At 67.4% G+C, this 100197-nt stretch carries 96 protein-coding genes and 1 tRNA gene; 36 read left to right on the forward strand and 61 right to left on the reverse strand.

Annotation, left to right across the window (positions count from 1 at the left end; genetic code table 11):
- Positions 1-657: 657 nt before the first annotated feature.
- Positions 658-1095, forward strand: a complete 438-nt coding sequence (locus ACEQX1_RS10305; protein ID WP_370195609.1) for a Fur family transcriptional regulator — start codon at positions 658-660, stop codon at positions 1093-1095.
- 100 nt (positions 1096-1195) lie between these two features.
- On the opposite strand, the gene ACEQX1_RS10310 is transcribed toward ACEQX1_RS10305, so the two are convergent.
- Positions 1196-1630 carry an OsmC family protein gene (locus tag ACEQX1_RS10310; RefSeq protein ID WP_187392755.1) on the reverse strand — a complete coding sequence of 145 codons (435 nt, stop codon included), beginning with the start codon at positions 1628-1630 and terminating at the stop codon, positions 1196-1198.
- Positions 1631-1826: 196 nt separating this feature from the next.
- Between ACEQX1_RS10310 and ACEQX1_RS10315 the strand changes: the two genes are divergently transcribed.
- The 3 genes from ACEQX1_RS10315 to ACEQX1_RS10325 all read left to right on the forward strand — a co-directional run bounded on the left by ACEQX1_RS10315 (position 1827) and on the right by ACEQX1_RS10325 (position 4249).
- A complete protein-coding gene (locus ACEQX1_RS10315) occupies positions 1827-2786 on the forward strand; it encodes a tyrosine recombinase XerC (RefSeq protein ID WP_370195608.1) in 960 nt (319 codons plus the stop codon).
- A gap of 53 nt (positions 2787-2839) precedes the next feature.
- Positions 2840-3928, forward strand: coding sequence for a TraB/GumN family protein (locus tag ACEQX1_RS10320; protein WP_370195607.1), 1089 nt, complete (start codon positions 2840-2842; stop codon positions 3926-3928).
- 144 nt (positions 3929-4072) lie between these two features.
- Positions 4073-4249 (forward strand): hypothetical protein, encoded by a 177-nt coding sequence (locus ACEQX1_RS10325; RefSeq protein ID WP_370195606.1) that lies wholly within the window; start codon positions 4073-4075, stop codon positions 4247-4249.
- A 112-nt stretch (positions 4250-4361) separates the two neighbouring features.
- Here the strand turns inward: ACEQX1_RS10325 and lpdA are convergent, their stop codons facing one another.
- From lpdA to ACEQX1_RS10395, 14 genes are all read right to left on the reverse strand, one after another.
- Positions 4362-5771: a dihydrolipoyl dehydrogenase gene (lpdA, locus tag ACEQX1_RS10330; RefSeq protein ID WP_370195605.1), complete on the reverse strand. Its 1410-nt coding sequence runs from the start codon at positions 5769-5771 to the stop codon at positions 4362-4364.
- A 69-nt stretch (positions 5772-5840) separates the two neighbouring features.
- Positions 5841-6266 (reverse strand): MAPEG family protein, encoded by a 426-nt coding sequence (locus ACEQX1_RS10335; RefSeq protein WP_230786887.1) that lies wholly within the window; start codon positions 6264-6266, stop codon positions 5841-5843.
- A gap of 95 nt (positions 6267-6361) precedes the next feature.
- Complete coding sequence (locus ACEQX1_RS10340; RefSeq protein ID WP_230786889.1) at positions 6362-7120, reverse strand: SDR family oxidoreductase; 759 nt, start codon at positions 7118-7120, stop codon at positions 6362-6364.
- A 77-nt stretch (positions 7121-7197) separates the two neighbouring features.
- On the reverse strand, positions 7198-8484 hold the full coding sequence (odhB, locus tag ACEQX1_RS10345) for a 2-oxoglutarate dehydrogenase complex dihydrolipoyllysine-residue succinyltransferase (protein WP_370196806.1): 1287 nt from the start codon (positions 8482-8484) through the stop codon (positions 7198-7200).
- Positions 8485-8552: 68 nt separating this feature from the next.
- On the reverse strand, positions 8553-11537 hold the full coding sequence (locus ACEQX1_RS10350; RefSeq protein ID WP_024352176.1) for a 2-oxoglutarate dehydrogenase E1 component: 2985 nt from the start codon (positions 11535-11537) through the stop codon (positions 8553-8555).
- Positions 11538-11731: 194 nt separating this feature from the next.
- Positions 11732-12643, reverse strand: a complete 912-nt coding sequence (gene sucD, locus ACEQX1_RS10355; RefSeq protein ID WP_024352177.1) for a succinate--CoA ligase subunit alpha — start codon at positions 12641-12643, stop codon at positions 11732-11734.
- Positions 12644-12718: 75 nt separating this feature from the next.
- Positions 12719-13909 carry an ADP-forming succinate--CoA ligase subunit beta gene (sucC, locus tag ACEQX1_RS10360; protein ID WP_370195601.1) on the reverse strand — a complete coding sequence of 397 codons (1191 nt, stop codon included), beginning with the start codon at positions 13907-13909 and terminating at the stop codon, positions 12719-12721.
- A 61-nt stretch (positions 13910-13970) separates the two neighbouring features.
- On the reverse strand, positions 13971-14534 hold the full coding sequence (locus tag ACEQX1_RS10365; RefSeq protein WP_370195600.1) for a hypothetical protein: 564 nt from the start codon (positions 14532-14534) through the stop codon (positions 13971-13973).
- A gap of 16 nt (positions 14535-14550) precedes the next feature.
- On the reverse strand, positions 14551-15513 hold the full coding sequence (mdh, locus tag ACEQX1_RS10370; RefSeq protein WP_024352180.1) for a malate dehydrogenase: 963 nt from the start codon (positions 15511-15513) through the stop codon (positions 14551-14553).
- A gap of 501 nt (positions 15514-16014) precedes the next feature.
- A complete protein-coding gene (gene zapE / locus ACEQX1_RS10375; RefSeq protein ID WP_370195862.1) occupies positions 16015-17175 on the reverse strand; it encodes a cell division protein ZapE in 1161 nt (386 codons plus the stop codon).
- A 93-nt stretch (positions 17176-17268) separates the two neighbouring features.
- The gene (locus ACEQX1_RS10380) at positions 17269-17796 is read right to left on the reverse strand and encodes an AprI/Inh family metalloprotease inhibitor (RefSeq protein WP_370195861.1); all 528 of its coding nucleotides are present in this window, start codon (positions 17794-17796) and stop codon (positions 17269-17271) included.
- A 215-nt stretch (positions 17797-18011) separates the two neighbouring features.
- Positions 18012-18662, reverse strand: a complete 651-nt coding sequence (locus ACEQX1_RS10385) for a carbonic anhydrase (protein ID WP_024352183.1) — start codon at positions 18660-18662, stop codon at positions 18012-18014.
- Between the two features lie 145 nt (positions 18663-18807).
- Positions 18808-19701, reverse strand: coding sequence for a pyridoxal kinase PdxY (pdxY, locus tag ACEQX1_RS10390; RefSeq protein WP_187392743.1), 894 nt, complete (start codon positions 19699-19701; stop codon positions 18808-18810).
- A 9-nt stretch (positions 19702-19710) separates the two neighbouring features.
- The gene (locus tag ACEQX1_RS10395) at positions 19711-19968 is read right to left on the reverse strand and encodes a hypothetical protein (RefSeq protein ID WP_024352185.1); all 258 of its coding nucleotides are present in this window, start codon (positions 19966-19968) and stop codon (positions 19711-19713) included.
- A 119-nt stretch (positions 19969-20087) separates the two neighbouring features.
- On the opposite strand from ACEQX1_RS10395, the gene ACEQX1_RS10400 reads away from it, so the two are divergent.
- The 4 genes from ACEQX1_RS10400 to ACEQX1_RS10415 all read left to right on the forward strand — a co-directional run bounded on the left by ACEQX1_RS10400 (position 20088) and on the right by ACEQX1_RS10415 (position 23551).
- Positions 20088-20717, forward strand: a complete 630-nt coding sequence (locus tag ACEQX1_RS10400; protein ID WP_024352186.1) for a LemA family protein — start codon at positions 20088-20090, stop codon at positions 20715-20717.
- Between the two features lie 55 nt (positions 20718-20772).
- Entirely contained in the window at positions 20773-21597 is an 825-nt protein-coding gene (locus tag ACEQX1_RS10405; protein ID WP_370195860.1) for a YgcG family protein, read from the forward strand.
- A gap of 2 nt (positions 21598-21599) precedes the next feature.
- Positions 21600-22238 (forward strand): TPM domain-containing protein, encoded by a 639-nt coding sequence (locus ACEQX1_RS10410; protein ID WP_370196807.1) that lies wholly within the window; start codon positions 21600-21602, stop codon positions 22236-22238.
- A 395-nt stretch (positions 22239-22633) separates the two neighbouring features.
- Entirely contained in the window at positions 22634-23551 is a 918-nt protein-coding gene (locus ACEQX1_RS10415; RefSeq protein ID WP_370195863.1) for a DMT family transporter, read from the forward strand.
- 429 nt (positions 23552-23980) lie between these two features.
- Here the strand turns inward: ACEQX1_RS10415 and ACEQX1_RS10420 are convergent, their stop codons facing one another.
- On the reverse strand, positions 23981-24559 hold the full coding sequence (locus tag ACEQX1_RS10420) for a peroxidase-related enzyme (protein ID WP_370196808.1): 579 nt from the start codon (positions 24557-24559) through the stop codon (positions 23981-23983).
- A gap of 113 nt (positions 24560-24672) precedes the next feature.
- Here ACEQX1_RS10420 and ACEQX1_RS10425 point away from each other — a divergent pair, with 113 nt between their 5' ends.
- The gene (locus ACEQX1_RS10425) at positions 24673-29577 is read left to right on the forward strand and encodes an NAD-glutamate dehydrogenase (protein ID WP_370196809.1); all 4905 of its coding nucleotides are present in this window, start codon (positions 24673-24675) and stop codon (positions 29575-29577) included.
- A gap of 93 nt (positions 29578-29670) precedes the next feature.
- On the opposite strand, the gene ACEQX1_RS10430 is transcribed toward ACEQX1_RS10425, so the two are convergent.
- Entirely contained in the window at positions 29671-29799 is a 129-nt protein-coding gene (locus ACEQX1_RS10430) for a hypothetical protein (protein WP_277022717.1), read from the reverse strand.
- 110 nt (positions 29800-29909) lie between these two features.
- Between ACEQX1_RS10430 and ACEQX1_RS10435 the strand changes: the two genes are divergently transcribed.
- Together ACEQX1_RS10435 and ACEQX1_RS10440 are read left to right on the forward strand one after the other, a co-directional pair.
- Positions 29910-30791, forward strand: a complete 882-nt coding sequence (locus ACEQX1_RS10435) for an MOSC domain-containing protein (RefSeq protein WP_370196810.1) — start codon at positions 29910-29912, stop codon at positions 30789-30791.
- Complete coding sequence (locus ACEQX1_RS10440) at positions 30788-32242, forward strand: MFS transporter (protein ID WP_370194486.1); 1455 nt, start codon at positions 30788-30790, stop codon at positions 32240-32242. Before ACEQX1_RS10435 ends, ACEQX1_RS10440 begins: the two co-directional genes overlap by 4 nt.
- 16 nt (positions 32243-32258) lie before the next feature.
- On the opposite strand, the gene purH is transcribed toward ACEQX1_RS10440, so the two are convergent.
- The 5 genes from purH to htpX all read right to left on the reverse strand — a co-directional run bounded on the left by purH (position 32259) and on the right by htpX (position 38605).
- The gene (purH, locus tag ACEQX1_RS10445; RefSeq protein ID WP_370196811.1) at positions 32259-33875 is read right to left on the reverse strand and encodes a bifunctional phosphoribosylaminoimidazolecarboxamide formyltransferase/IMP cyclohydrolase; all 1617 of its coding nucleotides are present in this window, start codon (positions 33873-33875) and stop codon (positions 32259-32261) included.
- A gap of 89 nt (positions 33876-33964) precedes the next feature.
- Complete coding sequence (locus ACEQX1_RS10450) at positions 33965-34228, reverse strand: hypothetical protein (protein ID WP_370194488.1); 264 nt, start codon at positions 34226-34228, stop codon at positions 33965-33967.
- Positions 34229-34265: 37 nt separating this feature from the next.
- Positions 34266-35939 carry a heparinase II/III family protein gene (locus ACEQX1_RS10455; RefSeq protein WP_370194489.1) on the reverse strand — a complete coding sequence of 558 codons (1674 nt, stop codon included), beginning with the start codon at positions 35937-35939 and terminating at the stop codon, positions 34266-34268.
- Between the two features lie 201 nt (positions 35940-36140).
- Entirely contained in the window at positions 36141-37559 is a 1419-nt protein-coding gene (locus tag ACEQX1_RS10460) for an RsmB/NOP family class I SAM-dependent RNA methyltransferase (RefSeq protein WP_370194500.1), read from the reverse strand.
- Positions 37560-37636: 77 nt separating this feature from the next.
- Complete coding sequence (gene htpX, locus ACEQX1_RS10465; RefSeq protein ID WP_370194490.1) at positions 37637-38605, reverse strand: zinc metalloprotease HtpX; 969 nt, start codon at positions 38603-38605, stop codon at positions 37637-37639.
- A gap of 222 nt (positions 38606-38827) precedes the next feature.
- Here htpX and ACEQX1_RS10470 point away from each other — a divergent pair, with 222 nt between their 5' ends.
- The 6 genes from ACEQX1_RS10470 to ACEQX1_RS10495 all read left to right on the forward strand — a co-directional run bounded on the left by ACEQX1_RS10470 (position 38828) and on the right by ACEQX1_RS10495 (position 43424).
- Positions 38828-39061 carry a DUF1674 domain-containing protein gene (locus tag ACEQX1_RS10470; protein ID WP_370194501.1) on the forward strand — a complete coding sequence of 78 codons (234 nt, stop codon included), beginning with the start codon at positions 38828-38830 and terminating at the stop codon, positions 39059-39061.
- A 225-nt stretch (positions 39062-39286) separates the two neighbouring features.
- Complete coding sequence (locus ACEQX1_RS10475) at positions 39287-39805, forward strand: thermonuclease family protein (protein WP_370194491.1); 519 nt, start codon at positions 39287-39289, stop codon at positions 39803-39805.
- 66 nt (positions 39806-39871) lie between these two features.
- The gene (locus tag ACEQX1_RS10480) at positions 39872-40285 is read left to right on the forward strand and encodes a hypothetical protein (RefSeq protein WP_370194492.1); all 414 of its coding nucleotides are present in this window, start codon (positions 39872-39874) and stop codon (positions 40283-40285) included.
- Positions 40264-40662: a hypothetical protein gene (locus ACEQX1_RS10485; protein WP_370194493.1), complete on the forward strand. Its 399-nt coding sequence runs from the start codon at positions 40264-40266 to the stop codon at positions 40660-40662. Before ACEQX1_RS10480 ends, ACEQX1_RS10485 begins: the two co-directional genes overlap by 22 nt.
- 107 nt (positions 40663-40769) lie before the next feature.
- Positions 40770-42050, forward strand: a complete 1281-nt coding sequence (locus tag ACEQX1_RS10490) for a class I SAM-dependent methyltransferase (RefSeq protein WP_370194494.1) — start codon at positions 40770-40772, stop codon at positions 42048-42050.
- Between the two features lie 456 nt (positions 42051-42506).
- A complete protein-coding gene (locus ACEQX1_RS10495) occupies positions 42507-43424 on the forward strand; it encodes a PRC-barrel domain-containing protein (protein ID WP_370194495.1) in 918 nt (305 codons plus the stop codon).
- A 532-nt stretch (positions 43425-43956) separates the two neighbouring features.
- Here ACEQX1_RS10495 and acs read toward each other — a convergent pair.
- The 3 genes from acs to ACEQX1_RS10510 form a co-directional block, all read right to left on the reverse strand.
- Positions 43957-45906, reverse strand: a complete 1950-nt coding sequence (acs, locus tag ACEQX1_RS10500; RefSeq protein ID WP_370196812.1) for an acetate--CoA ligase — start codon at positions 45904-45906, stop codon at positions 43957-43959.
- A gap of 127 nt (positions 45907-46033) precedes the next feature.
- Entirely contained in the window at positions 46034-46429 is a 396-nt protein-coding gene (locus tag ACEQX1_RS10505; protein ID WP_370194497.1) for a DUF1761 domain-containing protein, read from the reverse strand.
- 137 nt (positions 46430-46566) lie between these two features.
- Complete coding sequence (locus ACEQX1_RS10510) at positions 46567-47241, reverse strand: YggS family pyridoxal phosphate-dependent enzyme (RefSeq protein ID WP_370194498.1); 675 nt, start codon at positions 47239-47241, stop codon at positions 46567-46569.
- Between the two features lie 172 nt (positions 47242-47413).
- Here ACEQX1_RS10510 and leuS point away from each other — a divergent pair, with 172 nt between their 5' ends.
- From leuS to holA, 3 genes are all read left to right on the forward strand, one after another.
- Positions 47414-50032 (forward strand): leucine--tRNA ligase, encoded by a 2619-nt coding sequence (leuS, locus tag ACEQX1_RS10515; protein WP_370196813.1) that lies wholly within the window; start codon positions 47414-47416, stop codon positions 50030-50032.
- The gene (locus tag ACEQX1_RS10520; protein ID WP_370195299.1) at positions 50019-50567 is read left to right on the forward strand and encodes a hypothetical protein; all 549 of its coding nucleotides are present in this window, start codon (positions 50019-50021) and stop codon (positions 50565-50567) included. The genes leuS and ACEQX1_RS10520 overlap by 14 nt, the downstream gene beginning before the upstream one ends.
- A gap of 74 nt (positions 50568-50641) precedes the next feature.
- Positions 50642-51682: a DNA polymerase III subunit delta gene (gene holA / locus ACEQX1_RS10525; protein ID WP_370195300.1), complete on the forward strand. Its 1041-nt coding sequence runs from the start codon at positions 50642-50644 to the stop codon at positions 51680-51682.
- Positions 51683-51787: 105 nt separating this feature from the next.
- On the opposite strand, the gene ACEQX1_RS10530 is transcribed toward holA, so the two are convergent.
- The 10 genes from ACEQX1_RS10530 to hemE form a co-directional block, all read right to left on the reverse strand.
- Entirely contained in the window at positions 51788-52774 is a 987-nt protein-coding gene (locus ACEQX1_RS10530) for a ParB/RepB/Spo0J family partition protein (RefSeq protein ID WP_370195301.1), read from the reverse strand.
- 95 nt (positions 52775-52869) lie between these two features.
- Complete coding sequence (locus ACEQX1_RS10535) at positions 52870-53655, reverse strand: ParA family protein (RefSeq protein ID WP_370195323.1); 786 nt, start codon at positions 53653-53655, stop codon at positions 52870-52872.
- A 107-nt stretch (positions 53656-53762) separates the two neighbouring features.
- A complete protein-coding gene (gene rsmG, locus ACEQX1_RS10540; RefSeq protein WP_370196814.1) occupies positions 53763-54485 on the reverse strand; it encodes a 16S rRNA (guanine(527)-N(7))-methyltransferase RsmG in 723 nt (240 codons plus the stop codon).
- Complete coding sequence (gene mnmG, locus ACEQX1_RS10545; protein WP_370196815.1) at positions 54475-56343, reverse strand: tRNA uridine-5-carboxymethylaminomethyl(34) synthesis enzyme MnmG; 1869 nt, start codon at positions 56341-56343, stop codon at positions 54475-54477. The genes rsmG and mnmG overlap by 11 nt, the downstream gene beginning before the upstream one ends.
- Positions 56344-56453: 110 nt before the next feature.
- Complete coding sequence (gene mnmE / locus ACEQX1_RS10550; RefSeq protein WP_370196816.1) at positions 56454-57875, reverse strand: tRNA uridine-5-carboxymethylaminomethyl(34) synthesis GTPase MnmE; 1422 nt, start codon at positions 57873-57875, stop codon at positions 56454-56456.
- A gap of 67 nt (positions 57876-57942) precedes the next feature.
- Positions 57943-58419: a YbaK/EbsC family protein gene (locus ACEQX1_RS10555; RefSeq protein ID WP_370195305.1), complete on the reverse strand. Its 477-nt coding sequence runs from the start codon at positions 58417-58419 to the stop codon at positions 57943-57945.
- 155 nt (positions 58420-58574) lie between these two features.
- Positions 58575-59834 (reverse strand): transcription termination factor Rho, encoded by a 1260-nt coding sequence (rho, locus tag ACEQX1_RS10560; RefSeq protein WP_024352216.1) that lies wholly within the window; start codon positions 59832-59834, stop codon positions 58575-58577.
- Positions 59835-60125: 291 nt separating this feature from the next.
- Positions 60126-60668, reverse strand: coding sequence for a gluconokinase (locus ACEQX1_RS10565; RefSeq protein ID WP_370195307.1), 543 nt, complete (start codon positions 60666-60668; stop codon positions 60126-60128).
- Positions 60669-60776: 108 nt separating this feature from the next.
- Complete coding sequence (gene hemJ / locus ACEQX1_RS10570) at positions 60777-61280, reverse strand: protoporphyrinogen oxidase HemJ (RefSeq protein ID WP_024352218.1); 504 nt, start codon at positions 61278-61280, stop codon at positions 60777-60779.
- Between the two features lie 144 nt (positions 61281-61424).
- Positions 61425-62444, reverse strand: a complete 1020-nt coding sequence (hemE, locus tag ACEQX1_RS10575) for a uroporphyrinogen decarboxylase (protein ID WP_370196817.1) — start codon at positions 62442-62444, stop codon at positions 61425-61427.
- Between the two features lie 536 nt (positions 62445-62980).
- Between hemE and ACEQX1_RS10580 the strand changes: the two genes are divergently transcribed.
- From ACEQX1_RS10580 to coaE, 3 genes are all read left to right on the forward strand, one after another.
- A complete protein-coding gene (locus ACEQX1_RS10580) occupies positions 62981-63580 on the forward strand; it encodes a Maf-like protein (RefSeq protein WP_009211377.1) in 600 nt (199 codons plus the stop codon).
- A gap of 76 nt (positions 63581-63656) precedes the next feature.
- Positions 63657-64535, forward strand: coding sequence for a shikimate dehydrogenase (locus ACEQX1_RS10585; RefSeq protein ID WP_370195324.1), 879 nt, complete (start codon positions 63657-63659; stop codon positions 64533-64535).
- Between the two features lie 64 nt (positions 64536-64599).
- Positions 64600-65184, forward strand: a complete 585-nt coding sequence (gene coaE / locus ACEQX1_RS10590) for a dephospho-CoA kinase (protein WP_370195325.1) — start codon at positions 64600-64602, stop codon at positions 65182-65184.
- 23 nt (positions 65185-65207) lie between these two features.
- On the opposite strand, the gene ACEQX1_RS10595 is transcribed toward coaE, so the two are convergent.
- Positions 65208-66080 (reverse strand): GGDEF domain-containing protein, encoded by an 873-nt coding sequence (locus ACEQX1_RS10595; RefSeq protein ID WP_370195309.1) that lies wholly within the window; start codon positions 66078-66080, stop codon positions 65208-65210.
- Positions 66062-66361 carry a hypothetical protein gene (locus tag ACEQX1_RS10600; RefSeq protein WP_370195310.1) on the reverse strand — a complete coding sequence of 100 codons (300 nt, stop codon included), beginning with the start codon at positions 66359-66361 and terminating at the stop codon, positions 66062-66064. The genes ACEQX1_RS10595 and ACEQX1_RS10600 overlap by 19 nt, the downstream gene beginning before the upstream one ends.
- A gap of 247 nt (positions 66362-66608) precedes the next feature.
- Between ACEQX1_RS10600 and dnaQ the strand changes: the two genes are divergently transcribed.
- On the forward strand, positions 66609-67328 hold the full coding sequence (dnaQ, locus tag ACEQX1_RS10605; RefSeq protein WP_370195311.1) for a DNA polymerase III subunit epsilon: 720 nt from the start codon (positions 66609-66611) through the stop codon (positions 67326-67328).
- A 91-nt stretch (positions 67329-67419) separates the two neighbouring features.
- Here dnaQ and secB read toward each other — a convergent pair whose 3' ends face one another.
- The gene (gene secB, locus ACEQX1_RS10610; RefSeq protein WP_370195312.1) at positions 67420-67938 is read right to left on the reverse strand and encodes a protein-export chaperone SecB; all 519 of its coding nucleotides are present in this window, start codon (positions 67936-67938) and stop codon (positions 67420-67422) included.
- Positions 67939-68128: 190 nt separating this feature from the next.
- Positions 68129-68668, reverse strand: coding sequence for an FxsA family protein (locus ACEQX1_RS10615; RefSeq protein ID WP_370195313.1), 540 nt, complete (start codon positions 68666-68668; stop codon positions 68129-68131).
- Positions 68669-68854: 186 nt separating this feature from the next.
- Here ACEQX1_RS10615 and ACEQX1_RS10620 point away from each other — a divergent pair, with 186 nt between their 5' ends.
- From ACEQX1_RS10620 to ACEQX1_RS10640, 5 genes are all read left to right on the forward strand, one after another.
- Positions 68855-69571 carry a Tim44/TimA family putative adaptor protein gene (locus ACEQX1_RS10620; RefSeq protein ID WP_228241344.1) on the forward strand — a complete coding sequence of 239 codons (717 nt, stop codon included), beginning with the start codon at positions 68855-68857 and terminating at the stop codon, positions 69569-69571.
- Positions 69572-69586: 15 nt separating this feature from the next.
- A complete protein-coding gene (locus ACEQX1_RS10625) occupies positions 69587-70696 on the forward strand; it encodes a murein transglycosylase A (protein ID WP_370196818.1) in 1110 nt (369 codons plus the stop codon).
- A complete protein-coding gene (locus ACEQX1_RS10630; protein ID WP_370196819.1) occupies positions 70693-71256 on the forward strand; it encodes a Smr/MutS family protein in 564 nt (187 codons plus the stop codon). Before ACEQX1_RS10625 ends, ACEQX1_RS10630 begins: the two co-directional genes overlap by 4 nt.
- Positions 71253-71651, forward strand: coding sequence for a helix-turn-helix domain-containing protein (locus ACEQX1_RS10635; protein ID WP_024352229.1), 399 nt, complete (start codon positions 71253-71255; stop codon positions 71649-71651). Before ACEQX1_RS10630 ends, ACEQX1_RS10635 begins: the two co-directional genes overlap by 4 nt.
- Positions 71652-71782: 131 nt before the next feature.
- The gene (locus ACEQX1_RS10640; protein ID WP_370195316.1) at positions 71783-72574 is read left to right on the forward strand and encodes a class II glutamine amidotransferase; all 792 of its coding nucleotides are present in this window, start codon (positions 71783-71785) and stop codon (positions 72572-72574) included.
- Positions 72575-72584: 10 nt separating this feature from the next.
- Here ACEQX1_RS10640 and hslU read toward each other — a convergent pair whose 3' ends face one another.
- Positions 72585-73889, reverse strand: a complete 1305-nt coding sequence (gene hslU / locus ACEQX1_RS10645) for an ATP-dependent protease ATPase subunit HslU (protein WP_370195317.1) — start codon at positions 73887-73889, stop codon at positions 72585-72587.
- 277 nt (positions 73890-74166) lie between these two features.
- Here hslU and ACEQX1_RS10650 point away from each other — a divergent pair, with 277 nt between their 5' ends.
- A complete protein-coding gene (locus ACEQX1_RS10650; RefSeq protein ID WP_372521426.1) occupies positions 74167-74991 on the forward strand; it encodes an autoinducer binding domain-containing protein in 825 nt (274 codons plus the stop codon).
- A gap of 15 nt (positions 74992-75006) precedes the next feature.
- On the opposite strand, the gene ACEQX1_RS10655 is transcribed toward ACEQX1_RS10650, so the two are convergent.
- Positions 75007-75336 carry a type II toxin-antitoxin system HicB family antitoxin gene (locus ACEQX1_RS10655; protein ID WP_230787201.1) on the reverse strand — a complete coding sequence of 110 codons (330 nt, stop codon included), beginning with the start codon at positions 75334-75336 and terminating at the stop codon, positions 75007-75009.
- Positions 75337-75341: 5 nt separating this feature from the next.
- On the reverse strand, positions 75342-75596 hold the full coding sequence (locus ACEQX1_RS10660; protein ID WP_370195319.1) for a type II toxin-antitoxin system HicA family toxin: 255 nt from the start codon (positions 75594-75596) through the stop codon (positions 75342-75344).
- Between the two features lie 85 nt (positions 75597-75681).
- On the opposite strand from ACEQX1_RS10660, the gene ACEQX1_RS10665 reads away from it, so the two are divergent.
- Positions 75682-76302, forward strand: a complete 621-nt coding sequence (locus ACEQX1_RS10665) for an alpha-ketoglutarate-dependent dioxygenase AlkB (RefSeq protein ID WP_370195320.1) — start codon at positions 75682-75684, stop codon at positions 76300-76302.
- Here ACEQX1_RS10665 and ACEQX1_RS10670 read toward each other — a convergent pair whose 3' ends face one another.
- The 10 genes from ACEQX1_RS10670 to hisB all read right to left on the reverse strand — a co-directional run bounded on the left by ACEQX1_RS10670 (position 76303) and on the right by hisB (position 83429).
- Entirely contained in the window at positions 76303-77304 is a 1002-nt protein-coding gene (locus ACEQX1_RS10670; RefSeq protein WP_024352235.1) for a hypothetical protein, read from the reverse strand.
- Positions 77305-77322: 18 nt separating this feature from the next.
- Positions 77323-77844: a co-chaperone GroES gene (locus tag ACEQX1_RS10675; protein ID WP_370195321.1), complete on the reverse strand. Its 522-nt coding sequence runs from the start codon at positions 77842-77844 to the stop codon at positions 77323-77325.
- A gap of 177 nt (positions 77845-78021) precedes the next feature.
- A complete protein-coding gene (gene coaA, locus ACEQX1_RS10680) occupies positions 78022-78978 on the reverse strand; it encodes a type I pantothenate kinase (protein WP_040326058.1) in 957 nt (318 codons plus the stop codon).
- Positions 78978-79310 carry a phosphoribosyl-ATP diphosphatase gene (locus ACEQX1_RS10685; RefSeq protein WP_024352238.1) on the reverse strand — a complete coding sequence of 111 codons (333 nt, stop codon included), beginning with the start codon at positions 79308-79310 and terminating at the stop codon, positions 78978-78980. Before ACEQX1_RS10685 ends, coaA begins: the two co-directional genes overlap by 1 nt.
- A gap of 51 nt (positions 79311-79361) precedes the next feature.
- Positions 79362-80147 carry an imidazole glycerol phosphate synthase subunit HisF gene (hisF, locus tag ACEQX1_RS10690; protein ID WP_188075436.1) on the reverse strand — a complete coding sequence of 262 codons (786 nt, stop codon included), beginning with the start codon at positions 80145-80147 and terminating at the stop codon, positions 79362-79364.
- A gap of 90 nt (positions 80148-80237) precedes the next feature.
- Positions 80238-80795, reverse strand: coding sequence for a Uma2 family endonuclease (locus ACEQX1_RS10695; RefSeq protein ID WP_370193005.1), 558 nt, complete (start codon positions 80793-80795; stop codon positions 80238-80240).
- A 75-nt stretch (positions 80796-80870) separates the two neighbouring features.
- Positions 80871-81611: a 1-(5-phosphoribosyl)-5-[(5-phosphoribosylamino)methylideneamino]imidazole-4-carboxamide isomerase gene (gene hisA / locus ACEQX1_RS10700; protein ID WP_370193007.1), complete on the reverse strand. Its 741-nt coding sequence runs from the start codon at positions 81609-81611 to the stop codon at positions 80871-80873.
- Between the two features lie 37 nt (positions 81612-81648).
- A complete protein-coding gene (hisH, locus tag ACEQX1_RS10705) occupies positions 81649-82302 on the reverse strand; it encodes an imidazole glycerol phosphate synthase subunit HisH (protein WP_370193009.1) in 654 nt (217 codons plus the stop codon).
- A 4-nt stretch (positions 82303-82306) separates the two neighbouring features.
- Positions 82307-82798 carry a DUF2628 domain-containing protein gene (locus ACEQX1_RS10710; RefSeq protein WP_188075431.1) on the reverse strand — a complete coding sequence of 164 codons (492 nt, stop codon included), beginning with the start codon at positions 82796-82798 and terminating at the stop codon, positions 82307-82309.
- Between the two features lie 22 nt (positions 82799-82820).
- A complete protein-coding gene (gene hisB, locus ACEQX1_RS10715; protein WP_188075430.1) occupies positions 82821-83429 on the reverse strand; it encodes an imidazoleglycerol-phosphate dehydratase HisB in 609 nt (202 codons plus the stop codon).
- 181 nt (positions 83430-83610) lie between these two features.
- On the opposite strand from hisB, the gene hslV reads away from it, so the two are divergent.
- The gene (gene hslV, locus ACEQX1_RS10720) at positions 83611-84171 is read left to right on the forward strand and encodes an ATP-dependent protease subunit HslV (protein WP_024352245.1); all 561 of its coding nucleotides are present in this window, start codon (positions 83611-83613) and stop codon (positions 84169-84171) included.
- 72 nt (positions 84172-84243) lie between these two features.
- Here the strand turns inward: hslV and ACEQX1_RS10725 are convergent, their stop codons facing one another.
- The 5 genes from ACEQX1_RS10725 to aroA form a co-directional block, all read right to left on the reverse strand.
- Positions 84244-84858, reverse strand: coding sequence for a GNAT family N-acetyltransferase (locus ACEQX1_RS10725; protein ID WP_370193011.1), 615 nt, complete (start codon positions 84856-84858; stop codon positions 84244-84246).
- 130 nt (positions 84859-84988) lie between these two features.
- The gene (rpsA, locus tag ACEQX1_RS10730) at positions 84989-86689 is read right to left on the reverse strand and encodes a 30S ribosomal protein S1 (RefSeq protein ID WP_024352247.1); all 1701 of its coding nucleotides are present in this window, start codon (positions 86687-86689) and stop codon (positions 84989-84991) included.
- Between the two features lie 294 nt (positions 86690-86983).
- On the reverse strand, positions 86984-87619 hold the full coding sequence (gene cmk, locus ACEQX1_RS10735; RefSeq protein WP_230786979.1) for a (d)CMP kinase: 636 nt from the start codon (positions 87617-87619) through the stop codon (positions 86984-86986).
- A gap of 4 nt (positions 87620-87623) precedes the next feature.
- Positions 87624-88028, reverse strand: a complete 405-nt coding sequence (locus tag ACEQX1_RS10740; protein ID WP_370193693.1) for a hypothetical protein — start codon at positions 88026-88028, stop codon at positions 87624-87626.
- A gap of 1 nt (position 88029) precedes the next feature.
- Positions 88030-89394, reverse strand: coding sequence for a 3-phosphoshikimate 1-carboxyvinyltransferase (gene aroA / locus ACEQX1_RS10745; RefSeq protein ID WP_370196820.1), 1365 nt, complete (start codon positions 89392-89394; stop codon positions 88030-88032).
- A 434-nt stretch (positions 89395-89828) separates the two neighbouring features.
- Between aroA and ACEQX1_RS10750 the strand changes: the two genes are divergently transcribed.
- Together ACEQX1_RS10750 and ACEQX1_RS10755 are read left to right on the forward strand one after the other, a co-directional pair.
- A complete protein-coding gene (locus ACEQX1_RS10750) occupies positions 89829-90278 on the forward strand; it encodes a TIGR02300 family protein (RefSeq protein ID WP_024352251.1) in 450 nt (149 codons plus the stop codon).
- A gap of 202 nt (positions 90279-90480) precedes the next feature.
- Positions 90481-90556, forward strand: a tRNA-Ala gene (locus ACEQX1_RS10755).
- Positions 90557-90713: 157 nt separating this feature from the next.
- Here the strand turns inward: ACEQX1_RS10755 and ACEQX1_RS10760 are convergent.
- From ACEQX1_RS10760 to ACEQX1_RS10775, 4 genes are all read right to left on the reverse strand, one after another.
- Positions 90714-91445: a pentapeptide repeat-containing protein gene (locus tag ACEQX1_RS10760; RefSeq protein ID WP_370193690.1), complete on the reverse strand. Its 732-nt coding sequence runs from the start codon at positions 91443-91445 to the stop codon at positions 90714-90716.
- Positions 91446-91605: 160 nt separating this feature from the next.
- Positions 91606-92898 carry a DUF2254 family protein gene (locus tag ACEQX1_RS10765; protein ID WP_370193688.1) on the reverse strand — a complete coding sequence of 431 codons (1293 nt, stop codon included), beginning with the start codon at positions 92896-92898 and terminating at the stop codon, positions 91606-91608.
- 19 nt (positions 92899-92917) lie between these two features.
- A complete protein-coding gene (locus ACEQX1_RS10770; RefSeq protein ID WP_228241246.1) occupies positions 92918-94393 on the reverse strand; it encodes a sensor histidine kinase in 1476 nt (491 codons plus the stop codon).
- Positions 94394-94541: 148 nt separating this feature from the next.
- Entirely contained in the window at positions 94542-95909 is a 1368-nt protein-coding gene (locus ACEQX1_RS10775) for a hydrolase (RefSeq protein ID WP_370193687.1), read from the reverse strand.
- A gap of 207 nt (positions 95910-96116) precedes the next feature.
- Here ACEQX1_RS10775 and ACEQX1_RS10780 point away from each other — a divergent pair, with 207 nt between their 5' ends.
- Together ACEQX1_RS10780 and ACEQX1_RS10785 are read left to right on the forward strand one after the other, a co-directional pair.
- Positions 96117-97079 carry a TAXI family TRAP transporter solute-binding subunit gene (locus tag ACEQX1_RS10780; protein ID WP_024350962.1) on the forward strand — a complete coding sequence of 321 codons (963 nt, stop codon included), beginning with the start codon at positions 96117-96119 and terminating at the stop codon, positions 97077-97079.
- Positions 97080-97245: 166 nt separating this feature from the next.
- Positions 97246-100047 (forward strand): TRAP transporter permease, encoded by a 2802-nt coding sequence (locus ACEQX1_RS10785; protein WP_370196821.1) that lies wholly within the window; start codon positions 97246-97248, stop codon positions 100045-100047.
- Positions 100048-100197: the final 150 nt, after the last annotated feature.

A 100197-nucleotide genomic window follows, 5' to 3' on the forward strand; every position in this document is an offset into this window, starting at 1 on the left:
ATAACGATCGATCGTTCTCTCATGGATGCCTCGCAATCGGAAAGGAAACCGACACGAAGCTCCAGGCAAACAATCCGCCGCCCACGCTTCTCTTTCTTCTCAATCTTCAGTTTTCAAAGAGCACGCCAGCGAACAAACGATGGCGGCGGGCCGTCCGGGACTTCCACCCCCTGGACCCTGTCGAAGACCAGCCGTTTCCGGCGAACTCTTCTGGATGTCTGCGGCGGGGCCAAAACCAGAGCGAACCGAAGGGCTCGCCGGCGGCGCCCTCGCCGTCGATGAGTGGCTTATAGGCCCTCCCCGCTTTCGAAGTCAACACGGCTTTTTGGAAAAAACGACGGAAGCGAACTTTTCCGAAACAGGCCAGATCGCCTGCCCCGCAGGCTTCCCCGGCGTCATCGCGGATTCACAAAGGGCCCCGGCTTGCGGAAGCCCACGGCGCGAGGGGATCGCCCCACAGGGCCCTGCAGGAGCCTTCCCCTTGGTGCCGTCGTCAGCCCCGACGCAGGAGGGAGACAACACGCGGCGCGGTCGCACGGCTGTCGGCTTTTGCCGGACAGCTGGCCCGGCGTCCGGATTTTCCTTTCGCGCCGTTTGGTATTAGGCCGGAACGACAGGCCTGAAGAGGCGCGACGGGGTTGGCACGGGGACAGGCAGATGGGCGACAGGACCGAGGCGAACCCGCCGGGCCGTTACGAACGCATCCTGCGTGACGCCGGTGTCCGCATCACCCGGCCGCGGCGGATCATCCTCACGATTCTCGCCGATGGCGGCGACCATCCCGACGCGCTGGAGATCTTCCGGCGCACCGCGGCGATCGATCCGTCGATCTCGCTCTCCACCGTCTACCGCACCATGAAGCTCCTGGAGGAGAAGGGCGCGATCCAGCGCCATGTCTTCGAGGGCGGTCCGTCGCGATTCGAGCGCGCCGACGGCGATCACCACGACCACCTCATCGACATCGAATCGGGCGAGGTCATCGAATTCCGCTCCGATCGCATCGAGAAGCTGCAGGAAGAGATCGCCCGCGAGCTGGGCTACGAGATCGTCTCGCACCGGCTCGAACTCTATGGCCGCAAGCGCCGGAAGGACTGACCGCCCCTCACGCGGGGAGACGGCCTAACGCAAATCGGCCCGCGTCCTCTCGGGCACGGGCCGAATCATTACAGTTTTTGCGCCTGCGATGCGGGCCGGCTCAGACCAGCTTGGCGTCGAGCGTCACGCTGATCGCGCCGAGGGCCTTGGACACCGGGCAGCCTTCCTTGGCGGTGTTGGCGAGTTCGTCGAACTTGCCCTGCTCGATCCCCGGGACCGTCGCTTCCAGGACGATGGCGCTGGACTTGATCTCGAAGCCGGCCTCGACCTGCTCGACATTCACGGTGGCGGTGGCCTTCAGCTCCTGCGCCGGCGTGCCGTTCTCGGCGAGGAAATGCGACAGCTGCATCGCGAAGCAGCCGGCATGGGCCGCGGCCAGCAATTCCTCCGGGTTGGTGCCCGACTTGCCGCTCTCGTCCTCGAAACGCGCCTTGAAGGAATAGCCATGGTCGGACAGCGCGCCCGACTGCGTGGTGATCGCGCCGGTTCCGTCCCCGAGTGCGCCCTTCCAGATTGCCGTTGCATGCCGTTTCATGAGAATCTCCTTGATCTGGCGCCGACCGGGCCGCTGCGTTTGTGGCAGCGGCCGAATGGGAGGTCGGCCCGCCTTGCCGCAACAACCGTCGGCGCCCGCAACAGTTCCGGCGAACACGATGCGTTCACCAAAGCGGCGATAGGCTGGCGGAACCTGCGCGCACGCCGCGGGACCGGCGGCAGCAGGAGACACCGCGTTGACGCAGACGACGCTCATCCACGCGACCCGCCCGCTTCTCGACGAGAAGGCGGCCTGGCTGACGATTCTCGCCGAGGAGCGGCGCAGCAGCCCGCATACGGTCGAGGCTTATGAGCGCGATCTGCGCCAGTTCCTGATCTTCCTCACCGACTATCATGCGCGCCCGGCGCAGCTGGCCGATCTCGCGGATCTGAAAACGGCCGATCTGCGCGGCTTCCTCGCCGCCCGGCGCCGTGATGGGGCGGGTGCCAAGACCATGGGCCGGGGGCTTGCCGGCGTCAGGTCCTTCATCCGGCATCTGGAGCGCAAGGGCCTTGCCTCCTCGGCCGGGGCCAAGGCGATGCGGGCGCCCAAACAGCCGAAATCGCTGCCGCGCCCACTGACCGTCGGCGATGCGATGGCGGTGACGGAAGAGGCCGGCGCCTTTGCCGCCGAGGCCTGGATCGCGGCCCGCGACGTCGCCATTCTGACCCTGCTCTATGGCTGCGGCCTGCGCATTTCCGAAGCCCTGTCGCTGCCCGGTGATGCGCTCAGCGACGCGACGGCCCGTTCGATGCCGGTCGCCGGCAAGGGCGGCAAGACCCGGCTGGTGCCACTGCTTCCGGCCGTGCTGGAGGCGGTCGCCGAATATCGCCGCCTCTGCCCCTATCCGCTCAACGCCGACAACGCGCTGTTTCGCGGCGCGCGCGGCGGGCCGTTGCAGCCGCAGATCGTCCAGCGCGCCATGGCGCGGTTGCGCGGCGTTCTCGGCCTGCCCGACAGTGCGACGCCCCATGCGCTGCGCCATTCCTTCGCGACGCATCTCCTCGCCGGCGGCGGCGACCTGCGCACCATCCAGGATCTGCTCGGCCATGCCAGCCTGTCGACCACCCAGAACTATACGGCGGTGGATCAGGCCCGGCTGATGTCGATCTACGAGGACGCCCATCCCCGCGCCCGGCGCCGGCGCGCCGGCTGAATCGCCCCCCGATGCTTAGGTCTTTGGTCGCAATTGCCGCCTAGGCTCGCGCCATGCTGCACCTGATTTCCGCCGTCGCCGCACCCGATCGCCTGCCCCCGTCCGACACGGTCCTGCGCCGTCTCGAACGCCTGTGCCTCATGGTGCCGCTTGCGCTTCTCGCCCTGCTGTTTGCCGGCATCGCCGCGGCGCAGGCGGCCGACGCCGGGACCTGCAAGGCGACCGATCTCCTGGCGTCGCTCGAAGCCGATGGCAGGCTCGCCGCGGTCGAGGCGGAAGCGGCCCGGACCGTCAATGGCGAGGGCAAGCTGTTCCGCATCGAGAAGCCGGGCGTGCCGCCATCCTTTCTTCTCGGCACCATGCATCTGGCCGATGCGCGTGTGCTGGCGCTCGGCGAGGCTGCCGAGGCCGCGCTGACCGATGCCCGGCGCCTGGTGATCGAGACCACCGACGTCCTGGAGCCGGCAAAGGCCGCCGCCGCGTTTCTCGCCCATCCCGGGCTGATCAATCTGCCGAAGGGCCAGACGCTGGCCGATCTTCTCTCCGACGAGGAAGAGGCCCGAATCAGGGCCGCTCTCGACGCCCGCGGCATGCCGTTCCATGCCGTGCGCACCCTGCAGCCCTGGTTCCTGTCGATCAGCCTGATGCTCCCGGCCTGCGAGATGGCGCATCGCGCTGAAGGCGCGGCGGTGCTCGACGCGGCCCTTGCGCAGCGCGCCATGGCTGCGGGCAAGCCGGTGGAGGGCCTCGAGACGTCGGCCGAGCAGCTGGCGGCCCTCGCCTCCCTGCCGATGGAGCTGCAGCTCGAAGGCCTCATCGCCACGGTCGATCTGGCAGAGCACCTGCCCGACGTCATGGAGACCATGGTCTCGCTCTATGTCGACGGGCGAATCGCCATGATCATGCCGACCATCGAGGCGGCGATCCCCAATGGCGGGGTGCTGGTCGGCGCCGGCGACGGCTATGCCGAGTTCGAAGAGCGCATCGTGACCGATCGCAACCGCCGCATGGCGGAGCGCATGCAGCCGATGCTGACGGCGGGCGGCGCCTTCGTCGCGGTGGGCGCCCTGCATCTGCCGGGCGAAGAGGGCATCGTCGCGCTGCTGCGCGAGGCCGGCTGGACCGTCACCCGGGCCGACTGAGCCTGTGCGGACAACCGGGGGCAGGCCGGCATTCTCCGACGCGACTGCACCGAAACGTGAAGACGCCCGGCATATCGGCGCTGGCCGGAGCGGGCGTGGCGACCTTAAGCTTTGGGGATCGCAACAGCCAAGGAGACATGCCGCATGAAATCCTTTCTCGCTGTCACGCTGGGCGCCGGCCTCCTGGCCGCCGCCTCCACCGGAGCGGTCGCCGCCTGCGCGTCGCATGTCACGGCCGACGCGCCGATGACCCCGATCGTCACCGCCGACACGACCGGCACCGACACCGCACCGGTCGCGACGCCCGACAAGAAGAGCTGATCGCGCGCACCTTAACGAGAGAAGGCCCGGCTGCTTCTGGCGGCCGGGCCTTTTTCATGGCGCGAAATGATTCACGTGAAACGCCGGCGGGCGATCCCGCCCGGCGCTTCGGTCATATATGGATCGGTTTGGCGAAGGCCGCGAAGGCGGCCTCGCGCATGGCTTCCGACAGGGTCGGATGGGCGTGCGACGTCCGTGCGAGATCCTCGGACGATCCGCCGAACTCCATCAGCAGCCCGGCCTCGGCGATGAGATCGCCGGCATCGGCGCCGAGGATGTGGCAGCCCAGCACCCGGTCCGTCTCGGCGTCCACCAGGAACTTCACGAAACCGTCGGTCTGCAGCATGGCGCGGGCGCGGCCATTCGCCATGAAGGGGAACTTGCCGACACGGTAGGCGACGCCCGCCTGCTTCAGCTCCTCCTCGGTCTTGCCGACCGAGGCGACTTCCGGCGAGGTGTAGACCACCGACGGGATCGCGTCGTAATTCACGTGGCCGGCCTGGCCGGCGAGGATCTCGGCCAGTGCGACGCCCTCGTCCTCGGCCTTGTGGGCGAGCATCGCACCCTTCACCACGTCGCCGATGGCATAGATGCCGTCGACATTGGTCTTGAAATGCGCGTCGATCTCGACCCGGCCGCGATCGTCCAGCGCGACGCCCGCCTCTTCGAGACCGAGACCTGCCGTGAACGGCTTGCGGCCCGTCGCGACGAGCACGACGTCGGCGTCCAGCGTCTCCGCCTCGCCGCCCTTGGCCGGCTCGAAGCTGACCGAGGCGCCCTTGTCCGACTTCGTCACCGCGGTGACCTTGGCGCCGAGCTTGAAGGTGAGGCCCTGCTTGACCATCAGCTTCTGGAAGGCGGTGGAGACCTCGCTGTCCATCGGCCCGAGCACCTTGTCGAGATACTCGACCACGGTGACCTTGGCGCCGAGGCGGGCCCAGACCGAGCCGAGCTCCAGCCCGATCACGCCGCCGCCGACGACGACCATCGTCTCCGGGACCTTCTGCAGCGCGATGGCGTCGTCCGAGGAGACGATCGTGTCGGTGTCGAAGGCGACCTCGACGCCGGGAATTCCGGCGACGTCCGAACCGGTGGCAATGCAGATGTTCTTCGCCGACAGGGTCTCGGTGGTGCCGTCTTCCTTCGCCACCTCCACCTCGGAGGCCGACTTGATCCGGCCGGTGCCGATGACGCCGGTGATCTTGTTCTTCTTGAACAGGAAGGCGATGCCGTCGACATTCGACTTCACCGTCTTGTCCTTGTGGGCCAGCATCTTCGACAGTTCGAGCTTCGGCTCGACGGCGATGCCGAGCTCGCCGAAGCTGTGATTGGCCTCGGCGAACATTTCCGACGCATAGAGCAGCGCCTTGGACGGAATGCAGCCGACATTCAGGCAGGTGCCGCCGTAGCTCTTGCGCTTTTCGACGACGGCGACCTTGAGGCCGAGCTGCGCCGCCTTGATGGCGCAGACATATCCGCCGGGTCCCGATCCGATGACGACGAGGTCGAAGGGTTCAGCCATGTCCAGTCCTGTTCGTGCGGTGTGGGCCGTGGCCCGGTGTCTTGAAGATAAGGTCGGCGGGAGCCAACGTCAGGCGAGAAGATCATAGACCATCAGGATCAGCCCGATGATCGAGATCACGAAAGCGAGGGTGCGGATGACAGGGATGCCGGCATAATAGATCGGCGCATAGGCGACGCGGGCCCAGAACCAGAGCTGGGCGCCGGTCAGCCCGAGCCCGCCGGTCTGGCCGGACACGATCAGGCCGAGGATCGCCGCGGCGAAGAACGGGTAGGTTTCCATGTAATTGGCAAAGGCGCGCCGGGCGCGGCCGGCCAGTCCCCCGGTCGGCCGCGGGTCACCCTCGCGCGACGAGGCGGCGGTCTTCGGGCCGATGGCGGGGATCGCCGTCACGATGTGGACGGCCAGCATGACAAGCCCCAGGATCACCGACCAGCCGAGGAGCGTCAGCTCCATCGGCGTTGCGGCGAACGTCGCGGCGATCTCGGTTTCCATGCTGCGCGTCCTTCTGCCGGCCCGTCTTCTGCGATCGTGGCCATGCGTTGATGGAAGCCGCTACGCTGCGATGGCTTGCAGCGCGGATCGTTGGATCACGGCCAGATCGAGCGTGCGCCGGACACGTCGAGGATCGCGCCGGTCGAATAGCTGGCCGCGTCGGAGGCAAGCCACAGGATGGCGCCGGCGACTTCCTGCGCCGTGCCCGCGCGCTTCATCGGCAGGCCGGGCCCGAGCTGGGCCACCCGGTCCGGCTGGCCGCCCGAGGCGTGGATGTCGGTATCGATGATGCCCGGACGCACCGCGCAGACGCGGATGCCGTCGTCGATGAGTTCCTTGGCGAGCCCAACGGTCAACGTGTCGATGGCGCCCTTGGAGGCGGCATAGTCGAGATACTGGCCCGGTCCGCCGAGTTTGGCCGCGACCGACGACAGATTGACGATCGCGCCGCCCTTGCCGCCATGGCTCTTGCCCATGCGCTTGGCCGCTTCGCGGGCGCACAGGATGCTGCCGGTGATGTTGATGCGGAACATGCGCTCCAGCCGCTCGACCGTCATGTCGGCCAGCGTGCCGGCCTCGTCGACGATGCCGGCATTGTTGATCAATGCGGTGAGCGGGCCGAGCCGGTCGGCGGCCTCGAAGATCGCCAGGATGTCGGCCTCGACACCGACATCGCCCTTGACCGCGACGGCCTTGCCACCGGCGGCCTCGATGTCGGCGACGACCGCATTGGCGGCGGCTTCGTTGGACGCGTAATTGACCACGACCGCATAGCCGGCCTTGGCGCCGGCCTTTGCAGTGGCCGCGCCGATCCCGCGCGAGCCGCCGGTCACGATCATCACTCCGTCAGCCATCAGGCCGTACTCCCTTACTCAAACTCAGGGCCGGCCGGGTCCATCCCGGCCGGACGCATGTGTCCTTCGCCAAACGCCTAGAGGTCGAGGACCAGACGCTCGGGATCTTCCAGGCTCTCCTTGACCCGCACGAGGAAGGTCACGGCCTCCTTGCCGTCGACGATCCGGTGGTCGTAGCTGAGCGCCAGATACATCATCGGCCGGATCACCACCTGGCCGCCGATGGCCATCGGCCGCTCCTGGATCTTGTGCATGCCGAGAATGCCCGACTGCGGCGCATTCAGGATCGGCGTCGACATCAGCGAGCCGTAGACGCCGCCATTGGAGATGGTGAAGGTGCCGCCCTGCATGTCGGACACGCCGAGCTTGCCGTCACGGGCCATCAGGCCGAGCCTGCCGATCTCCTTCTCGACCTCGGCGATCGACATCTGGTCGGCATCGCGCACCACCGGCACGACGAGGCCCTTGGCGGTGCCGACGGCGACGCCGATATGGGCGTAGTTCTTGTAGATCAGGTCGGTGCCGTCGATCTCGGCATTGACCGCCGGGACTTCCTTCAGCGCGTGGCAGACCGCCTTGGTGAAGAAGCCCATGAAGCCGAGCTTCACGCCGTGCTTCTTCTCGAACAGGTCCTTGTACTTCTTGCGCATCTCCATGACCGCGGTCATGTCCACCTCGTTGAAGGTGGTCAGCATGGCGGCCGTGTCCTGCGCGTCCTTCAGGCGCCGGGCGATGGTCTGGCGCAAGCGAGTCATCTTGACCCGCTCCTCGCGGCTCTCGTCGTCGCCGGCGGACGGGGCGCGGGCAGCGGGAACCTGCGGCTTTTCCTGCGGGCTGGAAGGCGCGCCGCGGGCGATGGTCTCGAGGACATCGCCCTTGAGCACCTGGCCGCGCTTGCCGGAGCCGGCGACGTCGCCGTCGGACAGGCCCTTCTCTTCCATCATCTTGCGGGCCGACGGTGCGGCCGGCATCTCGCCGGAGCCCTTGCCGGCTTCCTGCGTGGGTGATGCGGCATCGCCCTTGGCGCCGCCGCCGTAATCGGCCTTGGTCTCGCCGCCGGCATCCGCCCTGGCTTCCTGGCTCTTCGGCTTCTCCGTCGGCGCCGTGGTGCCGGCATCCGAACCGGTGCCCTCGCCGATCGATCCGATGACCGTGCCGACCGCGACGGTCTCGCCTTCCGGCACGGCGATGTCCTGGAGCACGCCGGCGGCGGGAGCCGGCACCTCGACCGTCACCTTGTCGGTTTCCAGCTCGGCCAGCGTCTCGTCCATCTCGACCCGGTCGCCGGGCTTCTTGAACCACTGGCCGATGGTGGCCTCGGTAACGGATTCACCCAGCGTCGGGACTTTGATTTCGGTGCTCATCGCTCTTCAGATCTCTTCTGGTCGGGTTCGGTCGGGACGACCTTGTTTCAGCGCGGCGTCTGGGTGGCTCAGCCGAGGGCGTCTTCGAGGAAGGCCGCCAGCTGCGCCTGATGCGTCGACATGGTGCCGGCCGCCGGCGAGGCGGCGGGGTTGCGTCCGGTATAGCGGACGCGACGCTTCTCGGCACCGATATGTTCCAGCACCCATTCCAGATAGGGGTCGACGAAGGACCAGGCACCCATGTTCTTGGGCTCTTCCTGGCACCAGACCATCTCGGCCTGCTTGAAGCGGGCGAGCTCGTGGATCAGCGCCTTGGCCGGGAACGGGTAGAGCTGCTCGAGACGCAGGAGATACACGTCGTTGGTGCCGCGCTTCTCGCGCTCCTCCAGAAGGTCGTAATAGACCTTGCCGGTGCACATCACGACGCGGCGGATCTTGTCGTCCTTGACCAACTTGATCGGCGAATCCTTGCGCATCTCGGCATCGTCCCAGAGCAGGCGATGGAACGAGGTGTCGCCGGACATCTCCGACAGGTCGGACACCGCCCGCTTGTGGCGCAGCAGCGACTTCGGCGTCATCAGGATCAGCGGCTTGCGGAAGTCGCGCTTCAGCTGCCGGCGCAGGATGTGGAAATAGTTTGCCGGCGTCGTGACGTTGGCGACCTGCATGTTGTCCTCGGCGCACATCTGCAGGAAGCGCTCCAGCCGGGCCGAGGAATGCTCCGGCCCCTGCCCCTCGTAGCCATGCGGCAGCAGGCAGACGAGGCCCGACATGCGCAGCCATTTGCGCTCGCCCGACGAGATGAACTGGTCGAAGACCACCTGCGCGCCATTGGCGAAATCGCCGAACTGGGCTTCCCAGAGGGTCAGCGCATTCGGCTCGGAGAGCGAATAGCCGTATTCATAGCCCAGCACCGCCTCTTCCGAGAGCATCGAGTTGATGACCTCGTAGATCGCCTGCCCCTTGGCCAGATGGGCGAGCGGTACGTAGCGGGTCTCGTCCTCCTGGTCGTAGAGCACCGAGTGGCGCTGCGAGAAGGTGCCGCGCTCCGAATCCTGGCCCGACAGGCGGACCGGATGGCCTTCCGTCACCAGCGTGCCGAAGGCCAGGGCCTCGCCGGTCGCCCAGTCGATGCCCTCGCCGCTCTCGATCATCTTGGAGCGGTTGTCGAGGAAGCGCTTGACGGTGCGGTGGACGTTGAAGCCCTTCGGCACGGCCGACAGCTTGGCGCCGATCTCCTTCAGCGTCTTCAGCGGCACGCCGGTCACGCCGCGGCGCGGCTCGTCGACTTCCTCGGCCTTGCGCAGGCCGGCCCAGGCGCCGTCCAGCCAGTCGGCCTTGTTGGGCAGATAGGACTGGCCGGCCTCGAACTCGGCCTCCAGCGTCTTGCGCCACTCGGCCTTGCGCTCCTCGACATCCGCCTCGGAGACGACGCCCTCGGCGATCAGCTTCTTGGTGTAGATCTCCAGCGTCGTGGGATGCTGGCGGATCGCCTTGTACATGATCGGCTGGGTGAACGCCGGCTCGTCGCCCTCGTTGTGGCCGTAGCGGCGGTAGCAGAACATGTCGATGACGACCGGCTTGTGGAACTTCATCCGGTATTCGGTCGCCACCTTCACCGCGTAGACCACGGCTTCCGGATCGTCGCCGTTGACGTGGAAGATCGGCGCCTCGACCATCTTCGCCACGTCGGACGGATAGGGCGAGGAGCGCGACAGCCGCGGATTGGTGGTGAAGCCGATCTGGTTGTTGATGATGAAGTGCAGCGAGCCGGCGACCCGGTGGCCGCGCAGGCTGGACAGGCCGAAGCATTCGGCCACCACGCCCTGGCCGGCGAAGGCCGCGTCACCGTGAATGAGCAGCGGCATAATCTTGGAGCGGGTGTCGAGCGGCACGAGCTCGGTGCGCGTGCGCCCGGCAATGGCATCCTGCTTGGCGCGCGCCTTGCCCATCACGACGGGATCGACGATCTCCAGATGCGACGGGTTGGCGGTCAGCGACAAATGCACCTTGTTCTGGTCGAACTCGCGGTCCGACGAGGCACCCAGATGGTACTTCACGTCGCCCGAGCCTTCCACGTCCTCGGGCTTGTAGGAGCCGCCCTTGAACTCGTGGAAGATCGCCCGGTGCGGCTTGGCCATGACCTGGCTGAGAACGTTCAGGCGGCCGCGATGGGCCATGCCGAAGACGATCTCCTTGAGGCCGAGCTGGCCGCCGCGCTTGATGATCTGCTCCAGCGCCGGGATCAGCGACTCGCCGCCGTCGAGGCCGAAGCGCTTGGTGCCCTTGTACTTGACGTCGAGGAACTTCTCGAAGCCCTCGGCCTCGATCAGCTTGTTGAGGATCGCCTTCTTGCCCTGCTCGGTGAAGGCGATGCCCTTGTCGGGGCCCTCGATCCGCTCCTGCAGCCAGCCCTTCTCCTCCGGATTGGAGATGTGGGTGAACTCGACGCCGAGCGTCGTGCAATAGGTCCGCTCGAGGATGTCGACCATCTCGCGGATCGACGCGAATTCGAGTCCGAGCACCTTGTCGATGAAGATCTTGCGGTCGAAATCGGCCTCGGTGAAGCCGTAGGCCTGGGGCGACAATTCGTTGTAGTCGTCGTCGGCCGGCTTGGCGATGCCGAGCGGGTCGAGCTTGGCGTGCAGATGGCCGCGCACGCGGTAGGCCCGGATCAGCATGATCGCGCGGACCGAATCCTGCGCCGCCTGCTGGACGGCCGCGCTGGACAGGTCGACGCCCGATTCCTGCGCCTTCTGCTTGACCTTGGCCTCGATCTTCTGGGCCGTCGGGCCCCAGTCGCCGTCGAGCGCCGAGACCAGATCGCCATTGGCGGCGATCGGCCAGTTGGCCCGCTCCCAGGAGGGACCTTCCGCGCTCTTGATGACGTCGTCGCGATCGTCCTTCAGCTCCTTGAAGAAGTCGCTCCATTCGGCCGGGACCGAGGATGGATCGGTCTCGTAGCGGGCGTGAAGATCCTCGATGTAGTCGGCGTTGCCGCCGTACAGGAACGAGGTGAGCGCGAAGGTTTCGTTCGCCTGATTGCGTGCCATCGTATCGTTGCGACCACCGTTCGGGGGCCGTCTCCTATCAGCGATTCATCGATGATGCCGGACGCGCGAATCGCGGCCGGCACCCGTGTTTCGATCCTTCTTCCCCGCGTTTCGGGCATTGCCGTGACGCGGGAACCCGTTCCTGTCGCGGGGCATCGCGTGGACGCCCCGCCTGTCCGACGTGAGCCGGACGATCAGCCCTTAAGCAGCTCGACCAGCGTCTTGCCGAGCTGTGCCGGCGACGGCGACACGCGGATGCCGGCCGATTCCATCGCCGCGATCTTGTCCTCGGCACCGCCCTTGCCGCCGGAGACGACCGCGCCGGCATGACCCATGGTGCGGCCCTTGGGCGCCGTGCGGCCGGCGATGAAGCCGACGGTCGGCTTGGAGCGGCCCTTCTTGGCCTCGTCCTTGAGGAACTGCGCGGCTTCCTCTTCGGCCGAACCGCCGATCTCGCCGATCATGATCATCGACTTGGTTTCGTCGTCGGCCAGGAACATCTCCAGCATGTCGATGAACTCGGTGCCCTTAACCGGGTCGCCGCCGATGCCGACAGCCGTGGTCTGGCCGAGCCCTTCATTGGTGGTCTGGAAGACCGCCTCGTAGGTCAACGTGCCCGAGCGCGAGACGATCCCGACATTGCCGGTCTTGAAGATGTTGCCCGGCATGATGCCGATCTTGCACTGCTCCGGCGTCAGCACGCCCGGGCAGTTCGGGCCGAGCAGGCGCGACTTGGACTTGTCGAGCTTGGCCTTCACCCGGACCATGTCGGACACCGGAATGCCCTCGGTGATGCAGACGATCAGGCCGATCTCGGCGTCGATCGCCTCCTCGATGGCGGCGGCGGCGCCGGCCGGCGGCACGTAGATGACCGAGGCGGTGGCGCCGGTCTTGTCGCGGGCTTCGACGACGGAGGAGAAGATCGGCAGCTGGACGGTGCGTCCGTCGGACTGCCCCTCCCACATCTCGCCGCCCTTCTTGGGATGGGTGCCGCCGACCATCTGCGTGCCGTAATAGGCCAGCGCCTGCTCGGTGTGGAAGGAACCGGTCTTGCCGGTCAGGCCCTGGACGATGACCTTGGTGTTCTTGTCGACGAGAATGGACATGGGTTCTGGGGAACTCCGTAGAGGGTCAGTCAGCAGTCGGGATGGCGGCCGCGCCGATCGGGCGGCCGGATCGCATCAGCCGACCGCCGCAACGATTTTCTTGGCTGCGTCGTCGAGATCGTCGGCCGCGGTGATGGCGAGGCCGCTGTCGTTGAGGATCGCCTTGCCCTTGTCGACATTGGTGCCTTCCAGGCGCACGACCAGCGGCACCTTCAGCCCGACTTCCTTGACGGCCGCGACCACGCCCTCGGCGATGACGTCGCATTTCATGATGCCGCCGAAGATGTTGACGAGGATGCCCTTCACGGCCGGATCGGCGGTGATGATCTTGAACGCCGCCGTCACCTTCGCCTTGTCGGCGCCGCCGCCAACGTCGAGGAAGTTCGCCGGCTCCTTGCCGTAGAGCTTGATGATGTCCATCGTCGCCATGGCGAGGCCGGCGCCGTTGACCATGCAGCCGATGTCGCCGTCGAGGGCAACATAGGCGAGGTCGTATTTCGACGCCTCGATCTCCTTGGCGTCTTCCTCGCTCTCGTCGCGCAGCGCCTTGATGTCGTCGTGGCGGAACAGCGCGTTGCCGTCGAAGGAGACCTTGGCGTCGAGGACGCGCAGGCGGCCGTCGGTCATGACGATCAGCGGGTTGATCTCGAGAAGGCTCATGTCCTTCTCGGTGAACGCCTTGTAGAGGATCGGGAACAGCGACATGCCGTCGGTGCGGGCCGCGCCGTCGAGCTCGAGCGCGTCGCACAGCTTGCCGGCATCCGCCTCGGTCACGCCCTCGAGCGGGTCGATGGCGACGGTGATGATCTTCTCCGGCGTCTCGTGGGCGACGGTCTCGATGTCCATGCCGCCCTCGGTGGAGGCGACGAAGGCCACCCGGCCGACCGCGCGGTCGACGAGGATCGAGAGATACAGCTCACGGTCGATATCGGCGCCGTCCTCGATATAGAGGCGGTTCACCTGCTTGCCGGCATCGCCCGTCTGGGCGGTGACCAGCGTGTTGCCGAGCATCTCGGTGGCATGCTGGACGACTTCCTCGACCGACTTGGCGAGGCGCACGCCGCCCTTGGCGTCCGGGCCGAGTTCCTTGAACTTGCCCTTGCCGCGGCCGCCGGCGTGGATCTGGCTCTTCACGACATAGAGGGGACCGGGCAGCTGCCGGGCGGCGGCTTCCGCCTCGGAGACCTGCGTGATCGGCACACCGCTGGCGACCGGCGCGCCGAAGCCCTTGAGGACTTCCTTGGCTTGATACTCGTGGATGTTCATGAAGTGCCTTCCTTTTGAGAAGCCTGCCGGCGGGAACGATCCGGCATGATGGGAGAAACGGTCATTGCAGACCGCCGAAGGATGAGGCGGGACCGCCGGCCGTGCCGATGAGCACCGGCCGGTCGCGTCCGCATTGGAAGATGTTGCTGAGATCGGCGGCGCCGCGCGCCATGCCGTTCGCCTGTTCGTTGCCAGCATCGAGCACGGCCACCGCACAGCCGGGCGTCTCGCCATTGCCGACGCGCGAGACGAAGAGCACGTCGCTCGTCTCGCCGACATCGGCGCCGTCGAGATGATAGCGCACGATCGCCGCATAGGGCGCACCGCGCTCGTCCACCCGCCACTCGATCGTCGATCCGAGCGAATTGAACGGGGCGAAGCTCTGGAATTCCGGCACCGCGCCGAAGCCGATCGAGACGCGCAGATCGCCCTCGGAGACGAAGACCGCCCGGCCCTCGATGCCGGGACAGATCCATTCGCCCGAGCCACCGTCTTCGGCGGCGATGGCGACGGTCTCGCAGGCGTCGAGATCCAGATCCGTGTAGACGCTCTCGCCCGCCAGTGCCGCGGCCGGCACCGTCAGGGCGGCGAGGACGCCGCCCATCAGCGAGAGAGAGGAGGACACGGATCCGGTCACTGGCTTACTTGAGATTGGGCGCGATGCCCTGACAGGCTTCCATGAGCCCCTGCACCGAGGCAACCGACTTTTCGAACTGGCCCTTCTCGTCGGAATCCAGCTCGATCTCGATCACCCGCTCGACGCCGTCGGCACCGATGACGCAGGGCACGCCCACATACATGTCCTTCAGGCCGTACTCGCCCTTGAGGGCGGCGGCGCAGGGCAGGACGCGCTTCTTGTCCTTCAGGAAGCTCTCGGCCATCTGGATCGCCGAGGAGGCCGGCGCGTAATAGGCCGAGCCGGTCTTCAGCAGGCCGACGATCTCGGCGCCGCCGTCGCGGGTGCGCTGGACGATCTCCTCGAGCCGCTCGGCCGAGCACCAGCCCATCTTGACCAGATCCGGCAGCGGAATGCCGGCCACGGTGGAATAGCGGGTCAGCGGCACCATCGTGTCGCCATGGCCGCCGAGAACGAAGGCGGTGACGTCCTCCACCGAGACCTTGAACTCGTCGGCGAGGAAGGTGCGGAAGCGCGAGGAATCCAGGACGCCGGCCATGCCGACGACCTTGGACTTCGGCAGGCCCGAGAACTTCTGCAGCGCCCAGACCATCGCGTCGAGCGGGTTGGTGATGCAGATGACGAAGGCGTCGGGCGCGTATTTCGCGATGCCGGCGCCGACCTGCTCCATGACCTTGAGATTGATGCCGAGAAGATCGTCGCGGCTCATGCCCGGCTTGCGCGGCACGCCGGCGGTGACGATGCAGACATCGGCGCCTTCGATGGCCGCATAGTCGTTGGCGCCCGACAGATGGCCGTCGAAGCCCTCGACCGGGCCGGACTGGGCGATATCGAGGGCCTTGCCCTGCGGCGTCCCCTCGGAGATGTCGAACAGGACGACGTCGCCGAGGTCCTTCAGGCTGGCGAGATGCGCCAGCGTGCCGCCGATCATGCCGGAACCGATGAGTGCGATCTTCTTGCGTGCCACGGGCTGATCCTTCTGCTGCAGGCCGGGCCGCAACGGCGCCGGCAACCGCCTGGATGGTCTTCGAACACAGCAAAAGGGAGAGTGTCGCCCGTCTCGCCGAATCCGACCTTGTCCGGGACAGCCGCAGCGAGTTCTTCCGCGCGCGCGAGCGAGTGGACGAAAGACATCGCAACGGTGCCCCCGTTGCGGCATGGCAATAGACCGCACCGGTAGCTTATGCAACCGGCGAAAACGGGCCTCAAGGAATTCAAACGGTTAGATGCATTGGGGGTTACGTAAACGTAAAAGCAATTGGCAAGCCCGATCAAGGCGGAAGCACCAGAGCGCAAGAAGTCCGTGTCGGCGCAGAAACATTCGTCCACAGGGCCAATTGCAGGCCTCGCAGGGCCTCATGGGCCACCGAACCGCCGAAACGGGCGACGGTCAAGCCGGGGCCAGGACCCCCGATCCAGCCGCAACCGGATGCACAAACCGGCCGCAGCCCTGCAATCGCCGGCTGGCCTAGGCGCCCGGAACCGCGTTGCGTTCGAGATATTCCGCGCTGCGCATTTCGTGGAGCCGCGAGATGGTCCGGTCGAACTCGAACTTCTCGGTGCCCGACCGGGCGCGGTAGAGCTGGTCGGCCGGCGCCTCGGCCGAGATCACCAGGCGGCGCCCGCCGTCATAGAGCGCATCGACCAGGGTGATGAACCGCTTGGCCTCGTTCCGCTCGGCTTCGGCCATCACCGGAACCCGGTCGAGAACGAGCGTGTGGTAGCGCCGTGCCAAAGCGAGGAAGTCCTGCGCCCCGAGTGCGCGGGTCAGGAGGTCGTCGAAGGCGAAACGCGCCGCGCCGTTGCCGGCCCGCGGAACCGCGATGGTGCGACCCTTCACCGAGAGCGAGGCCGACGTCTCCTTCGTGCCGTCGAGGAGCCGGGTCCAGATCGTGTCGAGCTGCGCATCGGCAGCCTCGCCGAGGGGCGTGACATAGAGATCGTCCCGTCCGAGCACCGCCAGGCGATAGTCGTCGGCCCCGTCGAGCTCGAAGATCTCGACATGCTCTTTCAGCGTATCGACGAAGGGCAGGAACAGGCCGCGGTTCAGCCCGTCGCGATACAGGTCGTCCGGCGCGACGTTGGAGGTGGCGACGAGGACGATGCCATTGTCGAACAAGGCCTTGAACAGCCGCGACAGGATCATCGCGTCGGCGATGTCGGTGACGGTGAACTCGTCGAAGCACAGAAGCCGCGCTTCGTCGGCGATCTGCCGCGCCACCGGCGGGATCGGGTCGTCGCCCTTGGCGCTGCCCGCCTTGACCGCCGCCCGGTGCGCGCCGATCCGTTCGTGGACATCGGCCATGAAGGCGTGGAAATGCACCCGACGCTTGGCCGCGACCGAGGCGCTGCGGAAGAACATGTCCATGATCATGGTCTTGCCGCGGCCGACATCGCCGTAGATGTAGAGCCCGCGGATAGGATCGGCTTCGCGCTTCTTGCCGAACAGCCAGCCGAGCGCGCTCTTCTTGGAGGCGACCATGTCGGCCGACAGGACCTGGTCGAGATGGTCGAGCTTGTCGGCCAGCCTGCGCTGGATCGAATCCGCCTCGATCTCGCCCGAGACGATCAGGCGTTCCAGCGCCGACCGGACCGGCCCGCGCGACTTTTCCCTGGCATTCACGGCCACTGATACGCCTTCACGACTCAACGACTGGAAAACGGCCGATACGGCGACGCCGGCCGCGTCGTTCGGGCCGGCGTCGATCGTCTCTAGGTCGTTCTAGCGGTACAGCTCGACCGGCACGCCCGTGGTGGTCTGGCCGGTGAAGCGGTTCTTGCCCGACGAGGTCAGGGTGGCGATCACGTTCGCCGACGTATCCTTGAGCTGCAGCTGGTTGCCGGTGGTGGACCAGCGGCGCACATCCGCCAGACGGCCCGGGCAGCCCATCGAGGCGGCGTTGTAGTTCTCGTCATACTGGGTCAGCGTCAGGCCGACCCGGCAGTTCCCGCCGCTGGCCGAGACCTGGTAGAAGCCGGTCATGCTGGTGCGCGACAGCGGCTCGGAGCTGGTCGAGGCGACCTGGGTGTTCCCGCCGGCCTCAGCGGTCGCGTCGCCGTCTGTCCCGGCCGAGGCATTGAAGTCGGCCGAGGCGTTGGTGCTGGCGCCGGGCGGCGGCGGCGGCGGGGGTGGCGGCAGCTGGTCGGCCGACACGCGGCCCGCAGGTGCCGGCGGCAGCGGAGCCGGCCCGGTGTCGCGTCCCATCTCCGGCATCGACCGCGAGCAGCCCGCCACGAGGAGCAGTGCCACGACGGCCGCTCCGGCTTTCATCTTATGCGTCATTGAAGACTTTCCCCGGCATGTCTGTCCCTCGCCAATCCGACCTGCCGGCCGGTCCGTCGCATCCATAGATCGAACCCTGCGATCATTTCGCAAGATGCCATTGTGCCAAAACGTAACGCAAGCACGCGATTGTGGCCATTGTCACACGCAAATCGCCCGGTGCGGCGCAGCAAACGACCCGGTCACTCGCCGGCCAGCGGACGCTGGAAATCGCCGGTGTCCGGGTCCATCGCCCACAGCTCGCCCGAGGCGATGTCGACCCAGGCGCCGTGCAGCGACAGCTTGCCTTCCTTCACCAGCGCCTCGACCGTCGGGAAGGTGCGCAGATTGGCGATCGAATAGCGGATGGCGATGCGCTCCAGCGCGGCCTGGCGCTCGCGCGCCGTCATGTGGTCGTTGGCGCCGACGGCCTTCGACACGGGATCGAGCAGGCTCATCCACTTGCCGATGAAATCGCCCGGCGACAGCGGCTCGGCCGACGGCGACAGCGCGGCGTGGATGCCGCCGCAGCCGCCATGGCCGAGGACCACGACATGCTCGACCTTCAGGGCGTGCAGCGCGAATTCGAGCGCCGCCGAGGTTGCGTGATACTCGCCGTCCGGCTCGTAGGGCGGCACCAGATTGGCGACGTTGCGCACCACGAAAATCTCGCCCGGCGCGGCGTCAAACAGGGTTTCCGGCGCGGCACGGGAGTCGCAGCAGGCGATCACCATGGTCTTGGGATGCTGGCCCTGCTCGGCCAGGTCGCGCAGGCGGTCGCGCTCCTGCGGCAGGCGGTTCGCCAGGAAGGCGCGATAGCCGTTGAGGAGATGGTCGGGAAGATACTTCGTCATGATCAGATCACTACCGGCTTGCCCCGGCGCAATCAATCAGGCCGGGCCCGCCCCGCTGTCGTCGCGGGGACGCGTTCCTCGAACTAGATACAGGCAGCGCCGACGGCAAGCGATGTTTCACGTGAAATCCACGCGACCTCGCAGTTCAGGCGCGCCGGCCGCCGCCCGGATAGGCCAGGCGGCGCATCTGCACCATCGCCATCGGATGCTTGAGGCTGTCCGTATCGGTCTCCAGCGTCAGTTCGTCGGCCCCGCGCTTGGTCGTCCGCGCCAAGATCTCGAACACCGTCGCGGTCGCGCTCTGTAGCGCCTTCTCGCCCTTGGCGCCCGACAGGGTGCGGGCTAGGAACACTGCCGCCGTCAGGTCGCCGAGCCCGTGGGGCGCATTCTCCACCACCCGGTGTTCGGCGAGAATGGCCTGGAAATCGCGCACCAGAAGATTGCCGATGCCGCCGCGCAGCATCGGGAAGGCCGAGGTGACCACGACGGCCTCGGGCCCGAGCGTCGCCGCCGCCTCGATCAGATGGGAATTGTCGGTGAATTCCAGCCCGGTGAGGAATTCCAGCTCGAAGCGGTTCGGCGTCGCGATGTCGGCCAGCGGGATCAGCCGGTCGCGGATCGCGTCGACCGTCGCCTGCGACTGGTACATGCGCCCGCGATCGCCGAGCACAGGGTCGCAGATATAGGTGGCACCGGGATTGGCGCGCTTGACCGCCTCCACCAGCCGCGCCGTCGGCTCGACCTGGTCGCCATCGCCGAAATAGCCGGTCAGCACGGCCCCGACCTCGCCGAGCCAGGGCGATCCGGCCAGATCGTCCATCAGCGCGGCGAAATCGCCGGCCGGCGGCACGATCCGCGTCGCCGGTCCGTGTCCCGGATGCCAGGGCAGCGTCACGGTGGGCACCGACCACACCGGGAACCCCAGCGATTCCAGCGCGAAGACGGCGGCCCGGTTGCCCACCGTGCCGCGCGCCACATGGCTGGAGACGCAGATGACCGCCGGACGGTCGTGATGGGCGGAAGACGCGGCTATCGACATGTCGGATGTTCAGGAACGCATGAGGAAATCGGCGAGCATGAGCCCGAACACGATGAAGCCGACAATGCCGGCCAGCCGGCCGATCCGCGTGCCGATGACCTCGATGCGGTCGTTCGGGTCGGCGTCGGTCGCCATGAAATGGTCGCGGGTGCGGAACAGGAGCGAGAAGGTATGGGCACCGATCTGCGGCTCCGTTTCCTGCCGGATGCGTTCCAGGATCGCCTTGGCTTCGCGCTGCTGCGCGTCGTCGTCGTGAGGCCGGGTCATGGGAAAGCTCTGTCGCAAAACCCCCGCGAGGGCAACAGCCCGGACGCAACGATTGTCTTCTGCGCTACGGCCGGATGCGCTAGACATGCCGGACAAGCTCTTTTGACCGGAGACCGTCGATGCTGTCCGCTGCCAAGATCCTTCCGCCGCTCCGGCTTCGCCCGTATCTGACCGCCCTCGTCGTGGCGCTCATGGCGCCGATGCTGTCGGCTTGCGGGATCAACGCCATTCCGACCTACCAGGAGCAGGCGCGCGCCGCGTGGTCGCAGGTCGAGAACCAGTATCAGCGCCGGGCCGATCTGATCCCCAATCTGATCGAGACCGTGAAGGGCTTCGCCGCCCAGGAGCGCGAGGTCCTGACGGCGGTGGTCGAGGCAAGGGCCAAGGCGACCCAGATCACCGTCGACGCCGACCAGCTCAGCGACCCGGCCATGGTGCAGAAATTCCAGGCGGCGCAGGACCAGCTCGGCGGCGCCCTGTCGCGGCTGCTGGCGACGGTGGAAGCCTATCCGGACCTCAAGTCCAACCAGAACTTCCTTGCCCTGCAGAGCCAGCTCGAGGGCACCGAGAACCGGATCTCCGTCGCCCGCCGCGACTATATCGAGGCGGTCCGGGTCTATAACACCGAGCTGCGGACGATCCCCGGCCGCTGGATCGCCTCCTTCTTCTATCCGGAGGCCCAGCCGATGGAGCCCTTCACCGCGACCGCCGGCTCGGCGACGCCGCCGAAGGTCGATTTCGGCCAGTGAGCCGGCTGGCAGCCAACTGACCGAAAGGCCCGAGCCCATGGATCGGATCCGGCAAATGTCGATGGCAGGTGGACGCGGCACGCTCGCCGCGCTGGGCCGCCTTCTGGTGCTGGCGGCCGTCCTTGCGCTGGTCGCGCCTGCCGCCGCGCAGGAGTTCCCGCCCCTCACCGGCCGGGTGGTCGACACGGCGGATCTTCTCGATCCGGCCACCGAGACGGCGCTGACCGAGAAGCTGGCCGCCTTCGAGGCACAGGGCAGCGACCAGGTCGTGGTCGTCACCGTTCCCGACCTGCAGGGCGCCGAGATCGCCGACTACGCCAACCGGCTCGGCCGCGAATGGGGCATCGGCCAGGCGGAGGAGAACAACGGCGTCGTCCTCCTGGTCAGCCGCGACGACCGCGAGGTGCGCATCGAGGTTGGCTACGGGCTCGAAGGCACCCTCACCGACGCCCTGTCCTCGCTGATCATCCAGAACGACATCCTGCCGGCGTTTCGCGGCGGCGATTATCCAGGTGGCATCAGCCGCGGCGTCGACGGCATCATCCAAGTCCTCTCCGGCGACGCGGCTGAGCTTCAGGCCCGGGCCGAACGCAACCAGGACTGGAGCGGCGAGGATTTTGCCGGCATCGCCTTCACCCTGATGTTCGCCGGGGTGTGGATTCTCGTTCTCGGCGCCTTTGCCATGACCGGCCTTGCCCGCCGCTTCGGCAAGAAGGTCGGGCGCAACCGCTATCGCTGGCTCGGCATCGTCTGGACGCTCGGTCAAGCGAGCCGCATGTCGGGATCGCGCAGCGGCTTCGGTGGCGGCTTTTCGGGGGGTGGCGGCTTTTCCGGCGGCGGCGGATCGTTTGGCGGCGGCGGATCGTCGGGGAGCTGGTGACCATGGCAAGACTGACCTTCACCGAAGCCGATCACGCCCGCATCGCCTCGGCGATCCGCGAGGCCGAGATCGCCACCACCGGCGAGATCTACGCGGTCTTCGCCCGGGCCAGCGACGGCTATCATTTCGTCTCGGCGACGGCCGCCCTCGCCATCGCCCTGCTGGTGGCCGGCGTCACCCTTCTGCTGGCGCCGCTCTTCGACGTGACGGTGTCGGCCGCAGCGCTCCTCGGCGGGCAGATCGTCATCGTCCTCGCCATGCTGGCGGCCTTCGCCCTGTCCCGGACCCTGCGCATGGCCTTCGTGCCCCGCGCCATCGCCGAACGCAGGGCGCACCGGTCGGCCCTGCAGCAGTTCTTCGCTCATAACCTGCACACCACGGCGGGGCGCACCGGCATCCTGATCTTCGTCTCCGAAGCCGAGCGCTTTGCCGAAATCGTCGCCGACGACGCCATCGCCGCGAAAGTCCCGCAGGAGAGCTGGGACGCCATTGTCGCCGACCTCGTCACCGCCGCCGCCGACGATCGCCTGGCCGACGGCTACGTCGCCGCCGCCCACGCCGCCGGCGCCATCCTCACCGAGCACTTCCCCGGCGACCACCGCAATCCCAACGAAATCCCCGACCGGCTCGTGGAGATCTGAGGGGCCGCATTGGGAAGCGGAGCGGATGGCCGGCAGCGGGGTAGATGGCCGCCAACGGAGCGGATGACCGAACCGGTGAGGCATGGGTCCTCGGGTCAAGCCCTAGGATGACGCCGTGGGTGAATGTTGCGGCCCGCCGTCACCGTAACGCTGAACCGGGCCGGGCCGGACCGAAGCACCGCGCCATCTCAGGATGATCATTCCCCATCACCGCGCGTCATCCTCGGGCTTGACCCGAGGACCCATGCCAAGTCGCTGCCACCGCCGCCGCGCTCAACGCCCTCCACAACCGTCGCCGCCCCGGAAATCGGGTGGGCGCCCCCGATTGCCCCCACTAACGTCCCTCAACCGAGGAGCAGACCGTGCGCGCCATCCCGACACCCGCCAATCGCAGCATGACGTCGGCCGAATGGGCGATGCTGCTGGCGTTGTCCGTCCTGTGGGGCGGGTCCTTCTTCTTCACCGGCGTTGCGGTGCGCGAGCTGCCGCCCTTCACCATCGTCGTCCTTCGCGTCGGGCTGGCGGCGGCGATCCTGTGGGCGGTCATGCGTGTCCTCGGCCATGCCCTGCCGCGTGACGGGCGGATCTGGGCCGCCTTCGTCGGCATGGGCTTCCTCAACAATCTCGTCCCCTTCAGCCTGATCGTCTGGGGTCAAACGCAGATCGGCTCGGGCCTCGCCTCGATCCTCCATGCAACGACCCCGCTGTTCGGGGTGGTGGTCGCCCATGTGCTGACGCGCGACGAGAAGATGACCGGCCACCGGCTGGCCGGGGTGGTGCTTGGCTTTGCCGGAGTCGTGGTGATGCTCGGCCCCGCCGCCCTCCGTACCGTTGGCAACGACATCGCCGCCCAGCTTGCCTGCCTCGCCGCGGCCTTCTCCTATGCCCTGGCTGGCGTCTTCGGACGCCGCTTCCGGCGCATGGGCGTGGCGCCGATGGCGACGGCGACCGGCCAAGTGACGGCCTCGACGGTGATGCTCGTCCCTCTTGCCCTCCTGGTCGACCGCCCCTGGACCCTCGCCATGCCGGGCCCGGCGACGTGGGGCGCCATCCTGGGCATCGCCGTCCTGTCCACCGCGCTGGCCTATGTCCTCTATTTCCGCATCCTGGCGACGGCCGGCGCCACCAACATTCTGCTCGTGACGTTCCTCGTCCCGGTCAGCGCGATCGTTCTTGGCTCGCTGGTCCTCGGGGAAGTGCTGGAACTGCAGCATTTCGCCGGCATGGCCCTCATCGGCACCGGCCTCGCCGCCATCGACGGGCGACTGGCCCGGATCGCGAAACGCCGGTTCGCGGGACATGCCGGCGGCTAGCGGGCATGGTGCGGGTGGGTGGTTGGCGGCGGGAGCCGGCTGTTGTCGGGGTTTCGCTCACGGGCGGTTCGCCTTCGTGCGCCTTCTCCAACGGAGAAGATATTGGCGCGGTCGAGGCATGGGTCCTCGGGTCAAGCCCGAGGATGACGCGCGGTGGGGTAGGAGCGTTTGCCGGCGCACGAAGCAACGCCTGCGTTTTGAACCGATCACCCTCGACACGGTGCAGTAGGGGAGCTGCATCACCCGATGACGGCGTCATCCTCGGGCTTGACCCGAGGACCCATGCCAAACCGCCGCCACTGCACAAACGGTCGCGGCCCGAGCCAACAATCTAGCGGCCCGGACCGCTGCCACCGCGTGTGCCTCGCCGCACCGGCACCTTCGCAGCACCCGGCGCCATCGCACGTCACGAACGCCAGGTCCCCCGCGCTACCGCGCCATGGCGTGGTATTCGTCATTGGGGCGCATGTCGGTGGCCGAGGCGACTCGGTTGGACATGGCGAAGAAGGCGGCGACCGCGGCGATGTCGAAGATGCCCCGGTTGGAATAGCCCGCATCGCGCAGCGCCTGCCGGTCCGCTTCGACGATCGTGTCCGGCCGCTCGGTGAGTTGGACGACGAAATCCAGCATCGCGGCGCGCTGGTCGTCGAGCCCGGCGGCCCGCCAGTTCTGGGCGATCGCCTCGCCGAAGCCGGGATCGCCGGAGAGCTGGCGCACGGCGGCGCCATGGGCGGTGAGGCAGTAATGGCAGTGATTGATCGAGGAGACGACGACGGCGATGATCTCGCGGTCGAGCTTCGACAGTTCGCTCTCGCCCAGCATCAGATCGTTGTAGAAGGTGGAGAACGCCTCCAGCTTGCGCTCGTCGAAGGCGTAGGCGAGGAGGACGTTCGGCACGAGGCCGAGCTTGTCCTGGCATTTGGCGAAGAACGCTTGGGTGCGCTCCGACAGGGGCTCGGCCACCGCCAGGCCGAGTGATGTCACGGGCCTGTCCTGTTGCTGCGTCATGCTTCCTCCCACGTTCCAGCGACGCCCGGGACACCACTTGCCCTCGAAGGTCGTGGCGGGATTCCTATGATAGGGTGTCGGACACGACAAGCAGTCGCATCGGAGGGCACCCCATGGACCATCCCGCAACGACCAAGACGGAGATCCTGTCGGCGATCGAGGCGGCCATCGGGGAGGATGGCGCCGAAGCCACCCTCGCCCCGCTGCTCTTTGCCCGCCCGCCGGCCGAGGATCTGGCCGAGTTCACGCCCGAGGCACTGGCGCTGGCGGCCCGCGCCGGCTTCGAGGCGCTGTGCGATCACCGCCGGGGCGCGCATCTGGTGCGCATCGAACAGCCGGACGGCTTCGTCCTGCGCGACGGGCGCAAGCTGGAACTGATCACCGTCGTCAGCGACGACATGCCGTTCCTGTTCGATTCGGTGACCGCCGAGATCGCCGATTCCGCCGTCGGCATTCGCTACATCTCCCACCCGATCCTCGACGTGCTGCGCGGCGCGGCCGGCGAGGTCACCAGCTTCTCGGCCTCCCATCCCCGCGACATGGTGCTGGGCGAAGCCGACCGGACCAGCTTGATCCAGTTCGCCGTCGATCCCCTGGGCGACGGCGACGCGAATACGGCGCTCAAGTCCCGGCTCGAGGCGATCCTCGGCCAGGTCGCCAACGCCAACGCCGATTTCGATGCCATGCGCAACCGCGCCAGCGAATCCGTCGAGGCGCTGCGCCGCCAGGCCTCGCGCCTCGACGACGCGGATCTGAAGACCACCTTCGAGGAAGCCGCCCGGCTGCTCGAATGGCTGCGCGACGACAATTTCATCTTCCTCGGCTGCCGCGAATACGACTATCTGCCCGGCAGCGAGGGCGAGGCGCTGGAACGGCGCGACGATGCCGGGCTCGGCATCCTGGCCGATCCCGACGTGCGCATTCTCGGCCGGCCCGGCCGCCGCATGACGACGACGCCGGAGATCCGCGCCTTCCTGGAAGCGCCGACCCCGCTGATCGTCACCAAGGCCAATGCGCGCTCACTGGTCCATCGCCGCGCCTATATGGACTATGTCGGGGTCAAGCAGTTCGACGCCGACGGCAATTTCGTCGGCGAATTGCGCATCGTCGGCCTGTTCACCTCCAGCGCCTACACCCGCTCGATCCTGACCATTCCCTATCTGCGGCTGAAGGCCGAAACGGTGATCAGCCGCTCGGGCCTGCGCCCCGGTTCGCACTCGGCCAAGGCGCTGCTCAACGCGCTGGAATCCTATTCCCGCGACGAGGTCTTCCAGATCGACGTGGCGCTGCTGGAGCGCTACGCCTCGACCATCGTGGAGCTCGGCGAACGGCCGCGGGTGAAGATCCTGTCGCGCGTCGACCGCTTCCACCGCTTCGTCTCCATCCTCGTCTTCGTGCCGCGCGAGCGCTACGATTCCCGCCTGCGCGAGCGGATCGGCCTGATGCTTGCCGAGGCCTATGACGGCCATGTCTCGGCCTATTACCCGGCCTTCCCGGAAGGCCCGCTCGCCCGCGTCCACTTCATCATCGGACGCGCCGGCGGCACCACGCCCGAGGTCGACACGGCGCAGCTGGAAGCGCGTGTCGTCGAGATGGCCAAGAACTGGGAGGACGAGTTCACCGCCGCCCTGTCGGCCGCCGGCCATGCCGGCGAATACGGCCGCCTCGCTCCGGGCCTGCCGGAGAGCTATCGCGACGTGGTCTCGCCGACCGAGGCCGTGGACGACGCCGGGATCATCATGGCGCTCTCAGAAGGCGACGAGGTGCGCGTCACCTTCCATCGCCGCGAAAACGATGCGCCCGACCTCCTGCGGCTGAAGATCTATCATCTGGGCGCGGCCCTCGCGCTCTCGACCCGCGTGCCGATCCTCGAGAATATGGGCTTCTCCGCCGTCTCGGAGCGCACCTACCGGATCGTGCGGCCCGATGGCGAGACGGTGCATATCCACGACATGGACCTGAAACGCAGCCGCGGCGGCGACATCGCGCTCGGCGACGACGGCGCCGCGCTGGAAGCGACCTTCGCCAATGTCTGGACCGGCCGCATCGAGAATGACGGCTTCAACGCGCTGGTGCTGGAGGCCGGGCTGGATCTGCGCCAGGCCAATGTGCTGCGCGCCTATTCGCGTTATCTGCGCCAGACGGGCCTTGCCTATTCGCCCGACTATCTCGGCGCCGCCCTGATGCGCCAGCCACAGATCGCCCGCCTTCTGTGGGATCTCTTCGCGGCGAGCTTCGATCCCGAGCGCCCGGCCCCGGCCGAAACCGATGCGGCATTGGAAGACGGCGAGAGCGAGCCGGATGCGCGGCAGGCCCGCCGCGCCCAGATGCGGGGCGCCGGCGAGATCCATGCGGCGATCTGCGAAGCGCTGGAAGACGTCGATTCCATCGATGACGACCGCATCGTGCGGCGCTTCATGGGCGCCATCCTCGCCACGCTGCGGACCAATTACTACGCTGTCGACGGCATCTCCGCCGAGCCGGTTTCCGAACCCGGAGCGGTCGCCCCGGCGCTCGCCTTCAAGTTCGAATCCGCCGCCGTCGAGGGCCTGCCCGCCCCGGTCCCCTATCGCGAGATCTTCGTCTTCGACGCCCGCGTCGAGGGCGTGCATCTGCGCTTCGGCCCGGTCGCCCGCGGCGGACTGCGCTGGTCGGACCGGGCGCAGGACTACCGCACCGAGGTGCTGGGTCTAGTCAAGGCGCAGCAGGTCAAGAACGCCGTGATCGTGCCGGTCGGCGCCAAGGGCGGCTTCTACCCCAAGCGCCTGCCCGACCCGTCCGACCGCGACGCCTGGTTCGCCGCCGGCCGCTCGGCCTATGTCGTCTTCATCGCTTCGCTCCTGTCGATCACCGACAACATCGTCGGCGAGGATGTGGTCACACCACCCAACGTCACCCGCTATGACGGCGACGATCCCTATTTCGTCGTCGCCGCCGACAAGGGCACGGCGACCTTCTCCGACACCGCCAACGCCATCGCCCAGTCGAACGAGTTCTGGCTCGACGACGCCTTCGCCAGCGGCGGCTCGGCCGGCTACGACCACAAGGCCATGGGCATCACCGCGCGCGGCGCCTGGGAGGCGGTCAAGCGCCACTTCCGCGAGATGGACCGCGACATCCAGTCGGAGCCCTTCACCGTGGTCGGTTGCGGCGACATGTCGGGCGACGTCTTCGGCAACGGCATGCTCCTGTCGAAGACGACGCGGCTGATCGCGGCCTTCGACCACCGCGACATCTTCATCGACCCCGATCCGGACCCGGCGACCTCCTTTGCCGAGCGCCAGCGGCTGTTCGAGACGCCGCGCTCGTCCTGGAACGACTATGATCGCGCGGCGATCTCGCAGGGCGGCGGGGTGTTCTCGCGGCGCGACAAGATGGTGCATCTGTCCCAGGAAGCGGCCGACGCGATCGGCTGGGACAAGCGGTCGGGCACGCCGGCCGAGATCATCAGTGCGATCCTCAAGGCGCCGGCCGACCTGCTCTGGTTCGGCGGCATCGGCACCTATGTGCGCGCCGGCAACGAATCCAACGCCGATGTCGGTGACCGCGCCAACGATCCAGTGCGCGTTGCCGCCGCCGAAGTCCGGGCCAGGGTCGTCGGCGAGGGCGCCAATCTCGGCGTCACCCAGCGTGGCCGCATCGAGTTCGCGGCCGGCGGCGGACGGATCAATTCCGACGCCATCGACAATTCGGCCGGCGTGAACACCTCCGACGTCGAGGTGAACATCAAGATCGCCCTGAAGAGCGCGATGGAATCGGGTCGCCTGACCCGCGAGGAGCGCAACGCGCTTTTGGCCGACATGACCGACGAGGTCGCCGAACTCGTCCTCGCCAACAATTACGAACAGACGCTGGCCCTGTCGCTGGAAGAGCGGGCCGGAGCGTCGGCGCTTGCCCTGCAGGCCCGCTTCATGAGCGTTCTGGAAGATGCCGGCGAGCTCGACCGGGCGGTCGAGACGCTGCCGTCGGAAGCCGCCATCGCCGATCTGCGGGCGACCGGTCGGGGCCTCACCCGGCCCGAGATCGCGGTGCTGATCGCCTATGCCAAGATCACCCTGTTCGACCAGCTCGTCGCCAGCGACCTGCCGGACGACCCGTATCTGGAAGACCGGCTGAACGACTATTTCCCGGTGCCGATGCAGCGGGACTTCGCGCGGGACATCGAGGGCCATCGCCTCGGCCGCGAGATCATCTCGACGGTGCTGGCCAACGAGGTGGTCAACCGCACCGGCCCGACCTTCGTCACGGTGCTGCGTGAATCCTCCGGTGCCTCGCCGGCCCAGATCGTCCAGGCCTTCATTGCCGCACGCGACGGTCTCGACGTACGCTCGCTCTACGAACGGGTGGACGCGCTGGACGGCACGCTGCATGGCGAGACCCAGAACGCGCTCTATGCGGAGATCGGCCGGTTCCTGATCCGCACGACCCGCTGGTATGTCCAGAACGAGAGTTTCGAGGGCGGCCTGACCGGCGCGGTCGTCGCCAGCCGCGACGCGCTGGACAAGCTCAAGCCGCAGCTCGTCGAGCTGGCCACCGAGGCCGGCCGGGCGGAAGCCCAGTCGCGCGCCGAGGCTTTCGTCGAGAAGGGCGTGCCGGAGGACGTCGCCGAGGCGATCGCACTGCTGCCGCTCCTCTCGCTGGTGCCGGACATCGCCTCTGTCTCACGTGAAACATCGACGGGACTCGAAGCGACGATCGGCTGCTATTTCGGCATCACCCGGCAGTTCGAAATTGGCCGGCTCGAAGCGGCGCTGTTCGCGTTGCAGACGGACGATTACTACGAGACGCTGGCGCTGGAGCGGGCGGGCAGCCAGATCGCCGGTGCCCGACGCAAGCTGACGGCGACAGCCCTGCGGAACTTCGGCACGGAGGATGACCCGGCCGCAGCCTGGGCGGAAAGCCGGCGGACGGCGGTGGAGCGGATCGGGGGACAGATCGGCGCCCTCGCCGGATCGGGCGGCACCTCGGTCGCGCGGCTGACGGTCGCCGCGGGCCTGTTGTCGGATCTGGCCGGCTAGACGCCGGGCAGAGGGGGAAATGGAAGTGCCGCGCGAGGACGGCCGGTGGCCGGCCAGCATTGCTGGCCGGCGCAGGAGGGGCTTGGCCGGGCCTCAGCCCTTCTTGGCGTCGGGGCGGGCCGCCGCGAACTTGCCGGGCACCGTCACTGGCACCGCTGCCTTCGTCTTGTCCGCCTTCGGCTTTCGGACTTCCTTGTTGCCGCGCATCTGACCCTTGGCCATGATCGTATCCTTTGTGGAATCCTGATTGATCCGCTGACAGAATAGCACGTGGGGGACGTCGTGGGGGATGGCATCTTTCGGATGTCACGCCCAGCGAATAAGGGGGAGTGATGGAACTCGGATCCATCCATATCCATCCGGTGAAAGCCGGGCGGTCGATCGAACGCGACGAAAATGCACTGGAGGTGTGGGGCCTGGAGGGCGACCGCCGCTGGATGCTGGTCGACGAGACGGGCCGGTTCCTTTCCCAGCGCGAACATCCGCCGCTGGCCCTGCTTGATGCCCAGCCGGATGTCGACGGGCTGATCCTGTCCTACGAGGAAATCGGCGAGCGCTTCGTTCCCATACCCGAGGGCGACGACCGGCTGACCGTCACCATCTGGGGCGACACGGTCGATGCCGCCCTCGCCGACGAGGCCACCAATACGGCGCTGTCGCAATGGCTGCAGCGGCCGGTCCGGCTCGTCCATCTCGACCGGACGGATGCGCGCCATATCGATCCGGCCTGGGCGCCGGAGAGCACCGACGGTGTTCCGCCCGTTGCCTTTGCCGATGGCTTCCCGCTGCTGATCGCCAATCCGGCCTCGCTGCGCGCGCTAAATGGGGACATCGTCCGCCAGGACGGGGACGCCGTGCCGATGAGCCGCTTCCGGCCGAACCTCGTCATCGACGGCGCCGAGGCCTGGGCCGAAGACGACTGGGCGACCATCCGCGTCGGCGAGGCGGTGATCGATCTGGTCAAACCCTGCGCCCGCTGCGTCGTCACCACCGTGGACCAGACGACCGGCACTGTGGCTGGCTCCCAGCCGATGGACGCCCTGCGCCGTATCCGGTTCTCGGCGACGCCGCGCGTGCCCGGCGTGCTGTTCGGCTGGAACGCGGTGCCCCGCGGCCCGGCCATGATCCGCCGCGGCGACCCGGTGGAGGTCGTTGCCCGGCGCGGCGGAGCACCCGCCGTGCGCGACGCATCGGGCCGCGGCGCCGACCGATGACCGAACTCGCACCGACCGTCGCCGGCCTGCCCTACCGGGTCCCGCTGCGCCAGCGCGCCGTCTGGGGCTGGATGACCTTCGACTTCGCCGCCCAGCCCTTCTTCACCGTCGTCATCACCTTCGTCTTCGGGCCCTATTTCGTCTCCCAGCTCGCCTCCGATCCGGCCACCGGCCAGGCCTGGTGGAGCGGCGCGGTGACCCTCGTCGGCATCTGCGTGGCAATCCTGTCGCCCTTTCTCGGCTCGATCGCCGACCGGGCCGGCCCCCGCAAGCCGTGGATCGCCAGTTTCGCCGTCGTGAAGATCCTCGCGCTGCTGCTCCTGTGGTTCGCCGCGCCCGGCACGCCGCTCATCTTCGCTGCCGCGCTCATCGTCTTCGCCATGGTGGCGGCGGAATTCTCTATCGTCTTCAACGACGCCATGATCCCGCGCCTCGTCCATCGCGATTCCATCGGGCGGGTCTCGAACCTTGCCTGGGGTCTTGGCTATGTCGGCGGGATCGTCTTCCTGTTCGTCACCCTTGCCTTCCTGGCGGGATCGCCAGAGAGCGGCCTGACCCTGCTCGGCCTCGAGCCCTGGTTCGGCCTCGACCCGGCCGAGGGCGAAGGCGCACGGGCGACCGGCCCGCTCTCGGCCCTCTGGTACCTGGTCTTCGTCCTGCCGATGTTCCTGCTGACCCCGGACCGCAAGAAGGCCGAGCCGATCCGCGTCGCCGCACGGGACGGGCTGAAGGACCTGAAGGCGACCTATCGCGAGATCCGGGTGCGCGGCACGCTGTTCCGCTTTCTGATCGCGCGGATGATCTACCAGGACGGCGTCAATGCGCTGCTCGTTCTCGGCGGCGCCTTCGCCGCCGGCATGTTCGGCTGGTCGATCACCGAGAGCGGCCTGTTCGGCGTCATTCTCAACGTCACCGCCATTCTCGGCTGCGTCGGCGCCAGCATCCTCGACGCGCGGCTGGGCTCCAAAGCGGTCATCGTCGCGTCGATCCTCTGCCTGATGACGGCGACGATCGGGATCATCTCCACAGCGCCGGATTCGACCCTGTTCGGACTTTTGACCTTCGCGCCGTCCGAGGCGACGGGGCTCTTCGCCACCCCGGCGGAGAAGAGCTACATCGTCTTCGGCCTGCTGATCGGGCTGGCCTTCGGCCCGGTCCAGGCCTCGTCGCGCTCATGGCTGGCGCAATCGGTCACCGCCGACGAGGCCGGGCGCTATTTCGGCTTCTACGCCCTCACCGGCCGCGCGACGTCCTTCCTCGGCACGGCGGCCGTCGCGGCCTTCACCGCCGTCGCCGCCGGCCTGACCGACCCGGCGACCGCGTCGCGCATCGGCATGTCGGCGCTGATCCTGTTCTTCGTCGTCGGACTGGCGATCCTTCTGGGAACGCCGGGCCCCCGCGCGGTCGGCAGGCGCCAGGATCTTGGCGGGGAGCGCCAGCCGGCCGCATAGGCCGGCCGGCACCGGCCTAGTGCCGGAAGTGGCGCATGCCGGTCATCACCATGGCGATGTCGTTGTCGTCGGCGGCCTTGATGACTTCGTCGTCGCGCATGGAACCGCCCGGCTGGATCACCGCGGTAGCGCCCGCCGCGACGGCCGACAGCAGCCCGTCGGCGAAGGGGAAGAAGGCGTCCGACGCCACCACCGCGCCGCGCGTCAGCGGCTCGGCATGGCCGGCAGCCGCCGCCGCATCCTCGGCCTTGCGCGCCGCGATGCGGGCCGAATCCACCCGGCTCATCTGGCCGGCGCCAACGCCAACCGTGGCGAGGTCACGGGCATAGACGATGGCGTTGGACTTGACGTGCTTGGCGACCCGGAAGGCGAATTTCAGGTCGGCCAGCTCGGTCTCGCTCGGCGCGCGCCGGGTAACCACCTTCAGGTCGAGATCATCGACGACGCCCGCATCGCGCGACTGGACGAGCAGGCCGCCGGCGACCGACTTGACCGTGCGCCCGGCGGCACGCGGATCGGGCAGGCCTTCGGTCAGGAGCAGGCGCAGGTTCTTCTTGCCGGCGACGATCGCGATGGCGTCCTCGTCGGCCTCCGGCGCGATGATCACTTCGGTGAAGACCTGCACGATCGCTTCCGCCGCCGCCCGGTCGAGCTTGCGGTTGAGCGCGACGATGCCGCCGAAGGCCGAGACCGGGTCGCAGGCCAGCGCCTTCCGATAGGCGTCGAGAAGGTCTGAGCCCTCCGCCACGCCGCAAGGGTTGGCGTGCTTGATGATGGCGACCGCGGCGGTGCGGGCCGGATCAAACTCGCCGACCAGTTCGAAGGCCGCGTCGGTGTCGTTGATGTTGTTGTAGGAGAGCGCCTTGCCCTGCAGCTGCCGCGCCGTGGCGACGCCGGCGCGGCTCTCGCCAGTCAGGTAGAAGCCGGCGCTCTGATGCGGGTTCTCGCCGTAGCGCAGCGCTTCCGACAGGGTGCCCGACACGCTGACGCGCTGGGGCATTGCATCGCCCACTACGCCGGCAAACCATGTCGAGACCGCCGCGTCATAGGCCGCAGTGCGGGCATAGGCCGCCGCCGCCAGACGCTGGCGCAGGGCGAAATCGGTCTCGCCATTCGCGGACTTCAGCGCCTGAAGCACCGTGTCGTATTCGGCCGGATCGACCACCACGGTCACATAGCCATGGTTCTTGGCCCCGGCGCGGATCATCGCCGGTCCGCCGATGTCGATATTCTCGACGATCGTCGCGGTGTCGGCGCCGCCGGCCAGCGTCTCCTCGAAGGGGTAGAGGTTGGAGACCAGCATATCGATGCCGGCAATGCCGTGGGTCTCCATGGCCTTGGCATGCTCGGCATCGTCGCGGATGCCCAGCAGGCCGCCATGGACGCCCGGATGCAGGGTCTTCACCCGGCCGTCCATGATCTCGGGAAAGCCGGTCAGTTCGGAGACGTCGCGCACGGCAAGGCCGGCCTCGCTCAGCGCCCGGTGGGTGCCGCCGGTGGAGACCAGCTCGACATCGAGCGCCGCCAGTTCACGGGCGAAATCGACGAGGCCGGTCTTGTCGAAGACCGACAGCAGCGCGCGGCGAACCCGCACGCGATCGGGGGCCTGCGTGGCATTGGCTTTGAGAGACATCGACTTTTCCTGCGTGGCACGGATGGGAGGGTCCGCCCCTGATAGTCAGCCGCGCCGCTTCCCACAATGGTGGTCGGCGGTCAGAGCCGCTATCGCACTGGCGCAGGCGTCGCCGCGGTGCCGGGATTGACCATGTCGTCGGGAGCGGCGCGCGCCGCGGCCGAGCGCGCCTCCAGATCGTCCAGCGTGTTCGGCAGGACGCCGACGGCGCGGTTCATGCCGCCGCAACCGGCAAGAAGCGCAAGGCAGAGCGAGAGAAGTGCGATCCGGGTCATGACCGGGAGATGGGGAGCGAGCTGGCGCAATCCAGCCCCGTCATGCGCGGCGTGATGGCCGCCCGGTCTCACCCTCATCCAATCCTCGGTGGGAAACGGGCTGCGCCCGTTCCCGTCAGGCCTCGCGCTCGAAGCGCCAGGCGATGCCGGCCGGATCGTAGGCGTCGAAGGGCACGGCCAGTTGCAGCGTACGCCGCGCCCCGCCGGCGTCTGCGAAGAAGATCGAATCCTCGATCTCGACCCGGGCATCGGCCCGGAACAGCCAGCGCTGCCCGCGCACCGCCAGCCGGACGCCGTCGCCGATCACCTCGACGCTGACCGAAGGATGCAGGTGGAAGCGGGCCGTCGCCTTGCCCGCGTCGCTGCCGGTGCGAACCGTGGCGCTGCGCTGGAAGCTGTCGTGGCCGTCCACCGTCCAGCCGTCCTCGGCCAGGCTCATCTGACGGCGATGCAGCAGGCCGGACTGGCGCTCATAGCCATTGTGGGTGGCCTCGAAGCCGCGCACCGGATCACCGAGTTCGCCCGACAGGACCTCCGTCGGCCCCGGAACCAGCGGTGTGCCGAGAAACCGGTCGAGGCTTTCGGATCGGGCGAAATGCGACGACGAGCGATCGTCGAGCGTCACCGTCGAATGGGCGGCGGTCGAGCGAGACAGGCGGCGCCATTCGGCGTCGGCGGTCAGCGGGCGGCCGCAATTGACCACGATGCGGTTCGCCTCGCAGGAGAGCTCGAAGCCCAGCGTGCCGGCATGGGCATTGCGCGAGACCAGCGCCGGCGGCGGGCAGCCGGTATCGGCGACGATGACACTCGGGCCTGCGGCCAGCCGGTGGTAGCCGGACTGCCGTGCATGGGTGATCGGCTCGCCCAGCGTCTCGTCGTAGCGCAGCAGCACCGTCATCAGATGGATGTCGGAGGCGCCCGAACCGTTGAACAGCGCCAGCGAGCCGTCGGAATGGCGGAAGAAGCGCACCGCCGGCAGCATCCGGTCGATCGCCGAATACAGGCCGCGGGGCAGCGCCTGGCCCTGGCGCAGATAAGTCTGCCGCAGCGGGATCAGATCGGCAAGGATCGCCACCGGCGCGGCCGGATCGCGCGAGATGTGGCCGCCATCGGGAAACACCTGGCGGTCGAGTTCCTCGGCCAGATGCCGTGCCGCGATCTTGATGCGGCCGCTGGCCGCCGGCAGGCAGAGCGAGACGAAGGCGAGCGCCGTGCGCACCTGCAGCCGCGGCGTGCCCTCGGGCGCTTCCTGGGCAACGGAGCGCAGATAGCGGGCCTGCGACGACAGGCTGCGCAGAAAGCGCTTGTGGAAGCCGGCATCGGCCTCGGCCAGCAGCATGTCGGCATGGCTCAGCCAGGCGATCATCCGGCGCGCGGCCACCGCGGGCTCGAAGGCGGGATCGGCCAGCGTGCCGCCCTTCTGGCGGATCCAGTCGTCGACGAGGGTGCGGGCGTTCTGCACGGCCAGGGCGTCACCGGCCTCGGCGTGATGGCGCAGCCAGTCGAAACCGTGGAGTTCGGCCGCATAGGCTTCCGACGGCAGCGTCGCCTGGAAGATCGAGGTGCGGCCGGGTTCGAGCAATTGTCCGGCGAAGAAGAAACGGCCGGCATAGATCGCCTCGGCGATCATCGGGTCGCCATGGCGCAGCGAGGGCGGCACGACCAGAAGCTTGCCGGCGCGGCCACCGGCGAAACGCCAGCGGTGCAGCGGACCGGTCCGCAGCCGCCGCCGCGCCCGGCGCCACACTTCACGTAGCGTCAGGACAGCGAGGAGCGGTTGACCTGCCAAGCTCGTCGTCACTCCCGGACCCCACTGCGGGCAACGCGCCCGTTCGACTGGTTGATATCCTTCGCGGAACCCGTCTCCGACCCCATTGGGGCAGGATCAGCGGGTCAGCGCAACAGCCATCACTTTCTCCGAATGTGGTAAAAACTTCGCTAAGACTTGCGGCGAAAGCGGGACCGCGCCCTTTGGCCGGGCGCGGCTCGCTCAGATCCGCTTCAGCCGCGCGGCGTAGAAGCCGTCCAGCCCGCCGGTCGCGGCTGCATCCGCGGCACCGCCCATCATGTCCGGCGTGGTGCGCAGATCGCCCTCCGGGGTGAGCGCGAATTCCATGCCCGGCAACTCCCCCGGCTGCACCGGATCGCGGACGATGTCCGAACGATCGGCAAGAAGAGCCGCGACGATCGCCTCGCCCTCGGCCGGGTCCAGCGAGCAATTGGAGAAGACCAGCCGGCCGCCCGGCGCCAGAAGCCGCACCGCCTCGCCGAGCAGGCGCGCCTGCACGCCGGCCAGCTTGGCGATTTCCTCGGCGTCCTTGGTGTAGGGCACGTCCGGATGCCGGCGGATCGTGCCGGTGGACGAGCACGGCGCGTCGAGAAGAATGGCGTCGAAGGGTTCGGCCGGCTCGAAGGCGGCGAGGTCGCCCACCACGGTCTCGGCCTCCAGCGACAGGCGGGCCAGATTGGCCTTCAGCCGCTTCATCCGGTTGGCGTTGATGTCGAGGGCGGTCACCGCGCCGCCGGCGGCGATCAGCTGCGCCGTCTTGCCGCCCGGCGCGGCACAGAGATCGGCGACACGCTTGCCCGTCAGATCGCCGAGCAGCTGCGCCGGCAGCGCCGCGGCGGCGTCCTGTACCCACCATTCGCCCTCGGCAAAGCCCTCGAGCGCCGTCACCGGCCCGTCGAAGCTGCCAAGCCGCACGGTGCCGTTCGGCAGGGCGACGCCGCCCAGCTTCCCGGCCCAGCCCGCAGGGTCGCGCTTGACGGTGAGGTCGAGCGGCGCCGGCGTCAGATGCGCCCGCGCGATTGCCTCGGTGCGCTCGGGCCCGTAGGCCGCCACCATGCGGGCGGCCAGCCAGTCCGGCATGTTCTCCGTCGCCGTGGCGACCTCGCGCAAGGCGTCCTTCTCCCGCGACAGGCGGCGCAGCACGGCGTTGATCATGCCGGCGAAGCGACGGCTGCGCGAATCCACATTCGCCGCCGCCACGGCAAGGTCGACAGCGGCCGAATCCGGCACGTCGAGGAACAGGATCTGCGTCGCGCCGACATGCAGGATGTGCTTCAGCGCTGCTGCGTTGGGCGGCAACGGCCGGTCGAGACAGGCGTCGAGGGCACGGCCGATGGTGCCGCGGAACCTGAGCGCGGAAAGGATGATCGCCTTGACCAGCCCCTGGTCGCGGCCTTCCAGCGCACGGAAGCCGGGATGCCCGCCGGCCGCATCGAGAAGACCATCCGCCGAGGTGCGGGCATCGACGATCGCCGACAGGAGCTTCGTTGCCACCAGCCGGGCGCCGAGGCCGGGGCGATCGTTCGCCGAATAGCCATCGGGCACGAAGCCGTCGGCGCCGTCGGAAATTCGCGGGCCGTTGCCCACGCCGTCATTGTGCCGGGGCGCCTTGCCCGGCAAAGGCCGCTTGCGCGGCGCCGAGCGGGAGGCATCGAAATTGCCACCGCGGCGGGTCTTGCGGCCGTCCGATCCAGCGCTCAACCCCACGGTCCCCGCTTGCGGCCGCCGGCGGAGGGGCCATTGCCCCTGCCCCACGGGCCCGAACGGGTCCGGTCGATCCCGGCCTGCGGCGCGGCTGCAACGAAGCCGCCGTCGCCACCACCCATCTCCAGCGCCATCTGTTTCAGTGCCGCGATCCGGTTGGCGGTGTCCGGATGGGTGGAGAAGAGATTGTCCATGCGCTGGCCTGACAGGGGATTGATGATGAACATGTGGGCCGTCGCCGGATTGCGCTCGGCGTCCTGGTTCACCGTACGCCCGGCTGCGCTGGCGATCTTGCCGAGCGCCGAGGCGAGCCAGCCCGGATTACCACAGATTTCGGCGCCCCGCCGGTCGGCGGCATATTCGCGCGTCCGGCTGATCGCCATCTGGACGATCATCGCGGCCAGCGGCGCGACGATGATCGCCGCGATCACGCCGATGAAGCCGAGGGGATTGTTGTTGTCGCGGTTGCCGCCGAAGAAGAAGGCGAAATTGCCCAGCATCGAGATCGCACCGGCCAGCGTCGCGGTGATCGTCATGATCAGCGTGTCGCGGTTCTGCACATGGGCGAGCTCATGCGCCATGACGGCGGCGACCTCTTCCGGCGTCAGGCGCTCCAGGAGCCCGGTCGTCGCAGCCACCGCCGCGTTCTCGGGATTGCGCCCGGTGGCGAAGGCGTTCGGCTGGGCGTTGTTGATGACATAGACCTTCGGCATCGGCAGGCCGGCCCGTCCGGCCAGACCTTCCACGATGCGGTAATATTCCGGCGCGCTGCGCGCGTCGACCTCCTGCGCATGGTGCATCTTCAGCACCATCTTGTCGGAGTTCCAGTAGGAAAGCAGGTTCATACCGGCCGCGAAGACGAAGGCGATCATCATGCCGGCGCGGCCGCCGATCATGAAGCCGAGCCCCATGAAGAGGGCGGTCATGAAGGCGATGAGCATCGCCGTCTTGATCATGTTCATCGCAGGTTCCACCACCAAGGAGTCTGCGCGGTCCACCCGCGCCAATCGCCCGGGAAAATGGGGATTGCGGGGTTCCGCTTCAATATTGCGGGGAAACCACCGCGGCTGCAGCGACCCGGGCAGGCTGCGACACCGGCAAGGGTTTCAAGGCTTCGTCCCTGCCCTTATCTGAAGGCGACGAACCGCAACATGGCACCGACCACAGCAAGGGGCAGACGAGCGATGAGCGACAGCGAGGCGAGGGATCCGGTACCGGCAGCGCCCGGCGATGGCGCGCCGGGCGAGCGCGAACTGCCGGCCGCCGCCCGCCGTGCCCTCGCCGAAGCCGAGGAACGCCGCCGTCAGGCGGATGCGGAGGCCGCAGCATCCCAGGCCAAGGAGATCAACGGACCCAAGGGGCCCGAACCGATCCGCTATGGCGACTGGGAGAAGAACGGCCTGATCTCGGACTTCTGAGCGCATTCGCGCCGCGGTCAGCCGTTCTGTCCTTGTCTGCGGCGCGCAACGGCTTCCCGCGATGATTGTGGGCCCATCGTCCTAGACATCCGCACCGCGAGCCCGCGCTCAATCTTCCGCTGCGTCAAAAATGCGCGAGACGGCGGGTTCCTCCGGGGCGCGCTTGATCTCTCACCTTCATAGGAATATTGTCCGAAGACCGTCTCCGATTCGTTGGCCGTTGTCGTGACGCATTCCCGTCGAACCATCTGCAGTTGTATCTTCGCGCTGTTGCTCGCCACCCCGGCCGGCGCCGCGGGCGCGGATGACGACGACTATCCGCGGGCAATCTCCGGCCCGGTGGAGGCGCGCGTCCTGAAGGTCCGCGACGGCGACACGATCGAGGTCGAGGCCTTCGTCTGGCCGATGCAGGCGGTTCAGGTCGCGGTGCGACTGAAGGGGATCGACGCGCCGGAGAAACGCGGACGCTGCGAGGCCGAAAAGGCCGCCGCCGAAATCGCGCGAGACCGTCTGGTCGCCCTGATCGGATCGGGCAATGTCACCCTCACCGGAATTTCCGGCGACAAATATTTCGGGCGCGTGCTGGCGACGCTGTCGGTGCCCGGCCAGCCCGATCTCGGCCGCGTCCTTCTGCGCGAGGGCCTCGTGGTCCGCTACGAAGGCGGCAAGCGCCGCGACTGGTGCGACGGCACCCTCCCCGCCGATCTGAGCGCCGTGGACACCGGCGGCCGGCGTAAGGGCTGAGCCAACCATTGAGGTTCCGCTGCCAGCCATTCCGTGTTCTCTTATTCTGAACATCGGAGTTTGAGGATGCGTCGAACGGACCTGCATGGCCTAGCAAGAGCTAGATGCGATGATGCCGCCTTACTCCTTGAGAACCGCCGCTGGTCTAGCGCCTACTATTTGGCGGGTTACAGCATTGAGCTAGGCTTGAAGGCTTGCATCGCCAAACAGATTTCGAAAGATACGATTCCCGACAAGTCGATTATACGCGATATTTACTCGCACGAGTTCATGAAACTTGTGAGCCTTGCAGGCCTTCGGAAGGAGCTAAGCGGTGCGCAGAATTCCGATTCAGACTTCGCGGCCAATTGGGCTATCGTATCTGAATGGTCGCCGGATACACGATATCGAGTAATCTCTGCGGCCGAAGCCCAGTATATCGTCGCGGCCATTTCAGACACTGAACATGGAGTGCTCAAATGGATCAAGCAGTACTGGTGAGTCAAGGACAAGCACTTGTGCGTCGGCTCGATGAGACGAAAGTTCAGCCGCGTGCTGTGATGTGGGTGCATCAAGAAGACACAGATACGTGGCGTCTGTGGATCGTCCCGTCGTCGGGTGTCACCGATAAACGCGAATTCTACCGGATTGTCGCCGCGACGATTTCCGCACACGCGGACGAAATGGCGGGGCTTGATGTCGGCTCAACGGAATACGTCGCCGATGATCACCCAGGTATGAGAGGGATGGGCAGATTCTTAAGAATGCCAGGCATCGGAAGCGTGCGGTTCTCCGGCAACCGCTTCGATGACTTCTACATGCCAGATGGAATTGTAATCCGCATGGATATAGCGAAGCCATTCTTAGCCGCCGGTTAGTACTCTACAAAGGGTATGGTCAAACTGCGTGCGATAACTATCGGAGCGGACAAACCGCTGAATGACTTACGACTGACACAACCGTTTCACGTGAAACAGGATGCTCCATGACAGCCGGGGAAGCGCGACTCGAGGCCATCGTCCGTCAGGCGATCGCCGCGTTCCAGCCAAAGATCGCCGTGCGGCTGTGGACGGGTGAACGCATCGGCCCGGCCGACGGTCCGGTTCTGGCGCTGAACGATCCGGCGGCGATCGCCCGGCTGGCCCTCAGCCCGCGGATCGTGACGGCGGTCGAACTCTGGATGTCCAAGGCGATCGATGTCGAGGACGGCACGATCTTCGACGTGGCGACGGCGCGCTCCGACATCCGGACGCGGGACGCGATGAAGAAGATCGACCGGCTGGCCATCGCCACCGCCCTGCCCGCCCTCTATACGCTGGCGCGGCGCGGCCGGAAGGCGGCGCGGTCGGCGCCCCAGAGCGGCACGGGCGCCGGCGCCAGCGGCTCGTCCAAGGCTGCGATCCAGTTCCACTACGACATCTCCAACGATTTCTACCGCCTCTTCCTCGATGAGCGGATGCTGTATTCCTGCGCCTATTTCGATGGCTGGCACGACGACATCGACAAGGCGCAGCACGACAAGCTGGACATGATCTGCCGCAAGCTGCGCCTCAAGGAGGGCGAGCGCTTCCTCGACATCGGCTGCGGATGGGGCGCATTGCTGATCCATGCCGCCGAGCACTATGGCGTCACCGGCCACGGCGTGACCCTGAGCCAGGCCCAATACGACCTCGCCCGCGAGCGGATCGCCGCCAAGGGGCTCGAAGACCGCGTGACGATCGAACTGAAGCCTTTCGAGGAGCTCGACGGACGCTTCGACAAGATCGCCTCGATCGGCATGTTCGAGCATGTCGGCTGGGACAATCACGCGACCTACCTGACCGCGGTGCGCAAGCTGCTGCGCCCGAACGGGCTCTATCTCCACCATGCGATCACCCGACCGGCCAAGACCAGCGACGCCAAGTTTCGCAAGGGGACGCGGGAATATGCGGCGATCATCCGCTACATCTTCCCCGGCGCTGAACTCGACCATGTCGGCCATTCGGCGCAGCTTCTGGAGGCGCACCGCTTCGAGGTCCACGACGTGGAGAACTGGCGCGAGCACTATGGCCGCACCTGCCGCCTGTGGCACGACCGCCTGCTCGCCGCGATGCCGGAGGCCAGCCGCATTGCCGGCGAACCCCGCGCCCGGCTGTGGCTTTTGTATCTCGCCGGCGTATCCCTCGGCTTCCAGCGGGGCGGCCTTCTGATCTACCAGACGCTGGCCTCCAGGCGGGCCAAGGGTCCGGCCGAGCTGCCGCCCACCCGCCGCGACCTCTACGACTAGGCCGGCCCCGGCAGCGCCTGCTTCCGCAAAGCCCCGCCTTCCGGCCGAGCGGTTGCGCCTTCCGCGGGGGTTTCCCTGCTCCCGCCGGATCTCTGCCGCACGGAACGATCCATGGGTTCCGTCCGGATGGGCAGCCTGGAACCAGGGCAGAAACACACCGGCGAAATCCCTTCACCGTCGCCAGAGTCCCCCTTCGCCGATCCTCCCATAACGCTACCCCCGATGCGTCCTCATGGTCCGTAAGGTTCAGGGATCAATGGGTTAGCTGCAAGCAGACGCCTCATGCCCACTTGCATGCGGTGCAGCAAACTCCCTGCCGTTACCGCCTGTAACAGCCCGTGAGCTTTTCGCCACAGAAAAGCCGCAAGTCTAAAAAGTGCGGTTATTTGTGTCTTTCGCGGAACCACCTGTCGGAGCCGGTCATTGTGCGGCTATCTGTAATCGGGAGTAAGCACGATGAAAAAGTCCTTCTATACCGCCCTTCTCGCCGGCGCCGTCATGCCCTTCGCGGCTTTCGCGCAGGACGCCCAGCCCGCGGCTCCGACGGACACCCCGCCGGCCGCCACCGACAGCGCCATGCCGTCGGACAGCTCCGACGCCGCGGCACCGAGCAGCACGATGGACCCGGCTGCTCCGACCGGCGACGCCTCGGCCCAGACCGACACCGCACCGTCGGCGACCGATGCGCCGACCGACACGGCTGAGAGCCCGGCCGGCACCACCGAGGAGCCTGCCGACATGGCCGCCGAAGAGCCGGCTGACGCTGGCGACATGGCTACCGCCAGCGCCGGTGCCGATGGCCCCTTCGTGACCGTCCCGCCGTCCGGCGCCTGGCGCGTGACCGATCTCGACGGCAAGGACGTCTATGACACGGCCGGTGAGAGCATCGGCTCGATCACCGACGTGCTGGTCTCCGAGGAAGGCGACGTGATGGCCGTTCTGGTCGGCGTCGGCGGCTTCCTGGGCATCGGCGAAAAGGATGTTGCCGTCTCGATGAGCGCGCTGGAATTCGGCCCGGGCAAGACCGAGGGTCTGCCGACCGAGGAAGAGGCCAACGCCCAGGCGAGCGCTGCGGCACCGGCCACGGGTGGCACCGGCATGGCGGCCGATCCGGCTGCCGGCGGCACGGGCATGGGTACGGGCGACGCCAACATGTCGACCGCCAGCACCGACGCGTCGGCCGAACCGGTGACCCCGGTCGTCGGCGAGGACAATCTGCCGGACCGTATCGTCCTCAATGTCTCGCGTGAGCAGCTCGAGCAGGCTCCGGCCTATAACGAGCCGGAAGAGGCCGATGACGGCATGGCGGAAGCCGATGGCGGCGCTGCCGATGGCACGATGGCACCGGCCGGCGACGCTCCGGCAGCCCAGTAATCCGCTACGGATAACGGTGTGCCGGGCCGTCCGGCATACCGCCAGATAAAGACAAGGCCCGTACCGATTGGTGCGGGCCTTTCGCGTTGCGACGTCAGGTTTCACAGCCGGAACGGCGCCGCCCTTCGTCGCAACCGGACGTCAGACAATCAAAAGGCCGCTCCCTTTCGGAAGCGGCCCCGTGATGAACGTCAGCCGGCGGTCGTCGAAGACCGCATCACGGCATCCGCAATTCTCAGGCGAAGCGAGAAGGCTGCTCCGTCGAACCACCGAGAATCATAGACCCAACCGGCTTCAGATTATCACTCGACATTGGATCACCTCCTTCCACTTCGTTGAACACATGAGGAGTATGGGAACCCAACGCCTTGGGCGCAAGAGGGTTTTTCGCCGCCGCCTCCCCGCGTCATGGTTCGCGCAAGCCTGAGCTCAGCCGACCGGGTTCACGTCTCCCACGAAGTTCAGAAGATCCACCATCGTGAAGCCGGCGGCCAGACTCGCCGGCCGGCATCGTTGCCGGCCGGCCTGGTAGTCACCCCTTGCGGTTCTGGCGGTGCTCGACGAGGTCGTCGACGACGCCCGGATCGGCGAGGGTCGAGGTGTCGCCCAGGGCGCCGAAATCGTCCTCGGCGATCTTGCGCAGGATGCGGCGCATGATCTTGCCGGAGCGCGTCTTCGGCAGGCCCGGCGCGAACTGGATCTTGTCCGGCGAGGCGATCGGGCCGATCTCGTTGCGCACATGGGCATCGAGCTCCTTCTGCAGCGCCTCGGACGGCTCCTCGCCCTCCATCAGCGTGACATAGCAGTAGATGCCCTGCCCCTTGATGTCGTGCGGATAGCCGACGACCGCCGCTTCCGAGACCTTGGCGTGGGAGACCAGCGCCGATTCCACCTCGGCCGTGCCCATGCGGTGGCCGGAGACGTTGATCACGTCGTCGACGCGGCCGGTGATCCACCAATAGCCGTCGGCGTCGCGCCGCGCCCCGTCGCCGGTGAAATACTTGTTCGGATAGGTCGAGAAATAGGTCTGCTCAAAGCGCTCGTGGTCGCCATAGACCGTGCGCATCTGGCCCGGCCAGGAGTCGGTGATGCACAGATTGCCGTCATTGGCGCCGTCCAGCACGGTGCCGACATTGTCGACGAGCTGCGGCTGCACGCCGAAGAACGGCCGCGTCGCCGAGCCGGGCTTCAGGTCCGTGGCGCCGGGCAGCGGTGTGATCAGGATGCCGCCGGTCTCGGTCTGCCACCAGGTATCGACCACCGGCGAGCGCTCGTCGCCGACGACCCGGTAGTACCAGCTCCAGACCTCCGGATTGATCGGCTCGCCGACCGTTCCCAGCACCTTCAGGCTGGCGCGCGAGGTCTTGGTCACCATCTCGTCGCCGGCTCCCATCAGCGAGCGGATCGCCGTCGGCGCGGTGTAGAAGATGTTGACCTTGTGCTTGTCGATCACCTGCCAGAAGCGCGAGGCGTCCGGATAGTTGGGCACGCCCTCGAACATCAGCGTCGTCGCGCCGTTGGCGAGCGGCCCGTAGACGATGTAGCTGTGGCCGGTCACCCAGCCGACATCCGCCGTGCACCAGTAGACGTCGCCATCATGGTAGTCGAAGACGTATTCGTGGGTCATCGAGGCGTAGACGAGATAGCCGCCCGAGGTGTGCAGCACGCCCTTCGGCTTGCCGGTCGAGCCCGACGTGTAGAGGATGAACAGCGGGTCCTCGGCCTGCATCTCGGCCGGCGGGCAATCGGCGGAGACCGCCTCGCGCGCCTCGTGCCACCACACGTCGCGCCCGTCCTGCCAGGCCACCTCGCCGCCCGTGCGCTGGATCACCAGCATGGTCTTCACCGTCTGGCCGGCCTTCTCGGCGATCTCGCAGGCCCGGTCGGCATTCTTCTTCAGCGGCACCTTGCGGCCGCCGCGCAGACCCTCGTCGGCGGTGATCAGCACATCCGATTGCGCGCCCTCGATCCGGCCGCCCAGCGCGTCCGGCGAGAACCCGCCGAACACCACCGAGTGGATCGCGCCGATCCGGGCGCATGCCAGCATGGCATAGGCCGCCTCGGGCACCATCGGCATGTAGATGGTCACCCGGTCGCCCTTCCGGACGCCGCGGTCCTTCAGGACATTAGCCATGCGCGACACCTCCTCGTGGAGCTGCCGGTAGGTGATCGCCTTGGAATCGGCCGGGTCGTCCCCCTCCCAGAGGATGGCCGTCTGGTCGCCGCGGGTTTCCAGATGCCGGTCGATGCAATTGGCGGCCACGTTGAGCGTGCCGTCCTCGAACCAGCGGATGTCGATATTGCCGGGCGCGAAAGAGGTGTTCTTCACCCGCTCATAAGGCTTGATCCAGTCGAGGCGCTTGCCGTGCTCGCCCCAGAAGCCATCCGGGTCCTCGACGCTGCGACGGTACCAGTCCTGGTACTGATCGTCCGTCAGCTTCGCCCGCGCCTTCCACTCGTCCTTGACGTGGATCGTGCTCATGCTCTCGCCTCCCGCAGTATCGCCGGAACAGGTCCGGCATTTGGAGGCAATCTAGGGTGAAAGCGCCGGAAGGGTCCAGTTCGCCGCTGTCATACTTTCGCGGGGCAAGGGCACGCGGCGCACCGCCCTAGCCGAACAGGCCGATGGTCACGCTCATGATGACCAGGACGCCGAGCCAGTGCCCGGCATTCAGATAGGTTAGCCGGCGCGGACGCGCTTCGTAGGAGTGATCCACGACCATCGCGGTGAGAACGAAACCGGCCCAGGCGAGGATGCCGGTGATCAGGGCGTTGCCGACGGTGACCGGACCGATATGGCCGACCAGTCCCGCCAGGACGCCGGCCATCACCAGTTCGGCGATGAAGACGATCGCCAGCGGGCCGGGCTTCAGCGCCGGCCGGCCCTCATAGCCGCTGGCCGTCATCCAGGATTTCTCCAAGGCGCGGTGCCAGCCGAAACCGAAGGCAAACGCGAGGAGGGCGGCGATCAGCACGCCGAGCGGGCTGAAGTTGGAAAATCCCATGGCGTGATCCTTCGCTGGCTTTCGTAATCCTGCCCGTAACGAGCGAAGCCGCTGGCGGTTTCATGCGGCGGCTACGACAACGCCGCTCGACGGTTTACTCCGCGGGTCGCAGCCGGCGGGGCAGGGCGCCCAGAGCCTCAGCCATAATCGCGGGCGCCAAAAATCGCCGAGCCGACGCGCACCGAGGTGGCGCCGAAGCCGATGGCGATCTCGTAGTCGCCCGACATGCCCATCGACAGCTTCTCCACACCGGCCTCGGCCGCGATCTTTTCCAGCAGCGCGAAATGCGGCCCCGGCTTCTCGTCGGCCGGCGGAATGCACATCAGCCCTTCGATCGTCAGGCCATGCTCGCTGCGGCAGCGCTCGACGAAGGCGACCGCCTCCCTCGGCGCGATGCCGGCCTTCTGCTCTTCCTCGCCGGTATTGACCTGCACATAGAGGCGGGGATAGCGGTCCTGCTTGGCCATCTCCTTGGCGAGTTCTTTCGCGATCTTTTCGCGGTCGACGCTCTCGATCACGTCGAACAGCGCCACCGCCTCGCCGGCCTTGTTCGACTGCAGCGGCCCGATCAGCCGCAATTCGATGTCGGGGAAGCGGTCGCGCAGCGCCGGCCATTTGGCCTTGGCCTCCTGCACCTTGTTCTCGCCGAAGATCCGCTGGCCGGCTTCCAGCACCGGCAGGATCGTGTCGGCGTCATGGGTCTTGGACACCGCCACGAGGGCCACCACGTCCTCCGCGCGCGCCGCCTCCCGCGAGGCCTGCGCAATCGCCTGCCGCGCCGTCTCCAGCCGCTCCAGCAGCGCTTCGTTCATGCCGTCTCCTTCCGGTGGGCCGTCAGCGCCGCACCTGCATCACTATCGCCGCAATCGGCGGAATTTCCGTCCCGTCATGTTGAACGCAGGCGTGACAACAGAGTAAGTCAAGCCGCATCCCCCATTCGCCTGCCGGTCGAGATCCGGCGGGACCAGCATCCCGATCGGCCGCATGACCACAGAACGCTACAATCCCCGCGCATCCGAACCTCGCTGGCAGACCGCCTGGAACGAGGCGAAGCTGTTCGAGACCCAGACCGACGCGCCGGGCGAAAAGTACTACGTCCTCGAGATGTTTCCCTATCCCTCGGGCCGCATCCATATGGGCCATGTGCGCAATTATGCCATGGGCGACGTGGTCGCGCGCTACCGCCGGGCCAAGGGCTTCAGCGTGCTGCATCCGATGGGCTGGGACGCCTTCGGCATGCCGGCCGAGAACGCCGCGATGCAGAACAAGGTGCATCCGCGCGAATGGACCTACCAGAACATCGCGACCATGCGCGGCCAGCTGAAGTCGATGGGCCTGTCGCTGGACTGGTCGCGTGAATTCGCGACCTGCGACGTCGAATACTACCATCGCCAGCAGATGCTGTTCCTCGACTTCCTGGCCAAGGGCCTGGCCTATCGCAAGAAGTCCAAGGTCAACTGGGATCCGGTCGACATGACCGTGCTTGCCAACGAGCAGGTGATCGACGGCAAGGGCTGGCGTTCGGGCGCCGATGTCGAGCAGCGCGAACTGACCCAGTGGTTCTTCCGCATCACCGATTTTGCCGACGACCTGCTGTCGGCCCTCGACCATCTGCCGGGCTGGCCGGAGAAGGTCCGGCTGATGCAGAAGAACTGGATCGGCAAGTCCGAGGGCCTGCTGGTGCGCTGGGCGCTGGACGTGGCGACGAAACCCGAGGGCTTCGACGACGTCACCGTGTTCACGACGCGGCCCGACACGCTGTTCGGCGCCTCCTTCGTCGCCGTCGCCGCCGACCATCCGCTGGCCGCCAGGGCCGCCGAGACCAATCCCGAGCTGCAGGCCTTCATCGCCGAATGCCGCCGCCAGGGCACCTCCGCCGCGGCGCTGGAGACGGCCGAGAAGAAGGGCATGCCGACGGGGATCTCCGTCACCCATCCCTTCGACCCGGAATGGAAGCTGCCGGTCTATGTGGCGAATTTCGTGCTGATGGATTACGGCACCGGCGCGGTCTTCGGCTGCCCGGCCCATGACCAGCGCGATCTCGACTTCGCCCGCAAATACGATTTGCCGGTGCGCGCCGTCGTCTTGCCGCAGGGCGCCGATGCCGAGACCTTCGACGTCGGCACCGAGGCCTATGTCGGCGACGGCACGATCTGCCGCTCGGACTTCCTCGACGGTCTGTCGCCGGATGCTGCCTTCGACGCCGTCGCCGAGCGGCTGGAGGCCACCACGCTGAACGGCCGGCCCCAGGCCGAGCGCCAGGTCAATTTCCGCCTGCGCGACTGGGGCATTTCGCGCCAGCGCTACTGGGGTTGCCCGATCCCGGTCCTGCATTGCGAGGCCTGCGGCGTCGTGCCGGAAGCCCGCGAGAACCTGCCGGTGAAGCTGCCGGACGACATCGATTTCGAAAAGCCCGGCAATCCGCTGGACCGCCATCCGACCTGGCGCGACGCCACCTGCCCGCAATGCGGCGGCAAGGCGAAGCGCGAGACCGACACGATGGACACCTTCGTCGATTCCTCGTGGTATTTCGCCCGTTTCACGGCGCCTGAGGCGCACGAGCCGACCGATCCGCAGGCCGCCAATGCCTGGCTGCCGGTCGACCAGTATATCGGCGGCATCGAGCACGCGATCCTGCACCTGCTCTATTCGCGCTTCTTCGTGCGGGCGATGCGCGAATGCGGCCATGTCGCCCTCGACGAGCCCTTCAAGGGCCTGTTCACGCAGGGCATGGTGGTCCACGAGACCTATCGCGACGGCCGCGAATGGGTTGCCCCGGTGGACGTGGCGATCGCCGAAGGCGAGGGGACCCGGACCGCGACGCGCCTGTCGACCGGCAGCCCGATCGAGATCGGCGGCATCGAGAAGATGTCGAAGTCGAAGAAGAACGTCGTCGATCCGGACGACATCATCGCCTCCTACGGCGCCGACACGGCCCGCTGGTTCATGCTGTCGGATTCGCCCCCGGACCGCGACGTGATCTGGACTGAGGCCGGCGTCGAGGGTGCCCACCGCTTCGTCCAGCGCCTGTGGCGCCTCGTCTCCGAGACCGCGCCGCGCATCGCCGGTGCCGACGCAAGCCCGCAGAGCGAGGACGAGGCGGTGCTGACCATCCGTCGCGCCGCCCACCGCGCCGCGGCCGGTGTCGCCGACGACATCGAGCGCCTCGGCTTCAACAAGGCCGTCGCCCGCATCTACGAACTGGTCAACACGCTGGCCGCGTCCGTCTCCGGTGTCTCGGCCGACAGCGACCCGGCCCTGAAGGCCGCGGCCCGCGAAGCGCTGACCATCCTGGTGCGCCTGATTGCGCCGATGATGCCGCATCTGGCCGAGGAATGCTGGACGACCCTGGGCATGGAGGGTCTTGCGGCGGCGGCCCCTTGGCCCGACGTCGACCCGGCGCTCCTGAAGGACGACAGCATCACCATGCCGGTCCAGATCAACGGCAAGAAGCGCGGCGACTTGACCGTACCGGCTTCGGCCGGCAAACCTGATATCGAACAGGCGGCGCTGGCGCTCGACGTCGTGCAGGCAGCGCTGGCCGGCAATTCGCCGAAGCGCGTCGTGGTCGTCCCCGGGAGAATCGTCAATGTCGTTCTTTGATGCGGGCCGGCCTCGCGCTCTCGCGGCGCTCTGTCTCCTCGCCGGTAGCCTTGCCCTGTCGGGCTGCACCGGGCGGCCGCTCTATGCCGGCGGCCTGACCACCGATGTCATGGCGCCGGACGGGCAGCTCGTCTCCCTGCGCGGCCGGATCGCCGTCTCCGAAGCCGGCAATCGCACCATCCAGATCGTTCGCAACGCGCTGTTGTTCCGGCTGAACCAGGGCACGCGGGTGAGTGAGCCGCTCTATACCGTCGCCCTCAGCGGCAGCGGCAGCGAGATCGGCATCGCGGTCGAGCCGGGCGGGCAGGCCGCGGCGTCGCTCTACTACATGAGCGCCAGCTACACTCTGACCCGGAACTCCGACGGCACCGTGCTGGCCACCGGCACACGCACCGAGACGGTGCCCTTCGACCGCACCGGCCAGCTCTACCAGAGCCAGCGGGCGGTGATCGACGCGCGCGACCGGGCCGGCAAGGCTGTCGCCGGACAGATCGAGCTGGAAATCGCCCGTGCGCTGACCAAGGCCGGCGTGTAGACACGTCCCCAGGCGAAACGCCGGCAGGGCAGGCGGTCCAGGCCGCCCCTTGCCGGCGCAACAGGGACCTTTCCATGGCGCAGAAGAAACCCGGCGAGGTCGAGGCGTTCCTGTCGCGGCCCGACTTCTCCTATCCGGTCATCCTCCTCTACGGCCCCGATCCCGGCCTCGTCTCCGAGCGTTCCGAGAAGGTTGCCGAGCTCTCCGGCGTCGACCGCAGCGATCCCTTCGCCGCCGTGACGCTGGCCGCCGACGAGCTGGAGAAGGACATCGGCCGCCTCTATGACGAGGCGCAGACCGTCTCGATGTTCGGTGGCACGCGCCTCATCCGCGTGCGCGGCGCGGGCAACGGCAAGTCCCTGGCCGAAGCCGTGGCAGAGCTCTCCGCAAAGAAGCTCGACGGCGCCATCGTCATTCTCGAAGCCGGCGACCTCAAGAAGAGCTCGGCCCTGCGGACCAATGCCGAGCGCGGCAAGTTCGCCATCGCCTTGCCCTGCTACCAGGACGAGGGGCGGGCGATCGACAAGATGATCGACGAGGAGATGCGCGAGAGCGGTCTGACCATCGGCCGCGAGGCGCGGGACGAATTGCGTGCGCGCCTCGGCGCCAACCGCATCGCCTCACGCGGCGAGATCCGCAAGCTCTGCCTCTACGCACTGGGAACGTCGTCAGTAACGGAAGAGGACGTGCGCGCCATAGTCGGTGACGTCTCGGCCGATACGCTGGAGGAAACCATCGACGCCGCGGCCAGCGGCGAGGTGCGGCGATTGCCGCATTTGATCGACCGGCTGGTCTCGGCCGGCACCGCTACCTTCCAGCTTCACCAGCAGCTCTTGCGCTATTTCCAGCAATTGCAGACCATGCGGGAGATGGTGGAGAAGGGCGGCGAGCCCGTCGGCCGGGTGGTGGAGCGGCGGCGCCCGCATTTCCGCCGCAAGCACGCGATGGAGGTGGCCCTCTCGGCCTGGCCGCTTGATGCGATCACAATCATCCTGCAGCGGATCGATGCCGATATCCTGGCCAGCCGCAAGGAAGGCGGGCTGGCCCTGACCATCACCCGGCAGACCCTGCTCGACGTCGCCGTCGAAGCGGCGCGTCTCCGCACGCGCCACTGATTCACGGATCATCGCGGCGAAATAGCCAGCCGCGACAGCGGCTTATTCGCGTACGCAGCAGCTATACGCAAAATGTTTCACGTGAAACGGAGCGCTCGCGCCCTGTCAGAGATCGCGCGTCCGTGCCGTCTCGGAGCCGCGCTGGACCCGCGTCTGGAGCAGGCCGCAGATCTCGTCGAGCTGCTCCAGATCGGCATATTCGATCCGGATCGACCCGCCGTCGCCCTTGACGTCGATCTCGACCGGCATGCCCAGAAGCTCCGCCAGAAGCCGCTCCAGCGCCAGCGCGTCGGAATCCTTCTCGGGCGCCGGTGCAGCCTTCGGCTGGCTCTTGCCGCCGGACGGCTTCTTCGGCTTCGCGGTCTCGCCCGCCGCAGGCTGGCGCGCCAACTCCTCGGCCTCGCGCACGCTGAGGCCGCGCGAGACGATCTGCTTGGCCACGGACACCGGGTCCTCGGCCGTGACGACCGTACGCGCCGCGCCGGGCGACAGCGTCCCGCTGGCCACCATGGTGCGGACTTCCTCGGGCAGCTTCAGAAGCCGCAGCGTATTGGCGACATGGCTCCGGCTCTTGCCCAGCACATCGGCGAGATCGGCCTGGGTATAGCCATGCTCGTTGATCAGCATCTCGTAGCCCAGCGCTTCCTCGACCGCGTTGAGGTCGGCGCGCTGGACGTTCTCGATGATGGCGATTTCCAGCGACTGGCGGTCGCCGATCTCGCGCATGACCACCGGCACTTCGGTGAGGCCCGCCGCGCGCGCTGCCCTCCAGCGGCGCTCGCCGGCGACGATCTCGAATCCGTCCGGCACGCCGGGCCGCGGCCGCACCAGCAGCGGCTGCACGACGCCATGATTGCGCACCGACGCGGTCAGATCGTCGAGATCGGCCTCGTGGAAGGTGCGCCGCGGATTGTTCGGATTGGGCGAAATCGCGTCGATCGGAATATGGCGCTCGGCCGGGATGGCAGGCGGTGCCGGCTGCTCGGCCTGGGCACCGTAGCCCTGGCCGGGGCGGGCAGGGGCCGATGCACCAGCCCCGATCAGCGAGGCGAGTCCACGCCCGAGACGCTGGCGCGACTTGTCTTCGTTCATCTTGGTCTCCCCGTTCCTCGGCGCGCCCGCGCCATCCCCGTCCGTTGCATCGGGGTCTCCGCCCGCCCTTCCGTGATCGCCATATCGGAAGTTGTTCATGCTGCCTGCAGCCCGCGTTCGCGCTGGATGATTTCCGAGGCCAGCCGGATATAGGCCTGGCTGCCCGGACATTTCATGTCGTAGAGGATCGCCGGCTTGCCGAAGGACGGCGCTTCGGAGACCCGCACATTGCGCGGGATGATCGTCTCATAGACATGGTCGCCCATATAGGACCGCACGTCCCGCACCACCTGCGCGGCCAGATTGTTGCGACCGTCATACATGGTCAGCACGATGCCGTGCAGATCGAGCGTCGGGTTCAACGAGTCCCGGACCTGCTCGACCGTCTGGAGAAGCTGGCTGAGGCCTTCGAGGGCGAAGAACTCGCACTGCAGCGGCACCAGGATGGAATCGGCCGCGGCCATGGCGTTGATGGTCAGGAGGTTCAGCGACGGCGGGCAGTCGATCAACACGAAGTCGAATTGCGGCGTCTCGACCTGATGGAAATGCAGCGCATCGCGCAGCCGATAGGCGCGGCCGGTCGCACCAGCGATCTCCATCTCGAGGCCGAGAAGGTCCAGCGTCGACGGGATGAGGCTGAGATTGGGCACGGCCGTCGCCATGGCGGCCTCGGTGATCGAGGACGCCTCGGTCAGCACGTCGTAGGACGACACTTCGCGATTGTCGCGGTCGACGCCCAGCCCGGTCGAGGCATTGCCCTGGGGATCGAGGTCGATCAGCAGCGCACGCTTGCCGATCGCGGCCAGCGCCGTCGCAAGGTTGATGGCGGTCGTCGTCTTGCCGACCCCGCCCTTCTGATTTGCAATCGTGATGATCCGCATCGGCTGTCCGCTCATCGCATCCATCGATCCGCTCCCGCTCCGCCATCGAGCGGTGTCGGCTGCCGACCGGAGAGGACCGGTCCCGTCTCCGCCTGGGCTGCCGCCGCTCAGCGCGGCGCGATCTCGTCGATCTCGAGGACGACAGATCCGTCATCGAGGCTCGATTCATGCTTTATCATGCGGAATCGCCAATGGGCAGTCGCCGCATTAATTTCCTGTTCATGGTTGCGCCCCTTCTGGAAGAAGCAGCGCGTATCGGCACGGATATGCGGCGCGACGAGGGCAAACAGCTCCGTCAGCGACGCCAGCGCCCGGGCGGTCACGATATCGGCCTTGGCAAGCACGCTTCCGCAATCCTCGATCCGGGCCGCATGGGCCGTTCCGGCAAGGCCCAGATCGCGCTGGACCGCCCGCAGGAAGGCAATCTTCTTGCTGTTGGCCTCGACGAGATCGACGCTGAGGCCGGGACGCGCGGCGGCGATCACCAGTCCGGGCAGGCCCGCGCCGGACCCAAGATCCACGCAGACCGTCGCTTCGGGCAGAAGTCGCTCGAGCGCCAGCGAATCAGCGATGTGGCGTGACCAGACATCACCGATTGTCGCCGGCGCGACGAGGTTCATGCGGGTCTGCCATTCGGTCAGCAACGCAACGTAGCGGTCAAGCCGCTCGAGCGTTTCACGTGAAACATTATGTGTGGACAGGAACTCCGCCCGTCCGCGCTCCTGCGCCGCCGCCACATCCGCCGGACGCGGCTTCGGGGCCGAACGCGTCTTGGTCACCGGTCGGATATAAGGCCTCGCCGGCTTTTCCGAATCGCGATCACGCCGCATGGGAAATCTCCGCCCGACGCAGCGCGACCAGAATGATCGCCAGGGCGGCGGGGGTCATCCCGTCGATGGCCTCGGCCTCGGCAATCGACGCCGGACGCAGGTCCATCAGCTTCTGGCGCAGCTCGTTGGAGAGGCCGACCATCGCCATATAGTTCAGATCGGCGGGGAGGGCCCGCTTCTCGTCCCGGCGCAGCCGTTCCTGGTCCTTGCGCTGACGGTCGAGATAGACGTCGTAGGCCGCTTCGATCTCGATCCGCTCCCGGATCGGACCGGAGAATTCGGCAAGCTCCGGCCACACCTTGGCGAGCCGATCGAGATCGACATCGGTCTGGGACAGAAGCTGCCACGCCGACCGGCGTCGGCCGTCGAGATTGACTGGCAGGCCATGGCGCTGGGCTTCCGACGGCGTCAGGGTCGATGCTTCCAACCGGGCGCGGGCCGCCTCCAGCGAGGCTTCGCTCGCCTCGAACACCTTGCGGCGTTCGGCATCGATGATGCCCAGCGACAGGCCGAGCGGGGTCAGGCGCCGGTCGGCATTGTCGGCACGCAGCGACAGCCGGAATTCGGCCCGCGACGTGAACATGCGATAGGGCTCCGAGACACCCGTACGGGTCAGATCGTCGATCATCACGCCAATATAGGCGTCGGCCCGGCCGATGGTGACGGCCTCGCTGCCGGCAGCCGAGAGGGCGGCGTTCAGCCCGGCAATCAGCCCCTGTGCGGCAGCTTCCTCATAGCCGGTCGTGCCATTGATCTGGCCGGCGAGGAACAGCCCCTCGGCGCGGCGCACGGCCAGCCGACGGTCGAGTTCACGCGGATCGACATGGTCGTATTCGATGGCATAGCCGGGCTTGCGCAGTTCGACCCGCTCAAGGCCGGGGATCGACCGCAGGAAGAGTGTCTGAACGTCCTCCGGCAGCGAGGTCGACAGGCCATTCGGATAGATGGTGTCGTCGTCGAGGCCTTCCGGCTCCAGGAAGATCTGGTGACCGTCGCGATCGCCGAACTTGACGATCTTGTCCTCTATCGACGGGCAGTAGCGCGGACCGTTGCCCGCAATCTGTCCGGAATACAGCGCCGAACGCCCAAGATTGTGGCGGATGATCGCATGGGTTTCCGGCGTCGTCCGCGTGATCCCGCAATCGATCTGGCGGTTGGCGATGGTCGTCGTCAGATAGGAGAAGGGTACCGGCACATCGTCAGGCGCCTGGCGGTCGAGCCCGGCCCAGTCGATCGTGCGGCCATCGAGCCGCGCCGGCGTGCCGGTTTTCAAACGGCCGAGCGTCAGCCCCAGACGGCTGAGCGTTCCCGACAGACCGGTCGAGGGGTCTTCGCCCATTCGGCCCGCGGGGATCTTCTGGTCGCCGATATGGATCAGGCCGGAGAGAAATGTCCCGGTCGTCAGGACGACGGCGCGGCAGCTCATCGTCCGGCCGTCGCCGAGAACGATCCCGGTGACACGGTTCGCATCGTCGAGGGTCAGATCGGCAACATCGCCCTCGATCACCTCGAGGCCCGACTGGGCGCGAATGGCGGCCTGCATCGCCTCGCGATAGAGGCGGCGATCGGCCTGGGTGCGCGGGCCGCGTACGGCCGGTCCCTTGCGGCGGTTGAGCAGGCGGAACTGGATGCCGGCAGCATCGGCGACCTGGCCCATCAATCCGCCGAGGGCATCGATCTCGCGGACGAGGTGGCCCTTGCCGATCCCGCCGATGGCGGGATTGCAGCTCATCGCCCCGATCGTGTCGAAGCGGTGGGTGACGAGAGCGGTGCGGGCACCGGCGCGCGCGGCCGCGCTGGCCGCTTCGCAGCCCGCATGACCGCCGCCAATGACGACGACATCGAAAGAGTGTTCCATGGCGATGGGTAAAGACCGCGCCGTGCGGATCTGTCAATCCGGACAACGTTGCGAGGTAACGAAACCGGCCCAGTGCGACCTGTGGGCGCTGCCCCGGTGTTCCACGTGAATCACTTGCCGATGCAGAACTCGGAAAAGATGACCTCGAGCAGATCCTCGACGCCAACCTGACCGGTCAGCGCGCCAAGCCGATGGCTGGTCCGGCGCAGTGTCTCGGCGCGGACTTCCGCCGGAATGTCCGGCGCGGCCTGAAACTCGGTCAGAAGCCGCAACGCATCGCTGATCAGTTCCCGGTGGCGGGTACGAGCGGGGACGACATCGTCGGGATCGCCCACGGCCGCCGCCGCGATATTCGCGATCCGGTCGACCAGATCGGCGAGCCCTTCGCCCGTGCGGGTGGAGATCGCCAGATCGCAGCCGGGGTCGTGGGGTGGAGCGCCGCCCGTCAATTCGTCCTGGTCGATCTTGGTGCGGATCGTGAGAATAGGGCGGGTAGATGCGTGCTGATTTCCGGGCGCCTCTTCCGGTGCTGGTTCCTGTCCGGCGAGCATCAGCGGGTGTTTCACGTGAGTCAGCAGCCCGCTCAGCCATTCCAGTGTCGTCGGGCCGGCATGCTGGTCCACCAGCGCCAAGATGAGATCGGCCTCATCCATCACCGCGCGCGCCCGCTCGATACCCATCGCCTCGATCCGGTCGGCCGTCTCGCGGATGCCGGCGGTGTCCGAGAAGCGCACGGGGATGCCGCCGAGATCGAGGGTCGCCTCGATGACGTCCCGCGTGGTGCCGGGGATTTCGGTGACGATGGCGACCTCCCGGTCGGCGAGTGCGTTCAGGAGACTGGACTTGCCGGCATTGGGCGCACCGACGATCGCCACCTTGAAGCCTTCGCGCAGGATTTCGCCGCGGTCCGCCTTGGCGAGATGGGCCCGCATGGCCTCGGCGACCTCAGCCACCTGCCGCTCAACGCCGCTGGCGACGTCGTCGTCCACATCGCCTTCGTCGGCAAAGTCGAAGGACGCTTCGATCATCGCCCGTGCGTTGGTGAGATCGCGCATCCAGCCCTCGTAGAGGGCCCGCAGGGCGCCGCCGGCCTGGGCGACGGCCATGCGGCGCTGGGCTTCGGTGCTAGCCGCCAGGAGGTCGGCAAGGCCTTCGGCTTCGGTCAGGTCGATCCGACCGTTCTCGAAGCCGCGCCGGGTGAATTCGCCTGCCACGCCGAAGCGCACGCCGGCAATGCTTGTCGCCGCCTCCAGGAAGGCCGCCACGACGGCGCGGCCCCCGTGGAGGTGGAATTCCGCCAGATCCTCGCCGGTGACGCTGCCCGGGCCCGGGAAGAACAGCGCGATCCCACGGTCAATCGTCCGGTCGGCGGCGTCGCGGAAACGGCGCAGGCTGGCGCGCCGCTCGGGCGGCACCGATCCTGCCAGGCGCTCCATGACCTCCCGCGCAGCCGGACCGCTGACGCGCACGACGGCGACCCCGGCGGGCAGGGCGCCTGAGGAAAGGGCGGCGATGGTGTCGCTATGGGTCAAGCGGGGCCTCGATAGGCTCGATTCAGATAGCTACGGGGCCGGCGCGAAACTGGCGCCCGGATGGACCTCAGGCGACCCGACAGATCACCGCGCCGGTGGCACTGCGCAATTGCAGCGGCACGACTTCGAAGACATGTTTGGGCGTACCGGCCGCGGCCCAGACGGTGGCATGCTGGAAGAGGTCCTCGTCCATATAGACGGACAGCTCCCCAGTTGCACCGAGCGGCGAGACGCCGCCAATGGCAAAGCCCGTTGCGGAGCGGACGAAATCCGCGTCGGGGCGCTCGAGAGCCTCGCCTATGGTCTGGACCGCCAGCGCCTCGTCCACGCGATTGGCGCCGGATACCAGCAGCAGATAGGCCCTGCCGGTGTCCCTGCCGCGGAAGACCAGCGACTTGACGATCTGGCCGACACTTGCGCCGACCGCCTGGGCCGCCTCCTCCGCCGAGCGCGCGGAGCTGCTCGTTTCGACCACGGAGATCTTCAGCCCTTTGTCGATCGCCGCCGCCTCGACCCGTGCCACGGCTACCGGTTTCTCGCCCATTGTCATCCTCCCCCGATGCGTCCTGCCGTTTTCGGGCCGGCGCGGAACGGAATCAAGAGGCCTTTGGCGTGGCTCCTAGGCTGACGCGCGCTCGATACGAAAACGGCGACCGCTGAGGGTCGCCGTTTCACGTGAATCATGCCCTTGGCGTTCGATCAGGTGTTCATCTGATCGAAGAAGTCAGCATTGGTCTTGGTCTGCTTTAGCTTGTCATTGAGGAACTCGATCGCATCGGTCGTGCCCATGGGCGACAGGATACGGCGCAAGACGAAGATCTTCTGCAGATCCGCCTTCGGGACCAGGAGGTCCTCCTTGCGGGTGCCGGACTTGAGGATGTCCATGGCCGGGTAGATCCGCTTGTCGGCGACCTTGCGGTCGAGGACGATTTCCGAATTGCCCGTGCCCTTGAACTCCTCGAAGATGACCTCGTCCATGCGGCTGCCGGTATCGATCAGCGCCGTCGCAATGATGGTCAGCGAGCCGCCTTCCTCGATATTACGCGCTGCGCCGAAGAAGCGCTTCGGACGCTGCAGGGCGTTGGCGTCGACACCACCGGTCAGCACCTTGCCGGAAGACGGGACGACCGTGTTGTAGGCGCGGCCGAGACGGGTGATGGAATCGAGGAGGATGACCACGTCGCGGCCATGCTCGACCAGGCGCTTGGCCTTCTCGATGACCATTTCGGCAACGGCCACATGGCGCTGCGCCGGCTCGTCGAAGGTCGAGGAGACCACCTCGCCGCGCACCGAGCGCTGCATGTCGGTGACTTCCTCGGGCCGCTCGTCGATCAACAGAACGATGAGGTAGCACTCGGGATGGTTGGCCGTGATCGAATGGGCGATGTTCTGGAGCAGCACCGTCTTGCCGGTACGCGGCGGCGCGACGATCAGCCCGCGCTGGCCCTTGCCGAGCGGTGCGACCAGGTCGATCACCCGGGCCGACATGTCCTTCTTGCCGGTGGGCTCGTCGAGCTCCATCTTGAACCGCTCGTCGGGATAGAGCGGCGTCAGATTGTCGAAGTGGCTCTTGTAGCGGATCTTCTCCGGATTGTCGAAGTTGATCGTGTTGACCTTCAGAAGAGCGAAGTAACGTTCGCCTTCCTTGGGACTACGGATCGGTCCTTCGACAGTATCGCCTGTCTTCAACTGAAACTTGCGGATCTGCGACGGCGAGACATAGATGTCGTCGGGGCCGGGAAGATAGTTCGCCTCGGGCGAGCGCAGGAACGCGAAACCGTCCTGCAGGATCTCGACGACGCCTTCGCCGATGATCTCGACTTCCTGCGCCGCAAGCTGCTTGAGAATTGCAAACAGCAATTCCTGCTTGCGCAGCACGGAAGCGTTCTCGACGTCGTTCTCTTCGGCGAACGCGATCAGTTCCGGCGCGCTCTTGTTCTTCAGGTCCTGAAGTTTCATTCGGGAAAGGCTCTTTACGGGGTTCGTCCGGAAAGTTCTTCCAGACAATCAAGGCGGAGATGGGAAAACGCTGGGCCGGAAACGCGAACTGGTCTGCGGCGGGGGATCGACGCGGCGGAAACGTCGCGCATCGCCCAAAGGCGGGATGTAGGCGCTACACATAGACCGACAATCCCCGCAGCGCAAGGCGTTCGGCGACTTGTGGTGGCCGCGGCGGGGACGTCCGGGCGAAGGGCCTGCCGCAGGCGGTTCGTGTCGGATGCCGCGTCGATAAGCGACGGGGCCGGCGGATCAGTCTCTTTCCGGGGCCGGCTTCAGCCGCAGCGCCCGCAACGCCGTTGCTACGACCTCGTCTGCCGGCAGATCCACGGACACCACGATGCCGTCCTCGTCGACCTGCAGCGGCTCGAGCGTGTCGAACTGCGATTTCAACAGCGACACTGGCATGAAATGGCCCTGCCGGGTCGCCATGCGCCGGCCGACCAGATCGGGGGTGGCGGTCAGGCAGACGAAGCGCACGCGCGCATCGGCTTCACGCAGAAGATCGCGATAGCTGCGCTTCAGGGCCGAACAGGTGACGACAGTGGACCGCCCGGCACGGGCCTCAGCGCTGATCCAGTTGCGAATGGACGCCAGCCAAGGTGCCCGGTCGGCGTCGTCGAGCGGTGTGCCGGATTCCATCTTGGCAATATTGGCGGCGGGGTGAAACTCGTCCGCCTCGGCATAGGGCCAGGCCAGCATTTCGGCGAGGCCCGCGGCGGTGGTCGTCTTGCCGACGCCGGCAGGTCCCATCACCACGAGGCACGTTGCCCGGTCCATCTGCGTATCAGTCATCGATCCCTCGGGGCACGGTCGGCGTCGCGGCACGCGATACGATTGCGACGACCCGTTTCGCACGGGTGTTGAGAAGAATGCGTCCTGCGCGGCAGTATAAGACAGGGATCAGAACGGTTTCACCACGACGAGGATGACGATCACGATCAAGAGGACGGTCGGCACCTCGTTCATGATCCGCCAATGCCGCGACGGCTTGGTGTTGGCGTCATTGGCGAAGCGGCGCACCGAAGCCGAGAAATAGCCGTGAACACCGGACATCAGAACGACCAGGGCGATCTTGGCGTGCAGCCAGCCATTGCCGCCGGAAAACCAGCCGCCCCTCACCGCCAGCCAAAGGCCGGCGACCCAGGTGACGATCATCGCCGGGTTGATGATCGCCTTGAGCAGCCGTCGCTCCATGATCTTGAAGGTCTCTGACTGTGGCGTGCCGGTCGCAGCGTCCGCGTGATAGACGAACAGCCGCGGCAGATAGAGCATGCCCGCCATCCAGGCGATCACCGCCAGGATGTGCAGCGTCTTCATCCACAACAGGGCTTCCACCGGCACCAGCCAGAACACGGCGGTGATCACGGCGGCCATGACGGCGAGGGCGATAATGGCCTTCTTCATGCAACGATCCTTCGAGGCTGATGCAGCGCGCCTTCACTGAATGACGCCCGGGACGAGAGACCGGCGGCAGAGCGCCCCGCGACATAACCCGAAGCCCGCAGGCTTCCAAGTCCGGCGCGTGGCCATGCTCGCACGGCGAGGAACCTAGCCGCGGATGCGCTTCAACAGCGCCTCGACATGGGCGATCGGCGCATCCGGGGTGATGCCGTGGCCGAGATTGAAGATCAGCGGCCCGTCGCCGAGCCCTTCCAGGATCCGGTCGACGCCCTCGTGGAGCGCCTTGCCGCCGGCAATCAGCCGCAGCGGATCGAGATTGCCCTGGATCGCGCCTTCCGTCTGCAGCGCGCGTGCCTGGTCCATCGGCACCGTCCAGTCGAGACCGACGGCGTTGACGCCGGTCTTCTGGCGATAGCCGTTCAGCAGCGAACCCGCGCCCTTTGCAAAGCCGATGATCTTGGCGTCCGGCACCGCGGCACGGACCTTCTCGACCATCCGTGCGACGGGTTTTACCGCATAGGCCTCGAAGGACGCCTCATCCAGAACGCCGGCCCAGGAATCGAAGATCTGGACGCAGTCGGCACCGGCCTGGAGCTGCCGGATCAGATAGTCGGCGCCCATCTCGGCGAGGAGATACAGAAGCTGCTCCATCTCGTCGGGATGGCGATAGCCGAACAGCCGTGCCGGCGCCTGGTCGGGCGTGCCGTGGCCGGCGATCATGTAGGTCGCCACCGTCCAGGGCGCGCCGCTGAAGCCGATCAGCGAGGTCTCTTCCGGCAGTTCCTTGCGCAGCCGCGCCACCGTCGCGATCACCGGTGCCAGATGCGTGTCGGCGCGGCTCGGATCGAGGCGGGCGATCTCGTCGGGACGGATCGGCGTCAGCTTCGGTCCCTCGCCCTGCACGAAATGCAGACCGCGATCGAGCGCATCAGGAATGACCAGAATGTCGGAGAACAGGATCGCCGCGTCGAATCCGAAGCGTCGGATCGGCTGAAGCGTCACTTCCGTCGCAAAATCGGGATTGTAGCAGAGCTCGAGGAAGCCCCCGGCCGTCTGACGGGTGGCCCGATATTCCGGGAGATAGCGACCGGCCTGCCGCATCAACCACACCGGAGGGGGGAAGATGCGTTCGCCTTCCAGGACACGGACAAGCTTGCGCGTCTTCATCAGGTCAGGGCTCCCATTAAAAAAGAAAGATTTCTTTCAGATGAGTCTTTTGATTCTATGACTCGGTGGATTGCAGGAATTCACAGGGTCCCGCCTAGATGGAGCCCTTAGCAGGATCGTCCACAGGCCGGAATGCCGCACCGTGTCGTCAGGGGACAATCCCGGGGACGATCGCCGGATCCGATCGGTCTATCAGCAGCTTGCATCCTGTTGCCAGGAACGCCCCGCCTGGGGATGAGTTTGGGATGACGCGGGACGAATCGCTTTTGTCCCCAGTCTTCCGCAATCGCCATGCCCAAGCGGATCCTCTTGCCGATTGTGGACAAGACGGGGGTTTGTCACCGGCCCGACGGATGACGTCTTCGACCCATCGACTACTCCCGCACAACCCACAGGCTGCGAAGAATCCCGGGAGGGAATCGGCTTCGCCCTTGTGCCGACGGGGAGAATCGAGTCCGGCGCCCTCCATGGCAATTCTGCCTGTCAGCGGCTATCAGTCGGGCCGTACGTGACGAAACCGGTACAATGGGATTCACATGTCCAAGGGCATCGTGCTCGCCTCGAGCAGCGTCCACCGCCGCGAGCTACTGAAGAACGCCGGCATCGATTTCACCGCTGAATCCAGCGATCTCGACGAGCGCGCCATTGAGGCGCCGCTCCTGGAATCCGGTGTCGGGCCGGAGGATGTCGCCGCGATCCTCGCCGAGGCCAAGGCGACGGACGTGTCCGAGCGCCATCCGAACGAGATCGTCATCGGGGCGGACCAGACGCTGTCGCTGGGCGACGAGGTCCTGCACAAGCCTGCCAATATGGAAGAGGCGCGGCGCACGCTTCTGAAGCTGTCCGGCCGCACGCACCAGCTCAACAGCGCCGTGGTGCTGGTGGAGGGCGGCAAGGTCACCTGGCGGCACGTCGCCACGGCGACGATCACCCTGCGCGCGCTCGATCCCGGTTTCGTCGGACGTTATCTCGCCCAGGCCGGCCGCAAGGCGACCACCAGCGTCGGCGCCTACCAGATCGAGAAGGAAGGCATCCAGTTGATGGAGCGGATCGAGGGTGACTATTTCACCATCATCGGCCTGCCGCTGCTGCCCTTGCTGAAGGAATTGCGGGAGCGCGGCGAAATCGATGGCTGATGCGGACTGGACGCCGAAACCCTATGTCAGCGGTGCCGAGCGCCCGCGCGGCGAAGGCTCGATCTTCGATCCGAACGTGACGCCCGCCAGGTCCGATGGCCCGCGTGCCTTCGTCACCGGCTGGCCGGTCTGGCATTCCCGCTCTCCAGCCATCCATCGCAGCTGGCTGAAGGAATTCGGCTTGCCCGGTTCCTACGAGCGGGTCGGGGTGCCGCCCGAGGAGATCGGCGAATTCCTCAAGACGCTGCGCCGCCAGGGCTATGTCGGCGGCAACGTCACCATTCCCCACAAGCTGGCGGCGCTCGAAGCCGTGTCGCGCCGCGACGCGGCGGCCGAGGCGATCGGCGCGGTCAACACGATCTGGTTCGAGAAGTCCGGCCGCATGGTCGGCGGCAACACCGATGCCTATGGCTTCGCGGCCAATCTCGACGAAAGGCTGCCGAGCTGGGCCGATGCGGAGGTCGCCACCGTGCTGGGGGCGGGCGGCGCCTCCCGCGCCGTGATCTTCGCGCTTCTGAAGCGTGGCGTGAAACAGGTGCGGGTCGTCAACCGCACCATCGAACGGGCCGAGGAACTCGCCGCACGCTTCGGCCCGCGCGTCTCCGCCCATGCTGAATCCGAACGCACGATGCAGCTCGCCGCCGCCGACCTTCTGGTCAATACGGTGCCGATCCCGGCGCCCGATCCCGACGACGAGACGCCCGACTGGTTCGAGCCGCGACTGCCGGATCTCTCGGCCCTCCGCGACGGTGCCCTTGTGACCGATATCGTCTATGTGCCTCTGATGACTCCGATTCTCGCCGCCGCGGCGGAGCGGGGGTTGCGCCATTGCGACGGTCTCGGCATGCTGCTGCATCAGGCGGTGCCCGGTTTCGAACGCTGGTTCGGCCAGCGGCCCGAAGTCTCCGAGAACCTGCGCGCCAGGATCGTCACCGACATTGAAAACGGCGTATGAGCAGAAATTCTGCAATTCATACACATCGGCTGACGCACGGTATCGCGCGCCTGTGGTGCTGCTGATGATCGTGCTCGGCCTCACCGGCTCCATCGGCATGGGCAAGTCCACCACCGCGGCGATGTTCGCGGAACAGGGCGTGCCTGTTCACGACGCCGACGCCGCCGTCCACCGCCTCTATGCCGGACGCGCCGCGCCGCTGATCGAGGCCGCCTTTCCCGGCACCGTCGTCGACGGGGTGGTCGATCGCAAGGCGCTGTCGGCAAGCGTCGTCGACGATCCGGACGCGATGCGCCGCCTGGAGGCGATCGTCCATCCGCTGGTCGGCGAAGAGGAGCGCGCCTTCCTCGACGGCGCCCGCCAGTCCGGTGCGGCGCTGGCGGTTCTCGACATTCCGCTGCTGTTCGAAACCGGCGCCGACAAGCGATGCGACAAGACGCTCGTTGTGACCGCCAGCCCGGAGATCCAGCGTGAGCGCGTGCTCGCCCGCCCGGAGATGAGCGAGGCCAAGTTCGCGGCGCTGATGGCTCGCCAGATGCCCGACGCCGACAAGCGCGAACGCGCCGACTATGTCATCGACACGGGCAACGGCATGGAGGCCGCGCGCCTCGCCGTGACGGCCATCATAATGCGCCACGCCGCCGGCTGACGCCGTTCGCGGTCGCCGCTCCGTCAGGCGGCCGCGACGAGACGCGCCGGCTTCGCGGTTGCGGCTTGGATAGCCACACGGTTGCGCCCCTCGCGCTTGGCCCGGTAGAGCGCGTCGTCCGCCCGCGCGATGGCATCCTGCGCCGGTTCGGCGCCCTGCAGCATCGCCACCCCGAAGCTTGCGCTCAGCGAGTGCCCGTCGTCGAGCGCGGGATCCCGGCAGGCGTGGAAGGCCCGCCGGATCGCCTCGGCCGCGCCTGCCGCGGCGTCCAGGGTCGCGTCGGGCAGCAGCAGCGCGAATTCCTCGCCGCCCAGCCGGCCAGCCGTTCCTTCCGACCGTGAGAGGATCTCGGCAAAGCCCTGGATTACGCGATCGCCGACCGGATGGCCGTAGCGGTCGTTGACCGTCTTGAAGTGATCGATGTCGCAGACGATGATCGCGGCGCCAGCAGGGGCGGCTTGGGTGGCCACACGCTCGAAGGCGGCCCGGTTGAGGAGATCGGTGAGGTCGTCTCGCTCGCTGCGGATGCGATAGCGCCGGATCACATTGCCGACGATGCGGGCGATGATGAGCAGCACCGCGGCGGGGGCCAGCAGTCCCGAGACCAGCATCAGTGCCCGCTCCAGATCGCTCTGGGCGATGTTCGCGACCGGCGTCGTTCCCTCGAAGAGCAATGGGAACAGCGGCATCCGCACGATCAAGAGGACAGCCATCCCCGCAAGCGCGACGAGAAGGCCGGTCTCGACGCCGCCGCGACCCTTGAGGCCCCAGAGGCAGAGGATCGCGTCGACCAGCACCAGCAGCGCCGCGAACTGGAAGGGCAGCGTCTGAAGGATCGGGGCGGCATTTCCGGCGAGGAGCAAGAGCGACATCGCCGTCAGGCCGGCGGTCGCCATCCACAGGGGCCGGGCGACAGGCGAAGTCCGAGCGCCCGCCGAACCGATTGGGTGACACAGGAATAGGCGGCCGGGATCAGCATTGTCACCGCCGCCATGGCGGCAATCGAGCCGCCGTCGATCCCGAGGACGACGGTTTCAGCGGCGCCGCAGGTCAGGCCAGCGGCGAGCCACACCAGCGCCGACTGGCCGCGCAGGCCCAGACAGATCAGACCGCACAGGAGCGCGAGCGAGGCGACGACCCCGAAAATGACCGCGTGCAGACTGACTGCCACATCCAATGCCCGTTCTCCCCTGATTGCTTTTCGCAACTGACGCTAAGACGCTGCGACTTGCGCGGGTCTTGCGAGGGCCGGTCGACGCGTAGACCGATGCCGAGGATCGCCTCGGCACGTTTGGCTTAGACTTCGCATAGTAAGAACGAAAAGTGAACATGGAGCGAAGCTCGGGGATACTTCGAGCGGATGCCGGCAAGCTCTTGTCTCTGCTCTTCCGGTCACCGAAAAGGGGCGGTCAGCGGGAGCCTTCATGCGCGAAATCGTCTTCGATACCGAAACCACCGGCCTCGATCCGGATGTCGAGCGGGTCATCGAGATCGGCGGGGTGGAATTGTGGAACCACATTCCGACCGGCAAGAACTACCACGCCTTCATCCGTCCGGCCGGCCGCAAGGTCGACCCGGCCGCCTTCGACGTGCACGGCATTTCCGACGACTTCCTGGCCGACAAGCCTCTGTTCTCCGAGATCGCCGACGAGTTCCTGGAGTTCTTTTCCGGCGCCAAGCTGATCGCGCACAACGCCGCCTTCGACGTGCGCTTTCTCAATGCCGAACTGAAGCGCATCGACCAGCCGCCGATCGATCCGAGCGTCGTGATCGACACCCTGCCCATGGCGCGGCGCAAGTTCCCGATGGCGCCGGCGACGCTCGACGCGCTCTGCTCCCGTTTTTCGGTCGACACGTCGCGCCGCGACAAGCACGGCGCCCTGCTCGATTCCGAGCTTCTGGCGGAAGTCTATATCGAGCTGATCGGCGGCCGGCAGGCGGCACTGGGCCTGGCGGTCGAGGAAGATGCCCACGAGGACGCGGACGGCAATGTCTGGCGGATCGCGCCGCGGCCGGTGCCGCTGCCGCCGCGCCTGTCGCAGGACGAGATCGCCCGGCACCGTGCCTTCGTGTCCACCCTCGGCGACGAGGCGATCTGGTGGAACTATCTGGAGCGGCCGGAGGCCGAGGCGTCCCCGGGCTGAGCCCGGCCGCATTCCTTCGAAAGCCCTGCCATGAAAAACGCCGGCAAACCCGATGGGCTGCCGGCGTATTCTTGCGTTCTGAAACCGCAGCTTAGCTGGGCTGAACCTGCTGGCGGGCGCGCTCTTCGGCCATGCGCTGCTGGAACAGCTGGGCGAAGTCGATCGGGTCGATCATCAGCGGCGGGAAGCCGCCATTGCGGGTGATGTCGGCCATCACCTGGCGCGCGAAGGGGAACAGCAGGCGCGGGCACTCGATGAACAGCACCGGCAGGAGATGCTCCTGCGGGAAGTTCTGCAGCTTGAAGACGCCGCCATATTCCAGCTCGACGGCGAACATCATCTCTTCGCCTTCGCCGGCCTTGGCGTTCAGCGTCAGGCGCACGTCGTAGTCGCCGTCCGAACCCTGGATCGGGTTGGCACCGACATTGACGCCGATATTGATGTTCGGCGCCTTGGTCTGGCCGCGCAGGACGCCCGGCGCACTCGGGCTCTCGAAGGAGAGGTCGCGAATATACTGCGTCAGGATGTTGATGCGGGGCGGGTTGGCGTTCTCGTCGCCGCCGGCGCCGTTTCCGCCATTCGTCGCATTCAGATCGTTGGTCTCGGACATGGTCTGCTCCCGTATCGCTGATGACCCGGCAGGGCCGGCGCCTGTTCGCGCGCTCGTGCCGGGTGAAGAGCCGGAGGGGCCGACGGTCCGTCCGGCAGGAAAAACACGGGGGCGAGCGCTATCACGCGGGGGGCATCAGAACAAGACGATCCGCGGCCGGGCGCGAGCGGCCCGGCATCGGCGCCCCCGCTCAATGCAGGCGGCGGCCATTGGTCTCGCCGTCGCCATCCTCCGGCTCGTGCCAGGGCGACGCCGGATCGGGCCCGCGGCGAAATTCCTCGCCTGACAGATCGACGACGTCGGGACCCGCCGCGTAAGGCGGGTCGCGGCGCGGCTGCCCGCCCATGCCGGACCCGAAGCTGTTCTGGCCGACGACGACGACGCGGGACTTCAAGAAGTCGAAGATGCGCGAGCGGACGCCCGGCACGAACAGGAGGAAGCCGAGCGCGTCGGTGACGAGGCCCGGGGTCAACAGGAGGACGCCGGCCATCGCGATCATCACGCCGCTGACGAGATCGCGTCCCGGCACCCGGCCGGCACCGATTTCCGCCTGGATGCGGGCCAGCGTCGAGATGCCCTGCTGTTTCAAGAGGATCGAGCCGATCACGGCGGTCAGGATGACGAGACCCAGCGTCGGCCACAGGCCGATGGCATTGCCCACCAGGATGAACACCGCGATCTCCAGGATCGGGATGGCGAGCAGCAGAAAGGGTATCAGGGCGAAGGGCATGGTCCGTCTTCTCCTTGCGCGGCCGTTCGATGGCCAAAACCCGTCTTTGCGGGCCCCTGGCCGGACATGTGCGGTTTGGCCGCCGCCTCGGGACATAGGAACTGCGGAAACAAATTTGAATGCGCCGCCCCTCGTCTCTATATGACGACGAATGACTTGACCGGCCATTAGGGGTGACGACGCGCAATGAGTTTTGGGACGATCTTCTTTATCATTGTTGCGGCGATCGTCCTGTTTCAGCTGCGAAGCGTTCTGGGCAAGCGTACGGGCAGCGAGCGTCCGCCCTTCGACCCCTATTCGCGCCGGGATGCGCCGCGCGACGACGCGGCGCGCAACGACAATGTCGTGACCCTGCCCAACCGCCGCGGCGGCACCGAGATCGAAGGCGAGGCGGCCCCGGCGGCCACGCCCTACGAGGCGATCGACAAGGTCGCCAAGCCGGGCACGCCGGTCAATGCCGAGCTGCGCCGGATCCGCGACGCCGATCCTTCCTTCGATCCGAAGGAATTCCTGGACGGCGCCAAGGTCGCCTATGAAATGATCGTGACCGGCTTTGCCGATGGCGACCGCAAGCTCCTGAAGAACCTGTTGTCGCCGGATGTCTACCAGGGCTTCGAGCAGGCGATCAGCGAACGTGAGCAGCGCGACGAGCGCATGCAGTTCTCCTTCGTCGGCATCGACGACGCCACCATCGTCTCCGCCGAGCAGAAGGACCGTGAGGCGATGGTCACCGTGCGCATCGTCGCGCAGATCATCTCGGCCGTCGTCAAGCCCGACGACACCGTGGTCGACGGCGATCCGGAGACGGTGGTCGAGGTCAAGGACGTGTGGACCTTCGCCCGCGACACGCGCTCGCGCGATCCGAACTGGAAGCTGGCCGGGACCGAGTCCGAAGACGCGTGAGCCGGAGCGGCGACGATGACGGCATTCGTTCGCCGGCAATGGTCCGATCTTCAAGGCTGGGACGGCGCTGATCATGCAGCGGCGCTGTCGGCCTTTCGCGCCAGCGCCGCCCGGCTCGAACAGGGCAGTTTCCCCACCGGTTCGCTCGGGATCGACGCCGAGGCCTTTGCCGAGGCCGCCCGCGCCGCGCTGAAGCCGGCCGGTGCGCTGGGCCAGATCGAGGCCCGCGCCTTCTTCGAACGCCATTTCGAGCCGTTGCAGATCCGTCCCGACGAGGCCGACACGGCGCTGTCCGGCTTCGTCACCGGCTATTACGAGCCCGTCGTTGCCGGCTCGCCGGTGCGCACCGAACGCTATCGCTTTCCCCTGTATGCGCCGCCGCCGGATCTGGTGAAGATCGACGACGTCTCGCGGCCGCCCGGCCTCGATCCCTATTTCCGCTTCGCCCGCCGCAAGCCCTGCGGCCTTCTGGAGGAATATGCCGACCGCGCCGCCATCGAGGCAGGTTCGCTGGATGGGATGGGCCTCGAGATTGCCTGGCTGGCCGATCCGGTCGACGCGTTCTTCATCCATATCCAGGGCTCGGCGCGGCTCGCCTATGAGGATGGTCGGCAGGTCCGCGTCGGCTACGCCGCAAAGACCGGCCACCGCTTCACCGCGATCGGCCGCATCCTGGTGGACGAGGGCGAACTGACCCTCGCCGAAGCCGACATGGACGGCATCCGGGCGTGGCTGGCGGCGCATCCGGAGCGCGTGCGCAGCCTCTTCGACCGCAATCGCTCCTTCATCTTCTTCCGCGAGACGCCGGTCGATGACCCCGAGCTCGGTCCCGTCGGCGCCGCCAAGGTGCCGCTGACGCCGCTGGCCTCCATCGCCGTCGACCGCGAACTGGCGACCTTCGGCGTGCCCTATTTCATTGCGGCGCCGGATCTTGCCATGGAGGGCGCGCCGTTCCGCCGCCTGCTGGTGGCGCAGGACACCGGCTCGGCCATTCTCGGCCCGGCCCGCGCCGACATCTTCGTCGGCTCGGGCGACGCGGCCGGCCGGATCGCTGGGCGAATCCGCCATGCTGCCGACTTCACCATTCTCGTGCCGCCGGCGCTGGCGGCACGCCTCGCCCGATGAAGCGCCGTCATCGCACGCTCAGCGTCGAGGATGCGCGCCTGTGGGCGAGCGTCGCCCGCTCGGCGGTGCCGCTGAAGGGCAAGTCGCATCCGCAGATGCCGCCCGAGGACGCGCCGGAACCCCCGACTGCACCGGCGCCGGTCAGTCGCAAGGGGTCGAAGGCGGCGGCGCCCGCCCTGCCGGCGCCGATCCAGCAGCCCGCGCCCCAGCCGCGACTGACGCAGCACCCGATCGAGCGTCCGACCCGCCGCAAGATCTCCAAGGGGCGGCTGCCTATCGAGGCGCGGATCGACCTGCACGAGATGACCCAGGGCGTCGCCCATGACGCGCTGGTCGGCTTCCTGCGCCAGTCTCAGGCCATGGGCCTGCGCCATGTGCTGGTGATCACCGGGCGGGGCGGATCGGGCGGGCATTTCGGCTCCCGCGGCGTCCTGCGCCGGGTCGTGCCCATGTGGTTCGGCAGCCCGGAGTTCCGCCCGCTCGTTTCCGGCTTCGACAGCGCCGAGCGCCATCATGGCGGCGACGGGGCGCTCTATGTGCGCGTCAGGCGGTTCGGATGACCCCGTTCGGCGAAAAGGTCCGGGCATTCCGCAAGGAGCGCGGCGTCACCCAGAGCCAGATGGCGGCGGCGCTTGGGGTCTCCAGCGCCTATCTCTCGGCGCTGGAGCATGGTCGTCGCGGCCGGCCGACCTGGGATCTCCTGCAGCGGATCATCGGCTATCTCAACGTCATCTGGGACGATGCGGAGGAGCTGGAGCGTCTGGCCGAACTCTCGCATCCCAAGGTGACCGTCGAGACCGCCGGCCTCGGCCCCGATGCGACGGCGCTTGCCAACCGTCTGGCCGAAACCATCGCCATCCTGCCCGAAGCGGATCTGAAGCGCCTGCGTGCCGAGCTGGAAGAGGCCGCCACCCGGGCCGAGGAAGCCTTGCGGGCCCGTCGCCGCCGCCGCTGAACGCGGAAACGAGCGCAAGACTCACGTGAAACAGGGCGGACCTCGGGCTTAAGCCTTTGTTTACCATGCCGGCCGGAGACTGCGGGCAAGGGCGCTGCTGCGGCGCCTGTGTCCTGTGGTGTCGCCGTCCGATGTGCCGCCTTCTCGCCTATGCCGGTCCGCCGGTCTTTCTCGATCGCCTGCTGATCGAGCCGCGTGCCTCGCTGATCTCGCAGTCGCTGGCTGCCCGGGAGGCGAAGACCGTCGTCAACGGCGATGGCTGCGGCATCGGCTGGTATGGCGAGCGGCCGGAGCCCGGCGTTTATCGCGCCATCCTGCCGGCCTGGTCGGACGCCAATCTCGTCTCGCTGTGCCGGCAGATCCGCGCGCCGCTCTTCGTCGCCCATGTGCGCTCGGCGACCTATGGCGAGGTCTCGACGGCCAATTGCCATCCCTTCGCGGATGGTAGGCACCTGTTCCTGCACAATGGCCAGGTGGGCGGCTATGCCCGTCTGCGCCGCCAGATCGACGCCTTGATCCCGGATGCGCTCTATCCGCGGCGTCGGGGCACCAGCGATTCCGAGGCGATCTTCCTGTCAGCCCTCGGGCGCGGTCTCGCCACCGATCCGGTCGGCGCCATTGCCGCGACGCTCGCCGAGATCGAGGCGACGGCCGGGCGCACCGGCGAGGCGGCACCAATCCGCTTCGCCGCGATCCACACCGATGGCGAAACCCTCTGGGCGTATCGCTGGGCCAGCGACGGCCCGCCGCCCTCGCTCTACTGGCGCAGGGAAGGCGAGGGCGTCGTCATTGCCTCCGAGCCCTGCGACGACGCGGAACGCTGGACGATGGTCGCCGCGGACACCGTCCTGACCATCCGCCGCGACGGCACGATGCGCAGCCAGGCGTTCTGTCCCCGACTGCCGGACCGGGCCGCCGCCTGAGGACGGCGCCTTACAGGATGAAGCGCGACAGGTCGGTGTCGCCGGCAATGCCGTCCAGCGCCTTGTGCACATAGGCGGCATCGACCGTGTAGCTCTCGCCGGACTTATCCGGCGCCTCGAAGGAGATGTCGTCGAGGACGCGCTCCATCACCGTCTGCAGTCGCCGCGCGCCGATATTCTCGATCGAGCCGTTCAGCGTCACCGCCGTGTCCGCCAGCGCGTCGATGGCATCGTCGGTGATCACCAGATCGACATTCTCGGTCTTCATCAGCGCGATATACTGCTTGATCAGCGAGGCCTCTGTCTCGGTCAGGATGCGGCGGAAATCTTCCTTGGTCAGCGCTCGCAGCTCGACGCGGATCGGCAGCCGGCCCTGCAGCTCCGGCAGGAGGTCCGAGGGCTTCGACACGTGGAAGGCGCCCGAGGCGATGAACAGGATGTGGTCGGTCTTCACCGAGCCGTGCTTGGTCGCCACCGTGGTGCCCTCGACCAGCGGCAGCAGGTCGCGCTGCACGCCCTCGCGGGAGACGCCGGCGCCGCTCTGGCCTTCCTTGTTGGCGACCTTGTCGATCTCGTCGAGGAAGACGATGCCGTTGTTCTCGACCGACGAGATCGCCTCGCGCACCAGCTGTTCCTGATCCAGCAGCTTGTCGGATTCCTCGCCGATCAGCAGGTCGTAGCTCTCGCGCACCGACGTCCGGCGCTGCTTGGTGCGCTGGCCCATCTTGCCGAACATCTCCGACAGGTTGAGGACGCCGATATTGGCGCCCGGCATCCCGGGAATGTCCATGCCACCCATCGGGTTGGACGTGTCGGAGACCTCGACGTCGATCTCCTTGTCGTCGAGCTCGCCGGCGCGCAGCTTCTTGCGGAAGGAATCGCGCGTCGCCGGCGAGGCGGTCTTGCCGACCAGGGCGTCCAGCACCCGCTCCTCGGCGCCCTGATGGGCCTTGGCCTTCACCTCTTCGCGCTTCTTCTCGCGCACCAGCCCGATGCCGATCTCGACGAGGTCGCGGATGATCTGCTCGACGTCGCGGCCGACATAACCGACTTCGGTGAACTTGGTCGCCTCGACCTTGATGAAGGGTGCGCCGGCGAGCCGCGCCAGGCGGCGCGAGATCTCGGTCTTGCCGACGCCGGTGGGTCCGATCATCAGGATGTTCTTGGGCATCACCTCTTCGCGCAGGCTCCCCTCCAGCTGCTGGCGCCGCCAGCGGTTGCGCAGCGCGACGGCGACGGCGCGCTTGGCGTCCTTCTGGCCGATGATGTGGCGGTCGAGCTCGGAGACGATCTCGCGGGGGGAAAAATCTGTCATGGATATCTCTTTCCAGGCCGGCGGGCCGCGCCGACACACGCTGGCATCGATGGGGGTCGGCCGGGCCGGCCACCATGGCAACTCGCCGCTAGATGGGGGTGGCGGCGCCATCCTGCCACCCTTGGCGACGGGTCGCCCGCGGCAGCCGGAAACGCAAACCATCCGATCGTCATGTCAAGACTTCAATCCTCGGCCCGGAGGGGCCAGTATGAGCCTTGTCCGATTCGCGGCGAGGCGCGCGAGGCGGACCTCAGAGATCGCGAGAGGCTGTGCCATCATGCCATCTTCGAACGGTTCGACGAGCGCCCCCGCGGGCGCCCCGGCCCTGAGCGACAGACTGCCCGGCGCAAGCGGCCAGGCGGATATCGGCGCGGCCGTGCCGGGCGCCCCCATGAGCGGCGCGCTCGACCGTCTCAACCGGCTCGCCCCGCCCTGGGACGAGATCGCGCTGACCCGGCTTCTCGGCGACGTGGCGACGGATTTCGGCTTCTCCCATGCCGCGGTCCTGTCGGTCCCCTCGACTGACGATGGCGGGACGGCGACGCGGCTCCTCCTGTCCAACTGGTCGGAGAGCTTCGGCCAGGCCTATGAACAGCTTGGCCTGCACCGCTCCAAGCTGGTCGTCGGCGCCCTGAAGACCGATCCCATGCCCTTCGTCTGGGACATCGACACGCTCTACGGCGCCGACGAACCCGACCCGTCGCCGGCCGCCCGCATGCTCATGGAGGCGGAGTACCTCGCCGGCGCCTTCTTCCCGGTGCACGGGCTCACCGCCTTCAACGGCGCCCTGTCCTTCGCCGGACGCAGCTGCGCCCTCCCGGCAGAGGCGATCCGCGAGCTGCATCTCTTCGCCTTCGCCCTGTTCGGCATGCTGGCGGCGGCGCGTTTCGAGGAGAACCGGCGCAACAATCCCCTGTCGGTGCGCGAGCGCGACTGCCTGAAGCTCGCCATGCTCGGCAAGACGTCATCCGAGATCGGCATCATCCTGAGCCTGTCCGAATACACCATCTCGCAATATCTGACGGCCGCCCAGCGCAAGCTCGACGCGTCCAACCGCACCCACGCCGTCGCCCTCGCCGCCCAGCTTGGCTATCTCTCCTGAACGGCCTGCAGCGCGTCAGCTGCGCTCGTCCAGGGTCCGTTCGAGCGTGGTTGTCACGAGATTGTTGAGGCTGACGCCGGCGCGTCGGGCCGCCGCGACCAGTTCCCGATGCAAACGCGGTTCGGCGCGCACAAGGAACTGCCCCGAATACGGCTTCTCCGGCTCCTCCCCGCGCTCGCGGCAGAACGCTAGATAGTCTTCGACCGATTCCGCCAGCGCCTTCTTCAGTTCCGATACCGAACCGCCCTGGAAAGTGATGACGTCCTGAAGATTGACGACCTCGCCGTGAAAGATCTCGGCGTCCTCGTCATAGGCGACGATCCCCTCGTAGCCCTTGTAATGCATCGTGTTCACGTCTGGACTCCCGCCTGCAGCAGAAAGCGTCTGAGTGAGCGCAGCGCGCCCTTGTCGGTTTCCTTGCGTGGATGCGGACGATGAAACACCGCGCGCGTGCCGCCGAGGCTGATCCGTATCCGCGAGCCTTGGCCTTCGGTGACCTCTGCGCCCATCGCTTTCAGCATTGCCTCGATATCGCGCCAGGCGATGCTGCCAGATATGGGCTCGGCGAAGACTGCGGCCAAGGTCTCGCGGTGCTTCCTGTTCATGTCAGATTGATATCACGAGATGGTATCGGTGCTGAAGCACGGTATGGGCGCTGGGAATCCTCGACGCTGCTCTAGATGACCGCCCATGAACGTCCTGCCCAAAGGCGTCCGGCACATTCCGGGCCATCTCTCCCGTGACGAACAGGTCGCGCTGGTCGATGCGGTGCGCGAGGTGGTGGCGGCCGCGCCGCTGTACCGGCCGGAAATGCCGCGGACCGGAAAGCCCCTGTCGGTGCGCATGACCAATTGCGGCGATCTGGGCTGGGTGACCGACCGGTCCGGCTATCGCTACCAGCCCACGCATCCGGTGACCGGCACGCCCTGGCCGGCGATCCCCCCGAAGCTTCTGGAGATCTGGCAGGACCTCGCCGCCTTCGATCATCCGCCGCAGGCCTGCCTCGTGAATTTCTACGAGGACACCGCCAAGATGGGCCTGCACCAGGACAAGGACGAGACCGATCTGTCGGCACCGGTCGTCTCCGTCTCGCTCGGCGATGACTGCCTGTTCCGTGTCGGCGAGACCACCCGCGGCGGCCGCACGACCTCGATCCGGCTGCATTCGGGCGACGTGGTCGTTCTCGGCGGCGAGGGGCGTCTGGCCTATCACGGCGTCGACCGGATCTACCCCGCGACCTCGACGCTCCTGAAGAAGGGCGGCCGGATCAACCTGACCCTGCGCCGCGTGACGGCCCCTGCGGGCACCTGATCATTCCGCCGGCTCGGTCTTCCCGGCTTCGGGCGGCTGCAACTTGGCAAGCAGCTCTGGCGGGAATGTCTGGTTGTAGATCGCCCGGCGGCTGACGGCTTCCCAGAACTCCCCCTGGACCGCCGGGTCGTCCGGCAGCTTGTAGCCGAGCTGCTTTGCCAGCGCCGGCAGATAGCAGTCGAAGCCGGCCCGCACCACACGGCCCCATCCCACGGCCCGATCGATGGCGAGTTCATAGCTTCCCCAGGCGACGCCGAGGCTCACAACCGCCGCCAGAAGCAGCCCGTACTCGCCGGAGTCCAGAAACGGGCGGACCTGCGAAATCCGCAGCGCATAGTCGAAGCTCATGGCGAAGACGACGATCAGGCCGATGGCCAGAAGGCCTGCCAGGAAGACGAAATTCATCGCGCAGTTCACCGCCGTGCGGACATCCTCGACCGCCTCGCGAAAATCATCCGAGAAGACCGTCGAGAGGTGAATCCAGAGCGGGATCGAATCGACCCGGTAGACGGCGCTCGAATAGGTCTCGAAGGCCCGGATGGCGTTGCCGAAGCGGGTCGGCAGGACGGATTCGGGTTTCTCCGGGTACCGGTCCACCCGCTGCCTGATGAGTTCGGTGTAGCGCGCGATATCACTTGCGGGAAAGGCATCGCCCTCGGCGATCCACCGGGCCCGCAGGGCCGCGATCTCGCTGTCGATGGCGTCGAGCTTCCGTTCTTCACGCGCCTTCAGTGGCTTGATCCAGGACACGGGAGGCCAGTAGCCCTCGAGCAGCTTGTAGAGAGGATCGTTGCCGAGCATCAGGAAGATCGCCAGCGTCCAGACGAGCAGGGCATTGTAGAGAACGTCGCCCAGCGTCACGGACTCGGTCAGTGTCGTGTAGAGCGCCGGATTGACCGGTTCGACGATCAGCAGCAGCGCGCAACTGTAGAAGACCAGCGCCGGAAACAGGAAGCCGACAATGAACGATCGATCGGCCAGCTTGGCGAGATTGGCGACCATGCTGCGGCTCCCGGCGGACTAGAAGGTATCGTCGGGCTCGTCGGAGCCGGGCCGCGGCCGGCCCGGCCCGATCGTCGGCTCACCGGGCAGCCCCATCCGCTCCATCTGATCGTGCCCGGGCGGGCGGACCCGTCGCCGCACCTTGGCCGCAACGCCGCGCGCGCGATCCTCCGGTCCCTGCTCCGGCTCGGCTTTACGCGTCGGCGGGGCCGGACCCGTGGTCGGCTCGCCGGGAAGGGCGGAACGGTTCATCACGCCGAGAAGCTCCGACATGCGGACGACCAGAAGATCCTGGCCCGAAACCCTGCGCTGCCTGCCGGCCGTTGGCGCGAAGAGCACATGGTCCCCCACCGCCATGTTCATCGAAGCGATCCGCCCCCTGCGCCGCCGTCCTGGGCCCACGGCGACGATCTCGCCCTCGGTCGGCTTGTTCGCTGCACTATCCGGCAGGACGCCGCCGGACGATTGCTCGGGTGGCGCTACGGGGCGGACGAGAATGCGATCCTGCAGCCGTCGGAACTTTATCGGCCGGAACTTCATCGGCCCCACCTCGATCGGCGTCCTGCTGAGGACCGGCGAACGGGCCGGCCCGGCGGCACGCGAAAGATGCAGGATAACGTAACGGAAGATATGCGCAAGGTTCCGGCCTTCGCGCCTGTCCGACGCGCTACGCGGCCGGCGGTCAGGCCAATCGAATGCCGCGAGCCTGCGCCCGGCTCAGAGCTTGCGCAGCGCGACCTGCTCGATGAGGTGATCCGGTCCCTTGCGCAGGATCAGGTCGGCGCGCGGCCGCGTCGGCAGGATATTGGCGTGGAGATTGATCTCGTTGATGTTCGACCACAGGCCCTGGGCGATGGTCAGCGCTTCCTCGGGCGAGATCTGCGAGTAGCGGTGGAAGAACGAGCCGGTCTCGCGGAACGCCGTTTCGCGCAGCCGCATGAAGCGCTCGATGTACCAGCGCTTGATGTCGGCCTCGTCGGCATCGATGTAGATCGAATGGTCGAAGAAGTCCGACACGAAGGGCACAGCCGTGCCGTCGGCCGGCATGTCGCGCACCTGCAGGACATTGAGGCCCTCGAAGATCAGGATGTCCGGCCGGTCGATGGTGACCTTCTGACCCGGCACCACGTCGTAGTAGAAATGCGAATAGACCGGCGCCTCGACCCGCGGCACGCCGGCCTTGATCTCCGACAGGAAGCGCAGGATCGCGCCGATGTCGTAGCTCTCGGGAAACCCCTTGCGCTGCATCAGACCCTCGGCCTGCAGCACCGCGTTCGGGTAAAGAAACCCGTCGGTGGTGATCAGGTCGACCTTGGGCGAGGACGGCCAGCGGGCGAGCAGTTCCTTCAGGACACGCGCCGTGGTCGACTTGCCGACCGCGACCGAGCCCGCGATGCCGATGATGAACGGCGTCTTCTGCCCCGAATCCTCGGCAAGAAAGCTCTGGCGCTGCCCGAACAGGAGCTGCGAGGCCTCGACATGGGCGTAGAGCAGGCGCGAGACGGCGAGATAGATCCGCGCGACTTCGTCGAGATCGACGGGGTCGCCGATCGAGCGGAGCCGGCGAACTTCATCGGCGGTCAGCGTCAGCGGCGCGTCGGCGCGAAACTTCGCCCATTCGGCCGCCGGAAAGATGCGGTAGGGCGAGAAACGCGACGGGGCGAGCTGGTCCATCATCCGGCCGAACTGTCGGGCCGCCCCGCCTTTTCCTGCAGGCCGGTCTGGGCCGTGCGCCTGCCGAGCTCGGCCATCACCGCCGATACCGGCACGTGGCGCAGATGCAGCGTCACGAGGAGGTGGTAGAGAAGGTCGGCGGCCTCGCTGGTCACCCGCGCATCATCCTGGGAGACGGCAGCGATCACCGTCTCCGTCGCTTCCTCGCCGAGCTTCTTGGCGACATGGCCAATGCCCTTGGCGGCGAGCGAGGCGGTGTAGGAGCCGGCGTCGTCGGAGGTCGCGCGGGCGGCGACGATGGTCTCCAGGTCGGCAAGGGTGAAATCGGTCATGATGCCCTTTCGTAGGCCGGCGCTCGCTGCGCGGATCCGCCGAGGCTTCGGTCAGTCCGGCGGGTCGAGCCGCATCGGGATGCCGGCGGCGGCCATATGGGCCTTGGCTTCCGCGATCGTATAAGTGCCGAAGTGAAAAATCGAGGCGGCCAGAACCGCCGTCGCATGGCCGTCGCGCACGCCGGCAACGAGATGATCCAGCGTGCCGACGCCGCCCGACGCGATCACCGGCACGTGGACGGCATCGGCGACCGCCCGGGTCAGTTCAATGTCGAAGCCCGACTTGGTGCCGTCCTTGTCCATGGAGGTCAGCAGGATCTCGCCGGCGCCGAGCCCCACGACCTGGCGGGCGAAGTCGACGGCGTCGATGCCGGTCGCGGTGCGGCCGCCATGAGTGAAGATCTCCCAGCGCGGCGCGGCGCCGTCCTCGGCCACGCGGCGCGCGTCGATGGCGACGACGATGCACTGGTCGCCGAACTTGTCGGCGGCTTCCGCGACGAATTCCGGCCGCTTCACCGCCGCGGTGTTGATCGACACCTTGTCGGCACCCGCCAGGAGCAGCTTGCGGACATCCGCCACGGTGCGCACGCCGCCGCCGACGGTCACCGGCATGAAACACTGCTCGGCAGTGCGCGCGACGACGTCGAAGATCGTGTCGCGGTCGTCCGAGGAGGCGGTGATGTCGAGGAAGCAGAGCTCGTCCGCCCCGGCGCTGTCATAGGCGCGCGCCGCCTCCACCGGATCGCCGGCGTCGACCAGGCCCTCGAAATTGACGCCCTTGACCACCCGGCCGTCCTTGACGTCGAGGCAGGGAATGATGCGGGCCTTGAGGCTCATGGACGGGTGGCCTTCTCGTCGGCGGGGCAGGGGATCGGTCGGGAGGGCACGGGCAATGTCCGGATGGGCGGAAACGGCGAATTTTCCGCCTTATGCGATGCCGCGATAGAGGTGGGCAAGAGCCAGCGTGATTCCAAGCCCGCTAAGGGCAACCTCCGCCGCGCTGCCGACCGTCATTTCCGGCCGCTGGAAGGCGCCGTCGTCACCGCGACGCCAGAGCCAGACCCGCGCCTCGTCCTGGGACAGGACGAGATAATGGGCGAGCGAGGGGATGGCCGTGTATTCCTCCGCCTTCTCGCCGAAATCGACCGCCAGCGACGATGGCGAAAGAATCTCCGCCAGGAAGACGGGTTCGCGCGCGGCGAGATCCTGGCCGCTGCCGCCGGCCCGGTCGACGAAGACATCGGGATAGCGGATGCCGCCCGGCGTGCGGATGGCGAAATCCGCCGTGCCGATATCGTAGGCGGTCTCGTCCAGTGCGCCGATGAGGATTGCCGTCAGCCTCGCCGCGAGCTTCGCGTGATTGCGGGAGACATTGACCATCATCTCGACGATCCTTCCCCGCACGAATTCACGCTTTCCCTCGCGCCCTTCGTTCCAGCGCAGGAAATCATCGGCCGTCCTGATGGCACCGGCATGGATGTTCATGCGCGCATCATAACCCGGACCTGCACGGCGATGAAGACCGCCAAGGTGGTTGCCGCCTCACGGCAGCCTCCTGGCTCAGCCCTTGCCGGACAGGACGTCCAGCGCTTCCTTCGGGTCGATGCGGCCGTCATAGAGCGCCCGGCCGGAGATCGCGCCTTCGAGGCGTTCGGCGTCGGGCATGGTCAGCCGCACGACATCGGCCAGCGAGGCGAGGCCCCCCGAGGCGATCACCGGGATCGAGACCTGTTCGGCCAGATCGATGGTGGCGTCCCAGTTGATCCCCGTCAGGATGCCGTCGCGGTCGACATCGGTGTAGATCACCGCCGCAACACCGGCATCCTCGAACTGGCGGGCGAGATCGACCACGGTCAGCTCGGAGGTCTCGGCCCAGCCCTCGACGGCGACCCTGCCGCCCTTGGCGTCGATGCCGACCGCAATCTGGCCGGGGAACCGCCGGGCCGCCGCGCGGACGAGGTCGGGGTCGCGCACGGCGACCGTGCCGAGAATGACCCGGGCCAGACCCTTTTCCAGCCAGCGCTCGATGTCCTCCATCGAGCGGATGCCACCGCCGAGCTGCACCTTCATCTGCGAGCCGACCGCCGCGAGAATGGCGTCTACCGCGGCGTCGTTGACCGCCCGGCCGGCAAAGGCGCCGTTCAGATCCACCACATGCAGATGGTCGAAGCCGGCGTCGCGGAACTCGCGGGCCTGGGCCGCGGGGTCGGCATTGTAGACCGTCGCCTGGTCCATCAGGCCGAGCTTCAGGCGCACGCAGGCGCCGTCCTTGAGGTCGATGGCGGGGAAGAGAATGGGCATGGCGTCCAGGGCTTTCAGGCGGCCGCGTGCGGCCGGATCAGGGGTTCCACGACAGGAAGTTGGCGATCAGGCCGAGCCCCAACGTCTGGCTCTTTTCCGGATGGAACTGGGTGCCGGCCTTGTTGCCATTGGCAACGATCGCCGTGACCGGCCCGCCGTAATCGGCCGTGGCGACGACGTCGTCCGGGTTCGTCGCCACCAGGTGGTAGGAATGCACGAAATAGGCGTGCAGCCCGCCTTCCTCGGTGGGGATGCCGGCCAGAAGCGCGTGGTCGTGATTCACGTGAATGGTGTTCCAGCCGATCTGCGGCACCTTCAGCGTCGGGTCCGACGGCTCGATCCGCACGACGTCGCCCGGGATCCAGCCGAGGCCCTCGGTGACCGCCTTCTCGCGGCCATAGGACGACATCAGCTGCATGCCGACGCAGATGCCGAGAAAGGGCCGGGCCCTGGTCTCGACGGCTTCGCGCAGCGCCTCGGTCATGCCGGGGACGGCATCGAGCCCGGCGCGGCAATCGGCATAGGCGCCGACGCCCGGCAGGACGATGCGGTCGGCGGCCAGCACCACACGGGGATCGTCGGTGAGGACGATCTCGGCATTGGCATTGCTCTCGCGGGCGGCGCGCTCGAAGGCCTTGGTGGCCGAGCGCAGATTGCCCGAACCGTAATCGACGATGGCGACGGTCTGCATGTGTCTATCGTTGCTCCATGGCACCGAAGAACCCGGCGCTGCGGGTCGAGGTTCCGCGGCGGCGCGACATCGGTCCCGGCGCCGGCCACGGCGCGGTGGCGCTCGCGGGATCGGCGGGCCGACCGGCCGTGGAAAAATAGGTGAGCTCCGCCTCGGCCCGGTCGCTGGCCAGGAAGGCGGCGCTCTCGCGCCATCCCTTGCGGCGATAACGCCAGGCGCGCAGGCTCGGGCCCTCCAGCGCGACGAGAAGGCCGACGAGAAGCTGGAGAAGCGAGGCCGCGAAGGAATGGCCGCTGGCCTCGCCCCACAGGCTGATGGCGACGAGCACGAGCAGCGTCGCGAGACCTTCCAGCCAGAGCCGGTAGCGCCACAGCCACAGGACGGTGAACAGGAACGCCCAGAAGGAGAAGCCGTCGCGCACGAAGACCACGCCGTCGGAGCGCGCCCCCGTGGCGGTCTCGCCGGGCTCGAAGGCGATGAAGCGCTTCAGGCCCATGGCCGTCCCGCCGGCCGCCCGGTCACGCCAGCGTGCCCTTGGTGGAGGGCACGAGGTCGGCCTGGCGCGGATCGATCGCCACGGCGTCGCCCAGCACCCGCGCCACCGCCTTGAAGCAGGTCTCGGCAACGTGGTGGGCGTTGCTGCCGTAGAGATTGGTCAGGTGCAGCGTCACGCCGGCATTGTGCGCCAGCGCCTGGAAGAATTCCTGCACCAGCTCGGTGTCGAAGCTGCCGATCTTGTGGCGCGAGAACTCGGCCTTGAAGACCAGGAACGGCCGGCCCGACACGTCGATCGCGGCGCGGGTCAGGCACTCGTCCATGGCGAGGTCAAGCGAGGCGTAGCGGCGGATGCCGCGGCGCTCGCCCAGCGCCTGGCGGATCGCCTGGCCAAGCGCGATGCCGGTATCCTCGACCGTGTGGTGGTCGTCGATGTGGTGATCGCCCTTGGCCGAGATGTCCATGTCGATCAGCGAATGCCGCGACAGCTGTTCGAGCATGTGGTCGAAGAAGCCGACGCCGGTGTCGATGGTCGAACGGCCGCTGCCGTCGAGATCGACGCGCACGCGGATCGCGGTCTCGTTGGTCTGTCTCTCGACGACGGCATCACGCCGCCCGGCAGTCTGGCCCATCGCTGTCACCTTCGCGGGGAATATCCCGGCGCTCTTACCACCGCCCCATGGCACATGTCACCTCGCAGGCCGCTTCCTTGGCAAGGCCGGCCCGAAGGCCCACATGGGGCGCGGATCGGCGGTTCCTGCGGCCTCGATCGGCGCAGCGGCCCGCTGGATGGAAAAGGACAGTGCGATGAGCATGGAAAACCACGACCCCGCCACGATCTACGGCACCACCATCGTCACCGTGCGCAAGGGCGGCAAGGTGGTCATCGCCGGCGACGGGCAGGTGTCGCTCGGCAATACGGTGATGAAGGGCAATGCCCGCAAGGTGCGCCGGATCGGCAAGAAGGGCGATGTCATCGCCGGCTTCGCCGGTGCGACCGCCGACGCCTTCACCCTCTTGGAGCGGCTGGAAGCCAAGCTCGAGCAATATCCCGACCAGCTCATGCGCGCCTGCGTCGAACTCGCCAAGGACTGGCGCACCGACCGCTATCTGCGCCGTCTGGAAGCGATGATGATCGTCGCCGACCGCCAGGTGACGCTGACGCTCACCGGCAATGGCGACGTGCTGGAGCCCGAGCACGGCGTCATCGCCATCGGCTCCGGCGGCAATTACGCCCTGGCCGCGGCACGCGCCCTGGCGGATACGGATTACGATGCCGAGGAGATCGCCCGCCGCGCCATGAAGATCGCCGGCGAGATCTGCATCTACACCAACGACAATGTCGTCGTCGAAAGCCTCGACGAGACTGCATGACAATTCGGAGGCGTCGCGAGGCGCCTCCGTTTCATACCCGCCGGCGACCAGCGCCGGCGTAGCAATCGCGGATCAGCCCGCCACGCGCTCACCGATCATCGGGAAATGCGGTGCCGCCTGCCGGTCGAACAGGCCGGTGAGCCTCGGATCGTCGGCGATCTCGACCATCTGGCGGACCGGCGTGAAGCCCGAGCGCCGGTAGAAGGCCATCGCCTTCGGATGATCCATCGTGTTGGTGTGCAGCCAGAGCTTTGCGATCGGGCGGGCGAAGGCGGCCGCGATGGCGCGGCCCATCATGAAGCGCGCCGCGCGGGTGCCGATCAGTGCCTCGGTCACGCCGAAGAACACCAGTTCGCAGGCGCCGTCCTCGCGGAAATCCAGCTCCACCAGCCCCTGCGGCACGCCGTCCACGTCGAGCGTGTGGATCGCCACATCCGGATGCCGGATCGTCGCGGCCAGCTCCTCGGCGGGCAGCGCCAGCCGGGAATACCAAAGATGATTGCCGCCGATCCGGCGATACAGCGCCTCGTACCAGGCCGGATCGGGCTCGGTGACGCGCTGGAACTGCCAGTTCGCCTCGCCCGGCAGCGGCTCGAGCCCGGCCGGCGGCGCGGTCATCTCCAGCACCGTGGCGATGGCGGCGATCTTGCCGGGCGGGATGGCGGTGAAGCCGTCGGGAAGCTGCATGGCGGTGCGCTCTGTGTCTGGAGAAGCTGACGAGAAAAGGCCCGCGGAGAGCTCTCGCCGCGGGCCTTCATGATTCACGTGAAACATTCCGCGCCACCTGAGGCGACGCGGAATGCGAAGGCCCTAGGGCCTATTCTTCGTCGCCACGACCCTTCAGGGCCGCGCCGAGGATATCGCCCAGAGACGCGCCGGAGTCGGACGAACCGAACTGTGCGACGGCTTCCTTCTCTTCGGCGATCTGCAGCGCCTTGATCGACACGCCGACGCGGCGCGCCTTCTTGTCGAACTGCGTGACGCGGGCGTCGATCTTCTGGCCGACCGAGTAACGCTCGGGGCGCTGCTCGTCGCGATCGCGGGCGATGTCGGAGCGACGGATGAAGGAGGTCAGATCGGTATCGACGATCTTCACTTCCAGGCCGCCATCCTTCACTTCCGTGACCTCGCAGGTGACCACGGCGCCGCGGCGCACGTCACCGGCTTCAGCCGCCTCGACGAACGGATCGCCGCCGACCTGCTTCATGCCGAGCGAGATGCGCTCCTTGTCGATGTCGACGTCGAGCACCTGGGCCTTGACGAGGTCGCCCTTGTTGAACTCCTCGATGACCTGCTCGCCCGGACGGTTCCAGTCGAGATCCGACAGGTGGACCATGCCGTCCACGTCGCCGTCCAGACCGATGAACAGGCCGAACTCGGTCTTGTTCTTGACCTCGCCCTCGACGATCGTGCCGATCGGGAACTGGTCGCGGAAGCTCTCCCACGGATTGGCGAGCGTCTGCTTGAGACCCAGCGAGATGCGGCGCTTGTTCGGGTCGACCTCGAGAACGACGACCTCGACCTCCTGGGAGGTGGAGAGGATCTTGCCCGGATGGACGTTCTTCTTCGTCCAGGACATCTCGGAGACGTGGATGAGGCCTTCGATGCCCGGCTCCAGCTCGACGAACGCACCGTAGTCGGTGATGTTCGTGACGCGGCCGGTGACCTTGACGCCCATCGGGTACTTGACGCCGATGCCATCCCAGGGATCGGCCTCGAGCTGCTTCATGCCCAGCGAGATGCGATGCGTCTCCTGGTTGATACGGATGATCTGGACCTTCACCGTCTGGCCGATCTGCAGGATCTCGGTCGGATGGTTGACGCGGCGCCATGCCATGTCGGTCACATGCAGCAGACCGTCGATGCCACCGAGGTCGACGAAGGCGCCGTAATCGGTGATGTTCTTGACGATACCGTCGACGACCTGACCCTCTTCGAGGTTCTGGACGATCTCCGAACGCTGCTCCGCACGGCTCTCTTCGAGCACGGTCCGGCGCGAGACGACGATGTTGCCGCGACGCTTGTCCATCTTCAGGATCTGGAACGGCTGCGGCGTGTTCATCAGCGGGCCGACGTCGCGGATCGGACGGATGTCGACCTGCGAGCGCGGCAGGAAGGCCACGGCCCCGTCGAGGTCGACCGTGAAGCCGCCCTTGACCTGGTTGAAGATCTGGCCTTCGACCTTCTCGTTGTTGTTGAACTTCTCCTCGAGGCGAACCCAGCTCTCCTCGCGGCGCGCCTTGTCGCGCGACAGGACGGCTTCGCCGAGGGCGTTCTCGATGCGCTCGACATAGATCTCGACGACGTCGCCGACCTGGAGACCACCGTCTGCGCCCTTGGCGCCGAATTCCTTGAGGGCGACGCGGCCCTCGACCTTCAGGCCGGCGTCGATGACGGCCATGTCTTTCTCGATCGCGACGACGGTGCCCTTGACGACCATGCCTTCGGCGACGTCCTGCTCATGGAACGAGGCTTCGAGCAGTGAGGCGAAATCTTCGCGCGGGGATACGTTGGACATTCCTACTCCTTGGGGACTCTCTCGGTCTGGTCGAGAGAGCAGCGCGCCGTGGGGCGAGGCCCCGGGTCAGACGTTGCAAACGTCCGGGATCGCGGTCCGGCCCATCCCGGCGTAAACGGCGGGGAGGGGCCCGAAGGACGACCGCCGTCGGGGCGGGTCGGCATTCGTGCGGCGCGCGGGACCGCGGCCGGACAGGTGATATCGAAGCTCTGGGCAGGGCCGGCAGATACGCGCAGGCCGATAGCCGAAAAGGACGTGGTCCAGTTCTGAACCCGCCCCGCAAACTCCGTTCCGTCAGGCCAGGGCGCGATCGATGACCGCGCAGGCCGCCTGGAACGCCGCTTCTATACCCAATTCGCTGGTGTCCAGCAAGTGTGCATCGGGCGCCGGCCGCAGCGGCGCGATGGCACGGCCGGCATCGCGGGCGTCGCGCTCGCGCACTTCGGCGAGAATCCGCTCGTAATCGACATCGCGGCCCTTGGCGGCGAGTTCGTCTGTGCGCCGGCGCGCCCGCACCTCGGCGGAAGCCGTGACGAAGATCTTCACCCGCGCCTGCGGGCAGATCACCGTGCCGATGTCGCGGCCATCGAGCACCGCACCTTCTGCGCGGGCGGCGAAGCTGCGCTGGAATTCGGTGAGCGCGGTGCGGACCGCGCCGTGCACGGCGACGCGTGAGGCGAGCTCGCCGGCCTCGCGGCCGCGCAGCGATCCGTCGTCGAGATGGCTTGTGTCGAGCTCGGTGGCGATCGCGCCGGTGGCCTCTGCATCGTCGAGATCGACGCCGCGATCGTCGGCGAGCTTGCCGACGGCGCGGTAGAGCAGCCCGGTATCGAGATAGGGCAGGCCGTAATGCGCCGCGACGCGCTTGGCCAGCGTGCCCTTGCCGGCCGCCGCGGGCCCGTCGATCGCGATGGTGAGCGCCGTGGTCATGGGGTCAATCCGTATTGGCCGACGCATCCGGTCCGGGCGTCGGAGTGGCAAGGATGGCGACACCGCGGGCGTCGAGAACCAAGAGCACGGCGGCGATCACCGCGCCGAGGAGATAGGGGATCGCCACCATGAACAGGATCAGCGCCAGTTCGCCGATCTTGCGGGCCGCGCCGATGACGAAGTCGATGACGCCGTTGCCGGTGGCCAGCACCGCATCGCCCGCGCCGAGCGGCGCATTGGCATGGAGGATGGCCAGGACAACGCAGCCGGCGACGAAGAGCGGCATGGGAAGCAGTGCGGCGAGGCGGCCCTTCAGGGTTCCCGGCGCGGCCCGCAGCTGGCGGGCGCGATAACGCCCGTAGATGAAGGCCAGCGGCGAGAAGAACAGGAGCGCCAGAAACGCCGTCAAATCATGCTCCGTCGGACAGGTCGGCGCCGAGGCCGGCCATCATCGCCTGGAACGCCGGGAAGCTGGTCGCGATCATCCGGGCGTCATCGACGGTGACGGCACGCTCGCAGGCCATGCCCAGCACCAGGAAGCTCATGGCGATGCGGTGGTCGAGATGGGTGGCCACCGTGCCGCCGCCATAGGCGCCGTCCGGGCCGCGGCCGTCCGGATTGCCGGTCACGGTCAGCCAGTCGGCGCCCTCCTCGTGAACGATGCCGTTGGCGGCGAGCCCGGCGGCAACGGCGGCGAGGCGGTCGCTTTCCTTGACCCGCAGCTCGTCGAGGCCGCGCATCACCGTGGTGCCCCTGGCGAAGGCGGCGGCCATGGCCAGCACCGGATATTCGTCGATCATCGACGGCGCGCGCTCGGCCGGCACCTCGACCGCCGTCAGTTCCGAATGGCGCACGCGCAAATCGGCGACATCCTCGCCGCCGGCCACGCGCCGGTTCAGGATCTCGATCGACCCGCCCATCTCGATCAGCGTCTCGACGAGGCCGCTGCGGGTCGGGTTCATCAGGACGTTCTCCACCGTCACGTCGGAGCCCGGCACGATCAGCGCGGCGACGACCGGGAAACCCGCCGAGGACGGATCGCCCGGCACGGTGAAGTCGGCGACGCCCTTGAGGTCGCCCTGGCCCTCGAGCCGGATATGGCGCACGCCCTCGGCGTCGGTCTCCACTTCCAGCGCGGCGCCGAAGCCCTGCAGCATCTTCTCGGTGTGGTCGCGGGTCATCACCGGCTCGACGACGGTGGTGATGCCGGGTGCGTTGAGACCGGCCAGAAGCACCGCCGATTTCACCTGCGCCGACGCCATCGGCACCCGGTATTCGATCGGCGCGGCGACGCGCGGCCCGTGCAGCGACAGCGGCAGACGGTCGCCCGAACGCGCCACGACCTGGGTGCCCATCAGCCGCAGCGGGTCGAGGACGCGGCCCATCGGGCGCTTGGAGAGCGAGGCGTCGCCGACGAAGGTGGCGCCGAAATCATAGGAGCCGACCAGCCCCATGGTCAGGCGCACGCCGGTGCCGGCATTGCCGAAATCGATGATGCCCTCGGGCTCCAGGAGGCAGCCATTGCCAACGCCCTCGACCACCCAGGTCTCGCCGTCCTTGCGGATCTGTGCGCCCATGGCGCGCATGGCATTGCCGGTGGCGATCACGTCCTCGCCTTCCAGGAGCCCGGTGACGCGGGTCGTTCCGGCTGCGATTCCGCCGAACAGGAAGGCGCGATGCGAGATCGACTTGTCGCCGGGAACCGTGACCGTGCCGGTCAGCGCGGCCGAATGGCGAGCGGCGATCGGCCGGGGGTTGGCTGCGCTTCCATGCATGTGACGTTCTTCCCGGTTCTCTCTGGCCCCGCACGGGTGGCCTGGCGTCGTGGCGCGGCGGGCGAAGGGCCCGGCCGGCGGCATCGGGGCCGCGCGGCGGCCACCCTGTCGTCCCGCCTGCCGGGGTGGAAATCGGCGGCCGGGACGGCGGCCCTTTCTGTCGCCCGAATCGGGCTTTGACAAGGGCCGGTCTAGGCCGTATGGGACCAACCGATTTTCAACGGACCGGCACAGCGTCGCGAAAGCGCCAGATACCGGCCGCGTCACGGGCTTGCCGCGGCGGGGCCGGCGGCTTCGTCGCAGCGCTCGGCGGCCCGGTCCGCCTGTTCCGGCCTGGGCCGCGGATCGGCGGACATCGACCGCCGCATGCAACCCGGACCCCGATCAACCAGTTGGACGCGTCAGGCGACCATCCCGATCATCACGAGGCGATAATGGCGAAACCCGAACTTGGTACCAAGCGGACCGATCCCGAGACCGGGAAGAAGTTCTACGACCTGAACCGCGATCCGATCGTCTCGCCCTTCACCGGCAAGACCTATCCGCTGTCCTTCTTCGAGACCGTCGAGGTTTCGCGCTCCTCTGCCGCTGCCGCCAAGGCGAAGGCCAAGGCGGCGGCCGCCAAGCAGGCGGCCGACGAGGAAGAGGAGGATGAGGACGATACGGTCGAGATCGAGCAGACCGACAACACCGTGTCGCTCAACGACGTCGAGGAAGAAGAGGGCGCCGGCACCGCTAAGGCCAAGCCGGATGTCGACGAGACCGACGACGAAGACGCCACCGACGACGACGATGACGACGCCGCCTACCTGCCGGACGACGAGGATGACGACGACGACGTCTCCGACATCATCGGCGGCGGCCGCGACGACGACGAGGACTGATCGGTTCTTCCGGGCACGGAACCGTCGGCCGACCGGCCGGCGGGACCGTGCGAAAACAGGCGGTTCCGGAAAATTTGCCGGCATCGCATCCTGACGAGGGAAAACCACTTGACCCTCGCGGCGGGCTTGATTAAACCCCGCCCACACAACGCGAGCCCGACCACCAGACGGGCTCCGACATTCGCCGGTCAACCGGCGGCGTGGGGCCATAGCTCAGCTGGGAGAGCGCTACAATGGCATTGTAGAGGTCAGCGGTTCGATCCCGCTTGGCTCCACCAAATTCTTTCCTCACCATTCTGAATAAGCAGCGCCATCGGACGGTCCGTTCCTGTGCCCCTGCTGGCTGATCGTCTGTTCTGGCCTTTGCCACGGCGAGCGCCGGTCGCGTTATTGTTCGCGGCCCTCAGTCAGGCCCTGTCGACCGTTTCTGCGTCTTCACTCCACCGGGCATGGCCAGTCGGCCGGGCGCTGCAGGCCGTCGGGCAGGCGCGTCGCGTCGTCGCCGCAAGCGAGGTCGAGCTGCGCCTGTTCCAGCCCCGTCGCGGTCGAAAGATCCAGCCCCTCCAGCCGCGTCAGGTACAGATAGGCGCCGGTGAAATCGGGCTGTCCGGTCAGGGTCGCGCCGGTGAACTGGGCGCGGGCGAGATTGGCGTAGCTGAAGCGGGCCCCGGTGAGGTCGGCGCCGCGAAACGAGGCGCGGCCGAGTTCGGCCTTGTCGAAGCGGCTGCCGGGCAGCTTGGCAGCATCGAAGCTCGCCCGCTGGAATTCGCCGCCCTCGAAGGCCGCGTCCCTGGCCGCCAGATAGGACAGGTTGGCGCGGTATCCCTCGACCTTGCGGAAGCTGGCCCCGTCGGCCTGTGCCCCGGCCAGCGACGCGCGCACCAACGTCGCCTTCTCCAGATTGGCTTCCGCGAGATCCACGTTGCGCAGATCCGTGAGGGTGAAATCGGTGTCGCTCAGGTCGGCGCCTGCCAGATCGACGCCCGACAGCATGAGATTGCTGCGGTCGCAATGGCTCCAGTCGATGCCCGGCTCGGCCGAGGCCTTGCAGTCGGCGGCCAGCGCGGACGGCGCGGCGAGACCGAGCGCCAGCCCCAGGACGCCGGCGATCAGCGCCACGGACCCCGCGCGTGAATTGCCCGAACCGATCGCTGCCGCGTCGCTCATGGCGCGCTGTCGCCTGATGGGTGTCACCTGCGTTCCTCCCGCGCCGCCGGGCGCTTGCTTGCGACTATCGCCGTCGCGGCGTTGCGAGACAATCGGGCCATGTGCCTCATGGTGATGAAACGGCGAGCCTCACCGCCGGTTGCAGCGGACCCGCGTGCCGTTACGCATCGTGCAGGATGGCCGCCCCGTCCCATGCCGCGGCGATCGCGGCGCGGTCGCGATCGGCTCCCGCTTTTCTGTCGGCCTGATCGGCGAGCGCGCGGGCCTGATCTTCCAGGAATTGCCGGATCCCGGCATCGCCGATCATGCCGGTTGCCCGGCGCAGCATGGCGATCAGCCGGATTGCCACCTGCGGATTGGGCGCCGCCGCGTTTCGCAACGCGTCCAGCGGCGTCCGGAACAGCCGGATGAAGGGCTCATCGACCGCTATGACGCGCGCGGTGCCGGCCGCGTCGGCCACCCATTGCGGATGCTGGGGGAGCTGGCCCTGGGCGACCAGGATCGGGCCGAGCCCGTCGATACAGGCAAAGGCCGTGTAGAAGTCGTTCACCGCCGGCGACAGGGCCCGGCCGGCGATCTCGACCAGAAGATTCACGTGGAACGGCGCGCCCTGCGCGCCGCTGCGGAACCGCCCGATGCCGAAGGCGCGCGTCAGAGCTGTCGCCTGCCCGTCGTCCAGCGGGTCGCCTGCGAGAACCGCGAGCGGCTCGCTCCGCATCACATAGTCGCCGACGCTCACGACGAGCTTCAGATGCCCGCCCGCCTCGCCCATCCGGTCGGCCAGCGCCAGGCGGTCGATCGTCTCCACATAGCCGTCGCGTGGTGCGGCGAGCCCGCGGCCGGCGGTCCAGTCGATCGTCGGGGCCGTGGCCGCCAGTCTGCGGAGCGGCGTCGCGTCGGCCACCGCGTCCATGCGGAGCGCCGTGATGTCGGTGTCGACATGGATGATGCGGCCGAGATCGTGCAGGGCGAAGGCCAGCCACGAAATGACGAAGAGCGTGACGACGAGCAGCGTGAACAGGGTCAGGCGCGCATAGCCGTCCTCGCCGTCGCCGGCATTGACGGCGGCCAGCGCGATCAGGGCCCAGGCGAGGGACCCCAGCAGGAGGCCGATGGTGAAGCGGACCCGGCCATGGCCGATCCAGCGGTCGATCAGCCGTACCCCGAGATTGCCGGCGGCAAGCGTCAGCACCAAGAGCGTGATCGAGAAATACAGGGAGACGAAGGTGGCGTGGACCGCGGCGAAGGTGTTCGCCAGCTCGCGCGCCGTGCCGCCCGACAGGGCGAAGGGGTAGCCGAAGCTGCCGATCCAGGCCGATGCGCCGCCGGCATCGAGCAGCAGAAGGGCGAAGGCGATACCGATCGCCGCTGCGATCATCAGGACCGGCAGGCCCCAGAAACTGTGCCACAGAAGGCTCGCGAACCAGCGCAGGGGCGAGTTCGGGCCGGCCATCAGCGGCGCGGCTGCCGGCTCAACCGAGCGATCCCGTCAGCCGGAAGACAACGCCGGACGGCGGAAAGTCGAGCTGGCCGCCACCGTCGAAATACGATCCGACGATCCGCTCGATCAGCCGCGAGCCGAAGCCCCGCCGGCTCGGCTCGTCCACATGGGGGCCATCGCGCTCGATCCAGTCGAAGCGGAAATCCTTGTCGGGCCCGACGTCCCAGCTGATCTCCACCTTGCCGGTCGGCATCGACAGCGAGCCGTATTTGGCGGCGTTGGTCGCCAGCTCGTGCAGGGCCAGCGACAGGCCGAGCACCTGCTGCGGGCTGAGGACGACGTCCGGGCCCGAAATCACGATCCGGCCCTGACCGGCGCGGTGGGCGGCCAAGGCCTCGTCCACGACCTGGCGGATCCCGGCGCCGGACCAGCTCGTCTGGGTCAGGATGTCCTGCGCCCGCGCCAGCGCCTGCACCCGGCTGGAGATCGCGTCGCGCCCCGCATCGAGGGATTCGGCGGTGCGCAGGCTCTGGGTAACGATCGACTGCACGGTCGCCAGGACGTTCTTCATCCGGTGCGACAATTCGTGGGTCAGTTCCTTGCGCTGTTCCTCGGCCTGATACTCGACCGTGCGATCGCGCAGGATCTTCAGATAGCCGATCTGGACCTCGTCCTCGCCCATCAGCGGCATGATCTCGCCCGACGCCCAGAACCGGCTGCCGTCCTTGCGCTGGTACCAGCCTTCGCCGATGCCGCGGCCGGTCTCGCGCGCGGTCGCCATTTCGCGGACGGCCAGGTCGGCCTCGCGATCGACGGCCGTGAACACCAGCGCGGCGGGCCGGCCCAGCGTCTCGGTCTCGCTCCAGCCGAAGATCTGCTGGGCGCCCGGGCTCCAGGAGGTGATCTTGCCGTCGAGATCGGTGGTGATGATCGCGAAGTCCACGGCGCTGTCGACGATCTGCCGGTACTGCGATTCCAGCCGGCGCACGTTGCCGAGGGCGGCCTTGGTGCGCCGCAGGGAGCGATGCAGCTCGAGCTGGACGGAGACCTGCCGGGCGAGAAGACGCAGCGTGCGGATCTGGTGGGCGTCGAGCTCGCGCGGCGTGTGGTCGAGGACGCACATGGTGCCCAGCGGCAGGCCTTCGGACGAGCGCACGAGAACGCCCGCGTAAAAGCGCAGAGGCGGGTCGCCATAGACCAGCGGATTGTTGTCGAAGCGGGAATCCTGCGTCGCGTCGGGCACGATCATCATGTCTTCGGCGAGCAGCGCATGCTTGCAGAAGGAGATGTCCACTGGCGTCTCGCGCACCCCGAGCCCGACCTCGGCCTTGAAGAACTGGCGGGTATCGGAGACGAAATTGACCACCGCGATGGGCGTGCCGCAGACCTCCGACGCGATCCGGGCGAGATCGTCGAACTCCTCCTCGCGGGGGGTGTCGAGGATCTCGTACGCCTCGAGCGCCTCGATCCGTTCGGCTTCGGTGTAGGTGGGGGTGAGGATGGTCAATGCTGATACGGGCCGCCGGCGCATTCTTCGAAGGTCATGGAAGGGAACTAGACGTCTACCCCCTGTCATCGCAAGAGTAAGGGGGTTTTGCCGCCGAACAATGGCTGCGGCACAAATGCCGCCGGATACCTATCCGAGGCCCGCAGCGTCAGTCGGTCAGCTCGATCCAGACGACATCGTTGGGGTCGTCGGGCGAGGTTCGGGCCGCGATGACCTCGCCGTCGAAACCGCCGGTCACCGTCTGCGGCGTATCGCCGGGGATCGCGACGGCGGCCCGCCAGACCGAGGGAACCGGCTCGTTTTCCGGGCGGCCGGCGATCGGCAGGGCATCCAGCGTGGCGTTGTCGTCGATGCCGAAATAGCCGCGCGGCCGCATCATGCCGACGATCTCGCCGGGCGCCGAGAGGTCAGGCGCCGGATACAGCCGCAGATGGGCGAGCGTCGTGGAGCGGGGGAAGGGCGCGCGGTAGATCCGCGTCAGCGGATAGTTTTCTGCGGCGATCACGAATTCGTAGGCCGCATCCGGCGCGGCGCGAAACGGCCCGTAGCGCCCGTCCTCGCCGACCGTCTGGCTGAACACCGCGTCGCCAAGGCGTTCGCCGGTCCGGCTGTCCACCGCGAAGATGTCGAGCGTGGCGCCGGCAAGGGGGCGGTTGGTGGGGGCGCCATTGGCAAAGCCTGAGATTTCCCCGCCGATCTGCGGCTGCTCTTCCGGCGTGATCTCCAGTCGGACCGGCGGCTTGCCGGTGATCGCCGTGTACATGGCGATGAAGGCTTCGGGCGAGGAGGCCGTCTCGCGATGGTCGGCGCCGTCCAGTACCACCGTCGGCGCGCCCTCCAGTTCCGGCGCGTCGTAGGAAATCCCGGTCTCCTGCTCGGGCAGGCCGATAAACCGGCCGTTGGGCTGGGCGTAGAGATCGAAGCGGTCCGACCGCGGGATCGTCGTCGGGATGCCGTCGGGAATGGCGGGCGGCGTGTTGAGGGCGGTCAGGAACGCGCCGGCGCCGTTATATTCCGATCCGGTCCGCTCCTCCGGGTTCACATAGACGCCGTGATGGACGCAGCCGGCCAGCACCATCGATGCCGTCCTGGCCGCCCCGCCGAAATTCTTGACGTAGTTGCGGGCGCTCTGGCAGCCGCGGGAGTGACCGACGATGGCGACCTTGTCGGCATCGGTCTCGGCGAGCGCCCTGTCCACGGTTGCCGCAACGGCGCGGGCGGCGTCTTCGGTCGAGGAGCGGTTCTCCTGCGCCACCTTGTCGTCGAGCCGCGCCGCCGGGTGGTCGATATCGACGGCGAACAGCCGCTCGGCCGGCACGCCGTTGCTTTCGAAGCGCCACAGGACCGGCATCCAGAAGGCGGCGGAATCGCTGTCGCCATGCACGAAGACGATGGGCGGCACGGCCTCGTCAGGCGCCGCCGCGGCGACGGAGGGTCCGCCGGCGACGATCCCGCAAAGGGCCGTCGTCAGCGCGGCCAGGCCCATGCCGCGTCCTGTGCGTGTCCGGCGTGTCATGGGGTCCTCTTCCGCCATCTGCGTGGTCGAAGAAAGGGCGCCGCCGGACCTTGGCAACCACCCGCACCGCTTGGACGGCGTTCGGGGCCGGGTGCGGCCCGCCATCTTGCACTCGAGGGGGAAAGTTGTCTTACTGCCGGCACTTGGCCCGACCGAACTCTCCGCTAGGATTGAGGGTCTGACCGAACAAAAAAGAGGAAGCTCCCAATGAAGAAAACCGGATGGGTCGCAGCCGGGCTTGCAGCCCTTGCCATGTCGACCGGCGCGGCCACCGCGCAGGAAAAATTCATCACCATCGGCACCGGTGGTCAGACCGGTGTGTACTACGTCGTCGGACAGTCGATCTGCCGTCTGGTCAATCGTGAGAGCGAGAAGAACGGTCTGCGCTGCACGGCGCCGTCGACCGGCGCATCGGTCGCCAACATCAACGCCATCAAGGCCGGCGACCAGACCATGGGCGTCGCCCAGTCGGACATGCAGTACAACGCGCTCGAGGGCCAGGATCCCTGGAAGGACGATCCCTTCGCCGGTGAGCGTGCGGTCTTCTCCATCCATCCCGAGCCGATCACCGTCGTCGCCCGTGCCGATTCCGGCATCGAGAGCTTCGACGACCTGAAGGGCAAGCGCGTCAACATCGGCAACCCGGGCTCCGGCTCGCGCGCCACGATGGAAATCATCATGGACCGCAAGGGCTGGTCGATGGACGATTTCTCGCTGGCTTCCGAGCTGAAGGCCGCCGAGCAGTCGCAGGCCCTGTGCGACAACAAGGTCGACGCCATCATCTACACGGTCGGCCATCCGAACGGCTCGATCCAGGAGGCCACCACCTCCTGCGCCTCCAAGCTGGTCCCGGTGACCGGTGAGGAGATCGACAAGCTGGTCGACGAGAACCCGTATTACTCCAAGGCGACCATCCCGGGCGGCCTCTATGAGGGCAATGCCGAGGACACCGAGACCTTCGGCGTGCGCGCCACCATGGTGTCGTCCGACCAGGTCGACGAGGAGACCGTCTACCAGGTGGTCAAGGCCGTGTTCGAGAACTTCGACCGTTTCAAGAAGCTGCATCCGGCCTTCGAGAACCTGACCAAGGAAGAGATGATCTCGGCCGGCAATTCCGCGCCGCTGCATCCGGGCGCCGAGCGCTACTACAAGGAAGCCGGCCTCCTGTAAGGCCCGCCATCCGGCCGGCCGGCGGCAGATGTCCGCCGGCCGGCACCCTTGCGCTCCGCCCATGCGGGGCGTCGGCGATGACGAGAGGCCGGTCATGCGACCCGCCGCCCGTCGTCCCGAAACGTTCCTGTAGTCGCGTATCAGACAGGCGGAGTGACCAGCTGCGATGGCCCGAGACCCACGTCATTCCGACAGCCTCGACGACGAGCGCAACCGCACCATCGATTCCGTCGACGTCGAATCCGCCACCTCCCGGCAGGAGCAGCTCGACGAGCTCGTCGCCTCCTCCGACACCGGCGGACGCAGTCCCGCCAGGCCCGTTGCCTATCTGATCTCCGGCGTCGCGCTGGCCTGGTCGCTGTTCCAGCTCTGGATCGCCTCGCCGATCCCCTTCATGGTCGGCTTCGGCGTCTTCAACGACACCGAGACGCGCTCGATCCATCTCGCCTTCGCGCTGTTCCTGGCGTTTCTCGCCTTCCCGGCCTCGCGCTCGATCCCCCAACTCGTGCTGGGCGCCGGCGTGCCGCTGCTGCTCGGCTATCTCTTCCTGGAAGGGGCGACCGGCGTCCTGCCGGGCTGGTACATTCCCGTCATCACGGTGACGATGGTCGTCTTCGCGCTGCTGCCGTCGCCGTCGCGCCGCGTCCTGCCCCATGAATGGGTGCTGGCGATCGCCGGCGCGGCGACCGCCTCCTACCTGTTCTTCGCCTATACCTCGATCTCGGGCCGCGTCGGCGCGCCCAACATGACCGACTTCATGGTCGGCACGGTCGGCCTGATGGTGCTCCTGGAAGGCACGCGACGGGCCCTCGGACCGGCGCTGATGGTCGTGGCGACGGTGTTCCTCGTCTACACCTTCCTCGGCCCCTACATGCCGTCGATCATCGCCCACAAGGGCAACTCGCTGTCGGAGGTGGTCAACCACCAGTGGATCACCACCGAGGGCGTCTTCGGCATCGCGCTCGGCGTGTCGACCTCCTTCGTCTTCCTCTTCGTGCTGTTCGGCTCGCTGCTCGACAAGGCCGGGGCCGGCAGCTACTTCATCAACGTCGCCTTCTCGCTGATGGGCCACATGCGCGGCGGACCGGCCAAGGCCGCCGTCGTCTCCTCGGCCATGACCGGCCTGATCTCCGGCTCGTCCATCGCCAATGTGGTGACCACCGGCACCTTCACCATTCCGCTGATGAAGCGGGTCGGCTTCTCGGCTGAAAAGGCCGGCGCCGTGGAGACCGCGTCCTCCGTCAACGGCCAGATCATGCCGCCGGTGATGGGCGCGGCGGCCTTCCTGATGGTCGAATATGTCGGCATCCCGTATTTCGACGTGGTCAAGCACGCCTTCCTGCCGGCGGTCATCTCCTACATCGCGCTGGTCTACATCGTGCATCTGGAAGCGATGAAGGCCGGCATGCAGGGCCTGCCGCGCGCCTACGAGCCCAAGCCGTGGCTGCAATGGATCGTCGGCGTCGTCTTCGGCATCCTCGTCCTGTGCGCCCTGTCCTTCGGCGTCTATTACGGCATGGGCTGGATCCGCCCGGCCTTCGGCGACAATGCCGGCTGGGTGGTCTTCGCCCTGCTCGTCGCGGTCTATGTCGGCCTTCTGTGGTACGGCGCGAAATATCCGGCGCCGAAGATGGACGATCCGGACAAGCCGATCACCGAACTGCCGCGTCCGGGCCCAACGGTGAAATCCGGCCTGCATTTCATCCTGCCGGTCGTCGTCCTCGTCTGGGCGCTAATGGTGGATCGCCTGTCGCCGGGCCTGTCGGCCTTCTGGGCGGCGGCCTTCATGATCTTCATCCTGATCACCCAGCACCCGATCACCGCCTTCTTCCGCGGCACCGGAGACTATGGGTTCCAGACCACCCGCGGCTTCCTCGACCTGATCGACGGCCTGATCACCGGCGCCCGCAACATGATCGGCATCGGCATCGCCACCGCCACGGCCGGCGTCATCGTCGGCGCCGTGTCGCAGACCGGAGTCGGCTCGGCGCTGGCGGAAGTGGTGGAGGTGCTGTCCGGCGGCAATCTGATGGCGATCCTGCTCCTGACCGCCGTCCTGTCGCTGATCCTCGGCATGGGCCTGCCGACGACCGCCAACTACATCGTCGTCTCGGCGCTGCTCGCCCCGGTCATCGTCACGCTCGGCGAGGCCAACGGCCTGATCGTGCCGCTCATCGCGGTGCATCTCTTCGTCTTCTATTTCGGCATCATGGCCGACGTGACGCCGCCGGTGGGCCTTGCCTCCTTCGCGGCGGCGGCCGTTTCGGGCGGCGATCCGATCAAGACCGGCGCGATCGCCTTCTTCTACTCGCTGCGCACCGCCGCGCTGCCCTTCCTGTTCATCTTCAACACCGACCTCCTGCTGATCAATGTCGACATCCCGCACGGCATCTTCATCGCCATCGTCGCGACGATCGCCATGCTCTTGTTCGCGGCGGCGACGCAGGGCTGGTTCCTCACCCGCAACCGCGCTTATGAATCCGTCGCGCTGCTGCTGATCGCCTTCACCCTGTTCCGGCCGGGCTTCTGGATGGACATGGTGGTCGCGCCCTATTCCGAGCGGCCGGGCAGCGAGGTCGTCGAGGCGGCGGCCGAGACGCCGCAGGACGAGCCGCTGCGACTGCGCATCGACTATCTCGATGCCTTCGGCGAGCCGTCCCAGCGTTCGGTCGAACTGCCGCTTCCGGCCGGCGCGACCGGCGAGGAACGGCTGCAGAATGCCGGGCTCGAACTGATCGACCGCGACGGCAAGACGATCATCGACAATGTCGCCTTCGGTTCGGCCGCCGAGAAGGCCGGGCTCGACTGGGACCAGGAGATCACCCTGGTGCGCACGCCCACCGATCAGCCGTCGAAATACTGGATGTTCATTCCCGCGCTTGCGGTGCTCGGCCTGATCGTCTGGGCCCAGCGCCGCCGGCGTCCGGCGGACGAGACGCATCAGGGCCAGACGGCCGTCGCGGCCTGAGGCGCGTTCGCGACATCGCGGGAAGCCGGCCGACCCTGTTCGGCTAAGCTGCTATCGAAGCAGGCCCGTCAGATCGGAAGAGCACACGTCTGAACTCCAGTCACGTGACTGCATCTCGTATGCCGTCTTCTGCTTGAAAACGGGGGGGGG

The sequence above is a fragment of the Aurantimonas sp. genome (assembly GCF_964217435.1).
Lineage (GTDB): Bacteria > Pseudomonadota > Alphaproteobacteria > Rhizobiales > Rhizobiaceae > Aurantimonas > Aurantimonas coralicida.

Excerpts from the sequence above, each read along its gene's own strand:
- ACEQX1_RS10305 (WP_370195609.1), top strand. The coding sequence starts at position 658 with ATGGGCGACAGGACCGAGGCGAACCCGCCGGGCCGTTACGAACGCATC.
- ACEQX1_RS10310 (WP_187392755.1), bottom strand. The coding sequence starts at position 1,630 with ATGAAACGGCATGCAACGGCAATCTGGAAGGGCGCACTCGGGGACGGA.
- ACEQX1_RS10320 (WP_370195607.1), top strand. The coding sequence starts at position 2,840 with ATGCTGCACCTGATTTCCGCCGTCGCCGCACCCGATCGCCTGCCCCCG.
- ACEQX1_RS10325 (WP_370195606.1), top strand. The coding sequence starts at position 4,073 with ATGAAATCCTTTCTCGCTGTCACGCTGGGCGCCGGCCTCCTGGCCGCC.
- lpdA (WP_370195605.1), bottom strand. The coding sequence starts at position 5,771 with ATGGCTGAACCCTTCGACCTCGTCGTCATCGGATCGGGACCCGGCGGA.
- ACEQX1_RS10335 (WP_230786887.1), bottom strand. The coding sequence starts at position 6,266 with ATGGAAACCGAGATCGCCGCGACGTTCGCCGCAACGCCGATGGAGCTG.
- ACEQX1_RS10340 (WP_230786889.1), bottom strand. The coding sequence starts at position 7,120 with ATGGCTGACGGAGTGATGATCGTGACCGGCGGCTCGCGCGGGATCGGC.
- odhB (WP_370196806.1), bottom strand. The coding sequence starts at position 8,484 with ATGAGCACCGAAATCAAAGTCCCGACGCTGGGTGAATCCGTTACCGAG.
- ACEQX1_RS10350 (WP_024352176.1), bottom strand. The coding sequence starts at position 11,537 with ATGGCACGCAATCAGGCGAACGAAACCTTCGCGCTCACCTCGTTCCTG.
- sucD (WP_024352177.1), bottom strand. The coding sequence starts at position 12,643 with ATGTCCATTCTCGTCGACAAGAACACCAAGGTCATCGTCCAGGGCCTG.
- sucC (WP_370195601.1), bottom strand. The coding sequence starts at position 13,909 with ATGAACATCCACGAGTATCAAGCCAAGGAAGTCCTCAAGGGCTTCGGC.
- ACEQX1_RS10385 (WP_024352183.1), bottom strand. The coding sequence starts at position 18,662 with ATGACGAAGTATCTTCCCGACCATCTCCTCAACGGCTATCGCGCCTTC.
- pdxY (WP_187392743.1), bottom strand. The coding sequence starts at position 19,701 with ATGTCGATAGCCGCGTCTTCCGCCCATCACGACCGTCCGGCGGTCATC.
- ACEQX1_RS10395 (WP_024352185.1), bottom strand. The coding sequence starts at position 19,968 with ATGACCCGGCCTCACGACGACGACGCGCAGCAGCGCGAAGCCAAGGCG.
- ACEQX1_RS10400 (WP_024352186.1), top strand. The coding sequence starts at position 20,088 with ATGCTGTCCGCTGCCAAGATCCTTCCGCCGCTCCGGCTTCGCCCGTAT.
- ACEQX1_RS10405 (WP_370195860.1), top strand. The coding sequence starts at position 20,773 with ATGTCGATGGCAGGTGGACGCGGCACGCTCGCCGCGCTGGGCCGCCTT.
- ACEQX1_RS10410 (WP_370196807.1), top strand. The coding sequence starts at position 21,600 with ATGGCAAGACTGACCTTCACCGAAGCCGATCACGCCCGCATCGCCTCG.
- ACEQX1_RS10415 (WP_370195863.1), top strand. The coding sequence starts at position 22,634 with ATGACGTCGGCCGAATGGGCGATGCTGCTGGCGTTGTCCGTCCTGTGG.
- ACEQX1_RS10420 (WP_370196808.1), bottom strand. The coding sequence starts at position 24,559 with ATGACGCAGCAACAGGACAGGCCCGTGACATCACTCGGCCTGGCGGTG.
- ACEQX1_RS10425 (WP_370196809.1), top strand. The coding sequence starts at position 24,673 with ATGGACCATCCCGCAACGACCAAGACGGAGATCCTGTCGGCGATCGAG.
- ACEQX1_RS10430 (WP_277022717.1), bottom strand. The coding sequence starts at position 29,799 with ATGGCCAAGGGTCAGATGCGCGGCAACAAGGAAGTCCGAAAGCCGAAG.
- ACEQX1_RS10435 (WP_370196810.1), top strand. The coding sequence starts at position 29,910 with ATGGAACTCGGATCCATCCATATCCATCCGGTGAAAGCCGGGCGGTCG.
- ACEQX1_RS10440 (WP_370194486.1), top strand. The coding sequence starts at position 30,788 with ATGACCGAACTCGCACCGACCGTCGCCGGCCTGCCCTACCGGGTCCCG.
- purH (WP_370196811.1), bottom strand. The coding sequence starts at position 33,875 with ATGTCTCTCAAAGCCAATGCCACGCAGGCCCCCGATCGCGTGCGGGTT.
- ACEQX1_RS10450 (WP_370194488.1), bottom strand. The coding sequence starts at position 34,228 with ATGAGGGTGAGACCGGGCGGCCATCACGCCGCGCATGACGGGGCTGGA.
- htpX (WP_370194490.1), bottom strand. The coding sequence starts at position 38,605 with ATGAACATGATCAAGACGGCGATGCTCATCGCCTTCATGACCGCCCTC.
- ACEQX1_RS10470 (WP_370194501.1), top strand. The coding sequence starts at position 38,828 with ATGAGCGACAGCGAGGCGAGGGATCCGGTACCGGCAGCGCCCGGCGAT.
- ACEQX1_RS10480 (WP_370194492.1), top strand. The coding sequence starts at position 39,872 with ATGCGTCGAACGGACCTGCATGGCCTAGCAAGAGCTAGATGCGATGAT.
- ACEQX1_RS10485 (WP_370194493.1), top strand. The coding sequence starts at position 40,264 with ATGGATCAAGCAGTACTGGTGAGTCAAGGACAAGCACTTGTGCGTCGG.
- ACEQX1_RS10490 (WP_370194494.1), top strand. The coding sequence starts at position 40,770 with ATGACAGCCGGGGAAGCGCGACTCGAGGCCATCGTCCGTCAGGCGATC.
- ACEQX1_RS10495 (WP_370194495.1), top strand. The coding sequence starts at position 42,507 with ATGAAAAAGTCCTTCTATACCGCCCTTCTCGCCGGCGCCGTCATGCCC.
- acs (WP_370196812.1), bottom strand. The coding sequence starts at position 45,906 with ATGAGCACGATCCACGTCAAGGACGAGTGGAAGGCGCGGGCGAAGCTG.
- ACEQX1_RS10505 (WP_370194497.1), bottom strand. The coding sequence starts at position 46,429 with ATGGGATTTTCCAACTTCAGCCCGCTCGGCGTGCTGATCGCCGCCCTC.
- ACEQX1_RS10510 (WP_370194498.1), bottom strand. The coding sequence starts at position 47,241 with ATGAACGAAGCGCTGCTGGAGCGGCTGGAGACGGCGCGGCAGGCGATT.
- leuS (WP_370196813.1), top strand. The coding sequence starts at position 47,414 with ATGACCACAGAACGCTACAATCCCCGCGCATCCGAACCTCGCTGGCAG.
- ACEQX1_RS10520 (WP_370195299.1), top strand. The coding sequence starts at position 50,019 with ATGTCGTTCTTTGATGCGGGCCGGCCTCGCGCTCTCGCGGCGCTCTGT.
- holA (WP_370195300.1), top strand. The coding sequence starts at position 50,642 with ATGGCGCAGAAGAAACCCGGCGAGGTCGAGGCGTTCCTGTCGCGGCCC.
- ACEQX1_RS10530 (WP_370195301.1), bottom strand. The coding sequence starts at position 52,774 with ATGAACGAAGACAAGTCGCGCCAGCGTCTCGGGCGTGGACTCGCCTCG.
- ACEQX1_RS10535 (WP_370195323.1), bottom strand. The coding sequence starts at position 53,655 with ATGCGGATCATCACGATTGCAAATCAGAAGGGCGGGGTCGGCAAGACG.
- rsmG (WP_370196814.1), bottom strand. The coding sequence starts at position 54,485 with ATGCGGCGTGATCGCGATTCGGAAAAGCCGGCGAGGCCTTATATCCGA.
- mnmG (WP_370196815.1), bottom strand. The coding sequence starts at position 56,343 with ATGGAACACTCTTTCGATGTCGTCGTCATTGGCGGCGGTCATGCGGGC.
- ACEQX1_RS10555 (WP_370195305.1), bottom strand. The coding sequence starts at position 58,419 with ATGGGCGAGAAACCGGTAGCCGTGGCACGGGTCGAGGCGGCGGCGATC.
- rho (WP_024352216.1), bottom strand. The coding sequence starts at position 59,834 with ATGAAACTTCAGGACCTGAAGAACAAGAGCGCGCCGGAACTGATCGCG.
- ACEQX1_RS10565 (WP_370195307.1), bottom strand. The coding sequence starts at position 60,668 with ATGACTGATACGCAGATGGACCGGGCAACGTGCCTCGTGGTGATGGGA.
- hemJ (WP_024352218.1), bottom strand. The coding sequence starts at position 61,280 with ATGAAGAAGGCCATTATCGCCCTCGCCGTCATGGCCGCCGTGATCACC.
- hemE (WP_370196817.1), bottom strand. The coding sequence starts at position 62,444 with ATGAAGACGCGCAAGCTTGTCCGTGTCCTGGAAGGCGAACGCATCTTC.
- ACEQX1_RS10580 (WP_009211377.1), top strand. The coding sequence starts at position 62,981 with ATGTCCAAGGGCATCGTGCTCGCCTCGAGCAGCGTCCACCGCCGCGAG.
- coaE (WP_370195325.1), top strand. The coding sequence starts at position 64,600 with ATGATCGTGCTCGGCCTCACCGGCTCCATCGGCATGGGCAAGTCCACC.
- ACEQX1_RS10595 (WP_370195309.1), bottom strand. The coding sequence starts at position 66,080 with ATGGCGACCGCCGGCCTGACGGCGATGTCGCTCTTGCTCCTCGCCGGA.
- dnaQ (WP_370195311.1), top strand. The coding sequence starts at position 66,609 with ATGCGCGAAATCGTCTTCGATACCGAAACCACCGGCCTCGATCCGGAT.
- secB (WP_370195312.1), bottom strand. The coding sequence starts at position 67,938 with ATGTCCGAGACCAACGATCTGAATGCGACGAATGGCGGAAACGGCGCC.
- ACEQX1_RS10615 (WP_370195313.1), bottom strand. The coding sequence starts at position 68,668 with ATGCCCTTCGCCCTGATACCCTTTCTGCTGCTCGCCATCCCGATCCTG.
- ACEQX1_RS10620 (WP_228241344.1), top strand. The coding sequence starts at position 68,855 with ATGAGTTTTGGGACGATCTTCTTTATCATTGTTGCGGCGATCGTCCTG.
- ACEQX1_RS10625 (WP_370196818.1), top strand. The coding sequence starts at position 69,587 with ATGACGGCATTCGTTCGCCGGCAATGGTCCGATCTTCAAGGCTGGGAC.
- ACEQX1_RS10630 (WP_370196819.1), top strand. The coding sequence starts at position 70,693 with ATGAAGCGCCGTCATCGCACGCTCAGCGTCGAGGATGCGCGCCTGTGG.
- ACEQX1_RS10635 (WP_024352229.1), top strand. The coding sequence starts at position 71,253 with ATGACCCCGTTCGGCGAAAAGGTCCGGGCATTCCGCAAGGAGCGCGGC.
- ACEQX1_RS10640 (WP_370195316.1), top strand. The coding sequence starts at position 71,783 with ATGTGCCGCCTTCTCGCCTATGCCGGTCCGCCGGTCTTTCTCGATCGC.
- hslU (WP_370195317.1), bottom strand. The coding sequence starts at position 73,889 with ATGACAGATTTTTCCCCCCGCGAGATCGTCTCCGAGCTCGACCGCCAC.
- ACEQX1_RS10650 (WP_372521426.1), top strand. The coding sequence starts at position 74,167 with ATGCCATCTTCGAACGGTTCGACGAGCGCCCCCGCGGGCGCCCCGGCC.
- ACEQX1_RS10655 (WP_230787201.1), bottom strand. The coding sequence starts at position 75,336 with ATGCATTACAAGGGCTACGAGGGGATCGTCGCCTATGACGAGGACGCC.
- ACEQX1_RS10660 (WP_370195319.1), bottom strand. The coding sequence starts at position 75,596 with ATGAACAGGAAGCACCGCGAGACCTTGGCCGCAGTCTTCGCCGAGCCC.
- ACEQX1_RS10665 (WP_370195320.1), top strand. The coding sequence starts at position 75,682 with ATGAACGTCCTGCCCAAAGGCGTCCGGCACATTCCGGGCCATCTCTCC.
- ACEQX1_RS10670 (WP_024352235.1), bottom strand. The coding sequence starts at position 77,304 with ATGGTCGCCAATCTCGCCAAGCTGGCCGATCGATCGTTCATTGTCGGC.
- ACEQX1_RS10675 (WP_370195321.1), bottom strand. The coding sequence starts at position 77,844 with ATGAAGTTCCGGCCGATAAAGTTCCGACGGCTGCAGGATCGCATTCTC.
- coaA (WP_040326058.1), bottom strand. The coding sequence starts at position 78,978 with ATGGACCAGCTCGCCCCGTCGCGTTTCTCGCCCTACCGCATCTTTCCG.
- ACEQX1_RS10685 (WP_024352238.1), bottom strand. The coding sequence starts at position 79,310 with ATGACCGATTTCACCCTTGCCGACCTGGAGACCATCGTCGCCGCCCGC.
- hisF (WP_188075436.1), bottom strand. The coding sequence starts at position 80,147 with ATGAGCCTCAAGGCCCGCATCATTCCCTGCCTCGACGTCAAGGACGGC.
- ACEQX1_RS10695 (WP_370193005.1), bottom strand. The coding sequence starts at position 80,795 with ATGAACATCCATGCCGGTGCCATCAGGACGGCCGATGATTTCCTGCGC.
- hisA (WP_370193007.1), bottom strand. The coding sequence starts at position 81,611 with ATGCCCATTCTCTTCCCCGCCATCGACCTCAAGGACGGCGCCTGCGTG.
- hisH (WP_370193009.1), bottom strand. The coding sequence starts at position 82,302 with ATGCAGACCGTCGCCATCGTCGATTACGGTTCGGGCAATCTGCGCTCG.
- ACEQX1_RS10710 (WP_188075431.1), bottom strand. The coding sequence starts at position 82,798 with ATGGGCCTGAAGCGCTTCATCGCCTTCGAGCCCGGCGAGACCGCCACG.
- hisB (WP_188075430.1), bottom strand. The coding sequence starts at position 83,429 with ATGGGCCAGACTGCCGGGCGGCGTGATGCCGTCGTCGAGAGACAGACC.
- hslV (WP_024352245.1), top strand. The coding sequence starts at position 83,611 with ATGGAAAACCACGACCCCGCCACGATCTACGGCACCACCATCGTCACC.
- ACEQX1_RS10725 (WP_370193011.1), bottom strand. The coding sequence starts at position 84,858 with ATGCAGCTTCCCGACGGCTTCACCGCCATCCCGCCCGGCAAGATCGCC.
- rpsA (WP_024352247.1), bottom strand. The coding sequence starts at position 86,689 with ATGTCCAACGTATCCCCGCGCGAAGATTTCGCCTCACTGCTCGAAGCC.
- cmk (WP_230786979.1), bottom strand. The coding sequence starts at position 87,619 with ATGACCACGGCGCTCACCATCGCGATCGACGGGCCCGCGGCGGCCGGC.
- aroA (WP_370196820.1), bottom strand. The coding sequence starts at position 89,394 with ATGCATGGAAGCGCAGCCAACCCCCGGCCGATCGCCGCTCGCCATTCG.
- ACEQX1_RS10750 (WP_024352251.1), top strand. The coding sequence starts at position 89,829 with ATGGCGAAACCCGAACTTGGTACCAAGCGGACCGATCCCGAGACCGGG.
- ACEQX1_RS10760 (WP_370193690.1), bottom strand. The coding sequence starts at position 91,445 with ATGAGCGACGCGGCAGCGATCGGTTCGGGCAATTCACGCGCGGGGTCC.
- ACEQX1_RS10765 (WP_370193688.1), bottom strand. The coding sequence starts at position 92,898 with ATGGCCGGCCCGAACTCGCCCCTGCGCTGGTTCGCGAGCCTTCTGTGG.
- ACEQX1_RS10775 (WP_370193687.1), bottom strand. The coding sequence starts at position 95,909 with ATGACACGCCGGACACGCACAGGACGCGGCATGGGCCTGGCCGCGCTG.
- ACEQX1_RS10780 (WP_024350962.1), top strand. The coding sequence starts at position 96,117 with ATGAAGAAAACCGGATGGGTCGCAGCCGGGCTTGCAGCCCTTGCCATG.
- ACEQX1_RS10785 (WP_370196821.1), top strand. The coding sequence starts at position 97,246 with ATGGCCCGAGACCCACGTCATTCCGACAGCCTCGACGACGAGCGCAAC.